The sequence below is a fragment of the Pseudomonas sp. genome, assembly GCF_049653025.1.
Taxonomy (GTDB): domain Bacteria; phylum Pseudomonadota; class Gammaproteobacteria; order Pseudomonadales; family Pseudomonadaceae; genus Aquipseudomonas.
This window is the reverse complement of the sequence record NZ_JBASFM010000020.1, coordinates 111,744-226,230: the sequence shown is the minus strand read 5'-3', so window position 1 is coordinate 226,230 and position 114,487 is coordinate 111,744. Positions and strand designations below refer to the sequence as shown.

At 60.7% G+C, this 114,487-nt stretch carries 105 protein-coding genes, 1 tRNA gene and 1 pseudogene (2 of these 107 only partly in view); 58 read left to right on the top strand and 49 right to left on the bottom strand.

Going from position 1 to position 114,487, the window contains the following annotated elements; translation table 11 throughout:
- The 4 genes from erpA to argC all read right to left on the bottom strand — a co-directional run.
- Nucleotides 1-179: the 5' portion of an iron-sulfur cluster insertion protein ErpA gene (gene erpA / locus WBK23_RS17695; protein ID WP_424485241.1), read on the bottom strand. Its footprint begins 172 nt before the window's first position; the window shows 179 of its 351 coding nt (coding positions 1-179); the start codon lies at nt 177-179; its stop codon lies beyond the left edge, outside the window.
- An 82-nt stretch (nt 180-261) separates the two neighbouring features.
- Nucleotides 262-672 carry a bactofilin family protein gene (locus WBK23_RS17690; protein ID WP_424485240.1) on the bottom strand — a complete coding sequence of 137 codons (411 nt, stop codon included), beginning with the start codon at nt 670-672 and terminating at the stop codon, nt 262-264.
- 9 nt (nt 673-681) lie between these two features.
- The gene (locus WBK23_RS17685) at nt 682-1,359 is read right to left on the bottom strand and encodes a DUF6776 family protein (protein ID WP_424485239.1); all 678 of its coding nucleotides are present in this window, start codon (nt 1,357-1,359) and stop codon (nt 682-684) included.
- Nucleotides 1,360-1,412: 53 nt separating this feature from the next.
- Nucleotides 1,413-2,447 (bottom strand): N-acetyl-gamma-glutamyl-phosphate reductase, encoded by a 1,035-nt coding sequence (gene argC / locus WBK23_RS17680; RefSeq protein WP_424485238.1) that lies wholly within the window; start codon nt 2,445-2,447, stop codon nt 1,413-1,415.
- Nucleotides 2,448-2,583: 136 nt separating this feature from the next.
- Between argC and hemJ the strand changes: the two genes are divergently transcribed.
- From hemJ to WBK23_RS17655, 5 genes are all read left to right on the top strand, one after another.
- The gene (gene hemJ, locus WBK23_RS17675; RefSeq protein ID WP_424485237.1) at nt 2,584-3,012 is read left to right on the top strand and encodes a protoporphyrinogen oxidase HemJ; all 429 of its coding nucleotides are present in this window, start codon (nt 2,584-2,586) and stop codon (nt 3,010-3,012) included.
- Between the two features lie 24 nt (nt 3,013-3,036).
- Entirely contained in the window at nt 3,037-3,999 is a 963-nt protein-coding gene (locus WBK23_RS17670) for an NAD(P)H-dependent flavin oxidoreductase (protein WP_424485236.1), read from the top strand.
- Complete coding sequence (locus WBK23_RS17665) at nt 3,996-5,261, top strand: alanine racemase (RefSeq protein WP_424485235.1); 1,266 nt, start codon at nt 3,996-3,998, stop codon at nt 5,259-5,261. The genes WBK23_RS17670 and WBK23_RS17665 overlap by 4 nt, the downstream gene beginning before the upstream one ends.
- Nucleotides 5,262-5,359: 98 nt before the next feature.
- A complete protein-coding gene (locus WBK23_RS17660) occupies nt 5,360-6,313 on the top strand; it encodes a DUF805 domain-containing protein (RefSeq protein ID WP_424485234.1) in 954 nt (317 codons plus the stop codon).
- Between the two features lie 54 nt (nt 6,314-6,367).
- Entirely contained in the window at nt 6,368-7,159 is a 792-nt protein-coding gene (locus tag WBK23_RS17655) for an SDR family NAD(P)-dependent oxidoreductase (protein WP_424485233.1), read from the top strand.
- On the opposite strand, the gene WBK23_RS17650 is transcribed toward WBK23_RS17655, so the two are convergent.
- Nucleotides 7,156-8,637, bottom strand: coding sequence for an AAA family ATPase (locus WBK23_RS17650; protein WP_424485232.1), 1,482 nt, complete (start codon nt 8,635-8,637; stop codon nt 7,156-7,158). The two genes, WBK23_RS17655 and WBK23_RS17650, sit on opposite strands and share 4 nt — an antisense overlap.
- Nucleotides 8,638-8,715: 78 nt before the next feature.
- Between WBK23_RS17650 and WBK23_RS17645 the strand changes: the two genes are divergently transcribed.
- The 3 genes from WBK23_RS17645 (at nt 8,716) to coq7 (ending at nt 10,586) form a co-directional block, all read left to right on the top strand.
- Complete coding sequence (locus tag WBK23_RS17645) at nt 8,716-9,054, top strand: histidine triad nucleotide-binding protein (RefSeq protein ID WP_424485231.1); 339 nt, start codon at nt 8,716-8,718, stop codon at nt 9,052-9,054.
- Nucleotides 9,051-9,872 carry a formylglycine-generating enzyme family protein gene (locus tag WBK23_RS17640; RefSeq protein WP_424485230.1) on the top strand — a complete coding sequence of 274 codons (822 nt, stop codon included), beginning with the start codon at nt 9,051-9,053 and terminating at the stop codon, nt 9,870-9,872. Before WBK23_RS17645 ends, WBK23_RS17640 begins: the two co-directional genes overlap by 4 nt.
- A 66-nt stretch (nt 9,873-9,938) precedes the next feature.
- A complete protein-coding gene (gene coq7 / locus WBK23_RS17635; RefSeq protein ID WP_424485229.1) occupies nt 9,939-10,586 on the top strand; it encodes a 2-polyprenyl-3-methyl-6-methoxy-1,4-benzoquinone monooxygenase in 648 nt (215 codons plus the stop codon).
- Between the two features lie 68 nt (nt 10,587-10,654).
- On the opposite strand, the gene WBK23_RS17630 is transcribed toward coq7, so the two are convergent.
- A complete protein-coding gene (locus WBK23_RS17630; RefSeq protein WP_424485228.1) occupies nt 10,655-11,077 on the bottom strand; it encodes an OsmC family protein in 423 nt (140 codons plus the stop codon).
- A 234-nt stretch (nt 11,078-11,311) separates the two neighbouring features.
- Here WBK23_RS17630 and crp point away from each other — a divergent pair, with 234 nt between their 5' ends.
- Nucleotides 11,312-11,956: a cAMP-activated global transcriptional regulator CRP gene (gene crp, locus WBK23_RS17625; RefSeq protein WP_090377469.1), complete on the top strand. Its 645-nt coding sequence runs from the start codon at nt 11,312-11,314 to the stop codon at nt 11,954-11,956.
- 61 nt (nt 11,957-12,017) lie between these two features.
- Here crp and trpC read toward each other — a convergent pair whose 3' ends face one another.
- From trpC to rpe, 6 genes and pseudogenes are all read right to left on the bottom strand, one after another.
- Nucleotides 12,018-12,854 carry an indole-3-glycerol phosphate synthase TrpC gene (gene trpC, locus WBK23_RS17620; RefSeq protein ID WP_424485227.1) on the bottom strand — a complete coding sequence of 279 codons (837 nt, stop codon included), beginning with the start codon at nt 12,852-12,854 and terminating at the stop codon, nt 12,018-12,020.
- Complete coding sequence (trpD, locus tag WBK23_RS17615; protein ID WP_424485226.1) at nt 12,851-13,900, bottom strand: anthranilate phosphoribosyltransferase; 1,050 nt, start codon at nt 13,898-13,900, stop codon at nt 12,851-12,853. Before trpD ends, trpC begins: the two co-directional genes overlap by 4 nt.
- Nucleotides 13,897-14,493 carry an aminodeoxychorismate/anthranilate synthase component II gene (locus tag WBK23_RS17610; RefSeq protein WP_424485225.1) on the bottom strand — a complete coding sequence of 199 codons (597 nt, stop codon included), beginning with the start codon at nt 14,491-14,493 and terminating at the stop codon, nt 13,897-13,899. Before WBK23_RS17610 ends, trpD begins: the two co-directional genes overlap by 4 nt.
- A gap of 11 nt (nt 14,494-14,504) precedes the next feature.
- Nucleotides 14,505-15,998 carry an anthranilate synthase component I gene (gene trpE, locus WBK23_RS17605; protein WP_424485224.1) on the bottom strand — a complete coding sequence of 498 codons (1,494 nt, stop codon included), beginning with the start codon at nt 15,996-15,998 and terminating at the stop codon, nt 14,505-14,507.
- A 263-nt stretch (nt 15,999-16,261) separates the two neighbouring features.
- A pseudogene (locus WBK23_RS17600) lies at nt 16,262-16,894 on the bottom strand (phosphoglycolate phosphatase); the annotation flags it as partial.
- Between the two features lie 44 nt (nt 16,895-16,938).
- On the bottom strand, nt 16,939-17,613 hold the full coding sequence (gene rpe / locus WBK23_RS17595; protein WP_424485223.1) for a ribulose-phosphate 3-epimerase: 675 nt from the start codon (nt 17,611-17,613) through the stop codon (nt 16,939-16,941).
- Between the two features lie 137 nt (nt 17,614-17,750).
- Between rpe and WBK23_RS17590 the strand changes: the two genes are divergently transcribed.
- Nucleotides 17,751-18,779 (top strand): alpha/beta hydrolase family protein, encoded by a 1,029-nt coding sequence (locus tag WBK23_RS17590; RefSeq protein ID WP_424485222.1) that lies wholly within the window; start codon nt 17,751-17,753, stop codon nt 18,777-18,779.
- 145 nt (nt 18,780-18,924) lie between these two features.
- Here WBK23_RS17590 and WBK23_RS17585 read toward each other — a convergent pair whose 3' ends face one another.
- From WBK23_RS17585 to WBK23_RS17575, 3 genes are read right to left on the bottom strand one after another with little or no spacing between them, the layout of a single operon-like run.
- The gene (locus WBK23_RS17585; protein ID WP_424485221.1) at nt 18,925-19,686 is read right to left on the bottom strand and encodes a DnaJ domain-containing protein; all 762 of its coding nucleotides are present in this window, start codon (nt 19,684-19,686) and stop codon (nt 18,925-18,927) included.
- 1 nt (nt 19,687) lies between these two features.
- Nucleotides 19,688-20,359: an N-acetylmuramate alpha-1-phosphate uridylyltransferase MurU gene (gene murU, locus WBK23_RS17580; protein ID WP_424485220.1), complete on the bottom strand. Its 672-nt coding sequence runs from the start codon at nt 20,357-20,359 to the stop codon at nt 19,688-19,690.
- The gene (locus WBK23_RS17575; RefSeq protein WP_424485219.1) at nt 20,356-21,381 is read right to left on the bottom strand and encodes an aminoglycoside phosphotransferase family protein; all 1,026 of its coding nucleotides are present in this window, start codon (nt 21,379-21,381) and stop codon (nt 20,356-20,358) included. The genes murU and WBK23_RS17575 overlap by 4 nt, the downstream gene beginning before the upstream one ends.
- Before the next feature lie 125 nt (nt 21,382-21,506).
- Here WBK23_RS17575 and WBK23_RS17570 point away from each other — a divergent pair, with 125 nt between their 5' ends.
- The 12 genes from WBK23_RS17570 to WBK23_RS17515 all read left to right on the top strand — a co-directional run bounded on the left by WBK23_RS17570 (nt 21,507) and on the right by WBK23_RS17515 (nt 36,337).
- Complete coding sequence (locus WBK23_RS17570) at nt 21,507-24,278, top strand: LPS-assembly protein LptD (protein ID WP_424485218.1); 2,772 nt, start codon at nt 21,507-21,509, stop codon at nt 24,276-24,278.
- On the top strand, nt 24,259-25,551 hold the full coding sequence (locus tag WBK23_RS17565; RefSeq protein WP_424485217.1) for a peptidylprolyl isomerase: 1,293 nt from the start codon (nt 24,259-24,261) through the stop codon (nt 25,549-25,551). Before WBK23_RS17570 ends, WBK23_RS17565 begins: the two co-directional genes overlap by 20 nt.
- Before the next feature lie 156 nt (nt 25,552-25,707).
- The gene (gene pdxA, locus WBK23_RS17560; RefSeq protein ID WP_424485216.1) at nt 25,708-26,709 is read left to right on the top strand and encodes a 4-hydroxythreonine-4-phosphate dehydrogenase PdxA; all 1,002 of its coding nucleotides are present in this window, start codon (nt 25,708-25,710) and stop codon (nt 26,707-26,709) included.
- Between the two features lie 118 nt (nt 26,710-26,827).
- Nucleotides 26,828-27,631 (top strand): 16S rRNA (adenine(1518)-N(6)/adenine(1519)-N(6))-dimethyltransferase RsmA, encoded by an 804-nt coding sequence (rsmA, locus tag WBK23_RS17555; protein ID WP_424485215.1) that lies wholly within the window; start codon nt 26,828-26,830, stop codon nt 27,629-27,631.
- Between the two features lie 42 nt (nt 27,632-27,673).
- On the top strand, nt 27,674-28,054 hold the full coding sequence (gene apaG, locus WBK23_RS17550; protein ID WP_424485214.1) for a Co2+/Mg2+ efflux protein ApaG: 381 nt from the start codon (nt 27,674-27,676) through the stop codon (nt 28,052-28,054).
- Nucleotides 28,054-28,875 carry a symmetrical bis(5'-nucleosyl)-tetraphosphatase gene (locus WBK23_RS17545; protein WP_424485213.1) on the top strand — a complete coding sequence of 274 codons (822 nt, stop codon included), beginning with the start codon at nt 28,054-28,056 and terminating at the stop codon, nt 28,873-28,875. Before apaG ends, WBK23_RS17545 begins: the two co-directional genes overlap by 1 nt.
- Nucleotides 28,872-29,201 carry a thiosulfate sulfurtransferase GlpE gene (gene glpE / locus WBK23_RS17540; protein WP_424485212.1) on the top strand — a complete coding sequence of 110 codons (330 nt, stop codon included), beginning with the start codon at nt 28,872-28,874 and terminating at the stop codon, nt 29,199-29,201. Before WBK23_RS17545 ends, glpE begins: the two co-directional genes overlap by 4 nt.
- A gap of 415 nt (nt 29,202-29,616) precedes the next feature.
- Entirely contained in the window at nt 29,617-31,539 is a 1,923-nt protein-coding gene (locus WBK23_RS17535; RefSeq protein ID WP_424485211.1) for a PrkA family serine protein kinase, read from the top strand.
- A gap of 99 nt (nt 31,540-31,638) precedes the next feature.
- A complete protein-coding gene (locus tag WBK23_RS17530; protein ID WP_424485210.1) occupies nt 31,639-32,910 on the top strand; it encodes a YeaH/YhbH family protein in 1,272 nt (423 codons plus the stop codon).
- Complete coding sequence (locus tag WBK23_RS17525; RefSeq protein WP_424485209.1) at nt 32,907-34,475, top strand: SpoVR family protein; 1,569 nt, start codon at nt 32,907-32,909, stop codon at nt 34,473-34,475. The genes WBK23_RS17530 and WBK23_RS17525 overlap by 4 nt, the downstream gene beginning before the upstream one ends.
- A gap of 61 nt (nt 34,476-34,536) precedes the next feature.
- Nucleotides 34,537-35,049 carry a DUF4136 domain-containing protein gene (locus WBK23_RS17520; protein WP_424485251.1) on the top strand — a complete coding sequence of 171 codons (513 nt, stop codon included), beginning with the start codon at nt 34,537-34,539 and terminating at the stop codon, nt 35,047-35,049.
- 61 nt (nt 35,050-35,110) lie between these two features.
- Nucleotides 35,111-36,337: a multifunctional CCA addition/repair protein gene (locus WBK23_RS17515; RefSeq protein ID WP_424485208.1), complete on the top strand. Its 1,227-nt coding sequence runs from the start codon at nt 35,111-35,113 to the stop codon at nt 36,335-36,337.
- Here the strand turns inward: WBK23_RS17515 and folK are convergent, their stop codons facing one another.
- Nucleotides 36,338-36,877 carry a 2-amino-4-hydroxy-6-hydroxymethyldihydropteridine diphosphokinase gene (gene folK / locus WBK23_RS17510; RefSeq protein ID WP_424485207.1) on the bottom strand — a complete coding sequence of 180 codons (540 nt, stop codon included), beginning with the start codon at nt 36,875-36,877 and terminating at the stop codon, nt 36,338-36,340. It lies immediately after the preceding gene.
- Complete coding sequence (folB, locus tag WBK23_RS17505) at nt 36,868-37,224, bottom strand: dihydroneopterin aldolase (protein ID WP_424485206.1); 357 nt, start codon at nt 37,222-37,224, stop codon at nt 36,868-36,870. The genes folK and folB overlap by 10 nt, the downstream gene beginning before the upstream one ends.
- A gap of 74 nt (nt 37,225-37,298) precedes the next feature.
- Here folB and plsY point away from each other — a divergent pair, with 74 nt between their 5' ends.
- Nucleotides 37,299-37,868 (top strand): glycerol-3-phosphate 1-O-acyltransferase PlsY, encoded by a 570-nt coding sequence (gene plsY, locus WBK23_RS17500; protein WP_424485205.1) that lies wholly within the window; start codon nt 37,299-37,301, stop codon nt 37,866-37,868.
- 35 nt (nt 37,869-37,903) lie between these two features.
- Here the strand turns inward: plsY and tsaD are convergent, their stop codons facing one another.
- A complete protein-coding gene (gene tsaD / locus WBK23_RS17495) occupies nt 37,904-38,929 on the bottom strand; it encodes a tRNA (adenosine(37)-N6)-threonylcarbamoyltransferase complex transferase subunit TsaD (RefSeq protein ID WP_424485204.1) in 1,026 nt (341 codons plus the stop codon).
- 208 nt (nt 38,930-39,137) lie between these two features.
- Between tsaD and rpsU the strand changes: the two genes are divergently transcribed.
- The 6 genes from rpsU (at nt 39,138) to WBK23_RS17465 (ending at nt 48,532) form a co-directional block, all read left to right on the top strand.
- Complete coding sequence (gene rpsU / locus WBK23_RS17490; RefSeq protein ID WP_003296736.1) at nt 39,138-39,353, top strand: 30S ribosomal protein S21; 216 nt, start codon at nt 39,138-39,140, stop codon at nt 39,351-39,353.
- Between the two features lie 164 nt (nt 39,354-39,517).
- Nucleotides 39,518-41,494, top strand: coding sequence for a DNA primase (dnaG, locus tag WBK23_RS17485; protein ID WP_424485203.1), 1,977 nt, complete (start codon nt 39,518-39,520; stop codon nt 41,492-41,494).
- Between the two features lie 67 nt (nt 41,495-41,561).
- The gene (gene rpoD, locus WBK23_RS17480) at nt 41,562-43,406 is read left to right on the top strand and encodes an RNA polymerase sigma factor RpoD (protein ID WP_424485202.1); all 1,845 of its coding nucleotides are present in this window, start codon (nt 41,562-41,564) and stop codon (nt 43,404-43,406) included.
- Between the two features lie 105 nt (nt 43,407-43,511).
- Entirely contained in the window at nt 43,512-47,246 is a 3,735-nt protein-coding gene (locus WBK23_RS17475) for a bifunctional diguanylate cyclase/phosphodiesterase (RefSeq protein ID WP_424485201.1), read from the top strand.
- A 15-nt stretch (nt 47,247-47,261) separates the two neighbouring features.
- Nucleotides 47,262-47,338, top strand: a tRNA-Ile gene (locus WBK23_RS17470).
- A 126-nt stretch (nt 47,339-47,464) separates the two neighbouring features.
- Nucleotides 47,465-48,532, top strand: coding sequence for a tyrosine-type recombinase/integrase (locus WBK23_RS17465; RefSeq protein WP_424485200.1), 1,068 nt, complete (start codon nt 47,465-47,467; stop codon nt 48,530-48,532).
- Between the two features lie 109 nt (nt 48,533-48,641).
- Here WBK23_RS17465 and WBK23_RS17460 read toward each other — a convergent pair whose 3' ends face one another.
- Nucleotides 48,642-50,066, bottom strand: coding sequence for a MarR family transcriptional regulator (locus WBK23_RS17460; protein WP_424485199.1), 1,425 nt, complete (start codon nt 50,064-50,066; stop codon nt 48,642-48,644).
- A gap of 88 nt (nt 50,067-50,154) precedes the next feature.
- On the opposite strand from WBK23_RS17460, the gene WBK23_RS17455 reads away from it, so the two are divergent.
- The 4 genes from WBK23_RS17455 to WBK23_RS17440 all read left to right on the top strand — a co-directional run bounded on the left by WBK23_RS17455 (nt 50,155) and on the right by WBK23_RS17440 (nt 53,051).
- Complete coding sequence (locus WBK23_RS17455) at nt 50,155-50,373, top strand: DNA-binding protein (RefSeq protein WP_424485198.1); 219 nt, start codon at nt 50,155-50,157, stop codon at nt 50,371-50,373.
- Between the two features lie 4 nt (nt 50,374-50,377).
- Nucleotides 50,378-51,286, top strand: a complete 909-nt coding sequence (gene trfA / locus WBK23_RS17450) for a plasmid replication initiator TrfA (protein WP_424485197.1) — start codon at nt 50,378-50,380, stop codon at nt 51,284-51,286.
- A 263-nt stretch (nt 51,287-51,549) separates the two neighbouring features.
- Nucleotides 51,550-51,849: a hypothetical protein gene (locus tag WBK23_RS17445; RefSeq protein ID WP_424485196.1), complete on the top strand. Its 300-nt coding sequence runs from the start codon at nt 51,550-51,552 to the stop codon at nt 51,847-51,849.
- 887 nt (nt 51,850-52,736) lie between these two features.
- Entirely contained in the window at nt 52,737-53,051 is a 315-nt protein-coding gene (locus WBK23_RS17440) for a hypothetical protein (RefSeq protein ID WP_424485195.1), read from the top strand.
- Nucleotides 53,052-53,246: 195 nt separating this feature from the next.
- On the opposite strand, the gene WBK23_RS17435 is transcribed toward WBK23_RS17440, so the two are convergent.
- Entirely contained in the window at nt 53,247-54,149 is a 903-nt protein-coding gene (locus WBK23_RS17435) for a LysR substrate-binding domain-containing protein (protein ID WP_424485194.1), read from the bottom strand.
- A 132-nt stretch (nt 54,150-54,281) separates the two neighbouring features.
- Here WBK23_RS17435 and WBK23_RS17430 point away from each other — a divergent pair, with 132 nt between their 5' ends.
- The 10 genes from WBK23_RS17430 (at nt 54,282) to WBK23_RS17385 (ending at nt 67,969) form a co-directional block, all read left to right on the top strand.
- Nucleotides 54,282-55,484: an agmatine deiminase family protein gene (locus WBK23_RS17430; RefSeq protein WP_424485193.1), complete on the top strand. Its 1,203-nt coding sequence runs from the start codon at nt 54,282-54,284 to the stop codon at nt 55,482-55,484.
- A gap of 233 nt (nt 55,485-55,717) precedes the next feature.
- Complete coding sequence (locus WBK23_RS17425) at nt 55,718-56,788, top strand: polyamine ABC transporter substrate-binding protein (protein WP_424485192.1); 1,071 nt, start codon at nt 55,718-55,720, stop codon at nt 56,786-56,788.
- 111 nt (nt 56,789-56,899) lie between these two features.
- Nucleotides 56,900-58,609, top strand: coding sequence for an amidase (locus WBK23_RS17420; RefSeq protein WP_424485191.1), 1,710 nt, complete (start codon nt 56,900-56,902; stop codon nt 58,607-58,609).
- Between the two features lie 451 nt (nt 58,610-59,060).
- Nucleotides 59,061-60,122: an extracellular solute-binding protein gene (locus WBK23_RS17415; RefSeq protein ID WP_424485250.1), complete on the top strand. Its 1,062-nt coding sequence runs from the start codon at nt 59,061-59,063 to the stop codon at nt 60,120-60,122.
- A gap of 7 nt (nt 60,123-60,129) precedes the next feature.
- Entirely contained in the window at nt 60,130-61,086 is a 957-nt protein-coding gene (gene speB, locus WBK23_RS17410; RefSeq protein ID WP_424485190.1) for an agmatinase, read from the top strand.
- 506 nt (nt 61,087-61,592) lie between these two features.
- Nucleotides 61,593-62,711, top strand: coding sequence for a Fic family protein (locus WBK23_RS17405; protein WP_424485189.1), 1,119 nt, complete (start codon nt 61,593-61,595; stop codon nt 62,709-62,711).
- 106 nt (nt 62,712-62,817) lie between these two features.
- Nucleotides 62,818-63,588 (top strand): NERD domain-containing protein, encoded by a 771-nt coding sequence (locus tag WBK23_RS17400; protein WP_424485188.1) that lies wholly within the window; start codon nt 62,818-62,820, stop codon nt 63,586-63,588.
- 85 nt (nt 63,589-63,673) lie between these two features.
- Nucleotides 63,674-64,954 (top strand): ABC-three component system protein, encoded by a 1,281-nt coding sequence (locus WBK23_RS17395; RefSeq protein WP_424485187.1) that lies wholly within the window; start codon nt 63,674-63,676, stop codon nt 64,952-64,954.
- Nucleotides 64,951-65,646 (top strand): ABC-three component system middle component 1, encoded by a 696-nt coding sequence (locus WBK23_RS17390; RefSeq protein ID WP_424485186.1) that lies wholly within the window; start codon nt 64,951-64,953, stop codon nt 65,644-65,646. The genes WBK23_RS17395 and WBK23_RS17390 overlap by 4 nt, the downstream gene beginning before the upstream one ends.
- Nucleotides 65,630-67,969 carry an AAA family ATPase gene (locus tag WBK23_RS17385; RefSeq protein WP_424485185.1) on the top strand — a complete coding sequence of 780 codons (2,340 nt, stop codon included), beginning with the start codon at nt 65,630-65,632 and terminating at the stop codon, nt 67,967-67,969. Before WBK23_RS17390 ends, WBK23_RS17385 begins: the two co-directional genes overlap by 17 nt.
- 477 nt (nt 67,970-68,446) lie before the next feature.
- On the opposite strand, the gene WBK23_RS17380 is transcribed toward WBK23_RS17385, so the two are convergent.
- Both WBK23_RS17380 and WBK23_RS17375 read right to left on the bottom strand, forming a co-directional pair.
- On the bottom strand, nt 68,447-69,643 hold the full coding sequence (locus WBK23_RS17380; RefSeq protein ID WP_424485184.1) for a type II toxin-antitoxin system HipA family toxin: 1,197 nt from the start codon (nt 69,641-69,643) through the stop codon (nt 68,447-68,449).
- Complete coding sequence (locus WBK23_RS17375) at nt 69,643-69,894, bottom strand: helix-turn-helix transcriptional regulator (protein ID WP_424485183.1); 252 nt, start codon at nt 69,892-69,894, stop codon at nt 69,643-69,645. Before WBK23_RS17375 ends, WBK23_RS17380 begins: the two co-directional genes overlap by 1 nt.
- Nucleotides 69,895-70,163: 269 nt before the next feature.
- Here WBK23_RS17375 and WBK23_RS17370 point away from each other — a divergent pair, with 269 nt between their 5' ends.
- The 5 genes from WBK23_RS17370 to WBK23_RS17350 all read left to right on the top strand — a co-directional run bounded on the left by WBK23_RS17370 (nt 70,164) and on the right by WBK23_RS17350 (nt 73,455).
- On the top strand, nt 70,164-70,691 hold the full coding sequence (locus WBK23_RS17370; protein ID WP_424485182.1) for a PAAR domain-containing protein: 528 nt from the start codon (nt 70,164-70,166) through the stop codon (nt 70,689-70,691).
- 11 nt (nt 70,692-70,702) lie between these two features.
- Entirely contained in the window at nt 70,703-71,734 is a 1,032-nt protein-coding gene (locus tag WBK23_RS17365; RefSeq protein WP_424485181.1) for a hypothetical protein, read from the top strand.
- An 86-nt stretch (nt 71,735-71,820) separates the two neighbouring features.
- Nucleotides 71,821-72,327: a hypothetical protein gene (locus tag WBK23_RS17360; RefSeq protein ID WP_424485180.1), complete on the top strand. Its 507-nt coding sequence runs from the start codon at nt 71,821-71,823 to the stop codon at nt 72,325-72,327.
- 30 nt (nt 72,328-72,357) lie between these two features.
- A complete protein-coding gene (locus WBK23_RS17355; protein WP_424485179.1) occupies nt 72,358-72,753 on the top strand; it encodes a hypothetical protein in 396 nt (131 codons plus the stop codon).
- Between the two features lie 54 nt (nt 72,754-72,807).
- Nucleotides 72,808-73,455, top strand: coding sequence for a CHAP domain-containing protein (locus WBK23_RS17350; protein ID WP_424485178.1), 648 nt, complete (start codon nt 72,808-72,810; stop codon nt 73,453-73,455).
- Between the two features lie 326 nt (nt 73,456-73,781).
- Here the strand turns inward: WBK23_RS17350 and WBK23_RS17345 are convergent, their stop codons facing one another.
- From WBK23_RS17345 to WBK23_RS17330, 4 genes are all read right to left on the bottom strand, one after another.
- Nucleotides 73,782-75,143, bottom strand: coding sequence for a putative bifunctional diguanylate cyclase/phosphodiesterase (locus WBK23_RS17345; RefSeq protein ID WP_424485177.1), 1,362 nt, complete (start codon nt 75,141-75,143; stop codon nt 73,782-73,784).
- Nucleotides 75,144-75,216: 73 nt separating this feature from the next.
- Nucleotides 75,217-76,302, bottom strand: coding sequence for a GGDEF domain-containing protein (locus tag WBK23_RS17340; protein WP_424485176.1), 1,086 nt, complete (start codon nt 76,300-76,302; stop codon nt 75,217-75,219).
- Nucleotides 76,303-76,404: 102 nt separating this feature from the next.
- Nucleotides 76,405-77,376 (bottom strand): agmatinase, encoded by a 972-nt coding sequence (gene speB, locus WBK23_RS17335; protein WP_424485175.1) that lies wholly within the window; start codon nt 77,374-77,376, stop codon nt 76,405-76,407.
- A 10-nt stretch (nt 77,377-77,386) separates the two neighbouring features.
- A complete protein-coding gene (locus WBK23_RS17330) occupies nt 77,387-78,466 on the bottom strand; it encodes a polyamine ABC transporter substrate-binding protein (RefSeq protein ID WP_424485174.1) in 1,080 nt (359 codons plus the stop codon).
- Nucleotides 78,467-78,641: 175 nt separating this feature from the next.
- Between WBK23_RS17330 and WBK23_RS17325 the strand changes: the two genes are divergently transcribed.
- Together WBK23_RS17325 and WBK23_RS17320 are read left to right on the top strand one after the other, a co-directional pair.
- Nucleotides 78,642-79,571, top strand: a complete 930-nt coding sequence (locus WBK23_RS17325; RefSeq protein WP_424485173.1) for an ion channel — start codon at nt 78,642-78,644, stop codon at nt 79,569-79,571.
- Between the two features lie 91 nt (nt 79,572-79,662).
- Nucleotides 79,663-80,562: a LysR family transcriptional regulator gene (locus tag WBK23_RS17320; protein ID WP_424485172.1), complete on the top strand. Its 900-nt coding sequence runs from the start codon at nt 79,663-79,665 to the stop codon at nt 80,560-80,562.
- 51 nt (nt 80,563-80,613) lie between these two features.
- Here WBK23_RS17320 and WBK23_RS17315 read toward each other — a convergent pair whose 3' ends face one another.
- Nucleotides 80,614-80,826: a hypothetical protein gene (locus WBK23_RS17315; protein WP_424485171.1), complete on the bottom strand. Its 213-nt coding sequence runs from the start codon at nt 80,824-80,826 to the stop codon at nt 80,614-80,616.
- Between the two features lie 358 nt (nt 80,827-81,184).
- Here WBK23_RS17315 and WBK23_RS17310 point away from each other — a divergent pair, with 358 nt between their 5' ends.
- Complete coding sequence (locus WBK23_RS17310; RefSeq protein WP_424485170.1) at nt 81,185-81,775, top strand: TetR/AcrR family transcriptional regulator; 591 nt, start codon at nt 81,185-81,187, stop codon at nt 81,773-81,775.
- Nucleotides 81,772-82,686 carry an alpha/beta fold hydrolase gene (locus WBK23_RS17305; protein WP_424485169.1) on the top strand — a complete coding sequence of 305 codons (915 nt, stop codon included), beginning with the start codon at nt 81,772-81,774 and terminating at the stop codon, nt 82,684-82,686. Before WBK23_RS17310 ends, WBK23_RS17305 begins: the two co-directional genes overlap by 4 nt.
- Nucleotides 82,687-82,700: 14 nt before the next feature.
- Here the strand turns inward: WBK23_RS17305 and WBK23_RS17300 are convergent, their stop codons facing one another.
- Nucleotides 82,701-83,477 (bottom strand): substrate-binding periplasmic protein, encoded by a 777-nt coding sequence (locus WBK23_RS17300; RefSeq protein ID WP_424485168.1) that lies wholly within the window; start codon nt 83,475-83,477, stop codon nt 82,701-82,703.
- 576 nt (nt 83,478-84,053) lie between these two features.
- Between WBK23_RS17300 and WBK23_RS17295 the strand changes: the two genes are divergently transcribed.
- On the top strand, nt 84,054-84,710 hold the full coding sequence (locus WBK23_RS17295) for an endonuclease I family protein (RefSeq protein WP_424485167.1): 657 nt from the start codon (nt 84,054-84,056) through the stop codon (nt 84,708-84,710).
- 176 nt (nt 84,711-84,886) lie between these two features.
- On the opposite strand, the gene hutC is transcribed toward WBK23_RS17295, so the two are convergent.
- From hutC to hutI, 6 genes are all read right to left on the bottom strand, one after another.
- On the bottom strand, nt 84,887-85,600 hold the full coding sequence (hutC, locus tag WBK23_RS17290) for a histidine utilization repressor (protein ID WP_424485166.1): 714 nt from the start codon (nt 85,598-85,600) through the stop codon (nt 84,887-84,889).
- A 111-nt stretch (nt 85,601-85,711) separates the two neighbouring features.
- Complete coding sequence (gene hutH, locus WBK23_RS17285) at nt 85,712-87,247, bottom strand: histidine ammonia-lyase (RefSeq protein WP_424485165.1); 1,536 nt, start codon at nt 87,245-87,247, stop codon at nt 85,712-85,714.
- Entirely contained in the window at nt 87,244-88,926 is a 1,683-nt protein-coding gene (gene hutU / locus WBK23_RS17280) for a urocanate hydratase (RefSeq protein ID WP_424485164.1), read from the bottom strand. Before hutU ends, hutH begins: the two co-directional genes overlap by 4 nt.
- A gap of 39 nt (nt 88,927-88,965) precedes the next feature.
- Nucleotides 88,966-90,291, bottom strand: coding sequence for a YjiH family protein (locus tag WBK23_RS17275; protein ID WP_424485163.1), 1,326 nt, complete (start codon nt 90,289-90,291; stop codon nt 88,966-88,968).
- 120 nt (nt 90,292-90,411) lie between these two features.
- Nucleotides 90,412-91,350 (bottom strand): formimidoylglutamase, encoded by a 939-nt coding sequence (gene hutG, locus WBK23_RS17270; protein ID WP_424485162.1) that lies wholly within the window; start codon nt 91,348-91,350, stop codon nt 90,412-90,414.
- Complete coding sequence (gene hutI, locus WBK23_RS17265; RefSeq protein WP_424485161.1) at nt 91,340-92,575, bottom strand: imidazolonepropionase; 1,236 nt, start codon at nt 92,573-92,575, stop codon at nt 91,340-91,342. The genes hutG and hutI overlap by 11 nt, the downstream gene beginning before the upstream one ends.
- Before the next feature lie 268 nt (nt 92,576-92,843).
- Here hutI and WBK23_RS17260 point away from each other — a divergent pair, with 268 nt between their 5' ends.
- Nucleotides 92,844-93,428 carry a HutD family protein gene (locus WBK23_RS17260; RefSeq protein ID WP_424485160.1) on the top strand — a complete coding sequence of 195 codons (585 nt, stop codon included), beginning with the start codon at nt 92,844-92,846 and terminating at the stop codon, nt 93,426-93,428.
- 233 nt (nt 93,429-93,661) lie between these two features.
- On the opposite strand, the gene WBK23_RS17255 is transcribed toward WBK23_RS17260, so the two are convergent.
- The 11 genes from WBK23_RS17255 to bioB form a co-directional block, all read right to left on the bottom strand.
- Complete coding sequence (locus WBK23_RS17255) at nt 93,662-95,440, bottom strand: acyl-CoA dehydrogenase C-terminal domain-containing protein (protein WP_424485159.1); 1,779 nt, start codon at nt 95,438-95,440, stop codon at nt 93,662-93,664.
- A 183-nt stretch (nt 95,441-95,623) separates the two neighbouring features.
- Entirely contained in the window at nt 95,624-97,420 is a 1,797-nt protein-coding gene (locus tag WBK23_RS17250; protein ID WP_424485158.1) for an acyl-CoA dehydrogenase C-terminal domain-containing protein, read from the bottom strand.
- Between the two features lie 110 nt (nt 97,421-97,530).
- Nucleotides 97,531-98,820 carry a diguanylate cyclase gene (locus WBK23_RS17245; protein ID WP_424485157.1) on the bottom strand — a complete coding sequence of 430 codons (1,290 nt, stop codon included), beginning with the start codon at nt 98,818-98,820 and terminating at the stop codon, nt 97,531-97,533.
- 185 nt (nt 98,821-99,005) lie between these two features.
- Nucleotides 99,006-100,811 (bottom strand): phenylacyl-CoA dehydrogenase, encoded by a 1,806-nt coding sequence (locus WBK23_RS17240; protein ID WP_424485156.1) that lies wholly within the window; start codon nt 100,809-100,811, stop codon nt 99,006-99,008.
- 164 nt (nt 100,812-100,975) lie between these two features.
- Nucleotides 100,976-101,764, bottom strand: a complete 789-nt coding sequence (locus WBK23_RS17235; protein ID WP_424485155.1) for a putative metalloprotease CJM1_0395 family protein — start codon at nt 101,762-101,764, stop codon at nt 100,976-100,978.
- Nucleotides 101,765-101,830: 66 nt separating this feature from the next.
- Entirely contained in the window at nt 101,831-102,130 is a 300-nt protein-coding gene (locus WBK23_RS17230) for a hypothetical protein (RefSeq protein ID WP_424485154.1), read from the bottom strand.
- A 96-nt stretch (nt 102,131-102,226) separates the two neighbouring features.
- Complete coding sequence (bioD, locus tag WBK23_RS17225) at nt 102,227-102,916, bottom strand: dethiobiotin synthase (RefSeq protein WP_424485153.1); 690 nt, start codon at nt 102,914-102,916, stop codon at nt 102,227-102,229.
- A gap of 1 nt (nt 102,917) precedes the next feature.
- The gene (bioC, locus tag WBK23_RS17220; RefSeq protein WP_424485152.1) at nt 102,918-103,724 is read right to left on the bottom strand and encodes a malonyl-ACP O-methyltransferase BioC; all 807 of its coding nucleotides are present in this window, start codon (nt 103,722-103,724) and stop codon (nt 102,918-102,920) included.
- A complete protein-coding gene (locus tag WBK23_RS17215) occupies nt 103,717-104,448 on the bottom strand; it encodes an alpha/beta fold hydrolase (protein ID WP_424485151.1) in 732 nt (243 codons plus the stop codon). The genes bioC and WBK23_RS17215 overlap by 8 nt, the downstream gene beginning before the upstream one ends.
- Complete coding sequence (bioF, locus tag WBK23_RS17210; RefSeq protein WP_424485150.1) at nt 104,441-105,622, bottom strand: 8-amino-7-oxononanoate synthase; 1,182 nt, start codon at nt 105,620-105,622, stop codon at nt 104,441-104,443. The genes WBK23_RS17215 and bioF overlap by 8 nt, the downstream gene beginning before the upstream one ends.
- A 107-nt stretch (nt 105,623-105,729) precedes the next feature.
- On the bottom strand, nt 105,730-106,785 hold the full coding sequence (bioB, locus tag WBK23_RS17205; RefSeq protein ID WP_424485149.1) for a biotin synthase BioB: 1,056 nt from the start codon (nt 106,783-106,785) through the stop codon (nt 105,730-105,732).
- An 80-nt stretch (nt 106,786-106,865) separates the two neighbouring features.
- Between bioB and WBK23_RS17200 the strand changes: the two genes are divergently transcribed.
- The 3 genes from WBK23_RS17200 to rarD all read left to right on the top strand — a co-directional run bounded on the left by WBK23_RS17200 (nt 106,866) and on the right by rarD (nt 109,698).
- Nucleotides 106,866-107,600, top strand: coding sequence for a ComF family protein (locus WBK23_RS17200; protein ID WP_424485148.1), 735 nt, complete (start codon nt 106,866-106,868; stop codon nt 107,598-107,600).
- Between the two features lie 55 nt (nt 107,601-107,655).
- On the top strand, nt 107,656-108,630 hold the full coding sequence (locus tag WBK23_RS17195; protein ID WP_424485147.1) for a serine/threonine protein kinase: 975 nt from the start codon (nt 107,656-107,658) through the stop codon (nt 108,628-108,630).
- A 174-nt stretch (nt 108,631-108,804) separates the two neighbouring features.
- On the top strand, nt 108,805-109,698 hold the full coding sequence (gene rarD, locus WBK23_RS17190; protein ID WP_424485146.1) for an EamA family transporter RarD: 894 nt from the start codon (nt 108,805-108,807) through the stop codon (nt 109,696-109,698).
- Between the two features lie 355 nt (nt 109,699-110,053).
- On the opposite strand, the gene WBK23_RS17185 is transcribed toward rarD, so the two are convergent.
- Both WBK23_RS17185 and WBK23_RS17180 read right to left on the bottom strand, forming a co-directional pair.
- The gene (locus WBK23_RS17185; RefSeq protein WP_424485145.1) at nt 110,054-110,572 is read right to left on the bottom strand and encodes a glycine cleavage system protein R; all 519 of its coding nucleotides are present in this window, start codon (nt 110,570-110,572) and stop codon (nt 110,054-110,056) included.
- 21 nt (nt 110,573-110,593) lie between these two features.
- Entirely contained in the window at nt 110,594-111,040 is a 447-nt protein-coding gene (locus WBK23_RS17180) for an N-acetyltransferase family protein (RefSeq protein WP_424485144.1), read from the bottom strand.
- A 297-nt stretch (nt 111,041-111,337) separates the two neighbouring features.
- Between WBK23_RS17180 and WBK23_RS17175 the strand changes: the two genes are divergently transcribed.
- Nucleotides 111,338-113,515, top strand: coding sequence for a malate synthase G (locus WBK23_RS17175; protein WP_424485143.1), 2,178 nt, complete (start codon nt 111,338-111,340; stop codon nt 113,513-113,515).
- A 45-nt stretch (nt 113,516-113,560) separates the two neighbouring features.
- On the opposite strand, the gene WBK23_RS17170 is transcribed toward WBK23_RS17175, so the two are convergent.
- Entirely contained in the window at nt 113,561-114,292 is a 732-nt protein-coding gene (locus tag WBK23_RS17170) for a substrate-binding periplasmic protein (RefSeq protein ID WP_424485142.1), read from the bottom strand.
- On the bottom strand, nt 114,279-114,487 hold the 3' end of the coding sequence (locus tag WBK23_RS17165) for an ABC transporter substrate-binding protein (protein ID WP_424485141.1). 1,471 nt of this gene lie beyond the right edge of the window; 209 of the gene's 1,680 nt are visible here — the last part of the coding sequence; its start codon lies beyond the right edge, outside the window; it ends in the stop codon at nt 114,279-114,281. The genes WBK23_RS17170 and WBK23_RS17165 overlap by 14 nt, the downstream gene beginning before the upstream one ends.

Here is a 114,487-nt window from a genome sequence, read left to right as displayed (position 1 = left end):
TCATCGGCCACTTCTTCATCAAAGGTAAAACCGTACTGGAAGCCGGAACAACCGCCCCCCGTAACAAACACGCGCAATTTCAGGCGCGAGTTACCTTCCTCATCGACCAGGCTCTTCACCTTGTTCGCCGCACCCTGCGTGAATTGCAACGCTGTGGGGGTAAAGGTTTCGACGCTCATGCTGACTAACTCCCGGCGCTACGCGCCATGTTGCACTCTGATTCTGACCGGCATTATCCGCTTACCCTAGAAAAGCGGTCAACTATTCTGCGGATTCCAGGCTTTGCGGCAACTCCAACGGCCGAGGCTCATCCTGCAGATGACACAGACGCCCTTCGATCTGCGCGCCCATGGCCATTTCCATCAGGGCGTAATACAGATTGCCGCGCACCCGCGCGCGCGGACCCAGCTCAAGATGCGCACTGGCGTGCACATCGCCGATCACCTCGCCATCGATAACGATATGCGGGGCCCGAATCTCGCCCTCAACCTGGCCCTGCACGCTGACCCGGACCATGCCTTCGCTGGTCAGCAGGTTGCCGTGGATCTTGCCATCCACCTGCACCGCGCCCTGAAAGCGCAGGTTGCCATGCAGCTCGGCCCCCACCGCGATCAGGCTGGTCTTGCCACTGAAACGCTGAGCGTCGGCCCGGCCTTTGTCTTTATTCCACATAAGCAACAGTCACTCCTGGTTGCCCCACTTGAATGTGCGCAGCAGCGGTTTCTCGCCCTGCACTTCGGCACGTACCTTGACCTCAACCGGGACAAAGCCCTCGGGCAGCTTCAGCTCGGCAAACTGTTCTGCCGCAGGAATCGCCTGAAAATGCTTGAAGGCGAATGCAATGGCCTGCTCGGGCAAGGCATCCGGCAGCCCCTGAGTCAGCGCTGCCAACTCCAGGGTGACATCCTGCTCACCTTGTTTGCCGATGATCGAGACCTGCAGCTGGCCTTCCAGCGGCGTGTCGCCCTTACCCACACGGCTCAGCAGTATCTTGTAGCGGAAATACGCGGGCCTGTCCGTGGCCTGCAGCTCAAAGGCTTTGATGCGCAAGCCTTCGCGACGACTGGCCGGAGCCAGCACGCCTTTGTAGAAGGCCAGGTCCTGCTGCTGTTTATACACCTGCTCTTCCAGCAGCTTGATGGTCAGACGGCTCTGCTCGTTGGCCTGCAGGCTGACCTTCTCGGCGCTGGTCAGTACCGCCAGGCGCTGACGCAAGGCATCCAGTTCCTGTTCCTGCGCCACGTCACGCACCGGCGCAGTTGGCGGGGCTTCGGCCAGCATCTGCACGCCGCGGGTATGCCACCAACCGCCGGTATAGAACGCCAGCGGAATACACAGCACCAGCAGCAAGCCGAGCATGCGCACACGCCTGGCGCGGCCCGGGTCGCTTGGACGAACTTCCCAGCCCGCCATCAGGGCAGCAGCGCGGCGTGGGACAAGCCCAGCCGCTCATCGAGGCCGAAGAGGATGTTCATGTTCTGCACCGCCTGACCCGACGCACCCTTGACCAGGTTGTCGATCACCGACAACACCACCACCAGGTCGCCATCCTGCGGCCGGTGCACGGCGATCCGGCAGACGTTGGCGCCACGCACGCTGCGGGTTTCTGGATGGCTGCCGGCCGGCATCACATCGACGAAGGGCTCGTTGGCATAACGCTTCTCGAACAACGCCTGCAGGTCCACCGAGCGGTCGACCACGGTGGCGTAAAGCGTGGCGTGAATACCACGAATCATTGGCGTCAGGTGCGGCACAAAGGTCAGGCCGACATCCTTACCTGCAGCCCGCCGTAGGCCTTGGCGAATCTCCGGAAGGTGGCGATGCCCCTTCACGCCATAAGCCTTCATGCTCTCACCGGCTTCGCTGAACAGCGAACCAACGCTGGCGCCGCGACCGGCACCGCTGACCCCGGACTTGCAGTCGGCGATCACTTGCGTGGTATCGGCCAGCCCGGCTTCCAGCAGCGGGATCAGCGCTAGCTGCGCGGCCGTCGGGTAGCAACCCGGCACCGCAATCAAACGCGCCTGCTTGATCGCCTCACGATTGACTTCCGGCAGCCCGTAGACCGCTTCCGGCAGCAGATCCGGCGCGCCATGCGGCTGGCCGTACCACTTGGCCCACTCATCGGCATCCTGCAGACGGAAGTCGGCCGACAGGTCGATCACCTTGGTCCCTGCGGCCAGCAGCTCACCTGCCAGGGCATGCGCAACCCCGTGCGGCGTGGCGAAGAACACCACATCGCAAGCACCCAAGGTAGCCACGTCCGGCACGCTGAACGCCAGCTGGTCGTAATGACCGCGCAGGTTCGGATACATCTCGTCGACACGCATGCCCGCCTCGGAGCGCGAGGTAATCACCTCGACCTGTGCCTGCGGGTGTTGCGCCAGCAAACGCAACAGCTCGACACCGGTATAACCCGTGCCGCCGACGATTCCGACCTTGATCATCACTTGCCCCTCTGCAATACCACCATTGGAAAGCTGCCGATGATACGGCCGCTTCGGCCAGGGGCCAACCGCCAGTGATGACGGAGACAGTCACGCCCACTACTATCGGGGCACTTTCCTGCAACGAGTGCGAACAATGCTCTATCTGTGGCTCAAGGCCCTGCACATCATCGCCATGGTCTGCTGGTTTGCCGGCTTGTTCTACCTGCCGCGCCTGTTCGTCTACCACGCCATGAGCAGCGACGCGATCAGCCGAGAACGCTTCTGCATCATGGAGCGCAAGCTCTATCGCGGGATCATGTGGCCATCGCTGATTCTCACCGTCGGCCTTGGCCTGTGGCTGCTCAGCCTCAATCCCGGCTACTACTTCAGCCAGGGCTGGATGCACGCCAAGCTGAGCCTGGTGGCGCTGCTGGTGGTCTACCAGTTTATCTGCGGTGCCCAGCTCAAGGCGTTTGCCCGCGGCGAGAACCCGCGCGGTCATGTGTTCTACCGTTGGTTCAATGAAGCGCCTGTGCTGGCTTTGCTGGGCATCGTTATCCTGGTCGTGGTTCGCCCATTCTAACCCCCTACAACAAGAGGATTGCCCATGTCGCTGCCTGCCCTGCTCGAACAACGTCTGCGCTTGCCCCTGGTCGCTGCGCCGATGTTTCTGGTGTCCAATCCGCAACTGGTGCTCGCCTGCTGCCATAGCGGCATAGTCGGCAGCTTTCCCGCGCTCAACCAGCGCGACAGCGGCGGCTTCAAGGCCTGGCTGGAGGAAATTCAGGCGGGCCTCGACGCCAACGCCGCGCCCTATGCGGTCAACCTGATCGTGCATGGAACCAACCCGCGCCTGCAGGCCGACCTGGCGATCTGCGTCGAACAGCGCGTACCCATCGTCATCACCAGCCTTGGCGCGGTGAAGGAAGTGGTCGATGCCGTGCACAGTTACGGCGGCCTGGTATTCCATGACGTGACGACCCGCCGGCATGCCGAGAAAGCCGCCGAAGCCGGCGTCGATGGCCTGATCGCGGTGGCCGCCGGGGCCGGTGGCCATGCCGGCACCTGGAGCCCGTTTGCGCTGATTGCCGAGATTCGGCAATTCTTCGACAAGACCCTGCTGCTGGCCGGCTGCCTCAACCAGGGCCACGAGGTACTCGCCGCCCAACTGCTCGGCGCGGACCTGGCCTATATGGGCACACGCCTGATCGCCACACAGGAGAACGCCGCCTCACCGGCCTACAAACAGATGCTGCTCGACGCCAAGGCCGTGGACATCATTCACACCCCAGCGGTGTCCGGGGTGCCGGCGAGCTTTATGCGCCAGAGCCTGGAACTGGCCGGCTACGACATCAAGCAGCTGCAGAGCAAAGGCGAGGTCAATTATGGCGAGAAGCTCAAGCCCATGGATGAAGAAGCCAAGGCCTGGAAGACCGTCTGGTCAGCCGGTCAGGGCGTTGGCGCGATTGCCGATCTGCCCAGCGTCGAACAGCTGATCGCACGCCTGGACAGCGAATACCGCGCCGCCCTCGAACACAGCCAGCGCCTGCAACAACGCTGGCCACGGTGAAACGCCGCAGCCTGCTCGGCCTGGCGGGCCTCGGCTTGCTCGGCGGCTGGGCCTTGCGCCCCAGTGATCACGGCCAGCCGTACTCGCCTTATTTCGCGACGCTCAACCAGTTGCTGCGCCGCGAAAACCCAGGTGTGCCCTTGCTGGTGGTCGACCTCGAGCGCCTCGACCAGAACGCCGAGTTGCTCGCCCAGCAGCTCGGCGCGCGCCTGCCGCTGCGCCTGGTGGCCAAGTCGCTGGCCGCCACCGGCCTGCTCGATTACCTGGCGAAGAAACTCGATACGCAGCGCTTTATGGTGTTTCACCAGCCGCAGATCAATCAGCTGGCGCAGAGCTTCCCCCAGGCCGACCTGCTGCTCGGCAAACCCTTGCCCAGCGCCGCCGCCCTGCACTTTTATCAACAACTGCCGCCGGCCAGCGCGTTTGACCCGCCCCGACAACTCACCTGGCTGATCGACAGTCCGGCCCGACTGGGGCAATACGCGGAGCTGGCCAAAGCCCTCAACCAGCCGTTGCAGATCGCCTTCGAGATCGATATCGGCCTGGCTCGTGGCGGCTTCGCCGATCCCGCCGCGCTCGCCGCCGCACTCAGCTGGCTACGCGACACCCCGACGTTGCTGCGCGTACGCGGGCTGATGGGCTATGACGCCCAGCTCGCACACACGCCGTTCTGGGTGACGCAGAACGTCGCCTTTACCCAGAGCACCGCGCGCTATCGGAGCTTTATCGCCGCTGCCGAGCAATTCCCTGGGCTATGGCCGCAGCAACCCCTGCTCAATGGGGCCGGCAGCCTGACCTATGCCCTGCACGCCAAGGGCGACAGCGCCCTGAATGAAGTCTCGGTCGGCTCTGCCTTGCTCAAGCCGAGCGATTTCGACACCGACCTGCTCAGCGCCCAGCAGCCGGCCCTGTGGGTGGCCAGCCCGGTACTAAAAGTCCTGCCGGGGCAATTGCCCTTTCTCGACAGCGGTTACTCGCTGCTGCAAGGCTGGAACCGCAACCGCCAGCAAAACTATTACCTCTACGGCGGCCAATGGCCAGCCGAACCGCTGTCGCCGAGCGGGCTCAGCTACGACCCGCTGTACGGGCGCAGTGCCAACCAGGAACGCCTGATCGGCTCGGCCAGCACAGGCCTGCACGTCGATGACTGGGTATTTTTGCGACCGCAGCGCTCTGAAGGCCTGTTCGAGCTGTTCAACCAGCTCGTTCTACTGCGCAATGGTCGCCTAGTCGGTAGCTGGGCCGCCCACAACAGAGCATGACGACAGTCCACATTTGCGCGCCAAGCAGCTTGTTTCCTGGCCTGCCGGGCGGCTAGTCTGTAGCGCAATTCCATCCTGGCACCGACAAGGAAGCCGACATGACCCAAGCCCGCTTCAAGATTGTTTTCAACGGCGAGTTGATGCCCGATGTGGCCCTGGAAACCGCCAAAGAGAATCTCGCCCGCCTGTTCAAAAGCGACCAAGCCCGGATCAATGCGCTGTTCAGCGGTAGCACCATCGACATCAAACGCGACCTCAGCGAAAACGAAGCCGATCAGTACCTCAAGGCCCTGCAAAGTGCCGGGGCTAAAGTGCGCAAGGAAACCGATAAAGCCGCCAGCCTCAGTCTGGTGGCCACCGATGACCACCCGGACCCGGCTCAGAGCACCGCGCCAAGCGCCGAAAGCAGCGTCGAAATGACCTGCCCCAAGTGCCAGCACCAGCAGCCCAAGGCCATCGAATGCTCGGCCTGCGGCATCGTTATCGAGAAATTTATCGCGCGTCAGGCCATGCTCGCGGAAAACCCGCCGGAAGTGGCCAGCGCCGCCACACCTTACGCCACACCCAAAGCTGCAGTGGCTGAAGAGCTGCCGGAGTTCGGTGAGCTAAAAGCCTTCACCACCGACGGCCGCATCGGCCGCCTGCGCTACCTGGCCTGGTCGATGGTACTGGTGTTCGCCTGCCTGCCACTGTTCGCCATAGCTGGCGGCTTTATGATGGCCTCGGAAATTCTCGGCGGCCTGCTGATAGCGGTGGTCGGCATTGCGTTTGCCGTAGTCGGCATCATGATTGGCGTACAGCGCCTGCACGACATCGGCTGGTCCGGCTGGCTACTGCTGGTCACCCTGGTACCTGCAGTCGGCAGTGTCTTCTCGCTGTTGATGTTTATTATCCCCGGCAGCACCGAGGCCAATCGCTTTGGCCCGCCGCCGCCGCCCAACAGCAAGGCGGTAAAAGTCCTTGCTGCACTCTGGCTGGCCGTTATCGTCCTCGGCATCGTCGCCGCCATCGTCCTGCCGGCCTATATGGGCTTTGCCGACACCGGCCTGTAAGACGCAACCTTGCGCGGCACATGGGGTCGAACCGGCCCCATCACGGAGAACCCTATGAGCCGTTACGCCCTTATTACCGGAGCCTCCAGCGGTATCGGCCTGGCCCTGGCCGAAGCCCTGGCGCGGCGTGGCCGCAATCTGATTCTGGTGGCACGGCAACGCGATGCGCTGGAAAGCATCGCCTGCGAGCTGACCCAGCGCTTTTCCGTTGAGGTGCTGTTTCGCGTCTGCGACCTCAGTCAGCCGCTACAGGTCAGTGGCCTGCTACACGAACTGGAGCAAGGCGAACGCAGCATCGATCTGCTGGTAAACAACGCCGGCATCGGCACCAGCGGGGCGTTTGTCGCCCAGGATTGGTCTCGCGAGCAGCAGTTGATCGAGTTGAATGTATTGGCACTGGCGCGCCTCTGTCATGCCATCGGCACCATCATGGCCGGCCAGGGCAGCGGGCAGATTCTCAACGTCGCCTCGGTGGCCGCGTTTCAACCGGGCCCGGGGATGAGCAACTACTACGCCAGCAAGGCATTCGTCCTGCATTTCTCCGAAGGCCTGCGTGAAGAACTCAAGGAGCATGGCGTCAAGGTCTCGGTGCTCTGCCCTGGGCCAACTCGCAGCGCCTTCTTCCGCAATGCGCAGATGAGCGTCGAGGCGCTGCAAGACAGCAAGCTGATGATGAGCGCCGAGGAAGTGGCACTTATCACCGTCAAGGCGCTGGAGAAAAACCGCGCGATCATCATTCCCGGCTGGCGTAATCGCCTGCTGGCACTCAGCCCGCGCCTGGGCCCGCGCTGGCTGGTACGGAGGATCAGTGGCCGCTTGAATCGCCAGTTCGGTACTCCCAACTAACCGGCATTCACCGTACGGCCATTGGCCCAGGCGCGCAGGGCGTCGAGGTCTTCGGCCATCACCACCGACAACGGCGCAGTGCTCTGGAGGCTCTGTAGCAGCAAGGCCTGAGTCACCGCTTGCTGCTGCGCCTGCGCGGCGTACAGCGCGCTGACCACCGCCTGCTCGATCTCCGCCCCGGAAAAGCCGTCGCAGGCCGCGGCCAGTTGCGCCAAGTCAAACCCTGTCGGGTCCAGCTCGCGCCGCACCAGGTGAATGCGGAAAATCTCAGCGCGCACGCTGGCATCCGGCAGGTCGACAAAGAACAACTCATCGAAACGGCCCTTGCGTACCAGCTCCGGCGGTAGCCGCGAGATCACGTTGGCGGTGGCCACCATAAACACCGGTGCCTTGCGCTCGGCCATCCAGGTCAGCAGGGTGCCGAGCACGCGCTGGCTGACGCCGCCGTCATGGTCACCGCTGGCCAGGCCCTTCTCGATCTCGTCCATCCACAACACGCAGGGTGCCATCTGCTCGGCCAGTTTCAGCGCCTCACGCAGGTTGCGCTCGGTTTCGCCGAAGAATTTGTTGTACAGACAAGCGAAATCCAGACGCAGCAGCGGCAAGCCCCACAACCCCGCCACCGCCTTGGCCGCCAGGCTCTTGCCGCCGCCCTGCACGCCGACCAGTAACACCCCCTTAGGCAGATCGACGCCTTTGCCCTCAAGGAAAATACTCTGCCGGTCACCCAGCCAGCGCTTGAGGTTACTCAGCCCGCCGACTTCGGCGAAGCGTGCGGTGTCGTACTCGAAGCTGAGCACACCATCGAGGTCGAGCAGTTTGAACTTGGTCTTGTTCAGTTCGGGCAGGTCTTCCTGGGTGATCGCACCGTCATCGCAGATCACATTGCGCGCCAGCGCACGCGCCTCGGCATGGCTGAGGCCGCGCAGGTTCTTCACCACCTGCTGCAGGGTGCGGTTGTCGGTGCGCACTCGGGCATTGCGGTTGCGCGCGCTCCAGGCCGTGGCCTCATCGCGCACAATCGCCAGCAGCTCCTCCTCGGACGGCAACGCCAGGCTGAAACGCGAGGCATAGCGCTGCACCTCGGGCGGCAAGTTGCAGGCGTGCGAGACCAGCACCAGTGTCGGCTTGCTCGGCAGCTCGCTCATGGCGATTTCCTTGAGCAGACGCACCAGCTTGGGGTTATCCGAAAGGAATGGATGCAGGTCGCACATCACATACAGCGTCGGCTGCGGATCGGCCTTGATCAGGCGCAGAGCGGTTTCCGGCTCCAGCGTCGCGCTATCGACGGGCTCTTGAATGGAAAACCCCACGCGCTGTAAGCCCTCGGTCACCGACCACACCTGCAAACCCAGACCGCGACGCACCGCCAGACTGGTCAGGGTTTCCAGCACCCGCGCCTCATCCCAGGACTCGATCAGCACCAGCTTGGCCTTGGAGTCGAGCACCAGGCCCAAATCATGAATATCGTTTTTCACCCACACTCCTTGTCTACTGGTCGCTGCCCATTGGCACCGTTAAACTCGGCCCTCGTTCAACAGGCCGGGAGACTGTCCATGGACTGTCTGTTTTGCAAGATCGTCGCCGGGGAAATCCCCGCACGCAAGCTTTATGAAGATGACCAGGTACTGGCCTTCCACGATATCGGCCCGCAGGCTCCGGTGCATTTTCTGGTCATCCCGAAAAAACATATTCGTACCCTCAATGACCTGACCGAAGCGGATAAAGCGCTCGCTGGGCATATTCTCTTCACCGCGCAACGCCTGGCCAAGGAGCAAGGCTGCGAGGAAGGCTTTCGCGTGGTGATGAACTGCAACGAGCTGGGCGGCCAGACCGTGTACCACATCCATATGCACGTCCTCGGTCAGCGCCCCATGACCTGGCCACCGGGTTGATCGGCAAATCCCTCGGTGGGCTGGCCCTACTCGTCCTGCTGAGCAGTGGCGCGGCCCACGCGCAAGCCGTCGGCAGCGTATTTCGCGATGCCCTGCCCGCTGGCAAGCAGGGCCCCGAATTGGTGGTCGTACCAGCGGGGCGTTACCTGATGGGCGACCACACCGGGCGTGGCAACCATAACGAACGCCCGCTGACGCCCATCGAGATCCGCCACCCATTCGCTATCGGCCGTTTCGAAATCAGCTTCGCCGACTGGCAGCTGTATGCCGATGCCACCGACACACCGATGCCGGACAACGAAGGCTGGGGCCTTTCGTCCCAGCGCCCGGTGATGCACGTGTCCTGGCACCAGGCCCAGGCCTATAGCAAATGGCTGTCGAAGGTCAGCGGCCAGCGCTATCGCCTGCCTACCGAAGCCGAGTGGGAATATGCCGCCCGCGCCGGTAGCAGCAGTTATTACTGGTGGGGCGAACAACTCGACAGTCCCGACACTCGCCCGCGCGCGCATTGCCGCGGCTGCGCCAGCTCACGGCTGATCCAGAACAAGACCGAGCGCCTCGGCCAGTTCCCGGCCAACGCCTTCGGCCTGTACGACACCGCAGGCAATGTCTGGGAATGGACCGCCTCGCGCTTCGCCAGCCCGTTCGACGGCAGCGAGCAGAGCACTGCCAGCCTGCTCGACAAAAGCCCACGAGCGGTGCGCGGCGGTGCCTGGAACAGTGGCCCCAGCTACCTGCGCAGCAGTCAGCGCGATATGAAGCAGCCGCAGCACAAGGACTACGCCCTAGGCTTTCGCGTACTCCGCGAGCTGCCCTGATCTCGATCAAGTCGGCGGCCAGCGTTTGGAGTAAACTGGCCGCCGTAGTCATCGCCGGAGGTCCCTATGGCCAGCGAACGCCACTTCTCACCTGTTGACCGTCTGTTGTTGCAAGCCGATGCCGCGCTGCGCACGCTGCTGCCGTTTAGCGGTCAGCCAAGCCGCCCTTCCCCCGCCATCGTGCAGCCGGAAGCCGAGTTGGATGCAGCGCAGGCTCAGCATATCGCCGGGCTGATGCGCATCAACCACACCGGCGAGGTGTGCGCCCAGGCGCTGTACCAGGGCCAGGCCCTCACTGCCAAGCTGCCGCAGGTGCGCAAGGCGATGGAGCATGCCGCCGATGAGGAAATTGATCACCTGGCTTGGTGCGAGCAGCGCATCCGCCAGCTCGGCAGCCAACCCAGCGTGCTTAACCCACTGTTCTACGGTTTGTCGTTTGGCGTAGGTGCGGCTGCCGGGTTAATCAGCGATAAAGTCAGCCTGGGTTTTGTCGCCGCCACCGAAGATCAGGTGGTCAAGCACCTCGATGAACACCTGCAGCAATTGCCGGCGCAAGACCAGAAGTCTCGCGCGATCCTCGAGCAGATGCGTGAGGACGAAGAGCAGCATGCCAGCAGTGCCCTGCAAGCGGGCGGCCTGCGCTTCCCGGCACCGGTGAAGTTCGGCATGAGCCTGCTGGCCAAGGTCATGACCACAACCACGTATCGGCTGTAGCGCTGAATTGCAGGCAACAAAAAGGGCACCTTAGATGCCCTTTTGCTTATCCGGATCAGACGCCCGAATCAGCCCAGTTCGATGATCTCGTAGTCGTGAGTGATCTCAACACCGCCGCGACCGAGCATGATCGAAGCCGAGCAATACTTCTCCGCCGACAGCTCAACCGCACGCTTGACCTGCGCCTCTTTCAAGCCACGGCCCTTGACCACGAAATGCAGGTGGATCTTGGTGAACACCTTGGGTTCTTCCGTGGCGCGCTCGGCTTCAAGAAAGGCTTCGCAGCTCTCGACCGCCTGGCGGGATTTTTTCAGGATGCTGACCACATCGAAGTTGCTGCAACCACCCAACCCGATCAGCAGCATTTCCATCGGGCGCACACCCAGGTTGCGTCCACCGCTCTCCGGCGGGCCATCCATGACCAGCGCATGGCCGCTGCCCGACTCACCAATAAACAGGGCTTCACCGGCCCACTGAATGCGCGCTTTCATTACCCAGGCTCCGCTGTTAAAAAGGAAGGCAGCTTAGCACAGCGCTTTTGCCTGCCGGTCGCTGCGCCAATACCGGTAAGTTCCATGGCCAGATGTTAGCCAGGTCGCAAAACCGCGCCGAGTATCGGAGTGTTTGTTAAGCTCACGACTGATTACTGGCACACTTGTACAGATAACTATTATTAGAAACGCCAGCCAGACAACGGCTTACTCTTATAAATTCGGGATTCGGGCATGGTTGCTATTACCCTCACACCTAAAATAAAAAATCTCGACAAGCTTCTCGCACACTGTCACCGCCGCCGCTACACCGCAAAGAGCACCATCATCTATGCAGGCGACCGTTGCGAAACGCTGTTCTTCATCGTTAAAGGTTCGGTCACCATCCTGATCGAAGACGATGATGGTCGTGAAATGATCATCGCCTACCTCAACTCGGGCGATTTTTTTGGCGAAATGGGCCTGTTCGAGAAGGACGGCACCGAGAAAGAACGCAGCGCCTGGGTGCGTGCCAAGACCGAGTGCGAAGTCGCCGAGCTCAGCTACGCCAAGTTCCGCGAACTGACGCAGCAGGACCCGGACATTCTCTACGCCCTTGGCAGCCAAATGGCCGAACGCCTGCGCAATACCACGCGCAAGGTGGGCGACCTGGCGTTCCTCGACGTCACCGGCCGCGTTGCTCGCACCCTGCTCGACCTGTGCAAGCAACCGGACGCCATGACTCACCCGGACGGCATGCAGATCAAGATCACTCGTCAGGAAATCGGCCGTATCGTTGGCTGCTCGCGGGAGATGGTGGGCCGCGTGCTCAAGGCCCTGGAAGAACAGGGCCTGGTCAGCGTCAAAGGCAAGACCATGGTGGTCTTCGGTACACGCTGAAGCTGCATGCTGCAGATATGAAAAAGCCGACGCATGTGTCGGCTTTTTTATGGATGTGAGATCAGTCCACGTCAGGCGAGGTGATCACCCGCTTGCGCTCGGGAAAGAACAGCCGCTCCAATTCCGCGCCCGGGTTATCGGCACGCATAAAGGCCTCACCGACCAGGAAGGCATACACCTCACTGATTTCCATCAGCTCGACATCGGCACGGTTGAGGATGCCGCTCTCGGTCACCACCAGGCGATCACGCGGAATCCGCGGCAGCAGGTCCAGAGTGGTTTCCAGGCTGACTTCGAAGCTGTGCAGGCTGCGGTTGTTGATGCCCACCAACGGCGTATCCAGGGTTTTCAGCGCACGCTCCAGCTCATCGCCATCGTGCACCTCGACCAGTACATCCAGGTCGAAGGCCTTGGCGGTCGCCGCCAGCTCGGCCAGTTGCACATCATCCAGCGCCGAGACGATCAGCAGCACGCAATCAGCACCCAACGCACGGGCTTCGACGATCTGGTACGGGTCGATCATAAAGTCCTTGCGGATCACCGGCAGCGCACAGGCCGCGCGTGCCTCTTGCAGGTAGCGATCCGCGCCCTGGAAGAAATCCACATCAGTCAGCACCGACAGGCAGGTCGCACCGCCGGACTCATAGGCACGGGCAATTTCGGCCGGGACAAAGTCCTCACGCAGCACGCCCTTGCTCGGCGACGCCTTCTTGATCTCGGCGATCACCGCCGGCTGCTTGCGCTTGGCCTGCGCCAGCAGCGCCTGGGCAAACCCACGCACCGGATCGGCGTTGCGGGCTTGCTGCTCGACTTCGGCCAGACTGACGATGGCGCGGCGCGCCGCGACTTCTTCTGCCTTGCGCGCAAGGATCTTTTCCAGCACGGTGGGAATGCTCACCCTGCGTTCTCCTGTTTGAATACGGCGGTAAAGGACACCAGCTCCTGCAGTTTTTCCCAGGCCAGGCCGGTATGCAGCGCATCGTGGGCCAGCTGCACGCCTTCCTTCAGACTGCGCGCCAAATCCGCCGCGTACAATGCCGCACCGGCATTCAGTGCGATCATGTCAGCGGCCTTCTGCCCGGACTCGGTCCTGCGTTTGGTCAGGGCGTCGCGGATCAGCGCCAGCGATTGCTCCGGGCTTTCCACCGCCAGGCCAATCAGGCTCTGGCTCTTCAGGCCGAGGTCTTCGGGCTGCACCTCGTACTCGCTGATCACGCCATCCTTCAATTCGGCAACATGGGTGGCCGCCGCCAGGCTGAACTCATCCAGGCCATCACGCGAATGCACCACCAGAATGTGCTGGCTGCCCAGACGTTTGAGCACCTCGGCCAAAGGCCGGCACAGCGCCTGGCTGAACACGCCGATCACCTGATGGCGTACCTCGGCCGGATTGGTCAGCGGGCCGAGCATATTGAAGATGGTGCGCAGGCCCAGCTCGCGGCGCGGGCCGGCGGCATGCTTCATCGCGGCATGGTGCACCTGGGCGAACATAAAGCCGACGCCGACGCTGTCGATGCAGCGCGCCACTTGCTCAGGGGTCAGGCTCAGGTAGATGCCCGCTGCCTCCAGCAAGTCGGCGCTGCCACTTTTGCCGGACACCGCGCGATTGCCGTGCTTGGCGACTTTGCCGCCCGCCGCCGCGACGACAAAGCTCGCTGCCGTCGACACGTTGAAGATATTCGCGCCATCGCCACCGGTACCGACCACGTCGACCACATGCTCGAGTGTGTCCAGGTGCACATGGCTGGCCAGCTCACGCATAACTGCGACCGCACCGACGATCTCATCGATGGTTTCGCTCTTCATGCGCATGCCCATCAGAAAGGCACCGACCTGCGCATCGGTGCACTGACCGGTCATGATCTCGCGCATCACGTCCTGCATTTCCGCCGTGGACAGGTCGAGCTGATTGACCACCCGGTTCAAGGCTTCCTTGATATTCATGGGCGCAGGCCTCCCTGTTGCTTGAGGAAATTGGCAAACAGTTCGTGACCCTGTTCAGTGAGGATCGACTCAGGGTGGAACTGCACGCCTTCGATATGCAGGGTCTTGTGGCGCAGGCCCATGATCTCGTCGATCGAACCGTCGGCATGCTGGGTCCAGGCGGTCGCCTCCAGGCAGTCCGGCAGGGTTTCGCGCTTGACCACCAGTGAATGGTAGCGGGTTACCGTCAGCGGGTTGTTCAGGCCGGCGAATACGCCGAGGTCGCGGTGGAACACCGGGCTGGTCTTGCCGTGCATGACCTGACGCGCACGCACCACATCGCCGCCAAAGGCCTGGCCGATGCTCTGGTGGCCCAGGCAGACGCCGAGGATCGGCAGCTTGCCGGCGAAATGCAGAATGGCCTCAATGGACACCCCGGCTTCGGTCGGCGTACACGGGCCGGGCGAGACCACAATGCGCTCGGGTTTGAGCGCTTCGATCTCGGTGATGCTCAGTTCGTCGTTGCGGATCACATGGACATCGGCACCCAGCTCGCCCAGGTACTGCACCACGTTGTAGGTGAAGGAGTCGTAGTTATCGATCATCAAAAGCATGGCGGGACTCCTCAGCGCTTGGTCTGGTCGGGGACGGTTTGCTCGGCGAGCGCCACAGCACGGAACATGGCGCGGCGCTTGTTCAGCGTCTCTTCCCACTCCAGCGCCGGCACCGAGTCGGCAACGATGCCGGCACCCGCCTGCACATGCAGCTCACCATCCTTGATCACCGCCGTGCGGATGGCGATGGCGGTGTCCATATTGCCGTTCCAGGCGAAATAGCCGACCGCGCCGCCATATACGCCGCGCTTGACCGGCTCCAGCTCGTCGATGATTTCCATGGCGCGAATCTTCGGCGCGCCGGACAAGGTGCCAGCCGGCAGAATGGCGCGCAGGGCGTCCATCGCCGTCAGACCTTCCTTTAACTGGCCGGTGACGTTGGAGACGATGTGCATGACGTTGGAGTAGCGCTCAATCACCATCTTCTCGGTGAGTTTGACGCTGCCGATGCTCGCGACCCGGCCGACATCGTTACGCCCCAGGTCGATCAGCATCAGGTGCTCGGCCAGCTCCTTGGCATCCGACAGCAGGTCGGTCTCCAGGGCCAGGTCAGCTTCTTCATTAGCCCCACGCGGACGGGTGCCGGCGATCGGGCGCACGGTGATCAGATTATCTTCGACGCGCACCAGCACTTCCGGCGAGCTGCCGACGACATGGAAGTCGCCGAAGTTGAAGAAGTACATATAAGGCGTCGGGTTGATGCAGCGCAGCGCGCGGTACAGATCAATCGGCGCGGCCTTGAACGGAATCGACATGCGCTGGGAAATCACCACCTGCATGCAATCGCCGGCCAGGATGTACTCCTTGATCGCCTGCACCGCGGCCTCGTAGTCGTCACGTTTGAAGCTGGAGACGAAATCCGGATCGGCACCCGCCGGCGCGGCCAGGTCGACACCCAGGCGTGGCGTGATCGGCTGACGCAGCTTGTGCAGAATCTCTTGCAGGCGCGCCTGGCCTTGCTCGAAAGCATCGGCCTCGGCCGGATCGGCCAGCACAATGGCGTGCATCTTGCCGGCCAGGTTGTCGAACACCACCACCGCATCGGAGACCATCAGCAGGATATCCGGCGTCCCCAGCGGGTCCGGATTCGGACTGGCCCCCAGTTTGCTCTCGACGTAACGCACGCTGTCGTAACCGAAATAGCCCACCAGGCCACCATTAAAGCGCGGCAGGCCGGCCAGGGTTGGCACCTTGTAACGGTCTTTGAATTGCTCGACAAAGGCCAACGGGTCGGCACATTGGTGACGCTCAACTTCGACACCATCGACACTGATCTGCACATCATGCTCATAGGCACGCAGCACGGTGCGCGCTTGCAGGCCGATGATCGAGTAACGGCCCCATTTCTCGCCGCCCTGCACGGATTCGAGCAGGTAGGTATTGGCCTGATCGGCCAGCTTCAGGTAGATCGACAGCGGGGTGTCGAAATCCACCAGGGTTTCGCAGGCAACAGGAATGCGGTTATAGCCGGCAGCGGCTAAACGCAGAAATTCTTCGCGGGTCATGAGCAGCCTCGTGGCTTGAGGGTAAAACGGTCGTGTGCAAACGCGCCGGCTAAGCGGCCAAGATCAGGTCAGAGGCGCCAGCGCCAACGGGCCAGGGCCTTGATGATTTTCATACCAGTCCTTGCGGACCAGCGCGTGCAGGTAACCACCACGGAGCTCTCTTTTTGGCGGGAGTAAACGCTGGCCACACTAGCGCAGGCCACCGGCTGAATCAACCCGCCGCCTTGCTCGCTGGCGGTGGCGTCCGCCGCGGGCTGCGCGAGTGGCAGCAGCTCGCGCAAGTCGTCCAGCACCCGCGCCGGATTCTCCTCGGCGATCGGCCGGCCATGGTTATAGCCATAGCTCAGCGCTACGCAGGACACACCCGCCGCCTTCGCGGCCAGTACATCGCTGCGTGAGTCGCCAATAAACAGCGCCTGCGCCCGATCGATCCGCGCCAACTGCAGCACATGCAGCAGCGCCGCAGGGTCAGGTTTCTGCTGCGCCAGGGTGTCGCCGCCGACTATCCAGCGGAAGAACCCGCCCAACCCCTTATCATCCAACAGCGGCGCGACAAACCGCTCCGGCTTGTTGGTGACAATCGCCATCTCGACCTTTTGCTCACGCAACCATTTGAGGGTTTTGCGCACCCCCGGATACACCGTGGTCAACGTATGCGCCTCGGCGTAGGCCTGCATAAACAGCTCTAGGGCCGGCTCGGCCTGGGCGTCATCGATATGCTCATGCTGCAAGCCATCGGCCAGGGCGCGGCGCACCAGCACCCGCGCGCCATTGCCGACCCAGTCGCGCACCCGCTCGACACCCGCAGCCGGTCGCCCCAGCAGCACCAGCATGCTGTCGATGGCGGCGGCCAAGTCCGGTACCGAATCCACCAGAGTGCCGTCCAGGTCGAACATCACCAGGCGCGGCAACTGCCCGTCGAACAGCTCGTGAAGAATGCTCACCCGCGCGCCTGGGCCAGCTCGGCGCGCATGGCGTCGATCACCGCTTTGTAGTCAGGCTGATTGAAAATCGCCGAACCAGCGACAAAGGTGTCGGCCCCGGCGGCAGCGATCTCGCGAATATTCTGCACATTCACCCCGCCATCGATCTCCAGGCGAATATCGCGGCCGCTGGCGTCGATCAGCGCACGCGCTTCCTTGAGTTTTTCCAGGGTATGCGGAATGAATTTCTGCCCGCCGAAGCCTGGGTTGACGCTCATCAGCAAGATCATGTCGACCTTGTCCATCACATGGCGCAGCGCGTCCAGCGGGGTGGCCGGGTTGAACACCAGACCAGCCTTGCAGCCGCCGTCGCGGATCAGCTGCAGGGAGCGGTCGATATGCAGCGTGGCTTCCGGGTGGAAGGTAATGTAGGTCGCGCCGGCCTCGATAAAGTCACCGATGATGCGATCCACCGGCTGCACCATCAGGTGCGCATCGATCGGCGCAGTGATGCCGTACTTGCGCAGCGCGGCACACACCATCGGGCCGATGGTCAGGTTCGGCACATAGTGATTGTCCATCACATCGAAGTGGACGATGTCGGCACCAGCGGCCAGAACCTTGTCTACTTCCTCGCCCAGACGGGCGAAATCGGCGGACAGAATCGATGGAGCAATGGCGAAGGGTTGCATGGCGCACCTCAGTGGCGTTCACGGAAGGCGCGCATTGTAACAGCCCGATCCAAGGCCTGGCGCAACCAAGCGACACCTGACAAAGCGCCCCGGAACCGGCTAGGCTGCTGAAACTAGGTAGTTCGCTGGAGACCCCCATGCCCTCGCGCCACGCCGCGCTCGCCCTGAGCCTGCTGCTGTTAAGCCACCCACTGTTTGCCGAAGACGAGACTCCCGCTACCGCGCCTGAGGAACCAGCCGCTCCGGTAGTCGAGCCGCGCGCGCCCCTCGCCGAGCGCAGCGAAGCCGATGCCGTGGCCCTTGAGCAACAAGTCGAGCAGAAGGAGCAGCAGCAACTGCAGGCCGGCGACGAACAGTTTCTTGCCCTGTGGCTGCCTGCCAATGTCGCCGAACCAAGTGGCGCGGTGATTCTCCTGCCCGGTGACGATGAAAGCGCCGACTGGCCGCAAAGCATCGGCCCATTGCGCCGCAAACTGCCCGACGGCGGCTGGCACAGCCTGAGCCTGACCCTGCCCGACCCGAATGGCGACGCCCCACCGCAACGCGTTGTCGAAGCCGCAGCTGAGCCAACCGCCGACCCGGCTGCCGCCAGCGACCCTGCCAGCGCAGCCGCTGAAACCGACACCAAATCGGCAGAGGATACGGACGCCGCCGCCCCCAAAGACGCAGTACCCGCCGTCGATGACGCCGCCACTGCCGCCGCGAAAACACAAGTTATCGCCGAACAACAGAAAGCCCACGCCGAACGCGTGCTGGCGCGCATTGCGGCGGCCGTCAGCTTTGCCGAACAGCAAAAAGCCAAGACCGTGGCGCTACTCGGGCATGGCAGCGGCGCGTACTGGGCCGCGCGCTATCTGGCTGAACGCAAGCCCGCCACCGTGCGCAACCTGCTGCTGGTAGCCGCCAGCCTGCCCGCCGGCTATGCCCCGCCGCTCGACGAGCTGATTCCAGAGCTGCAACTGGCCACCGGGGATTTCTACTACAAGGACCTGCCGGCGGATCGCCAGGCTGCGCTCAAGCGCTCGCAAGCCAGCAAGCGGCAAAAGCACCCGAGCTATATCCAGATCGCCATGAAAGCCCTGCCGGGCAATAGAGAAGCCGAGCAGGAACAGCTCTACCGGCGTATTCGCGGCTGGCTGACGCTAAAGCTGCAAGCCGACAAATAGACGCGCAGAACTGGTTTACGATCTCGCGAGCTAGAGCCATGCAAGGCAGAAACAGGCGAGGACGCGGAGTTTACGAACTGTAAATGAGCGGCCGAGCCTGTTTTAACGCAGCAGGGCCGACGCGCAGCAGATCGTAAGCCGGTTCTTAGCGAAAACCGTGACGCTGACGCACCAGGTCATATGCCTGATGCAACTCACGGGTACGCTCGGTCGCTTCGCGCACCCGCTCAGGCGCGGCACCGCTGCCGGCCAGCTTGTCCGGGTGGTGGCGACTGAGCAGCCGCCGGTAAGCCTGCTTGATCTGCGCCGGCGCGGCATCGGCATCGACCCCAAGCAAGCTCAGCGCCTGTTGATAAGCATTGCCGGCAGGCGCAGCCAACGGCCCTTGCTGCGGCGCGTAAGCATCGCTCAACACCTTCTGGGTGGCCGACGATACTTTCAGCCAGCGCCCCCAGAGCAGAATCAGCTCACGCTCGGTTTGACTGACCTGGCCATCGACCCAGGCCATCCGCCAGCAGGCCCGCAACAGCGCCTCACTGCGCGCGCGCTGACGCCGCAACGGCCCGCGCAGGCTGTCGCGACCGGTCTTGCCGCGGGCAAAGGCGGCAATCGCCAGACGCTGCGCCTCGGCGTCCAGACCCTGACGCTGCATCTCCGCCCGCGCCTGCTGAATATGCGCCGGCAGCACCCGGCCATCACACTTGGCCAAACGCCCCAGCAGGATAAACAGCAGCTGTTCATCGACAGGCGGCGCCTTCACCCCCAGGCGTTCACGCAAGGCCGCCCAGGACTGCAGGCGCAAGCGGCGGTCCAGCACTTGGCCGAGCAAACCGCCAAGCAGCCCACCGGGAATACTCGCCAGCGCGAGCCCCGCCACAGCGCCCAGCAGGGTCGCAGGCCAGAGCATCTCAGCCGCGCGCCTCAAGCAGCTGTTCGACTTCGGCCAGCCGCTCGTGAGTGCCCACGTCGACCCAGCATCCGGCAAAACGCTCGCCACTGACCTGTCCTTGCGTCATCGCCTGACACAGCAGCGGTGCCAGCTTGAAAGCACCGGCCTGGCAATCGGCAAACAGCTGCGGTGCCAACACGGCCATGCCGCTGTAGGTCAGGCTGACCCGCCCCGGTCGCGCATCCGTCACCTGTCCGGCACTCAGGCAGAAATCCCCAATCAGGTGATGCGCCGGGTTATCCACCAGCACCAGGTGCGCCAAGCCGGACAGCGGGCGGCGCAGCTCGGCAAACGGGTAGTCGGTGAAGATATCGCCGTTGATCAACAGAAACGGCTGATCGCCGAGCAAGGGCAGTGCCTGGAAAATCCCGCCACCGGTCTCCAGCGGCTCACCCTCGGCCGAATAGGCAATCTGCAGGCCAAAGCGCGAACCATCGCCCAGATAATCCTCAATCTGCTGGCCCAGCCAGGCGTGATTGATCACCAGCTCGCGAAAGCCGGCCGCTGCCAAGGCACGTACGTGGTACTCGATCAGCGGCACGCCGGCCGCCCGCACCAGGGGTTTCGGCGTATGCAGGGTCAGCGGGCGCAGGCGCTCGCCTTTGCCCGCGGCCAGAATCATCGCCTTCATGCCGGCACCGCCTCATCCTTGGGCAGGCTGGCGAACAGCTCGGCCAATTCCGCCAGCTCAGGACGGCGCGCCAACACCGCTTCTATATAAGAGAAGAAGCGCGGCACGTCGCCCAGGTACTTGGGCTTGCCATCGCGATGGCAGATGCGCGCGAAAATGCCGATCACCTTGAGATGGCGTTGCACACCCATCAGGTCGCTGGCGCGCAGGAAGTCCTGCAACTCGCTCTGCACCGGAATACCCAGGGCGCGGGCCTGCTGCCAATAATCTTCCAGCCAGGCTTGCACCCGCGCGTCTGGCCAGCTGAGGAAAGCATCCTTGAACAGACAAGTAACGTCATAGGTCACCGGACCATAGACCGCATCCTGAAAATCCAGCACACCCGGATTCGGCTCACTGAGCATCAGGTTGCGCGGCATATAGTCGCGATGCACCAGCACCTTGGGCTGCTCCAGGGCGCTATCGATCAGCAATTGGCTAACCCGCTGCCAGGCGGCCTGTTGCGTAGTGCTCAGTTCAATACCCAAGTGACGCTGTACATACCACTCGGGGAACAACTGCAATTCGCGGCGCAGCAAGGCATCGTCGTAACTCGGCAGCGGCGCATCCAGTGGCAGCTGCTGGAAGGCCAGCAAGGCTTGCACGGCATCGGCGAGCAAGGCGTCGGCATTGCCCTCGTTGATCACATCCAGATAGGTCTGCCGGCCCAAATCGTTCAACAGCAGAAAGCCCCGCGCCAGGTCGGCGGCGAGAATCTGCGGCACATTGAGCTGCGCCTCGGCCAGCAGGCCAGCCACTTTGACGAAGGGCGCACAGTCTTCCTGCGGCGGCGGTGCGTCCATCACGATCAGGCTACGGCCTGCGCCCTGCCAGCGGAAATAGCGGCGAAAACTGGCATCGCTGCTGGCCGAGGTCAGCGTGGCGGCGGGCACAGCCCCCCACCCACGACTGGCGAAGAGCTCTGGCAACTGCTGGGCAAGCCACTCTTCAAGGTATTGCAGGCGTATATCTTCATCAGGCATTACAAGGTCTCCGACGGCGCTAGCCGTTGCGCGGGTCATGCTTTATTATCCAGCATCTTTTCAAGCCCATCGAGAGGCGTGCGGCCTCAGGGCCAATGGCGCGCAGGAAGCCCGGAAAAAATAAGATGGCAGTAAAATACCCCGCGTTTCGTAAAAAATTCCCTCTACTGGTCACTGGCAGCCTTCTGGCGCTACAACCTTTAGCCGTTCCTTTCGCTATCGCTGCCGAGCAGTACGATTGCCAGGTTTCCGCCACCGGCGGTTGGGCTTGCGCCCCTAAAACCAGCAATGCTGCACTGCCGGCGCGCCCAGTACAACGCGATTCGGTCGCCAGCAGCAAGGCCGGCGAAAGCACTGCCGCGCCGCGCCAGGAAAAAGCCGCGCAAGCGACTCTGGTCACCGAAAGCGGCGGCAAGGGCCTGGCCTCGCGCAGCACCGACTACAGCCACCTGGACTGGGTCCCTCGGGAAAACCTCAGCGCCGCGCAATTGGCTGAGGCCGGTCCTTACTGTGCCGGTGCGTACGTAGAACCGACGCGCCCAGGCATGGACGATAAGACGCCGATGGATGAAGCGCCGATGTTCATCTCGGCCAAAGCCTCGCGCTATGAGCAGGAAGAACAGGTCGCCACTCTGGCCGGCAATGTAGTGCTGCGCCAGGCCGGCATGCAGGTCGAGGCTGACGAAGCCAACCTGCGCCAGGCAGAAAACCGCGGCGAGCTGATCGGCAATGTGCGCCTGCGTGATCAGGGCATGCTGGTGGTCGGCGACCGCGCCGAGCTGCAACTGGACAACGGTGAAGCCAAGGTCGATAACGCCGAATATGTGCTGCACAAGAGCCATATCCGCGGTAATGCGCTCTACGCCAAACGCGAAGAAAGCGCGATCATCCGCCTCAAAGACGGCACCTACACCAGCTGCGAACCCGGCAGCAACGCCTGGCACCTCAAGGGCAACAACATCACCTTGAACCCGGCCACCGGTTTCGGCACCGCGACCAACGTGACCCTGCGAGTGAAGAATGTGCCGGTGTTCTACACCCCGTACATCTACTTCCCGATTGATGATCGCCGCCAGTCCGGCTTCCTGCCGCCAAGCATTGGCAGCTCCAGCGACAACGGCCTGACCCTGCAAACGCCGTACTACTTCAACCTGGCGCCGAACTACGATGCCACGTTGTACCCGACCTATATGGCCGACCGCGGCTTGTTGATGGAAGGCGAGTTCCGCTACCTCACCAAGGACAGCGAAGGACAGGTCGGCGCGGCTTACCTCGACGACAGTAATGATGACCGCAAGCTGCAGTCTGACTACGAAGATCAGCGCTGGATGTACAACTGGCAGCACACCACCGGCCTGACCTCGCGTCTGCTGGCTGAAGCCGACTACACCGACATCAGCGACCCGTACTACTTCCAGGATCTGGGTACCGACCTGGGCGTCAGCTCCACCAGCTACGTCAATCAACGCGGCACCCTGACCTACCGTGGCGAAGGCTACACGGCGCGCCTGAATGCGCACGCTTATGAGCTGGCCAACATCACCGATATCACTCCTTACAACCGCCTGCCGCAGCTGACCCTGGATGGCGTGCTGCCATTCAAACCTGCGGGGGTGAACTTCAGCTACGGCACTGAATATGTGCGCTTCGACCGCAACCTGCGTTCCGGCAACTTTATCAATGAAGATGGCGTGGTTGAGCAGCCTTGGTATGACACCTTTGTACAGGGGTTATCTCGCGCCAATGGCGAGCGAGTACATGTCGAGCCAGGCGTCAGCCTGCCGCTGGACTGGAGCTGGGGCTATATCAAGCCGCAGATCAAGTACCTGCAGACCAACTACGACCTGAGCCTGGACCAGCAGGGCAAGGACAGCCTGCTTGCCGAGCAGAAGTACAGCAGCAGCCAGAACCGCGGTGTCGGCATGTTCAGCCTGGACAGCGGCCTGTATTTCGACCGTGATAGCCAGTGGTTCGGCAAATCCTATCGCCAGACCCTGGAGCCACGCCTGTTCTACCTGCACGTTCCAGAAGAAGACCAGACCGACATTCCGGTGTTCGACACTGCCGAGAACACCTTCAGCTACTCCTCGCTCTGGCGCGAAAACCGCTTCTCCGGCAAAGACCGTATTGGCGACGAGAATAAGCTGTCCCTTGGCGTAACCAACCGCTGGATTGAGCCAAACGGCTTCGAACGTCAGCGTTTCAGCATCGGCCAGGCCTTCTACTTTGACGACCGCAAGGTGCAGATGCCGGGCATCGACTATCGCACTCGCAGCGATGCGACCGCGTCGACCTCGCCTTACGCCCTTGAATACCTCTACCGCTTTAACCGCGACTGGCGCTTCACCTCGGACTTCAACTGGGACCCGGACTCCGGCAGCACTCGCTCCGGCAGCGCGATGCTCCACTACCAGCCAGAAGATAACCCGAACAAGGTGGTCAACGCCGGTTATCGCTATCGCAATGACACCGTTCGCTATGACGAAACGACCGGTAACTGGGTAGTAGGCGGCGGCGATTACGGCACGCCGGGTAGCGCGAATTACATCAAGGACTACTACAAGATCAGCCAGCACGACTTCTCGGTTATCTGGCCGATCGTGCCGCAGTGGAGCGTGATCTCCCGCTGGCAGTATGACTACGGTCGCAATCGCACCCTGGAAGCCTTCGGTGGCTTCGAGTACGACAGCTGCTGCTGGAAATTGCGCCTGATCAACCGCTACTGGATCGACTACGACGAAGTCAGCCTCAACCCGTCGCTGAACGACCAGGCTGACCGCGGTATCTTCCTGCAGATCGTACTCAAAGGTCTGGGTGGTGTAGTCGGCAATAAAGTTGAGACTTTCCTCGACCAAGGCATTCAAGGTTATCGTGAACGTGAAGATCAAGCTTTCTGATTGCGTGCGCCCGCTGCTGTTGGGCGCGCTGTTCCTGGGTACCGCGGCACAGGCCGAAGTACAGTCACTCAACCGCGTCGTGGCAATTGTCGATAACGACGTGGTCATGCAAAGCCAGCTCGATGCACGCCTGCGCGAGGTTCAGCAAACCATTGCTCAGCGTGGTGCAGCCTTGCCGCCCGAGCATGTTCTCAGCCAGCAGGTGCTCGAACGCCTGATCATCGAGAACATTCAGCTGCAGATTGGCGAGCGTTCCGGCATTCGGATTACCGACGAAGAGCTGAACCAGGCCATCGGCACCATTGCCCAGCGCAATGGCATGAGCATCGAGCAATTCCGTGCGGCGCTGGCGAAAGACGGCCTGTCCTACACCGATGCGCGTGACCAAGTACGCCGCGAGATGATCATCAGCCGCGTGCGTCAGCGCCGCGTGGCCGAACGTATCCAGGTTACCGATCAGGAAGTGCAGAACTTCCTCGCCTCGGACATGGGCAAGATGCAGCTGTCGGAAGAGTTCCGCCTGGCCAACATCCTGATCCCGGTGAGCGAAGCTGCTTCGCCTGAAGACATTCAGGCCGCCGATCGCCGTGCCCGCGAGCTGTATCAACAGCTGCAGCAGGGTGCCGATTTCCAACAGCTGGCTATCGCCAGTTCTGCCAGTGAAACGGCGCTGGAAGGTGGTGAGATGGGCTGGCGTAAAGCCGGGCAACTGCCGCCGCCGTTCGACGCGATGATCAGCGCACTGCCTGTCGGCCAGGTCACCGAGCCGATGCGCACGCCAGGCGGCTTTATCATGATCAAGCTGCTGGAAAAACGCGGCGGCGACAGCCAGGTACGTGACGAAGTGAATGTTCGCCACATCCTGATCAAGCCCAGCGAAATTCGCAGCGAAGCCGAAACCAAGCGCCTGGTTGAACGCCTCTACCAGCGCATCCTCGCCGGTGAAGACTTCAGCGAGCTGGCCAAGAGCTACTCCGAAGATCCGGGCTCCGCGCTTAACGGCGGCACCCTCAGCTGGATCGACCCAAGTGTGCTGGTTCCTGAGTTCCGCGAAGTGATGAACAACACGCCCGCCGGCGAGCTGTCCAAACCCTTCAAGAGCCCGTATGGCTGGCACGTGCTGGAAGTCATGGGCCGACGCGCCACCGACAGCAGCGAACAGTTCCGCGAGCAGCAAGCCATGACCGTACTGCGTAACCGCAAGTACGACGAAGAGCTGCAAGCCTGGCTGCGCCAGATTCGCGACGAGGCCTACGTCGAGAGCAAGCTCTGACCGGCCCAGCACGCGAACGCAGCTAGCGTACGCAACAGATCAAGCCCGGCTTTATGCACACGCAGAGCCGGGCTTTTTTTCGCCCGCAGACAACGCACCCTTTACTAACCGCAGCCGCACCGACAGAGTTGGCGCATAGCCACCGAGAGCCCGCCGATGACCACACCACGCCTTTTCGCACTGACCCCCGGCGAGCCTGCCGGCATAGGCCCGGACCTGTGCCTGCTGCTGGCGCGCGAAGCCCAACCGCACCCGCTCGTCGCAATCGCCAGCCAACAACTGCTGGCCGAACGCTCACAACTTCTGGGCCTGAACATCCAGCTGATCGCCGTCGGTCCTGACGCCTGGCCGCAGCAGGCAGCCGCCGCCGGCAGCCTGTATGTGTGGGATACGCCATTGGCCGCCGCGGTCATTCCCGGTCAGTTGAACAGTGCCAACGCCGCCTACGTGCTGCATACCCTGACCCGTGCTGGGCAAGGCTGCATCGACGGGCACTTTGCCGGGATGATTACCGCACCGGTGCACAAAGGCGTGATCAATGACGGCGGCATCGCCTTCTCCGGGCATACCGAGTTTCTCGCCGAACTGACCCACACCGCGCAGGTGGTGATGATGCTCGCCACCCACGGCTTGCGTGTGGCCCTGGTCACCACTCACCTGCCGCTCAAGGACGTCGCCGCCGCCATCACCGCCGAGCGCCTGATGCGGGTTACGCGCATCCTCGACCATGACCTGCGCACGAAATTCGGCATCGCACGGCCACGCATCCTGGTCTGCGGTCTCAACCCCCACGCGGGTGAAGGGGGGCACCTAGGCCGTGAAGAGATTGAAGTGATCGAACCCACCCTGGAGCTGCTGCGTGCAGAAGGCATCGAGCTGATCGGCCCGCTGCCGGCCGACACCCTGTTCACCCCCAAGCACCTCGACCACTGCGACGCGGTGCTGGCGATGTACCACGACCAGGGCCTGCCGGTGCTCAAGTACAAGGGTTTCGGCGCAGCGGTCAACGTTACCCTGGGCCTGCCGATCATCCGCACCTCGGTCGACCACGGCACGGCACTGGATCTGGCTGGCAGCAGCAAGATCGACAGCGGCAGCCTCAAGGTTGCGTTGCAAACCGCCTACCAGATGGCCGCCAGCCAGGTCGCGGCACGCTAACCGTACGGCTACACGCAACCCAGGCCGCGGTTTGCGCCGCCAATGCTGTTAAACTGCCACGTTTTCTACCGGCGTTAAATTCGCTTTGAGCTCAGCGCTTGAAGCCTGGAGCTGCTGCATGTCCGAATACCAACACCGCGCGCGCAAGCGCTTCGGCCAGAACTTCCTGCACGACGCCGGGGTGATTCACCGCATTCTGCGCGCCATCCACGCCCGCGAAGGCGAGCACATGCTGGAAATCGGCCCAGGCCAGGGTGCCCTCACCGAAGGGCTGCTCAACAGCGGCGCGCAGCTCGACGTAATCGAACTCGATCGCGACCTGATCCCGATCTTGCAGCACCAATTCGGCGAAAATCCGCGCTTTCGCTTAAACCAGGGCGACGCCCTCAAGTTCGACTTCAAGCAACTGCAAGCGGCACCGCACAGCCTGCGCGTGGTCGGTAACCTGCCGTACAACATCTCCACGCCGCTGATTTTCCATCTGCTGGACAACGCCGCGCTGATCCGCGACATGCATTTTATGCTGCAGAAGGAAGTGGTCGAGCGCCTGGCCGCCGAGCCCGGTGGTGGCGACTGGGGCCGCCTGTCGATCATGGTGCAGTACCACTGCCGTGTGGAGCATCTGTTCAATGTCGGCCCCGGCGCATTCAATCCGCCGCCCAAGGTCGACTCGGCGATCGTTCGCCTGGTGCCGCATGAAGTGCTACCACACCCAGCCAAGGACCATCGCCTGCTCGAACGCGTGGTACGCGAGGCCTTCAACCAGCGCCGCAAGACCCTGCGCAATACGCTCAAGGCCCTACTGACGGCAGACGCGATTGAAGCGGCTGGGGTAGACGGCAGCCTGCGTCCTGAGCAACTGGACCTGGCCGCTTTCGTACGCCTGGCAGACAAATTGGCCGAGCAACCCAGCGTCGACTGATACCCGCTAGACTGTTTTTTCTGCTTATCGAGTTAATTGCGCATGAGCGATTCCCGTTACCTCGTCGACGTCAGCGTCGCCACCCGCTACCTGCCGGAGCAGTCTCAGCCGGAGCAGAACCGTTTTGCCTTTGCCTACACCGTCACGGTCAGCAATAACGGCGAGCTGCCGGCCAAGCTGCTCTCGCGGCACTGGGTGATCACCGACGGTGATGGCCGCGTGCAGGAAGTACGCGGTGCCGGCGTGGTCGGCCAACAACCACTGATCGAGGCGGGTGCCAGCCACACCTACAGCAGCGGCACGGTGATGGCCACCCGCGTTGGCATCATGCAGGGCAGTTATCAAATGCTCGCCGAAGACGGCAAACGTTTCGATGCCCTGATCGCGCCGTTCCGCCTGGCGGTGCCGGGCTCGCTGCACTGATGGCGACCTATGCCGTCGGTGACCTGCAAGGTTGCCTGAAGCCGCTGCAATGCCTGCTCGAACGGGTCGCCTTCAACCCTGCGCAAGACCAGCTGTGGCTGGTCGGTGATCTGGTCAACCGCGGCCCCGAATCCCTAGCGACGTTGCGCTTTCTCTACAGCATCCGCCACGCCCTGACCTGCGTACTGGGCAACCACGACCTGCACCTGCTGGCCGTGGCGCAGAACATCGAGCGCCTGAAAAAAGCCGACACCCTGCGCGAGATCATCGAAGCTCCGGACGCCGCCGACTTGCTCGACTGGTTGCGCCAGCAGAAACTTCTGCATTACGACGAAGCCCGCAACACCGTGCTGGTGCACGCCGGCATCCCACCGCAGTGGAACCTGGCCAAAGCGCTCAAGCGCGCAGCCGAGGTCGAGGAAGCCCTGCGTGATGACGCGCGCCTGCCGCTGTTTCTCGACGGCATGTACGGCAACGAACCGGCCCGGTGGAACGGCGACCTGCAGGGCGCGGCGCGCCTGCGAGTGATCACCAACTGCTTCACCCGTATGCGCTTCTGCAAGGCCGACGGCACCCTCGACCTGAAGAGCAAGGAAGGCGTCGACAGCGCACCTCCCGGCTACGCCCCCTGGTTCAGTTACCCGCAACGCAAGACCCGCGAGCAACGGATCATCTTCGGCCACTGGGCGGCGCTCGAAGGCCAGTGCCAGGAACCCGGCATCGTCGCCCTCGACACCGGTTGCGTGTGGGGCGCGAGCATGACCCTGATGAACATCGACAGCGGCGAGAAATACAGCTGCGACTGTAAGGAACAAGCATGAGTGAATTCAAACGCATCCCCCCAGAGCAAGCTCAGACCCTGCGCCAGCAAGGCGCTGTGGTGGTCGACATCCGCGACCCGCAGAGCTTCGCCGTCGGCCATATCAGCAACTCACAGCACCTGGACAATCATTCCCTGGCAGACTTTATCCGCAGCGCCGACCTCGACGCCCCACTGATCGTCACCTGCTACCACGGCAACTCCAGCCAGAGCGCGGCGGCCTATCTGGTTGGCCAGGGCTTCAGCGAGGTTTACAGCCTCGATGGTGGTTTCGAACTGTGGCGCGCGACCTTCCCCGACGACACCGCTCAAACACCTGAAGAATAATTTTTTTCAGAGCCCAGGCCGCACCAGTAGCGGCCTGCCGGCGACTCCCAACCAACGGTAATATGTTGTTATCGTTACGCGTCCCTTGACCTCGCCGATTCCGAACTATCCTCTAGCTCAGGCCATCCAAAACAAGGTAGAGCCGGCTAAACGGCATCGGGCCATCGGTAAGAACCTGTTCAATGTCTCGCGAGCTAGAGTCATGCAAGGCAAGAACAGGCGAGGAAGCGGAATTTACTGATGTAAATGAGCATTCCGAGTCTGTTCTTAACGCAGCAGGGCCGACGCGCAGCAGACGTTGCACAAGTTCTAAGATTTTAGGTGTTCTGGGGGACTTATCCCGTCTGCATGGCAGCGGGACGCCAAGCGCCTGACCGATCCCGCACCGGCTCCAAGCATCGAGCGAGGTGAAGTCATGAGCATTTTCAGCCACTTCCAACAACGTTTCGAAGCGACTCGGCAGGAGGAACTCACCCTCCAGGAGTACCTCGAACTGTGCAAGGCAGACCGCAGCGCCTATGCCTCGGCGGCCGAGCGCCTGCTGATGGCCATCGGCGAACCGGAGCTGCTAGACACCTCGAGCAACTCGCGACTGTCGCGGATCTTCTCCAACAAGGTGATCCGCCGCTACCCGGCCTTTGCCGACTTCCACGGCATGGAAGAGTGCATCGACCAGATCGTCTCCTACTTCCGCCATGCCGCTCAGGGCCTGGAAGAGAAGAAGCAGATCCTCTACCTGCTCGGCCCGGTGGGCGGCGGTAAATCCTCGCTGGCAGAGAAACTCAAGCACCTGATCGAGAAGGTGCCCTTCTACGCGATCAAGGGCTCGCCGGTGTTCGAGTCGCCCTTGGGGCTGTTCAGCGACGCCGAGGACGGCGCGATCCTCGAAGAGGATTACGGCATTCCGCGGCGCTACCTCAACAGCATCATGTCGCCCTGGGCAACCAAACGCCTGGCCGAGTTCGGCGGCGATATCAGCCAGTTCCGCGTGGTCAAGCTGTACCCCTCGATCCTCAACCAGATCGCCGTGGCCAAGACCGAGCCGGGCGACGAGAACAATCAGGACATCTCCGCTCTGGTCGGCAAGGTGGATATCCGCAAGCTTGAGGAATATCCGCAGAACGACGCCGACGCCTACAGCTACTCGGGCGCACTGTGCCGCGCCAACCAGGGTCTGATGGAATTCGTCGAAATGTTCAAGGCACCGATCAAGGTGCTGCATCCACTGCTGACCGCCACTCAGGAAGGTAACTACAACAGCACCGAAGGCCTCGGCGCGATTCCCTACAGCGGCATCCTGCTGGCCCACTCCAACGAATCGGAATGGCACAGTTTCCGCAACAACAAGAACAACGAAGCCTTTATCGACCGCATCTATATCGTCAAGGTGCCGTACTGCCTACGCGTGACCGACGAGATCAAGATCTACGACAAACTGCTGTTCAACAGCTCCCTGGCCAAGGCCCACTGCGCGCCGGACACCCTGAAAATGCTCGCGCAGTTCTCCACCCTCAGCCGCCTGAAAGAGCCGGAAAACTCCAACGTCTACTCGAAAATGCGCGTCTACGACGGCGAAAACCTCAAGGACACCGATCCCAAGGCCAAGTCGATCCAGGAATACCGCGACACCGCCGGCGTCGACGAGGGCATGAACGGCCTGTCGACCCGCTTCGCCTTCAAGATCCTCTCCAAGGTGTTCAACTTTGACCCGCACGAGATCGCCGCGAATCCGGTGCATTTGTTGTATGTGCTGGAGCAGCAGATCGAGCAGGAACAGTTCCCCGCCGAAGTGCGCGAGCGCTACCTGCGCTTTATCAAGGAATATCTGGCACCGCGCTACATCGAGTTTATCGGCAAGGAAATCCAGACCGCCTACCTGGAGTCCTACAGCGAATACGGGCAGAACATCTTCGACCGCTATGTGCTGTACGCCGACTTCTGGATTCAGGATCAGGAATACCGTGACCCGGAAACCGGCGAGATCCTCAACCGCGTGGCCCTCAACGAGGAGCTGGAGAAGATCGAGAAACCGGCTGGAATCAGCAATCCGAAGGACTTCCGCAACGAGATCGTCAACTTCGTGCTGCGCGCCCGTGCCAACAACAACGGCAAGAACCCGACCTGGCTCAGCTACGAGAAACTGCGCGTGGTGATCGAGAAGAAGATGTTCTCCAACACCGAAGACCTGCTGCCGGTCATCAGTTTCAACGCCAAGGCGAGCAAGGAGGACCAGCAGAAGCACAACGACTTCGTCACTCGCATGGTCGAACGCGGCTACACCGACAAGCAGGTGCGCCTGCTCTCCGAGTGGTATCTGCGGGTTCGTAAATCGCAATAAAGCGGCCTGACGTGACAGGCTGCTGACGAGTGCAGGGCGCGCAACAAACGCCGCCCTGCCCCGTTTGCGCCTGATGTCTGCAGCGCACGGAGGGCAGTTATGAGCCATGTGATCGACCGCCGCCTAAACGGCAAGAACAAGAGCACGGTGAACCGCCAGCGCTTCCTGCGGCGTTACCGCGACCACATCAAGAAGGCCGTGGAGGAAGCGGTCAGCCGCCGCTCCATCACCGATATGGAACACGGCGAACAGATCAGCATCCCCGGCCGCGACATCGACGAGCCGGTGTTGCACCACGGCCGTGGCGGCCGCCAGACCACCGTGCACCCGGGCAACCGTGAATTCACCACCGGCGAGAAGATTGCCCGCCCGCAAGGCGGTGGCAGCGGCCAAGGTGCCGGCAAGGCGAGCAACTCCGGCGAAGGCATCGACGAGTTCGTCTTCCAGATCACCCAGGAAGAATTCCTCGACTTTATGTTCGAGGACCTTGAGCTGCCCAATCTGATCAAACGCCACCTAACCGGTAGCGACACCTTCAAGAGCGTGCGTGCCGGCATCAGCAACGAAGGCAATCCGTCACGCATCAATATCGTCCGCACCCTGCGCTCGGCGCATGCCCGGCGCATCGCCCTGTCAGGCAGCAGCCGCAACAAACTCAAGGTCACCCAGGCCGAACTGGAACGCCTGAAACTGGAACAGCCGGACAACCTTGGCGATATCCAGGCACTTGAAGAAGAAATCAGCAAACTGCGCGCGCGGATCAAGCGCATCCCGTTCCTCGACACCTTCGACCTAAAATACAACCTGCTGGTGAAACAGCCCAACCCCAGCTCGAAAGCCGTGATGTTCTGCCTGATGGACGTTTCCGGCTCGATGACCCAGTCGACCAAGGACATCGCCAAGCGCTTCTTTATCCTGCTGTACCTGTTCCTCAAACGGAACTACGACAAGATCGAGGTGGTGTTTATCCGCCACCACACCAGCGCCCGCGAGGTGGATGAGGAAGAGTTCTTCTACTCACGCGAGACCGGCGGCACCATCGTCTCCAGCGCACTCAAGCTGATGCAGGAGATCATGGCCGAGCGCTACCCGATCAACGAATGGAATATCTACGCCGCCCAGGCGTCGGATGGCGACAACTGGAATGATGACTCGCCAGTGTGCAGGGATATATTGATCAAGCAGATCATGCCGTTCGTGCAGTACTTCACCTACGTCGAAATCACCCCGCGCGAGCACCAGGCGCTGTGGTTCGAGTACGAGCAGGTCAGCGAGGCGTTCGCCGACACCTTTGCCCAGCAGCAGCTGGTCTCGGCCGGCGATATCTACCCGGTATTCCGCGACCTGTTCCAGCGGAGGCTAGCCACATGAGCAGTAGCAAAGAAAAGCGCCGCCAACCGATCTCCACTGGCTCGGAGTGGACCTTCGAGCTAATCCGCAGCTACGACCGCGAAATCGGCCGTATTGCCGAGCGCTATGCGCTGGACACCTACCCCAACCAGATCGAGGTGATCACCGCCGAGCAGATGATGGACGCCTACGCCTCGGTCGGCATGCCGCTGGGTTACCACCACTGGTCCTACGGCAAGCACTTCCTCAGCACCGAGAAGGGCTACAAGCGCGGGCAGATGGGCCTGGCCTACGAGATCGTGATCAACTCAGATCCATGCATCGCTTACCTGATGGAAGAGAACACCATCTGCATGCAGGCCTTGGTGATCGCCCATGCCTGCTACGGCCACAACAGCTTCTTCAAGGGTAACTACCTGTTCCGCACCTGGACCGACGCCAGCTCGATCATCGATTACCTGGTGTTCGCCAAGCAGTACATCATGCAGTGCGAGGAGCGCCACGGCATCGACGCAGTGGAGGACCTGCTCGACTCCTGCCATGCGCTGATGAACTACGGCGTCGACCGTTACAAACGTCCCTACCCGATTTCCGCCGAGGAAGAACGGCGGCGCATGAAGGACCGCGAAGAGCACCTGCAAAAGCAGATCAACGACCTCTGGCGCACCATCCCGAAAAACGCCAGCAAGGGCGGCGACAAGGACAACAAACGCTTCCCCGCCGAGCCGCAGGAAAACATCCTGTATTTCCTGGAAAAGCACGCGCCGCTGCTGGAGCCCTGGCAGCGCGAGATCATTCGCATCGTGCGCAAGATTGCCCAGTACTTCTACCCGCAGCGCCAGACCCAGGTGATGAACGAAGGCTGGGCTACGTTCTGGCACTACACCCTGATGAACGACCTGTACGACGAGGGCCTGGTTACCGAAGGCTTTATGATGGAATTTCTGCAGTCGCACACCAGCGTGGTCTACCAGCCGCCGTTCGACAGCCCCTACTACAGCGGCATCAACCCCTATGCGTTGGGTTTTGCCATGTACCGCGACATCCGCCGCATCTGCGAAGAGCCGACCGAAGAGGATCGCCGCTGGTTCCCGGAGATCGCCGGCAGTGACTGGCTAAGCACCCTGAAATTCGCCATGAACAGCTTCAAGGACGAGAGTTTTATCCTGCAGTATCTGTCGCCCAAGGTGATCCGCGACCTCAAGCTGTTCAGCATCATCGACGACGACCAGAAGGACGAGCTGTTGGTCCCGGCAATCCATGACGAACCCGGCTACCAGCAGATTCGCGAGACCCTGGCGGCGCAATACAACCTGGGCAACCGCGAACCCAATGTGCAGATCTGGAGCATCGACCGCCGCGGCGACCGCTCGCTGACCCTGCGCCACCAGCAGCACGACCGCAAGCCGCTGGGCAATTCCACCGAGGAAGTGCTGAAACACCTGCACCGCCTATGGGGCTTCAATATTCACCTGGAGATGTACCAGGGCGAACAGTTGATCGGCACTCAGCATGTGCCGCCGAAAAACGAGGCCGAACATGAAAGCGATTACCCGCGGCTCGACCTAATGATTCCGCCCATTTGATCGGTTGCACCCACTGATGACGGCCAGCAGCATGCGCGCCAGACTCCCTGGGAATACCCTGATGCGCCTGTTTATCGTCCTCCTGCTCTGCCTCGCCCTGGCCACCTGCAGCAGCACGCCGCCACGGGTGCAGGTGATCAGCCCGGCCAGCGCTGAACTGACCGGCCGCCACAGCTTCAGCCTGATCGCCGCCGAACAGGCACTCAGTGGCGAGCTGCCGTTTGCCAATCGCTACGCCCAACTCGACCAACTGCTACGCGAGGGCCTCAGCCAGCGCGGCTACCAGGCCAGTCCGCAGGCGGATATCCAGGTGTATTACTGGCTGGCGGTGCAGGACAGCCCACTGGACTTCAAGGTCGACACCGCCCCACCCATGCCGCTTGGCCACTACCAGGCAATCCACCGCCTGCGCGATGAAACCGGCACCCTGCGTCTCCGCCTGACCAGCCCAGAACAGCAAACCCTCTGGGAAGGCCTGATCAGCACCGGCCTAAGCCCCGCCAAGGACAGCGCCGAACTGCTCGAACGTGCGACCCAGGCCCTTCTGCAGCAAATCCCCAAAGCCAGTCCCTGAGCGCACAAGCCAGACATCCTGACTATCCAGCCGTTATGCTCTGCACAACGGAGGATTAGTCATGCAGATTTACAAAGTGGGCGGCGCGGTGCGCGACCGCCTGTTAGGCCGCGAAGTCAGCGAGATCGATTGGGTAGTGGTGGGCACCAGCGCCGAGCAGATGCTCGAACAGGGCTACCGCCCGGTGGGCGCGGACTTCCCAGTGTTCCTGCACCCGCAGAGCGGCGAGGAATACGCCCTGGCTCGCACCGAACGCAAGAGCGGACGCGGCTACGGTGGTTTCACCTTCTTTGCCAGCCCGGACGTAACCCTGGAAGAAGACCTGATCCGCCGCGACCTGACCGTCAACGCCATGGCCGAAGACGCCTTGGGCAACCTGATCGACCCCTATGGCGGCCAGCGCGACCTCGACGCCAAGCTGCTGCGCCATGTTTCCCCAGCCTTCGCCGAAGACCCATTGCGCGTACTGCGCGTCGCTCGCTTCGCCGCCCGTTACGCGCCACTGGGCTTCAGCGTAGCGCCTGAAACCATGGTGCTGATGCACGAACTGAGCGAGTCCGGTGAGTTAAGTGCGCTGACGCCGGAACGTAGCTGGAAGGAAATATCCCGCGCCCTGATGGAGCCGCGCCCGGATGTATTTATCCAGGTCCTGCGCGACTGCGGTGCCCTGCGCGAACTGCTGCCCGAGGTCGACGCACTGTTCGGCGTGCCGCAGCCAGCCGCCCATCATCCGGAGATCGACACCGGCGTGCATGTGCTCAGCGTGCTGCGCCAATGCGCCGAACACCAACAACCGCTGACCGTGCGCTGGGCCTGCCTGTTGCACGATGTCGGCAAGGGCCTGACGCCCGAAGCCGAGTGGCCCCGGCATATCGCCCACGAGCACACCGGACTGAAACTGATTCGGGCGATCAACCAGCGCTGCAAGGTGCCCAAGGATTGCCAGGAGCTGGCCCTGCAGGTCGGAGAGTTCCACACCTACGGCCACCGGGCCCCGGAACTGAAAGCCAGCACCCTGCTCAAGCTGTTGCAAGGCTTTGACGCGTTTCGCCGGCCGCAGCGTTTCGAGGAGTTTATCGCCGCTTGCGAGATGGACGCCCGCGGCCGTCTCGGCCTGGAGCAGCGTGACTACCCGCAAGCGGCCTACCTGCGCGGGGCCATGCAAGCGGCGCAAAACGTAGCGGTGCAAGCATTACTGGCGCGCGGCCTGCAAGGTGCCGAGCTGGGCGCTGCGGTGCAGGAAGAGCGCCTGCAAGCGCTGCAGCGCTACCGTGACCAGCGCACCTGATCAGCTACCGGCCGGATAGGCGTCACGCAGGGCCGCAGGTGTCAGCTGCTGATCGCCCCAGCTAAAGGCCACCGGCCACAGTTGCTGCTCGATCTGCGCCGCCTGCCAGAGCTCGGTAAAGCTACGCTGCTGCGCTGGATGCAAAACATCCGGCACCAACAGAGCCAACGGCCAGAGTACAAAGGCGTTCTTCAGGATCTCCGCGCGCGGCAGGATCAGCCCGTCGAAGTTACCGACCAGATCGCCATACAGCAGCACGTCGATATCCAGCGGCAGCCCCTTGCGCTCAGGCGCATAGCGGCCGTTATCGGCTTCGATAAATTTCAGCCGGCGATCCAGCTCTCCCAACGGCAGCTCGCTGTAGCCGGCGACCACCAGATTGAAGAACGGCCCGCTCTTGATCCCCACGGCCTGGCTTTCGAACACTGGCGAGCAGCGCATCTCGCTCAACAAGCCAGACAGCGCATCGAGGCCGGCGCACAGGTGCGTTTCGCGGCCAATATTGCTGCCAAGGCCGAGCAACACCGGAGTTAGCGACATCCGCGCTCGATCTCCACGCCGACACCACCGCTGGCCGCTGGCACCGCACCGGGCTTGGTCAGTTTGAGGCGCACCCAGGGAATCTGGAACTCGGCCATCAACAACTCGACCAGCCGCTCGGCGAAGGTCTCCACCAGGAGGAAGCTCGATTCGCTGGCAAACGCCTGAACCCGCTGCGACAACGTGGCGTAGTCCAGTGCCTTGCTCAAGTCATCACCGGCCGCGGCCGGGCGGTTATCCCAACCCAGGTACAGATCCAGGCGCAGGCACTGACGAATGCTGCGCTCCCAGTCGTAGGCACCAATCACCGTATCGACTTCCAGACCTTCGATAAAAACTGTGTCCAAGCACGCTCTCCGCGGCACGACAATACTGGCGCACCTAGTTAGAATCGGGACTCCCTCGCCCCGGAATGGATACCATGTTTTGGCTGTTGGCGATCCTCGCCTACCTGCTCGGCTCGTTGTCCTTCGCCATCCTGCTCAGCCGTCTGAGCGGCGGACCGGACCCGCGCGCCAGTGGCTCGGGCAACCCCGGTGCCACCAATATGCTCAGGGTCGCTGGCAAGCGCCTGGCCATCCTCACACTGCTCGGCGATCTGCTCAAAGGCCTGCTGCCGGTACTGGTCGCCAGCCTGCTTGGCCTCGACGTCCAGCAGCAGGCTTGGGTCGGCCTCGCCGCCGTAATCGGCCATCTCTATCCTCTGTATTTTCGCTTTCAGGGCGGCAAGGGCGTGGCCACTGCCGCCGGCATGCTGCTCGGCCTCTACCCGCCGGCCGCCCTGCTGGCACTCGCCGCCTGGGCACTGACCTTCGCGCTGACTCGCACCAGCTCACTGGCTTCGCTGATCGCCACCCCGCTGACCTTGCCTCTGCTGGCCTGGCAGCAACCAGCGGCCCTGCTGCCGATCTGCGCACTCACCGGGCTGATCGTCTGGCGTCATCGCGGCAATTTACGCGATCTGTTCGCCGGCCGTGAGCGGCATTTCTAAATCGGCAGAGTGAATCTGGCTCATCACGCAGGCGCTTAAAGCGCAGGCAGCTGCTCCATCGGCCAGCGCGCCTGCACCTTGATACTCAAATCTTCATGCTGCCCGGCCAGCAGTCGCTGGCAACCGGCATAGGCGATCATCGCGCCGTTGTCGGTGCAGAACACCGGGCGGGCATAGAACACCTCACCCTTAAGCTCAGCGAGCATCTGCCCCAGTGACTGACGCAGCGCCTGATTGGCGCTAACGCCGCCGGCGATCACCAGGTTATTCAAGCCGGTCTGTTTGAGCGCGCGCTTGCATTTGATGGTGAGGGTATCGACCACCGCCTGCTGGAACGCCAGGGCGATGTCGCAACGGGTCTGCTCGGAGTCATCGCCGGCGGCGCGGCACTGCTGCCAAGTATTCAGAGTGAAGGTCTTGAGGCCACTGAAGCTGAACTCCAGACCAGGGCGGTCGGTCATCGGCCGCGGGAACTTGAAGCGCCCCGGCGTGCCGTTCTGCGCCAGCCGGGCGATTTCCGGCCCGCCCGGATATGGCAAGCCCATCAGCTTGGCGGTCTTGTCGAATGCCTCGCCAGCGGCGTCATCCAGAGACTCGCCGAGCAACTGGTATTGACCGATGCCATCGACGCGAACCAGTTGGGTATGACCGCCCGACACCAGCAAAGCGACGAACGGAAAGGCCGGCGGATTTTCCTCCAGCATCGGGGCCAGCAAATGGCCTTCCATATGGTGCACACCGAGCGCCGGAATGCCCCAGGCAAAGGCCATGGCCTGCGCACAGGACGCACCGACCAGCAACGCCCCGACCAGGCCAGGACCCGCGGTATAGGCGATGGCATCGATGTCAGTAGCAACGCAGCCGGCCTCGCTCAACACCTGGCGAATCAGCGGCAGCATACGCTTGACGTGATCGCGCGAGGCCAGTTCCGGCACTACGCCGCCGTATACGCGATGCAGATCAATCTGGCTAAACAGCGCGTCGGCCAGCAGGCCACGATCGCTGTCGTAGAGCGCGACACCGGTTTCGTCGCAGGAGGTTTCCAATCCCAGAACCAGCATGGGCAGTGCCTTGTAGTAGAGAGGGTGCAACTTCGAAGGGCCGCATGATAATGGTCGCTGCCGCGAGCCGGCCAGCGCTTTTCGATCAGAGGCTTTGCATTCCTCGCAATGAGGCGGTAACATCCGCAACCCTTAAAAACCTACGTTCTCCAGCGCCATTTGCCAGGAGCAACGTTACCCACCGGTAATGAAAGAAGGTACGCCCTGGATGCCAGCCGTCAAAGTTAAAGAGAACGAACCCTTCGACGTAGCTCTGCGTCGTTTCAAGCGCTCCTGCGAAAAAGCCGGTGTTCTGGCTGAAGTTCGCAGCCGTGAATTCTACGAAAAGCCGACTTCCGAGCGTAAGCGCAAAGCAGCAGCTGCTGTTAAGCGTCACGCCAAGAAAGTGCAGCGCGAACAGCGCCGCAGCGTTCGCCTGTACTAATCACCGCAGCTTCGTCTGCACGATTAGCTACAAGCAACGCCTGACGCCCGGCTTCGGCCTGGCTTCGCTTTTAGACTCCGCGCTACCTTCGGGTGGTGATCGGAGTCTTTTAGTTTCTGCCCACCGCTGTTCTGCCCAAGCGCATGGCAGTATTCTGAGCGCCTATGGCCGGCCTGATCCCACAGTCGTTTATCGATGACCTGCTCAACCGCACCGACATCGTCGACGTGGTGGCCTCGCGCATCCAGCTGAAAAAGGCCGGCAAGAACTACAGCGCCTGCTGCCCCTTTCATAAAGAAAAGACCCCCTCGTTCAGCGTCAGCCCGGACAAACAGTTCTATTACTGCTTTGGCTGCGGGGCCGGCGGCAACGCCCTGGGCTTTGTCATGGACCACGACCAACTGGACTTCCCCCAGGCGATCGAGGACCTGGCCAAGCGCGCCGGCATGGAAATACCGCGCGAGGAAGGCGGACGCAGCAACAAACCGCGCCAGCTCACCGATTCACCGCTCTACCCGCTGCTGACCGCCGCCGCCGAATTCTACAAACAGGCACTGAAAAGCCACCCGCAACGCAAAGCCGCCATCGACTACCTGAAAGGCCGCGGCCTGTCTGGCGAGATCGCCCGCGACTTCGGCATGGGCTTCGCCCCACCGGGCTGGGACAACCTGCACAAACACCTGGCCAACGACAGCCTGCAGCAGAAGGCAATGATCGACGCCGGCCTGCTGGTGGAGAACGCCGAGAGCGGCAAGCGCTACGACCGCTTCCGCGACCGCATCATGTTCCCGATTCGCGACAGCCGCGGCCGGGTGATCGCCTTTGGCGGCCGCGTATTGGGCGACGAGAAACCCAAGTACCTGAACTCCCCGGAAACCCCGGTGTTCCACAAGGGCCAGGAGCTTTACGGACTGTTCGAGGCACGCAAGCACAACCGCGACCTCGACGAGATCATGGTGGTTGAAGGCTATATGGACGTGATCGCCCTGGCCCAACAAGGCCTGCGCAATGCCGTCGCCACCCTCGGCACCGCCACCAGCGAAGAGCACCTGAAACGCCTGTTCCGCGTAGTGCCCAGCGTCTTGTTCTGCTTCGATGGCGACGCCGCCGGTCGTAACGCCGCCTGGCGCGCCCTGGAAGCCACCCTATCGAGCCTGCAGGACGGCCGTCGCGCGCGCTTTCTATTCCTACCCGACGGCGAAGACCCGGACACTCTGGTACGCAGCGAAGGCACCGACGCCTTCCGCGCACGCATCAATCAGCACGCCCAGCCGCTGGCCGACTACTTCTTCCAGCAGCTCAGCGAAGAAGCCGACCCTCGCTCCCTCGAAGGCAAGGCGCACCTGATGACACTGGCCGCGCCGTTGATCGACAAGATTCCTGGCAACAACCTGCGCGCCCTGATGCGCCAACGCCTGAGCGAGATCACCGGCCTGTCCGGCGAAGCCCTGCAGCAGATGGCCCCAGCGGCCCGCAGCAGCCAGCCCAGTCACAGCAGCGCGCCGCCCAGCGACTACCCGAACCATGCGGATATTCCCGACAGCGCCTATTACGATGTCGAACCACACAATAACGAATACGAAAACCCCAGCCCCGCGCCAGAATTCGAGCGCAACAAAGGCAAGGGCAGTTGGAAGAAAGACGGCGGCAAATGGAGCAAGAAAGGTCAGGGCGAGCTCGCCCCACGCGCACCACGCACTGCTGTCAGCGTCGAATCGCCGCACCTGAGCGCCCTGCGCACCCTACTGCACCACCCGCAATTGGCGCAGAAGGTCGAGGATGTCAGCCACTTCGCCGCCGAAGATGACACCTACGCCCAGCTGCTGGTCGCCCTGCTCGGTGCCTTGCAGAAGAACCCCAATCTGCGCTCACTGCAATTGATTGCACGCTGGCACGGCACCGAACAAGGCCGTCTACTACGCGCCCTGGCGGAAAAGGAGTGGCTGATTTCAGCCGACAACCTTGAACAACAGTTTTTCGACACTATAACTAGTCTTGTAGCCCGCCAACGCGAGCGCAGCTTGGAACATTTGCTGCGCAAAGCCCGTCAAAGCGAGTTGAGCGCAGAAGAGAAAGACCAGCTGCGCAACTTGCTGAGCCGTAATGCATCACCGGTAATCCCGAGCCCAACTGGCGCTTAGGGGTGTTACTCGGGTATAATCCGCGGCTTGTTTTTTGCCCGCCAAGACCTTCAGTGGATAGGGTGTTATGTCCGGAAAAGCGCAACAGCAGTCTCGTATCAAAGAGTTGATCACCCTTGGTCGTGAGCAGGGTTACCTGACTTACGCGGAGGTCAACGACCACCTGCCGGAGGATATTTCCGACCCGGAACAGGTGGAAGATATCATCCGCATGATCAACGACATGGGGATCAACGTATTCGAGGTTGCGCCAGATAAGGATTCCCTTATGCTGGCCGACGCCGACACCGATGAAGCCGCCGCTGAAGAAGCCGCTGCCGCACTCGCCGCCGTTGAAACCGATATCGGCCGCACCACCGACCCCGTGCGCATGTATATGCGTGAAATGGGTACGGTGGAATTGCTGACCCGCGAAGGCGAGATCGAAATCGCCAAACGCATCGAGGAAGGCATCCGCGAAGTCATGGGCTCAATCGCCCATTTCCCCGGAACCGTCGACAGCATTCTGGCCGAATACAACCGCGTGACCACCGATGGTGGCCGCCTGGTTGAGGTCCTCAGCGGCTATATCGACCCGGATGACGGCATCGTTCCCGCCGAAGCAGCTGCGCCTGTTCCTGTCAAAGACGGCGAAGCCGCCGAAGAAACTGACGACGAAGAAGCCGAAGCCAGCGACGACGAGGAAGAGGAAGGCGACGGCGGTCCGGATCCTGAAGAGGCCCTGCGCCGCTTCACCGCGATCGGCGATGCACTCGAACTCGCCAAGAAAGCCCTGAAAAAGCATGGCCGCAACAGTAAGCAAGGCATTGCCGCGCTGAAAGAAATGGCCGAGCTGTTCATGCCGATCAAGCTGGTGCCCAAGCAGTACGACGCACTAGTTGTCCGTGTACGCAGCTCCCTGGAGCGCCTGCGCGCCCAGGAACGCGCCATCATGCAACTCTGTGTGCGTGATGCACGCATGCCGCGCGCCGATTTCCTCAAGCTGTTCCCTGGCAATGAAATCGACGAAAGCTGGGCCGCAGGCCTGGCCAAAGGCAAGGCCAAGTACGCCGAAGCCATCGGCACCGTGCAAGCTGACATCCTGCGCTGCCAGCAAAAGCTGTCCGCCCTGGAAGCCGAGTGCGAGCTGACCCTGGCTGAAATCAAGGACATCAACCGTCGAATGTCGATCGGTGAGGCCAAGGCCCGCCGCGCGAAGAAAGAGATGGTTGAAGCGAACTTGCGCCTGGTGATCTCGATCGCCAAGAAGTACACCAACCGCGGCCTGCAGTTCCTCGACCTGATCCAGGAAGGCAACATCGGCCTGATGAAAGCGGTGGACAAGTTCGAATACCGTCGCGGCTACAAGTTCTCGACCTATGCCACCTGGTGGATCCGTCAGGCGATCACTCGCTCGATCGCCGACCAGGCCCGCACCATCCGTATTCCGGTGCACATGATCGAGACGATCAACAAGCTCAACCGTATTTCCCGGCAGATGTTGCAGGAAATGGGTCGCGAACCGACCCCGGAAGAGCTGGGCGAACGCATGGAAATGCCTGAGGACAAGATCCGCAAGGTATTGAAGATCGCTAAAGAGCCGATCTCCATGGAAACCCCGATCGGTGATGACGAAGACTCCCACCTGGGTGACTTCATCGAAGACTCGACCATGCAGTCGCCAATCGATGTCGCCACCGTTGAGAGCCTGAAAGAAGCGACTCGCGAAGTACTCTCGGGCCTCACTGCCCGTGAAGCCAAGGTCCTGCGCATGCGTTTCGGCATCGACATGAATACCGACCACACCCTTGAGGAAGTTGGTAAACAGTTCGACGTCACCCGTGAGCGAATCCGCCAGATCGAAGCCAAGGCGTTGCGCAAACTGCGCCACCCGACGCGAAGCGAGCATCTACGCTCCTTCCTCGACGAGTAACACCAAAACCCCCGGCCCTGCTGGGGGTTTTGCTTTGTGGCCAACTACCAAGCCCCGACGGCCGGGTCTACACTTTGCGCTACCGCCCATAAAACGAGCTCATCCATGCCGCGCGTTTCGGCCACCCTCCTGTTGTGTTTGGCGTGCTGGGCCATACCTGCATTCAGCTTGGAATTGACGCCGGCCGAGCAAGCCTGGCTAGCCGAACACCCAGAACTGAGCCTGGGCGTTGACCACGATTGGCCACCTTATGAATTCATCGATGACAATGAGCAGTACCAGGGGCTCGCCGCCGACTATATACGGCTGATTGAGCAGCACCTGGCGATCAGCCTACACCCCGCTCCGGCACAGAACTGGAGCCAGGTACTGGCCGACGCCCGAACCGGCAAGGTGCAGCTACTGCCCAGCCTGATGGCGACCCCGGAGCGCCAGCAATACCTGACGTTCACCCGTCCCTACCTCGACTTCCCGATTGTCATCCTGACCCAGGAACAAGGCCCGCAACCGCGCAAGCTACGTGAGCTGCAAGGCTTGCGGGTCGCCGTGGTCGACAGCTACGCCACCCACGAACTGCTGCGCGAGAAACATCCCGAACTGCGCCTCTGGCCACGCCCCAATGTTGCCTCAGCGCTGCAGGCGCTGGCCGCCGGGCAAGCCGACGCCATGGTCGGCGACCTTGCCTCCAGCGTCTGGCACCTGCGCCAACTCAAGCTGGACGGCATCATCGTCAATGGCCAGACGCCCTACCGCTACCAGCTGGCCATGGCGGTGCCCAAGGACCAGGCCATCCTCGCTGGAATACTCGACAAGGTGCTGGCAGAACTCAGCCCAAGCGACATTGCCGAGATCGAACAACGCTGGGTGGGCGAGCCGATTGACCAACGCCCCTTCTGGCGCAGCCTGCTGCTATTCGGTCTGCCTGCACTGGCTGCCGCGCTGCTGATCATTTTCAGCATCCTGCGCATCAACCACCGTCTGCGCAGTGAAATGCACAACCGCGCCGTGCTCGAAGGTGAGTTGCGCAACAGCGAACAACACTACCGCGGCCTGGTGGAAAGCCTGAATGCCGTAGCCTGGCAGATGGACCCCAGCGATTTTCGCTACACCTATGTCGCGCCGCAGGCGGAGCGCCTGCTCGGTTATCCAATCCAAGACTGGCTGAAACCCGGCTTTATCGAGCGAATCCTGCACCCCGATGACGCGCTGCGCACCCTCAACTACTGCCGCAGTGAAACTCAGGCAGGGCGTGACCACAGCCTGGACTATCGCATGCTCGCCGCCGACGGCCGCGAGGTCTGGGTACGCGATATCGTCACGCTAGCCCCCCATGCCGACGGGCCGATGATGCGCGGCCTGTTGATCGACATCACCGAAACCAAGCGCACCGAACGAGCACTGGCGCTTTCAGAACAGAAGTTCGCCTCGGTCTTTCATAACTGCCCCGACACCATCGCCCTGCTCAACCTGCACAACGGCCGGCTGCTCGCCGTCAACAACACCTTCGAGCAACAGTTCGGCATCAGCGCTGCCGAAGCCATCGGCCGCACCAGCTCTGAACTCGACCTGTGGATGGAGCCAGGCACCGGCCCGCGCGTGCTGGAAATGCTCCGCCATGGCAACGCACACAATATCGAAAGCACCTTCCAGCGCCGCGACGGTAGCCTGTTCACCGCTCTGATTTCTGCGCAGAAGGTCACCCTAAACGCCATCACCACCCTGGTCGTGGTGGTGCGCGACATCAGCCAGCTGAAGGACACCCAGCAGCGCCTGAAACTCTCCGAAGACAAATTCGCCAAAGCCTTCCACGCCTCTCCCGACGGCATGCTAATCACCCGCATGAGTGACGGCCAGCTGCTGGATGTCAACGAAGGCTTCAGCCGCATCACCGGCTACAGCATCGACGAAGCGACTGACAGCTCGACCCTGCGACTGGGCATCTGGGCCAACCCGCAAGACCGCACGCGGATGTTCGAGCAGGTGCAACAACACGGCTCCGTGCGTGACTTCCGCGCGCAGATCCGCACCCGCAGCGGCTCACTGCGTACCTGCGAGATGTCAGTGCAGCCGATCCCGATCGAAGGCGACACCTGTATGCTGACCATCGCCCGCGATATCACCGAACGCGAGCAGATGCAGGAAAACCTGCAACAGGCGGCCACCGTGTTCGAGAGCACCGCCGAAGGCGTGATGATCACCAACCTGGAGCAGCGCATCACCGCGGTCAACCGCGCCTTCACCAGCATCACCGGCTACAGCGAGGCCGAAGCCCTCGGCCAGTCACCGCGCCTGCTGGCCTCGGGCAACCACGACAGCGCCTTTTACGCCGCCATGTGGCACAACCTCAACGCATCGGGGCACTGGCAAGGCGATATCTGGAACAAGCGCAAGAATGGCGAGCTCTATCCCGAGTGGCTGACCATCAGCGCAGTACGCGACAGCAGCGAACAGATCACCCATTTTGTTGGCGTATTCGCCGATATCAGCTCGCTCAAGCACGCCCAGGCGCGCCTCGACCACCAGGCCCACCATGACCCGCTGACCGGCCTGCCCAACCGCATGCTGTTCGAAGCCCGCCTACGCGCTGCCCTCGACGATGCCCACGCCGACAGCCGTCTGGGCGCGGTGCTGTTTATCGACCTGGACCGCTTCAAACACATCAACGACAGCCTCGGCCACCCAGTGGGCGACCAGCTGCTCAAGAGCATTGCCGAGCGCCTGAAAGCTCACCTGCGCGACATCGACACGGTGGCGCGCCTGGGCGGTGACGAATTCATCATCCTGCTGCCCGGCCTGCAGCACAGCAGTGACGCGGAGCGGGTGGCGCACAAGCTGCTCGACTGCTTCAACCAGCCCTTCCAGCTCGACGAACAGGAGCTGTTTATCAGCGCCAGCATCGGCATCAGCCGCTTCCCGGATGACGGCGACGACGTCGCTACCCTGGTGAAGAACGCCGATGCCGCCATGTACCGTTCCAAGGCCCGCGGGCGTAACCGTGTCGAGCTCTATACCCGCGACCTGACCTTCCAGGCCACCGAGCGCATGGCCCTGGAACGCGAACTGCGCCGCGCCATCGAGCTGGAGCAGCTGCAACTCTTCTACCAACCCAAACGCTGCCTCAGCAGCAACCAGCTGATCGGTGCCGAAGCCCTGGTCCGCTGGCAGCACCCAGTGTTCGGCGATATCCCACCCGACCGTTTTATCCCCCTGGCCGAAGAAACCGGCCTGATCATCGCCCTCGGCGATTGGGTGTTGCAGAAAGCCTGCTGGCAGATGCAGCAATGGCAACAACAGCACGCCCCATTCGGCCCGCTGTCGGTCAACCTGACCGGCGTCCAGCTGCGCCAGCCGCACTTGCTCGTGCGCATTTCCAGCCTGCTCGAGCAGCACAGCCTGTCGCCCGCGCTGCTGCAATTGGAAATCACCGAAAGTTTCATCATGAACCAGGCCGAAGAAGCGCTGAAACTGCTGCACCAGCTGAAAAGCCTCGGCATCCAGCTGGCCATCGACGACTTCGGCACCGGCTACTCCTCGCTCAGCTACCTCAAGCGCCTGCCGGTCGACACCCTGAAAATCGACCAATCCTTCGTCCGCGGCCTGCCCAATGACGCCAACGACGTCGCCATCGTCCGCGCGATCATCGCCCTGGGCCGCAGCATGCAACTCACGATCATTGCCGAAGGCGTGGAAACCAAAGCCCAGGAGTTGTTCCTCGCCGCCGAGGGTTGCGAGCAGATTCAGGGCTTCGTCATCAGCCGCGCGATCCACGCCGACGCCTTCGCACAAAACTTCCTCACCCCGCGCCATTCGGTTGGCGCTGCCGAGAAGGCACCGGTATAATCCGCCCGCCTCTGAGGGCCCATAGCTCAGTTGGTTAGAGCAGAGGACTCATAATCCTTTGGTCCACGGTTCGAGTCCGTGTGGGCCCACCAACTTGAAAGCCGCGCACTGCGCGGCTTTTTCATGCCTGCTAGAAAAACAGCTTTACCAATCCTATAGTCCAAAGGTACAAAATTAGTACAGTGCCGCACCACGGCATTACTTTGGAGCTGAGTCCGATGGCCCGTATTGTTAAGACAGATGCCCAAACCTGGAAGGTATTAATACGCAAAACAGGATGGCCAAGCGTATCTAAGACCTTCCGCCTGCAGCGCGACGCAATCGACTGGGCCCGTCGTACAGAAGACGAAATGGTCAGGGGCGTGTACATACAACGCAGCGGGGCTGAGCGCATGACCCTTGAAATGGCGCTGAAGCGCTATCTCAGCGAAATCAGCCCCACCAAGAAACCAACCACCCAGCGCGCCGAAGCCACCAAAGCCCAACAGCTGATCAGTCACTTGGGCAAATACTCCATGGCAGCCCTCTCTGCCGAGATCATCGCCGGATACCGTGATACCCGCCTCGCCTCGATAACCAATCGCGGCAACCGCACCAGCAACAACACTGTGCGCCTAGAACTGGCACTGCTCAGCCACCTGTTCACCGTAGCTATCCAGGAGTGGGGCCTGGGCCTGAGCTTCAATCCGGTTCTGAACATCCGCAAACCCAGCGCAGGCCAAGGCCGTGACCGGCGCTTGTCTGCAGAAGAAGAACGCCGCCTTCTGGCCGCCGTAAACAATCACAGCAACCCAATGCTTGGCTGGATCGTCCGCATCGCCCTGGAAACCGGCATGCGCTCATCCGAGATCACATCCCTGCGCAGGCATCAGGTCGATATGAAAAAGCGCGTGGTGCGCCTCTCAGACACCAAGAACGACAGCGCACGCACTGTCCCACTCAGCAAGTGGGCCACGGAGACCTTCCAGGCAGCGCTGAACAACCCGATACGCCCAATTGACTGCGACCTGGTGTTCTTTGGCGAACCGGGTAAAAACGGCAAGCGTAGCGCCTACGCTTTCACCAAGACCTGGGGTTTGCTGAAGACCAAGCTCGGCATGCCTGATCTGCGCTTCCACGATCTACGACATGAGGCAGTGAGCCGATTGGTCGAGGGCGGCCTATCCGACCAGGAGGTCTCCGCCATCAGCGGGCACAAGTCGATGCAGATGCTGAAACGCTACACGCACCTGCGGGCCGAAGACCTAGTAAGCAAATTGGATAAATTGGACACTAGGCGCTCCTGAGTCGAGAGGAGGCATAAGGTTTTTCAGCATCAACCTCGAAACACCAAATGCATTACTCAGGCTAAAAATCCGCCTCGATATAGCAGCTCACACTGAAAGTTACTTTGGGCTAACGCGTGTCTATCAGACGAATCAGCCCATCTACAGTGCCTTTACCGAGACCCACCTCGTTGGCTATAGCTGCGACTGACAACCCCCGCCTTAGCGCATCTTGGATACCGGCCTGAATGTGCTCAGACACTTGCGCCTCACCTGTTAACGGATTAAGAAAACTACCTGCATTTCGTGCATTAGCCAGCGCCTCCAAGCTTTTCTTAGCTTTAGATATGGCTTGTCGAGAAACACCCAAGCGTCTGGCCATTTCAGACTGGCTGAGCCCTTCTAAAAACATAAGCCATACTTTTTCGCGTAGCCCTGTCGATGACCGACCAGTTAGCGCTATTGGGTGCAGACGCGAATGCACTTGGTCATATGCTGTTTTCCGAAACTCCTGCGTATCAGCAGAGTACGGCAACGAAAAATTAACCGCATAGTCTGACTTGGCAAGGCCTTTCAACACGGAAAGATGGTGGTGAAAGGCCAACTTGTAGCGAAGATCTGCATGATACTTAGGAGAGCCCGGCTTATGGATCAGGCAATACCGTCTAGTTAAATTTCCAGCGGCAATTCGAGCAGCTCGAAAAACCTCAAAGAGGCGGCCTAACTCAGACGCTTCGGCTTTCGAGATTGGAGCGCCTGATTGCGATAGCTTAATACCTGCTTTCAGCCCCAGAGCCCCTGATACCCTAATTTCCAATTCGCCCTCACTGGCACTACCAGACGCTAAAACAGCCTCTACCGCTCTACGCTCATCCACATCAATGCTCTTCAGCCTTATCGATCTGACGCTTTCTCTCCAGCAAAGCTCGCAATAGGCCTCATCATGCGGACGGCTACGACTGTCCACCAGAAGATCGAAATCCTTCAACGCTTTGGTGAGCTTGGGTCTGAAGTGCCTAAATAAACGAAATAACTCACGAGCCAACTCCAGAGCAGCATATAACGCCTCCCCGCCAGGAGGTGCTCCACCTGACCGGCTAAGCAAACTGCGTATGGCAAATCTCAGATTAAAATCCCACAACTCCAGATTGCTCAGCTGCCAGTCCGCTTCGGGCATGTTGCCTGGCTTGTTGGTAAAACGATCGCCGTCAACAGCCTCGGTCACGATGGCCCCGCTCCCCGCGTCCTGCACCGCTACAGGAACAGCACGAATAGGCGGTGGATGCTTTGCCATCTCCGACAATTTCACCCCCGCCAACAACTCCCTCGACCACACGCCGCTGTAACTCGCCACGCAGTCGTCAAAAGCTCCATCAAGGTGCTTCCGAACTAGAGGCCATATTGGATAGCGCTTGGAAGTCAGGCTTGAGGATACTGAAAGCCCTGAAAGCACTGCCTTGTAGCCCGACTCAAACGCAGGCGAGCAGCCTGGGTAATGGACATGGGCACTACCAAACATAGCAATCAGCTCGCCAAAAAAATCTTCACTCAGCATGTCAACCCAAAAGTTAAAAACACTCTTTCTATCTTAGGCGTAATTATTCGTAGTGTTCCACCTACATTACTCAAGTAGGCGCAAGAACATGACAACTGAAGAGCTAATCCTGACCCACAACGGCGGCTCCCCCCTATTATCTCTTTCGCAAGTTGCCGAGATCCTTCATCGCAGCCCAGAAGGATTGCGAATCACACTGTCTGGGAATACCGAGCTGGCCCAAAGCCTACGCCCATGCAGGATCAAAATAGGACGACGCGTTTACTTTCGCGTCGCAGGTATCGCTCGCTTTATCGACGAGGCTTAAGCTTTTGCATGCCGTCGCAAAATTGGCACGCCTAATCGAAAAGGCGGAGCTTCAGTCAGCCTTAAAGCAGACCGAACGCAGCCAAATTTGTTTACCGGCACATTCTTCAAGCACTCAAATGCCCGATTGGGCAGTTGATGTTCGCGGCGTACCTAATGTCGCACTTCGCTCTGCACTTTTCAGTTCAAGTCGCTCGGGTAAATACCTAGAGCGAGCAGAAATTTTCGCGCAAAATCCAACAAGCGTACGTTACACAGGGAAGCGGCTCAGCCAGACAGACCATGATGTCTGGATTACCCTATTACATCTTTCCCGAAACGATAATATTGATCAGCCTTTGAGGGCTAGCGCTTACGCTCTACTAAAGCAACAGAACAAAACGGACACTGGAGCGAACAGGGCCACTTTATATAAGAGCCTAGACAGACTAAAAGCATCAGCAGTAGAAATCACTGATTCGAGATACTCATACACGGGTAGCTTAATCGACTCGATTTACAAAGATAAATCGAGCCGCGAAATAGTAGTTTCTCTCAACTCAAATTTAATACGTTTATTTGGGTCGGGGAAATACACACAAGTAGACTGGAGTATCCGACGAAGCCTTACCAATAAACCTCTTGCTCAATGGCTTTATGGTTACTACAGCAGCCATGCAGAACCAATTCCTGTATCTGTCGAAATACTGCTGAAAATGGCGGGCAGCGAGGACTCCTCTGACTCAAGTGCAGAAAACAACCTACGCCGAGCCCTGAACTCTTTGAAGCTTGTACTGGATGAAAACTCACAGCCATTCAGCTTCCAGATCCTCTGCGGGGTCGTACATGTTCAAAAAACTCCGACTGAAAGCCAGCGGAGACATTTGAGAAAGAAATCCAAAGCGCGATCAACACGAGCGGTACCGTTGCATTGACTTGAGCATACCGTTGCGTTGGCTTGTAAATACCGTTGCATTGACTCAAAAATACCGTTGCATTGACTAAGTTACCCACAAGAGAAAACGTTTGAAAGCCCCGCTGCACTAGGTCCCGATAGAAACCCCCTGTAGTTCTAATCTATTTTAATCCTATCTAATCTAGCGCCTCCGAATAGCCGGCTGCACACGGCTTGTGATTGCAGCCATCTGAAATGGAAAGATAATCGCCAGGCAAGGTGCCCCGACTGAAAGGAAGCTACATGATCAAGATATTTGAGGACGACGAGTCCACACTGGAAATGCTAGAGCATGTCCTTGAGCAAGGCATTGCAGGTATCTCAGGCGGTCGCTTGGAAACTCGCATCAGGCTGGCGGAAGTGCAGGATTTGGCGGAACGCCGTGGTCACAAAGAAATAGTAGCTCTGGCTACAGTTAATCACTTCTGGGGCGAGTTGGCTTTTATCTTCGACCAAGATATCTACCGCTTCGACAACGCTAAGCAGGCCGTTGTCGACGCCTACAACAAGCTCCTGGCTGAGAGGGGTATCTTTCCGACTTAGCGAGCAGCAAAGCTCTACAGATATCCTTGAGAACTCACCGCTGCTTGTAGGCCCACCCCAAGAGGTCACACCTTTCGGAAGGCCTGCACAGTTAAACGCAGTCCTCTTCATCGCCCGGGGGCGAATCCGCGAGACGAGGAACAGGCCAACAAGCAGAGCGCGTTAGCGTCAATCGAAGCTGCATGGTTAAAAAGTGAGCTGTAGCCTCATGAGACTACGATCGCCCCAGCATTTACGGGGCCTCCAGAGCATGTTGTAGCCGCATGAGGCTACAGTCGACTTTTCACTAAAAGGCTAAATATCAATTTAATCAATGGCTTAGCAGCACCTGATAGGTGCGTATGGTGTATAGCCCGAACGCAGGGCTTTAAGGGCAGCAAAACAACGCCAAAACACCGCGAATTTAAAGGGGAAAACCATCAGAGGGTCTCTTTTCAGCAATCGGCTTGCCTGATTGGGTGCAGCGGTCACTAGCTAGGTACAAGGTGCAGACAAGCTGAATACGGACTGCAGACAGATTACAGACAGCAAATTGCTCGTAACCCATTCACGGTTTGCCCGCTGGGGATAGGACAGGGTTGATACTGATATAGGACAGATGTAGGACAGATGTAGGACAGGCATGAGACAAACGCCGGGAAAAATCGCGCTGATAGGACAGGTTAGGGACAAGAATGTTATCAACTCAAGCCAGCACGCCATATCAAGCTGGCTGAACCCTGCACTTGATTAGTGGGTAATTGCACAGACTTGCCCACCCATTTGCATCGGATTTGACCGGCATGCTTCGTGGCCCTGACCAACAGAGAACGACCCAAAGCGGCCAGTGGGAACCGATAGGAGAAACCGCTCTGATGTGTCTACAAAATTAGGAGCGACTCATCTCGATGAAGATCACCGCGACGGAACAGACCGAATCGGTCAGTGATGTCCTATGCGACGCTTGCGGCTATAGCACGCGTGTAGAAGGATATGGATTGCAATTTGGCACTCTTCGCGCCAGTTGGGGCTATGGCTCGGTTCATGATGGCGAGCGCTATGAGGTACATCTTTGCGAGCCCTGTTTTTTCAGAACGCTTTTAGGCCTCAGACGTGAGCGAATGGTGAACTTCATGCTCAGTGATGAGGACCAAGACCTCAACGATTTTGGGCGCGTTGCTCGCGATGATTTTTTCAATGACGGCGGCAGTTCGGCCACCTGATTTCCTGGCTGGGGCGGCATCATGAATCACCCCTGTTACGTAGACACGTCTGGGGTTGATTTCACTCTGTCACGTCACCAGTGGCTGATTTTGGTCGATTTCAGCCGATTGCAACTGGCAGCAATCGGCCATAAGCAGCCGTTCAGACAATAAAAGCCTGAGGTCATCAATGTGCAATAGCCGCCCCAACAGCGTTTACGGGTAGACCGGGACGATCTTTGCCTGCTCGATAAGCCAATCGATAAGCAAGGCTATTTCAGGGATGTCACGACTCTCTTCGTTGCAGATGCAGAAGTAGTCCATCCCCGTCGGCACCTTCAGGGCAAAGGGCTGCACCAGGCGTCCCTCATCCAGGTCGCGTGACGAGTTAATCTCGTCGCTGAGCGCGACCCCATAGCCATCTCGAGCAGCCTGCAGGGCGATGCCGAGGTCTTCCAGATGGAGATCGGCATCGCCCGGATAGGGCAGACGCGCCTCGAGCAACCAGCGCCGCCATTGTGTGCCGTCATCCTCATGCAAAAGACGATGGTGGATAAGGTCGGACGGTTGCTTGAGGGCGTGGGGGCCGCGCAGCAATTGCGGGCAGCAGACCGGAAACATATGCAGGTTCTGCAAGGGTCGCCACCAGAAACCTTCCCAGTTCGGGGCGTCATAGAGCACGGCAATGTCGGCCCTGCGCCAGTCCACTTCCGAGATGTCATCCGCGGTGATTACCCGCAGGTGAATGTGCGGGTGTTCGGCGCGAAAGGCGAACAGTTTCGGCATCAGCCATGACGCACCAAAAATCGGCTCCGTGGAGATAGTCAGGACTTTCGCCGCCGGTTCCTGGAAGTGCTCCTCGGAGATCTGTCGCACCCCTTCAGTGATCTCACCGATACCCCGGGCTACCGAGCGCTGTAGCGCCAAACCACGCTCTGTCAACACCAGGTGGCGGCCCTGCTTGTAGAACAGATCGATGCCGAGTGAGCCTTGCAAGGCCCTTATCTGCTGGCTGACGGCCCCCGCAGTGACATGCAGCTCAGCGGCGGCAGCGCCGACATGGCCCAGCCTCGCAACACATTCAAATACGCGAAACGCATGCAGCGGAGGCAAGGCCATGGGGTTCTACCATTTAGTTTTACTGCCTATATTTTTGGCAATTTATATAGATTGATTGTATTTCGAGCAACCGCAAATATTCACCGGAGTGAGGCCAAAGACAACAATTCGAATAATCCGAGGACTCGTGACATGGATAAAGAACAAGATAATCCGTTGGCAACAGAGCAGTTGATAGTGGATCAAGCTGCACTGGAGGGGCCGTCTAATCCGGGCAGACGGCGGTTCAATATGGGCGCTTTGGCGGCTGTTGCGGTGACGGCCATCGGTACGCTGGGCGGCGGTCGCCTGGCCAAGGCCATGGCTGCGCCCAACCCTGGTTCCGCTGGCTACCGGGTACCCGCAGAGTGGGAACCCCACCAGAGCGTGTTGATGGCGTACCCCTATGACAGGAGCTACAAGAACCAGCTGAAGCCCATGCAGGATTCTGTCGTCAACGTAGCGAACGCCATTGCGCAGTTCGAGCCCGTGCTGATGATGGCGATGACCGGCTATGCCGAGGTCGTACGCAGCCGCTGCAGTCCCAACGTCACCGTCATTGAGTATCCCTACAACGATTGCTGGACCCGTGACACCGCTCCAGTTTTCGCGCTGAGCTCCTCAGGCCGCGACATGCTGGGACGGGATTTCATTTTCAACGGCTGGGGCAACAGGTGGCCGGCCGCCCTGGATGATCAATTGCCCACCGGTGTGTGCGCCGCCCTGAACGTGCCTAGATCGCCAGTCAATATGGTCTTTGAAGGGGGCGCCGTAATCACCGACGGACAGGGCACGCTGATCACCACCGAGCAGTGCCTGCTGCATCCCAATCGCAATTCGAGCATGACCAAGGCGCAGATCGAGACCGCGCTGCTCGCCGCCTATGGCGCGACCAAGATGATCTGGCTGCCGTACGGTGTGCACGGCGACGATGGCGTTGCCGCCACCGATGGGCATGTCGATCTGGTTGCTGCTTACATCGAGCCGGCGCACCTGCTGTTGAACTATCCCGCGGACCCCAGCAACCCCAACGTGCCCAGGATGGCGGCGAACCTGGCCGTGCTGCAACAGAGCACCGATGCCTGGGGCCGCCCCTTCAAGATTACCAAGATGCCCGTGCAGCCCACCTTCAAGGTATCCGGCCTGACGGTGGAGAACTTCAGCTACATCAATTTCTACAGCTCCAACGTCGGCATCGTGGTCCCCACGTCAGGCACGCCTACAGATGAGATTGCCCTGGCTCTCTTCCGTGAGATTTATCCGGGCCGGCCGGTGGTGGGCGTCGACGGCACCATTCTCGCCAACAACGGCGGCGGCGTGCATTGCATCACCCAGCACATCCCCCTTGTCTGGTAACGCCGATAAGCAATGCCTTCGATAAGGCACCAGCACTAGCAAGGTGTTTCCCCACAGCCGATGGGCCAGCTCAACTGGCCCATCGGAGCTAGGCCAAATACAACAATTCAAAAGGTGGTCCTATGCAGCACAAGCAACTACAGCCGTGGCAAAAAACCGATACGGGAACGGTAACCATCAGCCAAGGTTGGCCAAAATTGATCAAGCACACACTCCCCCGTTCGCTCCTCGCGATGCTCTGCAGCCTCGGCCTGCTGAGCGCTAACGCTCATGCGCAAGAGCGCACCCTGCGGGTCTACAACTGGTTCGACTACGTCGCCCCGCAGACCCTGGACAACTTCAAGAAGGAGAATGGCGCGAAGCTGGTCTACGACATCTTCGACAGCAACGAAACTCTGGAGGCCAAACTGCTTACCGGCAACTCCGGCTATGACGTGGTGGTACCGTCCGATAGTTTCCTCGCCAAGCAGATTCAGGCCGATGCGTTCGAGCCACTCGACCGCAACAAGCTGCCCAACTGGAAGCATCTGGACCCGCAGCTGATGAAGCTGATCGAGGCCAACGACCCGGGTAACCGCTTCGCCGTGCCTTACATGTACGGCACTGTGCTGATCGGTTTCAACCCGGAGAAGGTCAAGGCTGCGCTCGGTGAGAGCGCGCCGGTGGACAGCTGGGACCTGATCTTCAAGGAAGAGAACATCGCCAAGCTGAAGGACTGCGGCGTGGCCCTTCTCGACTCGCCGACCGATATGATCCCCATCGCTCTCCACTACCTGGGCCTGCCGCCCAACAGCACCCAGATCAAGGACTACGAAAAGGCTGGGGAACTGCTGCAGAAGATCCGCCCCAACGTCGCCTACTTCCACTCTTCCAAATACATGACCGATATCGCCAATGGCGACATCTGCGTGGCAGTGGGTTATTCCGGCAGCTTCTCCCAAGCCGCCAACCGCGCCAAGGAGGCCGGCAACGGCGTGGTGGTGGATATGCGCCTGCCCAAGGAAGGCGCGCCGGTCTGGTTCGACGTGCTGGCCATCCCCAAGGATGCGAAGAACCCCGAGGACGCCCACGCCTTTATCAACTACCTGCTACAGCCGCAGGTGATTGCACCGATCAGCGACTTCGTCGGCTATCCCAACCCGAACAAGGACGCTACCGCCTTGGTCAGCCCGGAAATCCGCAACAACTCCAATCTCTACCCAAGCGCCGACATCCAGGCCTCGCTCTTCTCGCTGGTGCCTCTGCCGCCGACTGCTGAGCGCGCCCGCACCCGCGCATGGACCAAGCTCAAATCGGGCACCTGAAAACAGATTGGCGCGGCGTCAAGCAAGCCCCCTTACAGGCCAAGGGGGCGACCAAACAAAGTGAAAGCAGCCAAGTGCTGCATCCAAGCGAGTCCTGTCAACGGTGACAACATGATTGAGGTAACCGAGGTTTCCATTGCCGAACTGCGCGCCGCGCTCGAGTCCGGCCGCACCACGACGGTCGAGCTGGTCCTGGCCTATCTGGCCAGGGTCGAGGCCTACGACGGCCCCGACACGGCCACCGCCCTCAACGCGATGGTGGTGCGCAACCCCGAGGCGCTGCACGAAGCGCAGGTCTCCGATGCCCGGCGCGCCAAGGGCGAAACGCTCGGCCCGCTGGATGGCATCCCCTATACGGCCAAGGACAGCTACCTGGTCAAAGGCCTCACTGCGGCTTCCGGCAGCCCGGCCTTCAAGGACCTGATCGCCTATCGCGATGCCTTCACAATCGAACGCCTGCGCGCCGCAGGGGCGATCTGCCTGGGCAAGACCAATATGCCGCCCATGGCCAACGGCGGCATGCAGCGTGGCGTCTATGGCCGCGCCGAAAGTCCCTACAACGCCGCCTACCTCACCGCGCCCTTTGCCTCTGGCTCGTCCAACGGTGCCGGTACGGCCACCGCCGCCAGCTTCGCCGCCTTCGGCCTGGCCGAGGAAACCTGGTCGAGCGGCCGTGGCCCGGCCTCGAACAATGGCCTGTGCGCCTATACGCCGTCGCGCGGGGTGATCTCGGTGCGCGGCAACTGGCCGCTGATACCGACCATGGACGTGGTCGTGCCCTTTGCCCGAACCATGGCGGACCTGTTCGAGGTACTGGACGTGGTGGTGGCGGAAGACCCCGACAAACGCGGCGATCTGTGGCGACTGCAGCCCTGGGTGCCGATTCCCAGCGTCGCCTCCGTGCGCCCCGCCTCCTACCAGGAGCTGGCCGCCGATGCTGCCGCCCTGGCCGGCAAGCGCTTCGGCGTGCCGCGCATGTTTATCAACAAGGACGAAGCCGCGGGCACCAGCGAAAAACCGGGCATCGGCGGCCCAACCGGACAACGTATCCATACCCGCCCGACGGTGATCGACCTCTGGGAACAGGCGCGCCAGGCCCTGGAAACAGCCGGTGCCGAGGTCATTGAGGTGGATTTCCCCTTGGTCTCCAACTGCGAGGGCGACCGCCCCGGCGCGCCGACCGTGTTCAACCGCGGCATCGTCTCGCCAGAGTTCCTCCAGCATGAGTCGGAGGTTCTCTCGGCCTGGGCGTTCGACGATTTCCTCCAGGCCAACGGCGACCCCAAGTTGAACCGTCTGGTCGACGTCGACGGCCCGCAGATCTTCCCGCACGAGCCGGGGACTCTGCCGAATCGCGAAGGAGACCTGACTGCCGGCATGGACGAATACGTGCGCATGGCCGAACGCGGCATTACGCCCTGGGATCAGATTCCTACGCTGCCTGACGGCCTGCGCGGCCTGGAAAAGACCCGCAAGCTCGACCTGGAAGACTGGATGGACGGCCTCAGCCTCGACGCCGTGCTGTTCCCCACCGTGGCCGACGTGGGCTCCGAAGATGCCGATGTGAGTCCGCAGTCCGCCGATATCGCCTGGAGCAACGGTATCTGGGTCGCCAACGGCAACCTCGCCATCCGCCACCTGGGTGTGCCCACGGTCACCGTGCCGATGGGCGTGATGGCGGATATCGGCATGCCAGTCGGGCTGACCTTCGCCGGCCGCGCCTACGATGATTCGGCGCTGCTGCGCCTGGCGGCGGCGTTCGAGTCGACCGGATCGAAGCGCTTGATCCCTCCGCGTACCCCAGCACTGCAACGCGGCTAAGAACCTGTTCAAGGCGACGGGATTGGGCGGCACACGCCCCAATCCCGCCCAGTCACGACAAACCTGAGCAACAGGTCGCATTCGAAACACACCCCGTAAATCTGCGCCCCCTTCGGTTATTTCACCGATTCCTCGCACAACCGAACGTTGCAGTGCCAAGCCAGGCTCCGTCCCGCAACACATTCAACTACGCGAAAGGCATGGCGTGGAGGCAGATCCTGCGACCCTATCGTTTAGTTTTTATGCCTTAATTTAAATCAGTTTATATAGATTGATTGTGCATTTAGCAGCCGTAACAATTCATCGGAGTGAGGCCAACGACAACAATTCAAAAGGCGATTCCATGAAGTACAAGCGACAACAGCCGGGGCAAAGCCCTTATGCCAGGCCGCGTTCGGTGTCTGGGCGCACCGTACGCGCAGGAGTCGGCAGCCTGCGCGCAGTGCTGCTGATGGTGCTGGCACTGCTGGCTGGCCCAGCGCTGGCCACCGAGCGGGTGGTACAGGTTTACGCCTGGGCGGAATATATCGGCCCTGAAACCCTGAAGAAATTCGAGGCCGAAACGGGCATCAAGGTCCAGTACGACACCTTCGACAGTGCGGACGTGCTGGAAACCAAGATGCTGACCGGACGCAGTGGCTACGACGTCGTCGTCCCCAGCATCGCCATGCTCGATCGTCTTATTCAGGCCAAGGCATTGCAGCCTACTGGTCTGCAGCAGATGCCCAATGTCGATGACCTGGACCCGCAGCTGCTTGCACAGTTGAAGGCTGTCGATCCAGGCAATTACTTCGCGGTCCCTTACACCTGGGGCACCGTGGGCTTGGCGTTCAACCGCCAGGACGTCGACAAGCGTATTGCCAACCCACCGCTGAACAGCCTGGATCTGCTGTTCAAGCCGGAATATGCGAGCCAGCTGAAAGACTGCGGTATTTCGCTGATCGACGCGCCTCAAGAGGTGATCAGCATCGCGCTGCATTACCTGGGCAAGCCGCCCTTCAGCAAGAACCCCGCCGATCTGCGCGCGATTCAGGAACTGCTCGCCAAATTGCGCCCGGCGGTTCGCTCTATCTCGACGGGCACACAAAGCACGGACCTGGCCAATGGCGACCTCTGCCTTGCGCTGACCTATAGCGGTGATGCGGTGTTGGCGAAGAGTCAGGCCATAGCCGCGAACAAGTCGTTCAGCATCGGCTACTCGGTCCCTCAGGAAGGCACGCTGACCTGGGTCGATACCCTGGCCATTCCGGCCGACGCGCCCCATCCGCAGGAAGCCAAAGCCTTTATCGAGTTCATCACCCGTCCCGAGTCGATGGCCGAACTTACCCGTAGTTATTTCTTTGCCAACGCCAACCTGGCCGCCATCCCGCTACTGGAGGCCAGCATTGCCGCTGACCCCGCCATTTATCCCCCGGAAAACGTGCGCGCCAGATTGTTCGGTGAACAACCCCTGCCCCTGCGCACGCTGCGCGAACGTACGCGCGTCTGGGCCAACTTCCGTAACCAGCACTGAGAACACCATGCTAAATGACGACTCGATAATCGATCAGGCGATGACGCGTGACAGCCTGTATGGCACCGCGGGTGAGCCGACCTACGGCGGTATCACCAGCTTTATGCGGCGTCGCTACAGTCGCGATCTGCGCGGCGTGGATATCGCCATCAGCGGCATCCCCTTCGATACCGCCACCAGCAACCGGCCGGGCAGCCGTTTTGGACCGCGCGCCATTCGCGAGGCATCGGTACAGTCAGCCTGGGCTCGCCACTGGCCTTGGGAGTTTGATCCGTTCGACGTGCTGGCCTGCGTCGATTACGGCGACTGCTATTTCGACTACGGCACCCCGGAACAAACCCCGGCGGCGATCCGGGCGCACGCCGAGCGAATTCTGGCGGCGGGTACTGCGATGTTGACCCTGGGCGGCGACCATTTCATCAGCTATCCGCTGCTGCAGGCGCATGCGGCCAAGCATGGCCCACTGTCCTTGATCCACTTCGATGCACACCATGACCTGGAGTGCGACGGCGAGGACAAGCGCATCGACCACGGCTCGATGTTCTATCACGCCGTCCGCGAAGGGCTGGTAGACCCAGCGCGCTCCATCCAGATTGGCCAGCGCACCAGTAATGATGACGTCATGGGCTTTCAGGTGCTGAACGCCAGCGCGGTGCATGAACGTTCGCCCAAGGAGCTGGCGGAGATCATTCGGGCGCGCGTTGGCGATCACCCGGTCTATCTGACCTTCGATATCGACTGCCTCGACCCGGCGTTTGCCCCAGGCACAGGCACGCCCGTGTGCGGTGGTCTATCGAGCCATCAGGCCTTGGCGACTCTGCGTGGCCTGCGTGGCATCAACCTGATCGGCATGGACGTGGTGGAGGTGGCCCCGCCTTATGACCACGCCGAAATCACCGCGCTGGCAGGGGCCGCAGTGGCCATGGAGATGATCTGCCTGTATGCCGCGCGGCATAAGCTGTAAGCCAGTGGCCTGGACAGCTGTCCGGTAAGAAATGCTTCGCAGCTGCCCACGCTATGCGATCTTGGGAGCCTTATAGGGTGGGCAAGCTTTACTTGTCCACCGGCTGCTGCGGCAGACCGTTTGGGGGCGAAAACGGCAGGTCGCGAGCGACCGCTTTTGGCCGACTCCAGCCAGTCAGGGCCACGAAGCATGCCGGCCAAATCCGATGCAAATGACTGGTCAGGTCGAATGCAAATGGGTGGGCAAGCCTGTGCAATTACCCACCCGACCAGCGAACCGTCCTCAGTCCATGGACAGTGGACGGAGAGTGGGGGCAATGATGAAAGGCCAAGACATTCTGTTAATGCTTAAGCTGGTTAGCCTGGCAAGCCGCGCCTGCACACTCGAGGTCACTGAATGACGCGAAATCAGAGGGCCTGATTAGACAGTGAGCCGAATAGCCGGCATTATCGGCTCACCTAATGAGCCGAATAGACTCACTAATCGGCTCACAGATGAGCATACCCATGAATGACCCCTTCTGGATCTGGCAGCAGCCAAACTGGCCGCACTTCAGCTGGCAAGCCGAACAACTTGCCCCGCAGCTGCGAGCCTGCGCCCAAGCTCAGGGGCGCTTGCTCGGGATGCTCGGTGCTGTTGGTAGTGACACTGAGGTGCAGAGCAGTCTGGATGCCATGCTGCAGAACATCGTCACCTCATCAGCCATCGAGGGTGAGCAGCTGAATGTCGGCTCGGTGCGCTCATCACTGGCGCGGCGCTTGGGGTTGAACGAAGAAGGCCGCATCACCTCACGCTCCGAAGGCCTAGCTGAATTGCTGCTCGATGCCACTCACGCACATCAACAACCGCTGGACCTGGAGCGATTGTACGGCTGGCATTGCTGGTTGTTCCCCAACGATGAAAACCTGCTGGCCCGCCCACTACGCATCGGCATGCTACGCGGCGAAGAGCCCATGCAGGTTGTTTCAGGGCGCGTCGACCGTCCTACAGTGCACTTCGAAGCCCCGCCACGCGCCGGACTAGAAGAGCAACTGGCCGACTTCCTCGCCTGGTTCGAGAGCAGCCGCAGCGATGCCAGCCTCGATCCATTGCTGCGCGCCGGCATTGCCCATTTCTGGTTCGTTACCCTCCACCCATTCGATGACGGCAACGGTCGCCTAACTCGCACCATAACTGATCTGGCTTTAGCGCAAGGCGAGCAACAGGCCATCCGCTTTTACGCCATGTCAGCGAGCATCCTCGACGATCGCGCCGGCTATTACCGCATCCTGGAAGCTAGCCAGAAAGGCACACTAGATCTCACCGCCTGGCTGCAATGGTTCCTTGCAACGCTGCTCAACAGCTTGGAACAAGCCCTTGCCCGCATAGACCGCGTGCTGGCCAAGGCGCGCTTCTGGCAGACCTACCGCAGCCATGCCCTGTCGGCCGAACAAGTCAAAGTACTCAACCGTCTACTTGATGGCGGCGAACGGGGATTTGAGGGCGGCATCAGTGCTGCTCAATACCAGGCCGTGGCCAAGGTTTCCAAAGCTACCGCCACCCGCCACTTGAGCGACTTGGTCGAAAAGGGTTGTATCGCTCGACTACCTGGAGGCGGGCGTAGTACCCGTTATCAGGTTATCTAAGAATCATGGCCGGCATCGGCGCATGCCAAACCACTGCAATACTATCGTGCCATTACGCTTACTTTCGGTAATATCCGGTTAACTCAGGATTGCTGAAGGTTAAGAAATGGACTTCACCCCCGTCATCGCTCAGGTCTGGGGCACGCTGGGCTGGTTTATCCCGCTGATGCTGCTGATCGGCCTGCTCAAGTCGCCTTGGGCCAAGGGTCATATTGGCGAACTCCTGGTGCGGCTGTTTGCCCATTGGCAGCTGGACAAACAAACCTACCGCCGCCTGCACAATGTCACCCTGAACACCCCAGACGGCACCACGCAGATCGACCACGTTTTCCTCTCGCCTTACGGCATCTTCGTGCTGGAAACGAAGAACATGAGCGGCTGGATTTTTGGCAGCGAAAAGCAGGCGCAGTGGACGCAGAAACTCTACAAGCGCACGTTCAAATTCCAGAACCCGCTGCGACAGAACTACAAGCACCTCAAAGCCCTAGAAGCCACCCTTGGCGTTAATCCCGAGCACCTGCACTCGGTCATCACCTTTGTCGGCGGCAGCACTTTTAAAACCGAAGTCCCAGTCAACGTGACCCAGGGCATCGGCTTTATCCGCTATATCAAGTCATTCCAGCAGCCGCTATTCAGCGAGGCTGAAGTCGACGCCATGCTGCATGTCCTGCAAACCGGCCGCCGCGCGCCGACCCTCGCCACCCAACGCGAGCATGTGCAAAACCTCAAACGCCGTAGCGATCCGACAGCCGAACGACAATGCCCGAAATGTGGCAGTGCACTGCTGATCCGCGCCGTGAAATCAGGGCCAAAATCGGGGCAACAATTTTGGGGATGCTCGGCGTTTCCTAAGTGCCGAACCATGCAAAGCCTTTGAAGCCTAGGGAAGACATAACTCACCTCCCAAGATTACAGCGCCGAGAGTTTCTGTGGTTTCTTGTAATTAAATTTTTGGATAAAGCATGGCTAAGAATGAGATTGAAGCTAAGTTACCTCACACCGCCGTGGCGGTTTGGGGTGGATATATATACCAAGGAAAGATTGCACTTTATCACTGCTTAAGCTTGATTCTAAAGAACTTAATAGAGAGTGCAAAACTCTCCTTACAACTCGACAGCATTGATGATTTCGCGATATTGCTAAACGGGGAATGTAAATCCATACATCAAGTAAAGGCCTACAAGAGTGACGACTTCTCTAGTTACGAATCAGCGATTTCTGAACAGAAGGAAAAATCTACTAAATACCCTAACTGCGAAGCCTTTTTCCACGTATCTAAGATGCTTAAAGTTCCTGAAAAATTTAGCACCACATACTCACCAGTGGTGATGTATCGCTACAATAAGACTCCTACTTCAGAAGAATATTGCGCCCTCTCAGAGATCGATAATCTACTAGAAAACGCCTTGAGAGGCATATATACAAAATATCATTCAACTGACACACATAAAGTCTCGAACGAATACCTAAGCTGGTCCAGAAATCTACTTGAAGATATTGTTGTAAAAAAAGTAATTGCAATGCACTCAGAAATACAACTATCAACGGGCGCAGTTCAACGCCAAGTAGCAAATCGAGAAAAAATAGAATTTACTCAGTTTTTAGAAATACTATCAAACGACTTAACTTCAGCTGTTCTTTGCGAAGATTATTTTTTCTCGATAATTATGAAAGACATTGGCAGCTATTTTGCTAATTTTTGTGAGGAGCATGACTTACAAGGAGCCGAACTAAGTAAACTTAGTCGTTGCATCGCAGAAATCAACCGACTTGATATCATTGGCCTGAAGGCTTTTATATGCTCAATATTGCCGGACAAAAAAGGACGTTTTAGCTCCCTCACAGAATATAAAGATGAGGCAATCACATCTGATGACTTACAGCTCGGATTGTTTCGAATATTCCACGAATTAATCGAGTCTAATTACGACGCATCCGGAAAAGTTAAAAACTTCTATTGGCGCCTTGAGGGAAAAAATTACTATCCCACAGCAATACATCAGGGACCGAGCAGTGCGGGCTCGATCTGCAAGAGAATCGTTGAAGGATCAATAAAACATGACGTTGAGTTCCTATATGAAAGCGGCACGCTAATAACCTTAGATATAAATGCCGAATCTATATACTCAGTTGTATGTGTCGGCGCTCGAAGCGAACAGCACCAAGAACACAGCAAATTCAATAAATTCAAAGAAATATCATTAATATCTATCTCTAATCTTCCTAAAGAGATTAAAAAATGAAAGACCTAGTAAATGGCTTATTTTCCAGCCACGGTTACACGGCACATTTCGGCGAAGGCTTTGATTTTTTTGCTTCGCACGATACAGAAAAACAAACATATTGGCTTGTTGTGGAGGCAACACCGCAGCAAGTTTTTGAAAACCAGCACACATGGCTCACTGCGTGCCAGAATCTTTATAACCACGACGCAGTACAAAAGAACACCAACTTAATTTGCCTTTGGCCCATATCAAAAATAGACGCACACATTATCTCTGAAGTTCACACCGCAGAAGAAGATTTATTCTTCTTCAAGAAGCATGTTATCTATTACACCCAAAATGAACTATCCAGCCTAAATAAAAAATTACAAGATGGCGATCTCACGGAATTGATCCACAACTCGGTGAATAGCTCGATTGTATTTTCTGAATATAAAAGCCTATTAGGAGAGGAAACTTGGCAAGAGCTAATTTACAGATTGGTTATTAAGCTTGGATTTATAGACATTGGTGATGGCGAGACCGCAGACATTGAAGGTCTTTATACTTCACACAAAGCTAAAATCCTAAATACAAAACAGCCGGAGCTTTTATCACTTATCGAATCGTCCGTATTGGATACACTTCTGGACAGTTCTAGCAATTCAGAGTCAGTACTGAATGATTTATTTTTAACCATCGCCGAGGCCGGTCATGAAGTTAAATATTAAAAAACTCATATTGGAAAATTTTAAAGCTTTCAAAAACCATCAATTCGAGATCACCTCCAACAACCTAGTAGTTCTTGATGGCCCCAACGGCTTTGGTAAGACCTCATTTTTTGATGCAGTAGAACTTCTTTTAACAGGTGATATAGCGCGTTATATATCGTTAGAGGCTGACACCATTGACAGACGCTCGATGGTGCAAGGAAGCCCCTTAACTTATGACCTTGCCTTGGCTGGGGCAAATGTTTCAATTACGGCGAAGATAGAAACTGATGAAGGCGTATTCCATCTAAAACGAAGCGCAAGTAAAACTGACCTTGATCAAGGAAAAGGCCTAGGTTTAAAACTATTTAAGCTCTACACGCTGTCAAGTAGCGGAGAGTGGTCAGAGGTTACACATGAAAAACAATTCCTAGAAGATCTGCTCGGTGTAGGATATCAAAGAAACTTTAAACTTTTTCATTACATTGAGCAGGAAGATAATACTGCAGTCTTAAAAAGCAAAGGCTCAACTAAGCAGCAAAAAATTGACCATCTATTTGATGTTGGCGACTATAGGATAAGAATTGATAAAATTGAAAAAGCCAAAGAATTAATAGCCAAACTCAAAACCACAGTAAAAAAGGAAGACTTACAGAAGCGAAGACTAGAAATAGAGCAACTACGTCAATCTGTTAGTGCCGGCACTGTCGAAACCCCAGACGTTGCCTTTGAACGGTTAATTGAGATAACACAGCAGCCGTGGGACTTAGCGAAGATTGAAGCTAAACCTTCGATTATCTCTACCTGGTTAAGTGAAGAAGGGCCGCTGAACAGGCTCAAGCGATTCCGTCATGGTGCCAGTAATTTCTTTGACTCAAGATACAATACTGCAGTAGATACGGCTTTGAAACCAAAACCGCAAGCCGTAGATAGCTTGTTGCGATTTGGTGGACGTATGGACGAAATTGCAAGATATCGCGACGATGTAAAGCGTTATGATTTTTCGATATTGTTGTCTAGTCGGTTAGAGGCCGGCTTCCCAACATCCTTAAGTGGTGACTTTGAGTTTGATCCAGACACATTTAACAGCTTCAACTTTGGACTGGATTATCATAAATTCTCATCAGCTGTAGCTTCCATTAAGTCGTCAGCAGCAAGCGCCAGCCTTGTTGAGTTAGCTTATAATGAGCTTCAGTCTTCTCGTGACACATTTATCACCAAATTCTCTAATAAACATATAAACCATGAAGACTCTGATTGCCCAGCATGCGGACATGACTGGGAAACGCGAGAAAATCTATTACATCAATTAGAGTTACACAGAGTCACCCTAGAGTCTCTTGTTGAAGCAAACAGTAAGACTTTGAAAATCAGCATTGACGAATTCAAGCAGCAAATTATCACTCCCATATTAAAAGTGCTTAACGAACATATTACAGCACAGCGCAACTCAGCAGCCTACAAGAAAAAAATCATTGCCCTCAGCGAAGAGCAGATTTCGTATTTAAAACGACTTACTCAATCCTACGCGTCTTTCGGAATTAACCTTAATAGCTTTTACTGCGAGAGCTTTTCTTTAGATGAAACACTTAAAACCAAAGAACTTGACGATGCCGTAGGATTACTATATCGACCCGTAAATTACGATTCTATTGGCGAAGATTTTCAGGAGATTTTCGAGCAGATATTTTTATCCGACGAAAAATCTGTTTTGGCTATTGAACCCGATGCCATTGACAGGAAATCCCACTATATAAAATTAGCTTATATTCGCAACACCTATGCAGACATAAAAGAAAAGGAATTATCGTTAGCCCAGGCTGATGAAACATATCGCAAGGCAGTTTATCTAACTAAGGCTATAGACAAGCTTATTGGCATTTACAATGAAAACTTAAATGCATATGTCGCCTCTATTGCCAAAGGCATAGAGGTGCTCTTTCACATCTATTCCGGCCGTCTCTTACAAAATTTTCAGAGCGGGCTTGGTATATTTATTGAGACCGATGGAAAAAGTCTTTCGTTTCGTGAGCATCCAAAAAAGCTACATGACGCTATATTTTCAATGAGCTCAGGACAGCTTTCTTCTTTAGTATTATCGTTTACGCTTGCCTTAAATAAACGGTATGCAAAAAACACAATCATGCTAATTGATGATCCTGTTCAGAGCCTAGATGATATCAATGTCGCCGGATTTATTGATTTATTGAGAAATGAATTTTCTGATCGCCAAGTGATTCTATCGACGCACGAGGATGAGATATCCTCTTATATGCAGTATAAATTCAAGAAATACACTCTAGACTCCGAATCAATTGACTTCAAGCGGGCCCTTTATATTTAATAACTAAACCCGAAGTGGGCTTGTTTTAATTTTAGAAATCGCACTGCCGACCTACATTAAAGCGGTGCGCTTAGGCTACAGCTAAGAATTTCAAAGAAACTAATCAGGCCCTATACCATTGTCGAAGCCAATTCCGTAGAGCCCACCCAGCAGAGCCAAAAAGTATCGAGAATGAGGTCTTAAGTTGGGTATTCGCCGTAAGCTAAAAATTACTGCTCGGATTTGTCGCAATACAACGTATGCAACAAGCTAGGACAACGGGGCACTGAAAGGGCATTTTTTGTATGCCAACAGCCGTCAGTACAAGAAACAGTACAGCTGCAGTACAACACCCAGCTTCTAACAATTTCGCTAAATTACGCTCAACCCCAGTAACCACGCTACTTTCAGCTCACTGTACCTACGCTAGGTTACTCACGATTTCACTAGGCTTACGGCGTTTCTAGGCAACTCATAATCAGCTGAATTGTCTGCCCGCTAGCCAAAGGTTTTCATAAACGGGCCAGCACAATGTCTGATTGCCGCGACCACATGCGGTGCCTGCTCGCCCAGCTCAGTTGAGCGAGCCAGCACCCGTTCCAGCGCGCTCAACTGCTCGCGGATCACTTCTTCTGGCCGCGCGACATCACAGACTTGAGCGAAGTCCAACAGCCCTTGACGCGACGCAAAGAGCGACTTGTTGCCAACAAGATCCAGCGCCAACACGTCCTCTGGAATATAGGCCGTGGTGTTGACGATATCGTAGGCCGGTGCGAGTCGCGCATCGCGCTGAGTAGGGTCGGAATACAGCAGCCCGAAGTTCTTCAGATGGGCGTCACCATTACCGATGATGCAGCTCAAGGTCACTATGGCAAATAGCTGCGCCAGTGAGCCCTGCACCTGCTCGGGCGGGCAGAACAGGCGGATGGCCTTGGCGATGGCCGAATAGCTCTTGCTGTATTTCTGCTCCGCAGCTAGTCCCATCAATGCCGCCATGTCCTCAAAGCCAATGGGATTGAGCTGCTCATCCCGGTCAAAGCGGCGCATAACGAACAGCTTGGCGTTGGCGGACAGGTAGAACTCCGGCACCGCAATGCCCGCCTCCCTGGCCACGGACATGCAAAGGAACTCGTTGATCGCCAGCCCCGGAAACTCATCCCGACCGCTCTTGATAATCAGGTCAGAGGTTTTTGAGGTGAAACGCTGAGGAGCTGAATCCTGATGCTCTGGCACCAGTACCTTGGGCTGCACGCCCGATATACCGGCGCGCAGGATGTAGCGATCCACCAGGCCGGCAAAAATATCTTCTGCACCATCCCAGGCGAGGATTTCTTCCAGCTTTTCGCCGGGGAACTGCTGACGCGCCAAGAGCGCATCGACCTTCGGCGAGCTGACCGCCACCCGCCCGATAGGCGAACTGCTGCCGGACAGTGCCAACAGCAACATCGGGTCAACGCTCGCAACCTTGGCCAAGCGGTTGCGCAACTGTTCCAGGACGTAGCCTTCGGGCAGGTTCATCTGGAATATTGGATGCAGCTCCCGGTGGCGGTATTCGTCCAGGCGCACCGGCATTAGCAAACTTATCGCTGCCTGCGCCTTGGCATCTTCGTGGTAGCGGAACAGATAGTCCCCGGCGCTGGTGAGGATCTTCCCGCTGTCACCCTCTGGCGTTGCAACCTGCAGCACGGCCGTCATCAGTCGAATACTCCGTGGATTTCGTCCAACGTGGGCATCGCTGCCGGCACCACGTTGAGCTCACAGTCGAGGGCTGCCAGCACTCGTGCATAGGCCATCATCCCCACCGAGAGGTCACCCTTCTCGATGGCGATAACCTTTTGCCGGGTGATGCCGGCCAGGGAGGCAAGCGCGGCCTGAGTCAGCCCGCGATTCAAGCGGCGCTGCCGAAGCTGCTCGCCAAGTCGCAGCGTGATGAGGGAATAGTCCATGTTCTGTATACGCAACAAGTCATATGAAATGTAACGTATACCGAACCACAGGAAAAATCAAAGCGGATACGCGCCGACTGACCATTCAGGCTCACGCTCGTTAAACCAAAGATGTTGCGGTAAGCCCAGTCTCACAAGCGAGCTCACAGGTACGCGTGTAAAAACCACAGGAAAAACTGACTCCAGCCAGCCGAAAAGTGAACTTAGCCACACCGCGAAAATCCCATGCCGCTCAGAATGCTCGATTCCCAGGCACAAGGACGTTAGCCATGGCAAAACCAGCCGCCCGCCTTAGCGATTTAGATGCTTGCCCCATTCCCGGGCATGGTACCAATCCCACCACCAGCGGCTCGCCAGATGTACTGATCAATAACCTACCCACGCTGCGGGTCGGTGACAGTACGGCCTGTGGCGATGCGGTCACCGAAGGTATCGGTAGCATCTTGGTCAATGGCAAGCCAATTGCCTTTCTGGGCAGTGCCACCGCCCATGGCGGGGTCATCATCACAGGCTCAGGCGATGTACTGGTCGGCACTCAATCGGGTAGCGCACCGTTCAGCGCACCAGAGATCCTGCCCAGGCACAGCGAGCAGTACCAACTGATAGACAGTAATAGCGGCCTACCCGTCGAAGACGCGCTCTATTGCGTGGAGTGCGCCGATGGCCAGCGTTTTGTGGGTTACACCAATGGCCACGGCAATACCGAGCGGGTATTTACCAAGGCACCGCAATCTGTGGTCGTTCGTTGGGGACGGGATGCGGCCAACCACCTCAAACAACAGGGCATTAGCTTCTAAGGACGGATGCAATGACAGCGCCTCACCAGGGAAAGACCAGCGCCCAGCACGCTATTCAGCAGATCCCCATAGCCCTGCAGCGTGACTTTATTACCGTAGTCGGTGCCTCGCATATGGCCCTGATGGAAAAGCTACGGGGACAGAAAGGCAACAAAATGCGCTTTATCAATCAAGGCATACGGCAAATCCGCATGTATCCGCCGGCCAGCGCTAACGATGCCACCCAGCGCATTTTCCTGATTTTCACCGAAGACTACGAACGCCCCCTGCTCGATGCAGTGAAGGGTGTGGTCGAAACCCGTTATGGCGCTAAATACCGGGAACTCGACTCCATTGCCCAACTGCTCGATTTCATCAACTTACGCATCAGCAAAAAGCGCGAGATAAAGCAGCTCGACCTATTCGCCCATGGCCTGGTTGGCACCATCGAGTTTGGTTATGAACTGGACAAGGCCGACAGCTACCGCATGCGCGATGCCCAAGCCCAGATGCTCAAGCCTGAAGCATTCGACCTGAGTGCCAAGATTCACTCCTACGCCTGCCGTACTGGCCTTGGTATTCATGCCGACGTACACGTCAGCGAGGACGAAGACCCTCTGTACGAGAAAAGCCTGGCGCAGTTGATCGCCAATACCGCTCAGACCCCTGTTTGGGCATTCCCGCGACGCAGCAATTATGACCAGACCTATGGTAACTCCACAGATCGCGCCGGTTTGGAGGGTGCACAGGAGAGAAGCAACGCCGATGCCCAAGCGATGAAGGCATACAGGCGTCGGCTCAGCGACTATCAGAAGCGCTTGACCGCTTACCGGCAAACCAGCAAGGACGCTACAGCCCAATTACCCAACGAAACCCTCCCGCAACCACCCAGCAAAACCGCCAGCGAGGAAGATAAGACGCTGGTACGCCATGCCCATAGTCGCGATAGCTACCAGCAATCCATTGGCTATCCCCTAGACGCAGAAGGTGCGTTACGCCCCGTACGTGCCGGAGACTCGCCCACTGGAGTACCGGCCATTTTGCGCGAATACAAACCGTTATGAGGCGCTTGAACAAGCCGCTGTTATGGAGCATTGCTCTGGCCGCTAGCTTAGCGACGGGGCTTTATCTAAGTGCCAAGGAGAGCGAGATGCCCAAGAAAATCATGATGTATTACGGCGGTTTCGAAATCGAAGAGATGTTCGATGCCAGCCAGTGGTTTGTCAGTGGCATGTATAAACCGCGCAATATTGAAGCAGGTGGCGGGGCCAGCAATGAAACCATGCTGCGCAGCCAACCTGTGGCTCTTACACGCGGGCAGTTAGCCGAGCTCCCCTATGCCGCGGCCGAGGCCTTCGATAGCAGCTACCTTGAAGACACAGATACCCAGGCACTGATATTGGACCCTCCGGATCTGAGCCGGCGCATCCGCTATACCTACAGCGCATTTGCCGAACCCAACAAACCCGAGGACTACTACAACCTCTACCTGGAGCTGAACAGCAGACGCTTTGTGGTCACTTTCTCGCGCGACGCCCGGACTGGCGAGAATCTAACTGGGAAATACGTCAGCGAAGTGATCGGGAACTATGCATCCCAAGCCGAGCATCGAAAAGTCTTCGCGGAAATAGAAGAAACCGAACGCAAAACGCGCTAACCAGCCCCCTTGGCAAAGAACCGCTCAACCATGATGCGAAAGACGTTTCTCGCCATCTGCATGACAGCACCGCTGGCAGGCTGCGAAGTCCTCATGCTCAGCAATGTAGTCATCGGTTGCTCCATAAGGCCTGACCCGGAACTCCATCCTCGAGAGCTTCCCACCGCAAGAGTGGGAGTGCCTTACAGCACTCAAGTAGACGTGATCAACGCCAGTACCCCCGTGAGCAAGCTGCTGGTAGCCCCAGACAAGCCCCTGCCCAATGGCTTGGAATTGACCCACATCGAAAGAGAAAAGCATGGCGTGATTCAGGGGATTCCTACCGAGGCTGGGCGCTACAACGTGCTGGTCTATGGCAGCACCTATGGCACCCAATGTGCCGGCCAGGATGCGGAAAGGCTCTACAAGCTCGAAGTCACCAAATAACGGACGCCCAACGCTAAGAGTCCGTTCCTCAGTGCGACAGATAAAGACCCCACCATGAACAAACGTCGACTCACCCTGCTAATTACCAGCGCGCTACTGCCGCTGACCGCCCTGGCAATTTATGCCGCTGCCACCCGCATAAACCCCAACAACCAATATGCCGTAGGCGAGCAACTTGATGAGCTAAATGGCGTGGCGATCTACTACAACGGCGGGGTTAATACAGTCCAAGGCCGTAACCTAAGCCAAGACGGTTACAACCTCGGCCTTCGCTATCAGTGTGTAGAGTTCGTCAAACGCTACTACTTTGAACGCCATGGCCACCGCATGCCCGACACCTATGGGCATGCTAAAGACTTTTTCGACCCTAGCCTCATCGACGGCAGCTTGAACGCCAAACGAGGAATGCGGCAATTCACCAACGGCAGTACCGAGGCACCGCAAGCTGAAGACTTGCTGGTGTTCGCCCCTTCATTGCTCAACCGCTACGGTCACGTTGCGATTATTGCCAGTGTCGACAACAACATTTTGCAAATCGCCCAGCAAAACCCAGGCCCCTTCGGCAGCTCCAGAGAGAACCTGGCGGTGATCCAACGCGAAGGCCGCTGGCATATCGAGCAGTCACGGGTACTGGGCTGGCTCCGCCTGCCGCCCGCTGAGGAACTTTCATTACCTGGGTCCGGTTACAGCCAGAACCATTAACCTTTTGTCATCTAGAAAACTTAGCAGTAGACACTGCCCTGCGGAGGAGAAAACCTGACCGTTTCGCGGTACAAAAAACAGTACGCTGGCGGTACAGTGCCCAGCTTTTACAGATTTCGCTAAATTACGCTTAAACCGCTCTACAACGATACTTTCAGCTAACTGTACCTGCGCTAAGCTACGCACGATTTCACTGGGTTTGCAGCGTTTCTAGGCAACTCATAATCCTTTGGTCCACGGTTCGAGTCCGTGTGGGCCCACCAAACAAAAAGCCGCGCACTGCGCGGCTTTTGCGTTTCTACCCATACGCGGCGGCGCGTTGCAGTTCAGTCGTTCTGCCGGCGCACAAATGCGCTGAACTCTGGCAGCGGCAGGGGTTTGCTGAACAGGTAGCCCTGAAACTGCAGGCAGCCGTTCGTGGACAGGAACTGCCGCTGTGCATCGCTCTCGACGCCTTCGGCGATTACGCTCATGCCCATGCCTTGCGCCAGGGCGATCACGGTGCGCACGATGGCTTGGCTGTTGGCATCCGTCAGCACGTCGCAAATAAATAAGCGGTCGATCTTCAGCGTGCTCAAGGGCAAGCGTTTGAGGTGGCTCAGGGAGGAGAACCCTGTGCCGAAATCATCGAGGGAAAAGCGCACGCCATGCTCGACCAGCTCCACCATCTTGCACATCAGATCTTCCAGGTCCTGCACGATCATGGTTTCGGTCAGCTCCAGTTCGAGACGCCGCGCATCGATGCCGTACTCCTCGATCAGCTTGAGCATGTCCGCGACAAAGCTGGCCTGGCGAAACTGGTTCTGGCTGATGTTCACCGCCAGGCTGATATCGCGATACTGCGGGTCATCCTTCCAGGCGCGTAACTGAGTAAAGGCCTGGTCCAGTACCCATTGGCCAATCGCAATGATCAACCCGGTCTGCTCGGCATGGCCGATAAACTCGCCTGGAGCAACGAGCCCGCGTTGTGGGTGCTGCCAGCGGATCAGCACCTCGGCACCGATCACCCGGCCGGCGCTGTTCAGCTGCGGCTGGTAGTGCAGGACGAACTGTTCTTCACGCAGTGCCGTCTGCAGATCCCGGTCGAGCACTGAACGCTCGGCGGCATCGCTTTGCAGGATATGCAGCAGAGCAAACAGCATCAGCATGGCCGCCACGCTCTGTACCCAGGAGCCGGCTACCCGCACCTCATCCGGCAGGTGGTAGGCACTGGTCGGGCTCCAGGATGAGGAGGCCAGCACGATAAACAGGCTTAGGCAGAACAACGCAACGCCGTAACGCAGCCACAGGCGCTCGTCCCGGAAGGCCATTAGCGCAGCGACCGCGATGGGCAGCAGATACAGATGAGTGGCCCGCGGGGCAGCTGCGGTGTGGGGGTCCATCAACAAGGTGGTGCCGACAATTACCAGGATGATCACGCCGAACAGCAGCAGGTTGGCGAGGCGCACTTGGTTGCGCAGGCTCAGGATAAATACGCCAACCCCGCAGAGGATCATCAGCAGGTCCATCAGGACGATCCCCCACTCGCCGCGCAGCGTGAAGAAGAGCCCCCAGAAGCTGCCCACGAGCAGCAGTACCAGGCTGGCGAGCATGCGCATGCGCCGCTCGCGGCGCTGACCGATCAAGGCGAGATCAGCCGCATGCCAGAGCCTGAGGACCTGCTTGAAGAAGGTGGAAAGGGCCGTCATTGGAAGTCCCTGTTTGACCTATTCACGTGTGAAGATGACCACCTACTGCTGCTACACCGCGGGAAGCGCGGCATCACTCGACGCTGCTTTCACCACCGGCGCTTTCCCGGCTGACCAGGCGGTTACGGCCCAACGCTTTGCCGCGGTAAAGCCGGCGGTCGGCGCAGCGGTAAAGCTGCTCGGCCGTGCGGCCATCGCTCGGCCATTCGGCCAGGCCAAAGGTGGCGGACAGCGAAATCTGCTGGGTGCCGTAGGCCATGGGTTTGCTGCATAACTGCGCCCGCAGGGACTCGACCAGCGGCTCGGCCCCAGCGCGGTCGGTGCTGCGCAGCAGCAGGCCGAACTCCTCGCCGCCCAGACGCCCCAGGCTGTCGGTCACCCGTAAACGCTGGCCCACGCTGTTGCACAGATAGCGCAAGGCCTGATCGCCGGCGTCGTGGCCCCAGCGATCATTGACCGCCTTGAAGTGGTCGACATCCATGATCACCAGCACCAGGTGGGTCTGGCTGCGCTCGGCTTCGCGGATACTCTGTTCCAGCGCCTGCTGGAAGCTACCGCGGCTGGCCACGCCCGTCAGTGCATCGGTACGCGCCATGCGCTGTAGCTGCAGGTGCGCGGCCGCCCGACGGGTCTCATAGAGGTGAACGAAGACGATAAGCAGCACGCCGCACGCCAGTGCATTGCCCAGGTCGATAAGGCCATGGGCATGTGTGGCGACCCCGTATTTATTCAGGTACAGCAGCGTGGCCAGCACGACAAACGGGATGGCCAGCAGCGCCCCGCGCAACCGCCCCAGCAGCAGATAGGACAACACCGGGATGACGTAGACCCAGACGAACGCCGTTTTCGACGCATCGCGCATGACCATGATGTACAGCAGAAAACAGTAGGTCGGCAGCAGGTAGGCGTAGATCCAGGGCAGCAAGTGGCGCACATGGACGATGCGCCAGGCACTCCACAGCAACAGCGCGGTAGCCACCAGCTCGAACGAGGCGAACAGGTAGTTGCCGGCAATAAATTGCAGGGCGCAGAAGATGCCCAGGGTGATGCCGGTGGTGGCAAATACCATGCGCATCAGGGAGCGCTGCCCGACATCCTGCAAATCGGCCACGCCCAGGGTCTCGCCCGGCTCGCGGGCGACAGATGGTTTGAACAACATAAGCCCTGCAGATCAGGAAAACCGCGCCAGAGACGACCTGCCTTAACTCTAGCCAGCTTTCCTGAACGTGCAGCGCCGCCTCAGTGGCCCACGAAGCCTGGTTTAAACGCCCTCGCCCAGCTTATGCCGCGCGGCATACAGGCAGACCATCTCCATCGCCACCGTGGCGGCGGCCAGGGCGGTGACTTCGGCGTTGTCGTAGGGTGGCGAGACCTCCACCACGTCCATGCCGACCAGGTTGATGCCGCGCAGGCCACGCAGGATCTCCAGCGCCTGATGGGTGCTCAGGCCGCCACACACCGGGGTACCGGTGCCGGGGGCAAACGCCGGGTCGAGGCAGTCGATATCGAAGGTCAGGTACACCGGGTTGTCACCCACCCGCGCACGGATCAGTTCGGCGATCTGCTCCGGCGTGCTGCGATGCACCTGGCGGGCGTCCAGCACCTGAAAGCCCATCACGTCGTCATTGGTGGTGCGCAGGCCGATCTGCACCGAGCGCGTCGGATCAACCAGGCCCTGCTTGGCCGCGTAATAGAACATGGTGCCGTGGTTGATACCCTGCTCCCCCTCATCGGTATCCGGCCAGGTGTCGCTGTGCGCATCGAAATGCACCAGCGACAGCGCGCCATGCTTCTGCGCATGGGCCTTGAGCAGCGGGTAGCTGATGAAGTGATCACCGCCCAGGGTGAGCATGCCGCAGCCGGCCTGAAGGATATGCGCGGCATGCGCCTCGATCGCCGCCGGGGTGTTCTGCGGCTGGCTGTGGTCGAAGTTGCAGTCGCCGTAGTCGATCACCGCCAGATGGTCGAACGGGTCGAATTCCCAGGGGTAATGCCGCTCCCAGGCGCTGGTGATCGACGCCGCACGCACCGCGCGTGGGCCGAAACGGGTGCCGGGGCGATTGGTGGTGGCGGTGTCGAACGGCACGCCACTGACTACCAGATCGACGCCGGTCAGGTCGCGGCTGTAGCGCCGACGCATAAAGCTGGTGACCCCGGCGTAGGTCGGCTCGGAGAAGGTGCCGTACAGGCTGTCGCGGGTGATGGCCAGGTCGTTGCCGTTGAATGCTTCCATGATGCTGTCCTCAATACTGGCTGCGGAAGGTGGTCCAGATGCGGGTGCGGTCGCGCTGCTGGCGCAGTGGCAGCGACTGCTCGCCAAACAGGCGGGCGCGCATCGCTTCACCCGGGTAGATATCGGCGTCGGCGGTGATTTCCGGGTCAACCATCGGCGTGGCCGCGCGGTTGGCGTTGGCGAAGAACACCCCGTTGGTCAGCTCGGCAATCGACTCGGGGCGCAGCATGAAATCGATAAAGGCGTGCGCGGCCTCGGGGTGCGGCGCATCGGCAGGGATCGCCATGGTGTCGAACCACATCAGCGTGCCTTCGACGGGAATGTGGTACTGCACCTCGAATGGCTGCTTGGCCTCGCGGGCGTTGGCGGCGGCCATATAGGCATCGCCGTTGTAGGTCAGCGCCAGGCAGATCTCGCCCTTGGCCAGGTCGTTGATATGCCGGCCGGCACCGACATAGCGCAGGTTCGGCTGCAGCTTGGCCAACAATTGCGCCACGGCATCGAGGTCGGCGCGCGCGGTGCTGTAGGGGTCCTTGCCCAGGTAATTGAGGGCGATGCTGATCACTTCCTGCGGCGAATCGATCACCGCAATCCCGCAATCCTTGAGCTTGCTGGCGTACTCAGGCTTGAACAGCAGGTCCAGGCTGTTCAGCGGCACGCCCGGCAGGCGCTGCTCCAGCGCCTGCTTATTGAACCCCACACCGACCGTGCCCCAGGTGTACGGCAGGCCGTACTGGTTGCCCGGGTCGACACTGGCCAGCTTGCCCAGCAGTTCACTGTCCAGGTTATCCAGATGCTTGAGGCGCTCGCGTTGCAGCGGCTGCACCGCCTTGGCCTGAATCGCCCGAGCCAGGCCGCTGGAGGCCGGGAAAACGACGTCATAACCGCTGCCGCCAGTGAGCAGTTTGCTGTCCAGGGCCTCGGCACTGTCGAAGATGTCGTACTTGACCTGAATCCCGGTCTCATCCTTGAAGCGCTGCAACGCCTGCTCGGGGATATAGGACGACCAGCTGTAGAGGTTGAGGACTTTGTCCTCGGCCTGCGCGGCAAAGGTGCTACAGAACAACAACGGCAAGATGGCCTTGCGCATGACGGGATACCTCATCGGCTTTTTTTGGACTGACTCCATCCTGCTCCGCGGTTTGCTTTGAATAAATATGAAGTGACGCACCCTGGCATTGCCATCTATCAATGTAATGGCACCCGGCCGATGGCGTTGCGCTCAGCCACGACTAGTCTTGCTGGCAGGCTCTGGAGACCTTTGCATGAGCGAATTACAACCCGAGGAAAGTTTCTGGCTGGATGCCACGCAGGACAAGCGCGCGGCCGATGGGCTCTGCGCAACGCTACAGGTGCGGGCGCAAAGCGGCGTATCGATGCGCGGTTTCCAACTCAAGTACGCGGCGCTGGCAGGTATCGACCTGGTCAACCACCATCAGCGCGAAGGCTATGACCTGCGCGGTGCCGACCTGTACCGCGCCGACCTGCAGAACGCCCACCTGTTTGCCCTCGACCTGCGTAACAGCTCGCTGATGAAGGCCAATCTGCGTGGGGCCAACCTGCACTGCTGCGATTTGCGCGGCTGCAACCTGCTCGGCACCCAGCTGGACGGCGCTCGACTGGACAACGTGATCTGGGACCGCCAGCTGCGTCAGGAGCGTCGGGGCCGTGAGCTACAGCGCACCGGTGACAATGCGGCCGCCCGCCAATGCTTCGAGGAGGCCGAGGAAACCTATCGCAACCTGCGCCTGCACCTGGAGAAAGCCGGGCTGTTCGAGCAGGCCGGACTGTTCTTCCACCGCGAGATGGTCATGCGCCGCCTGCAGATGCCGCGCTACTCGAGCCAGCGCCTGCTCTCCTGGCTGGTCGACCTGTTCAGTGGCTACGGCGAGAAACCACTTAATGTGGTGCTGTTCTCCATCGCCCTGATCGGCGTCTGCGGCCTGCTCTACTTCCTCGTCGGCGTGAACCACGGCGACCTACCCCTGGGCCTGGCGCTGGAGCGCGGCTGGCTGGCCAACCTCGATGACCTGTTCGATTGTTTCTATTTCAGCGTGGTGACCTTCACCACCCTCGGCTATGGCGACATCACGCCGCACGGCCTGGCCCGCCCGATTGCCGCCCTCGAGGCCTTTGCCGGTAGCTTTACCATGGCCCTGTTTGTCGTGGTGTTCGTAAAGAAGATGACGCGCTAGCCCAGCCGCCCCTCCCTACGCCCTCGCTTGCATCCGACTGAACGGAAGTGATCCACTCAGGCATTGCCCTCCATCAATGTGTGAAAACCCCATGCTCAGCCAGTTGCGTGACCTCGACCTGCAGTTGCTGCGCCTGTTCGTCACCGTGGTCGAGTGCGGCGGCTTTAGCGCAGCCCAGGGCGAGCTGGGCATCGGCCAGTCAACCATCAGCACACAGATGGCCAAGCTGGAAACCCGTTTGGGGTTTCGCCTGTGCGAACGTGGCAAGGGCGGCTTTCGCCTGACGCCCAAGGGTGAGCAGGTGCTGAGCGCCACCCGCAAGCTGTTCGCTGCCATCGAGTCCTTCAAGGGCGAAGCCCAGGGCATGGCCGACAAACTGCTCGGCGAACTGCGTATCGGCCTTTCCGAGGGGCTGGCCGCCAGCGTGCTGGAACAGGTGGCCGAGGCCATCCGACGTTTCCGCGGGCGCAACCAGGCGGTGCAGATCGAGCTGCTCACCGCCATGCCGGCCGAGCTGGAACGCCGCCTGCTGCAGGGCCAGCTGCAATTGGCCATCGGCTACTTCTCCGGCAACCAGGCCGCGCTGGATTACCAACCGCTGTTTCACGAGCGGCAGATTCTCTATTGCGCCGAGGGTCACCCGCTCTTCGAGCGCAACGACATCAGCCCGGACGAGCTGATGCAGGCCGACCGTGTGCACCATCCCTATCGCTTCGTGCAGGCCAGCGAGCCGTTTCAGAGCGCACCCAGTTCGGCGCAGACCGAGCAGGTCGACGGCGCGCTGGCGTTTATCCTGTCGGGCCGACACATCGGCTACCTGCCCGAACATATCGCCAGCCCCTGGCTGAGCCGCGGGCGCTTGCGCGCGATGGATGCCGATGCACTGAGCTTTACCGTGCAATTCCACCTGGCCAGCCACCGCGGCCAGCACCCGGGCGATGCTCAGCGGGCGTTTGTCGCCGACCTGCTCGCCGCCTTTGCCCCCGGCTGAACGCTAACGGCAACCTGCTGGCGCACCGAGCTGGCACGCCAGCAGGCCGCCTCAACGCGTAGGCGGACGCGGCGGTTGTTCGACGGCAGGCGGTAATTGCTCACGCAAGCGCTCCAGCGCGGCGATGGTGCCGATAATTTCGCCGTGAAGTGGCGGGCTCGCACGAACGTCAGACCGGCCGTTGTCGCCAATGGCGAAGTCTTCCGCCTCCAGTTGCAGGTGCGGATCGAAGAGGTCGAAAAGCTGTGGATGCAACAAGCTCATGGCTATCTCCTTGCCGGTTGAAGCCCGGCGTGACGCAGCAGGTGGTCAGGAGGCAGTACATGCAAGGGGCAAACGCCCAAAGGGATGCGGCTGGGGTTATCGTGCCCACCGAACGCCGCTAGCCAGCAGCATGGCTGGGGTTGATGGCAATTCGGTGACAGTGCGCCGCTCACTTAACCTCTACCGATTGCCCCAGCCGGTCAAGCCGGCGCGGGCTCCAGGTGACGAACGCGACAGCCATTACCGGCCAGGATTGCCACGCGGCGGCAGCCGTTATGCCCTATGAGGCATCATCAGGCGCGTCGATACGGCGAAAAAATACTTGGCTAAATAGACCGACCGGTCTATATATTCGCCCATGAAGAAGATCCCGACCCGCGACAAGCTGATCCACGCCATGGCCGATGCGCTGCAACGCAAGGGCCTGCATGGCGTTGGCCTGAACGAACTGCTGGAGCACGCCGGCGCGCCCAAGGGCAGCCTGTATCACCACTTCCCCGGTGGTAAAAGCGAGCTGGCGGTAGCGGCCATCGAGCATATCAGCCAGCACACCGACGCCCTGTTCAGCCGCCTGTTCGCCCAGCAAAGCGACCCGCTCAGCGCCATGCACAACTGGCTGCAAGGCGCACTGCAACAACTGGAGCACAGCCAGTTCGAGCGCGGCTGCCCACTGGCGACCATTGCCCTGGAAAGCGGCCCGGAGGATGTCGAGATTCGCGCCGCCCTGCAGCGCAGTTTCGCCGCCGTGCGCCAGGCCCTGAGCCAGCAACTGCATGCCTACGGTTACCCCAGCGAGCAGGCCGACAACCTCGCCGCGCTGTATGTCGCGCTGTACGAAGGCGGCCTGCTGCAAGCCCGGGTCGCGGGAAACAGCGAGCCGCTCAAACGCGCCGCCGACGCCCTGTTCAACCTGACCCGGCAACTACCACCGGGAGGAGCCGCAGCATGAACACCCGCACCGCCATTCTCAGTGAAACCCTGCAACTGCCCGCACTGGACGGCTATCCGCTGACCGCCACGCTGTATCACGCGCCCGAGCCCATCGCGCAACTGGTCGTGGCCGGGGCCACCGGCGTACCCCAGGGCTTCTACCGGCGCTTTGCCGAATACGCCGCCCAGCGCGGCTACAGCACTCTGACGATCGACTACCGCGGCATTGGCCAATCCAAGCCCGCCAGTCTGCGCGGCTTCGTCATGGATTATCTGGACTGGGCAAACTTCGACCTGGCGGCGGCCGTCGATCAGCACCGCCACCCCGAGCGGCCGCTGTATATGGTCGGCCATTCGTTTGGCGGCCACGCCTTCGGCCTGCTGCCCAACCATGATCAGGTGCAGGGCTTCTACACCTTCGGCACCGGGGCCGGCTGGCACGGCTGGATGCCCAAGGCCGAGCAACTGCGCGTGCTGACCATGTGGCGACTGATCGGCCCGCTGCTGACCCGCTACAAGGGCTACCTGGCCTGGAGCAAACTGGGCATGGGCGAGGACTTGCCACTGGGCGTGTACACCCAGTGGAAACGCTGGTGCCGCTACCCGCGCTATTTCTTCGAAGACCCGCAGATGCCGGGCTTGAGCGAACGCTTCGCCCAGGTCAGTACGCCGATCATCGCCGCCAACGCCCTGGATGACCTGTGGGCACCGCCCTCCTCGCGCGACGCCTTTATGGCGGCCTACAGCGCAGCGCCCTACCAGGCGCGCACCATCGATTCGGCAAGCACCATCGGAGCGATCGGTCATATGGGTTATTTCCGCCCGGCCGCACAGCCGCTGTGGGATGAAATGCTGAACTGGTTCGCCGGCTTGCAGGCCAGCGCCGCAACGTTTCAGCGGCCACTTAGCCGGGCTGCGGCCAGCCAGTGAGCCACACCGATCCGCTATAGGCCGTATTTCTCTTTTAGCGCGGCGACAGCCCGATGCTCGCTGCGCAGAAACGCATCGAAATGCTGGATCAACTGCGGATGGCGAATGCTCGACAGGTGGTAATAACTGTCGCTGATGGCCAGCAAGCCGGGCTCCACCACCAGGCCGTCAGGCTGGCCTAGGCGAGCGAGGTGATAACGGGCCACCTGCTGCGACATATTGGCCGCATCGATATAGCCGGCGAGGGCCATACGAATCAACCCTTCCGGGTTGGGGGCCTGATGTATTTCCACCAGGCCGGCACTGATCTCAGCCTGGAATTTCCAGGGGGTAAAACCGCGGACGAAACCGAGCTTGCGAAAGCTGCCGCGCGCTTGCCCCTGGCGCGTCGGCAGCACCAGCATGGCGTCCTGAAACGTCAGCACGGGCTGCGAATAGGTCACCGCCTTGGTCGATTTATCGCCTGAGTGCCAACGCGGGTTGTCGGGGAACACCAGATCGAGCCGCCCGGCCTGGTACTCGTAGGCGAGCCGCCGTACCGGCAGTGACACATAGCGCAGAGCAATCTGTTCGTGCAGCGCAAACAGATCCAGCAACTCACGGGCATAGCCGCGGTACTGGTTGTCCTGGGGGGTCACTGAATAGATGGGGAAGTAATCAACATCCTCTACCCCCACGCGGTATTCCTGCGCGGCGGCCAAGGGCTGGATGGTCGATAGCGCCCAGGCAGCGCCAAGCAATCCGGCGATTCGCACCGATCGGAGACAGCACTGGGCAAACAGGGTCAGCATACGAGAACTCGACTGCAGCAACTCACCACAGTGTAATCCAGGCCACCCTACCCCTCTGATCTTTCCCCGGCTCGGCCTCCGAGCGGGCTAAGCGTATGCTGGGCGAACGCCCAAAAATTGCCTGAAGCCATTCTTAACGTTGCGTAGCGACGGCCCGAAGGGTGGCTGCCATGGACGGCAAGCCACAAAAACGTCGGGAGTGTTTTTGCGCGCAAGCCCCGGAGGAGTGAAGCGCATGGATGCGCTGAGCATAAAAAAGAAAACCCCGCGATTGCGGGGCTTTGCAGACTGAGTCCTGACATCCGTGATCTGCTTGCCATCCTGGCAGCTGTCCAGCGTATCCCTGTTGCTAAAGTGCGCTTCCTGCGCGACGTCCATGCAGGCAGATTAGCCACCGTCCATCGTCAGGCATAGTGGCGATAGGCTGGATGCTCTGTAAGCCATGGCTTACAAAGAGCCTGGCGCGGACAAACCAAGCAAACGCTCGGCTTTATTTTGTGACACAGGTCTTGTTAGACTCGGACTTGTCTTACAAAAACAACAGACCCCGCAAACGGCGGTCATTGGGGCAACACCATGCGCTCACTGCTTATTGCCATTGGCTGCCTGGCAGCCAGCCTCAGCCTGCCTACGCTGGCCGGCGGGCAGAACCAACTCTCCGACCCCAAGGCCGCTACCCAGTTGTTCTGGGATCAGCTCTACGGCCAAGGCGGCACCTCGCTGTATTGCGGCAAAACCTTCAGCACAGGCGGCGGGCAATTCACCGCCAGCCCGGTCTACGGCACCAAGCAGCTGAAAAGCGCCTTGCGCTGCGTAACGGATCGCCAGTGCGGCATCATGAATCCGCGTTTTGTCTATATGGTCTCCGACCTGCATAACCTCTATCCGGCACTGACCCGCGTCGAGCTGGCGCGGCGCAATGCGCAGTTCGGCGACCTGGACGACAGCGTCGCGAGCAAGTTCGCCGACATCGGTTGCGACCTGAAAGCCAGCTTCCAGCTGGTCGAGCCGCGCGATGAAGCCAAGGGCAACGTCGCCCGCGCGATCTTCTATATGCACGTCGAATACGACCTGCCCATCGTCGGCCAGGTGCAGATGTACAAGAAGTGGCACCAGATGGACCCGCCGGACGCCGAAGAGAAGGCGCGCAACGACAAGATCGCCAGCCTGCAAGGCACGCGCAACCGCTTTATCGACGACCCCAGCCTGGTCGAGCAGCAGATCAACAACTAAGCGATCTCAGAGCCTGTTCAAGGTATCGCGAGCTAGAGCTATACAAGGCGCTACGTTAGTAACAGCCTCTGGCTGGTCAAAGCGGCGAGGAAGCGGAATGTACGAGCTGTACATGAGCATTCCGAGCCTGTTTTTAACGCAGTAGAGCCGACGCGCAGCAGACCTTGAGCAGGCTCTCAGCGGCGTGGCTTGTGGGTGGAGCGCAACTTGTAGCGATCCCCCGGATGAATCAGCCGCGCATAGCTGATCAGGTGCTCATCCGACCAGGTGCGGCGGATCACGCTCAGGCACGGCGCGGCCACGTCGATGCGCAACCAGCCGGCCACCTGTGCATCGACCAGCACCGCCTCGACCACATGCTCGACATCGGCAATCGGGCAGCTGGCCACCAGCACCTCGTTGGGCGTCTGCTTGGAAAAATCACTCTGCAGGTAATGCGGCACCCAGCGCGGATTGACGAAACGGTCTTCCAACTGAATCGGCACGCCGTCCTCGCGGTGCACCAGAATGCTGTGGAACACCTCGGCACCCAAGCGCAGGCCCAGACGTAGGGCCACCTCATCGTCGGCGGCCAGCGCCTCGCAGCGAATGATGTCATTGCTGTAGGCATGCCCGCGCGCGCGCACCTCGGCGGCGATGTTCAGCACTTCGTGCAGGGAGGACTCGGCCTTGCGGTCGGTGACGAAGGTGCCGAGGCCGGCCTGACGCAGCAGGTAGCCCTTCTGCACCAGATCGCGGATGGCCTTGTTGGCCGTCATCCGGCTCACGCCGAAATCCCGCGCGAGCTGCTCTTCCGGCGGAATCTGATGATTGACCGGATAAACACCACTGTGGATGCGCTCAAGCAGGAACTCTTCGATGGCCTTGTAGCGCGGGGTGGTACTGCTCACAGCGGCTCCTTGGGATGGTCCCGATGCGCGGATAATAGCGCGTCAACAAGCCACAACGTAGGGTGGACAAGCGTCGCGTTGTCCACCCTAGCAACTGCGCTCAACGCCAACCTACGCCAGCGACGGCAATACCCCGGTCGGCAACAGCGGGGTCAGCACCCGCTCTGCCAGCAGGGCATTGGCGGCCTCGATATCCGGGGCGAAGAAGCGATCCTCGACGTAATACGCCACCTGCGCCCGCAGGATCTGACGCGCTTGCTCCAGCAGCGGCGAGCTTTTCAGCCCTTCGCGGAAATCCAGGCCCTGGCAGGCACCCAGCCATTCGATGGCCAGCACGCCACGGGTGTTGGCGGCCATTTCCCACAGGCGCTTGCCGGCGGCCGGGGCCATCGACACATGGTCTTCCTGGTTGGCCGAGGTCGGCAGGCTGTCGACGCTGTGCGGGTGAGCCAGGGCCTTGTTCTCGCTGGCCAATGCGGCGGCAGTAACCTGGGCGATCATAAAACCGGAGTTGACCCCGCCATTGGCCACCAGAAACGGCGGCAGCTGCGACATATGCTTGTCCATCATCAGCGAGGTGCGCCGTTCGCTCAGCGCGCCGATTTCGGCGATGGCCAGGGCGATATTGTCGGCGGCCATGGCCACCGGCTCGGCGTGGAAGTTGCCACCGGAGATCACGTCGCCCTCGGCGGCGAACACCAGCGGGTTGTCCGATACCGCGTTGGCTTCCACCGCCAGCACTTCGGCAGCCTGGCGCAACTGGGTCAGGCAGGCACCCATCACCTGCGGCTGACAACGCAGCGAGTACGGGTCCTGCACTTTGTCGCAGGCGGCGTGAGAGCGGCCGACTTCGCTGCTGGCACCGAGCAGATGACGGTAAGCGGCGGCCGCGTCGATCTGCCCACGCTGACCGCGCGCAGCATGAATACGCGCATCGAAAGGCGCACGCGAACCCAGCGCGGCCTCGACGGTGAGGCTGCCGCACACCGTCGCGGCGGCGAACAGATCCTCGGCCTCGAACAAGCCGCGCAGGGCGTAAGCAGTGGACACCTGGGTGCCATTGAGCAGGGCCAGGCCCTCCTTGGCGGCCAGGGTCATGGGTTCCAGCCCGGCGATGGCCAGCGCTTCGCGCGCCGGCAGCCATTCGCCGCGATAGCGCGCCTGGCTTTCACCGAGCAGCACCAGCGACATATGCGCCAGCGGCGCGAGGTCGCCGGAAGCACCGACCGAACCCTTGAGCGGAATATGCGGATAGACCTCGGCGTTGATCAGGGCGATCAGCGCCTCGATCACTGCGCGACGGATGCCGGAGAAGCCGCGCGCCAGGCTGTTGACCTTGAGCAGCATGATCAGCCGCACCATGGCGTCATCCAGCGGCGCGCCGATGCCGGCGGCATGCGACAGCACCAGCGAGCGCTGCAGCTTTTCCAGGTCTTCCGTGGCGATGCGGGTCGAGGCCAGCAGGCCGAAACCGGTATTGATGCCGTAGGCGGTGCGGCCTTCGGCAATAATGCCGTTGACGCAGGCAACACTGGCTTCGATGGCCGGATAGGCCGACGCTGCCAGGCTCACGCGCAGGGGTGCCTGGTAGGCGGCGCGCAGTTGGGCCAGGGTCAACTGGCCGGGATGCAGGGTGAGCGGGTTCATGCACGGGCTCCTTGGGTAGCGCCAATCATTGGCAGATCCAGACCCTGCTCGCGAGCACAATCGACGGCAATGTCATAACCGGCATCGGCGTGACGCATCACCCCGGTGCCCGGGTCGTTGCGCAGCACGCGGCCGAGACGGGCGCGGGCGTCTGGCGTGCCGTCGGCGACGATCACCACTCCGGAATGCTGCGAGTAGCCCATGCCGACGCCGCCACCGTGGTGCAACGACACCCAGGTCGCGCCGCCGGCAGTATTCAGCAGGGCGTTGAGCAGCGGCCAATCGGATACGGCGTCGGAGCCGTCCTGCATGGCTTCGGTTTCACGGTTGGGGCTGGCCACCGAGCCGGAATCGAGGTGGTCGCGGCCGATCACGATCGGCGCTTTCAGCTCGCCGCTGGCGACCATATCGTTGAAGGCCTGAGCCAGGCGCGCGCGGTCTTTCAGGCCAACCCAGCAGATACGTGCCGGCAGACCCTGGAAGCTGATGCGCTCACGCGCCATGTCCAGCCAGTTGTGCAGATGAGCGTCGTCCGGGATCAGTTCCTTGACCTTGGCGTCGGTCTTGTAGATGTCCTCGGGGTCGCCGGACAGCGCCACCCAGCGGAACGGGCCGATGCCCTGGCAGAACAGCGGACGGATATAAGCCGGAACGAAACCAGGGAAATCGAAGGCGTTATCGACACCCTCCTGCAGGGCCATCTGACGAATATTGTTGCCGTAGTCGAAGGTCGGCACGCCCATCTGCTGGAAGGCCAGCATGGCGCGCACATGCACAGCCATGGACTGTTTGGCGGCCTTGACCACCACGGCCTCCTCGGTCTTGCCGCGGGCGACGTATTCATCCCAGCCCCAGCCGGCCGGCAGGTAGCCGTGGCGCGGGTCGTGGGCGCTGGTCTGGTCGGTGACCATGTCCGGGCGCACGCCACGGCGCACCAGTTCCGGGAGGATTTCGGCGGCGTTGCCACACAGGGCGATGGACACGGCCTTGCCTTCACCGCAGTAACGGTCGATACGCGCCAGGGCGTCGTCCAGATCGCTGGCCTGCTCGTCGACATAACGGGTCTTCAGGCGGAAATCGATACGCGATTGCTGGCACTCGATATTCAGCGAGCAGGCACCGGCCAGGGTCGCCGCCAGTGGCTGGGCACCGCCCATGCCGCCGAGGCCCGCGGTGAGTACCCAACGGCCCTTGAGGCTGCCGCCGTAATGCTGACGACCGGCCTCGACGAAGGTTTCATAGGTGCCCTGGACGATGCCCTGGCTGCCGATATAGATCCAGCTGCCGGCGGTCATCTGGCCGTACATGGCCAGACCCTTGGCATCCAGTTCGTTGAAGTGCTCCCAGGTGGCCCAGTGCGGCACCAGGTTGGAGTTGGCCAGCAGCACGCGCGGCGCGTCCTTGTGCGTTTCGAACACGCCGACCGGCTTGCCGGACTGAATCAACAGGGTCTGGTGGTCTTCCAGGCGAGTCAGCACTTCGACGATCTTGTCGTAGCACTCCCAGTTGCGCGCGGCGCGGCCGATGCCGCCATACACCACCAGCTCCTTGGGGTTCTCCGCCACTTCCGGGTCGAGGTTGTTCATCAGCATGCGCAGCGGCGCTTCGGTCAGCCAGCTCTTGGCGGTCAGCGTGGTGCCACGGGCGGCGCGGATTTCGGTGTCACGGAAAAGGCTCATAACAAGCTCCTTATCAACAGATCATCAGGTGCGGGCGGCTTACAGCCAGCCCATGTAGAGCGCCAGGTAGCCCAGCGGAATGCTGAACAACAGGCTTAAGAACGTGCGCTGCAGCCAGACCAGCAACAGGTCGCGCAGACGCAGGGGAATTCGTGTGGCCAGCACGCAGGGAATCGAAGCCGAGAGAAACAGCACGCTGCTCACCGAGACGATGGCGGTGACGAACTTGACCAGCGTGTCGGCGTCTTTCAGCAACATGGCCGGCAGGAACATTTCCGCCAGGCCCGAGGAAATGGCGCGGGCCACCTGCATTGGCTCGGTCAGGCCAAACAGCCAGGTCAGCGGGTAGAACAGCACGCCGAGGGCATCGAACAGCGGGGTGTATTTGGCGGCGAGCAAGCCGAGCAGGCCGACGGCGAGAATGCTCGGCAGAATCGCGGCGGTCATGCGCAGGCCATCGACAAAGGTCTCGCGCAACGCGCTGAGCAGTGAAGGCGCACTGGCCGCCTGACTCAGCCCGGCACGCCAGGCGCTGGCGATACGGCTTTCGCCGGCTTGCAGCTGCGGCTCGGGGCGACTCTCGCTGGGCAGACGTGACAGCGGATAGATGCGCGCGCTGACGGCGGTGACGGCAAAGGTCACCAGCATCGCGCTCCAGAAGTACAGGTTCCAGACTTCCATCAGGCCTAGGGTCTTGGCGATGATCACCATAAAAGGCGCCGACACCGTGGAGAAGCCGGTAGCGATAATCGCCGCCTCACGCACGCTGTAATGGCCCTGCTGGTACATGCGATCGGTGATCAGCAGGCCCACCGAGTAGCTGCCCACGAACGAGGCCACCGCATCGATGGCCGACTTGCCCGGGGTGCGCCAGATTGGCCGCATCACCGGCTGCATCAGCACACCGACCAGCTCGAGCAGGCCGAAGCCGATCAGAAACACCAGGGCCAGCGCACCCAGCGGCACGATCAGCGCCAAGCTGAGCACCAGCTTGTCGAACAGAAACGGCAGCATCCCAGGCTGGTACAGCGCTTCAGGCCCGACACGAAAGAGATAGGCCACGCCGATCAGCAGGCCGAACACCTTGAGTACGCTGAACACCGTGCGGGTCAGGTCGCCGCGCCAGCTGCCGCTGAGCCAGGGCTGCAGCGCGCCGTAGAGCATAAACAGCATGGCAATGCTGATCACCAGCGGCCGTGCATGGGTCTGTAAGGCCGTAGCAGCATGATCGAGGAGGATGGTCGAGCGGCCGCCGATTTCGAAGGGTACGAAAAACAGCAACAGGCCGATCAGGCTGTAGCCGAGCAACCGCGCCAAGGCGCGGCCCTTAGACACGCTGGCGAACGCGGTAAGTTGTTCAGACATGACGGCTCTCCGCGCGCAACGAACGGGGTGCAGGGCTACGGCCATGGCGGTTCTGGGTGAAGGGTGTCATCTGTGCATTCCTCTGTATTTATTGTTGTCAGGGAAGTGGCCAAGCAGCGCTTAGCCGGTCAGGGTCAACAGGTGGATCAGCCGCGCCGCGACCTTGGCGGTGCGGCTGTCGATATCGTGTTCGGGGTTGAGTTCGGCCAGGTCGGCCAGGCGCAGCTTGCCGCTGTCGCGCACGGTTTCCAGCAGCGGTTCGAGCAGCGCCAGCGGCACGCCACGCGCTGCCGGGGCGCTGACCCCAGGAGCTTCGCAGGCCGGCAGCACGTCGATATCGATGGTCAGGTAGATCGCGTCGCAACCGGCGATAAAGGCCTGCAACTCAGCGCTGATAGCCGCCAGGCTGCCTTCGCGAATCTCTCGATCTTCGCGCACCAGCACGTCCAGCTCGGTGGCGCGCTGGAACAGCGCCTGGGTGTTGCTGGCGCGACTGACGCCGAGGCAGGCATAGGCGAACGGCCAGCCACGGGCGGCGCACTGCTCGGCGATCTGCGCGAAAGGCGTGCCGGAGGAATGGGCATGGGCCGGGTCACGCAGGTCGAAGTGCGCGTCGAAATTGATAATGCCGATACGAGGAGCAGCGCCGGCCATATGCTCGGCAATACCCTGCCAGCTGCCGAAGGCCACCTCATGGCCGCCGCCTAGAACGACCGGCAGATGCCCGGCATCCAGCAGTGCGCAGATGTTATGACCGAGGCGCGCCTGGGCGCTTTCCAGATCACCATCGGCGCACAGCACATCACCGGCGTCATAGGCCGCGCCCTGGCGATGCCAGGCCAGATTGGCCAATGCCTTGCGGATGGCCAGCGGGCCATTCACCGCGCCGACGCGGCCATGGTTGCGCCGCACCCCTTCGTCGCTGGCGAAACCGAGCAGGGCGACGCCAGGCTGGCTGTCGGCGCTCAGAGCCTGAATGCGCTGATGCCAGCGCGGGCTGTCGGCTTCCGGGTCGACGCGACCCTGCCAGAGGCCCATAGAGTTGCGATCAGCGTGCATGAGTGTTGACCTCTTTGCGGTAGCTAATGGCGCCGTTGAAGATGCGCTGACGCAGGCGGCCCGGCTGGACTGCATAGGCCAGTTCGGCAGGTTGCTGCACATCCCACAGGCACAGATCGGCGGGGGCCCCAACCTCGATCCGCCCCAGGTCAGGGCGGCCGAGGGCGCGGGCGGCATGGGCGGTCATACCGGCCAGGGCCTCGCGCGGGGTCAAACGGAACAGGGTGCAGGCCTGGTTAAGGGTCAGGGTCGGAAAGCAGATCGGCGAGGTGCCGGGGTTGGCATCGCTGGCCAGGGCCATCGGCACGCCGTACTGACGCAGCAACGCGATGGGCGGCAACTGGGTTTCGCGCAGGGTATAAAAGGCCCCCGGCAACAGGGTGGCCACGGTGCCGGCAACGGCCATGGCCTGCACCCCGGCCTCGTCGAGAAATTCTATATGGTCGGCCGAAAGCCCCTGATAGCGTGCGGCCAGGGCACTCGCGCCCTGATTTGACAGCTGCTCGGCATGCACCTTGATCGGCAGGCCATGACGGCGCGCGGCCTGAAACACCAACTCGCACTGCGCCGGACTAAAGGCGATGTTTTCGCAGAATACATCCACCGCATCGACCAGGCCCTCGGCAACGGCGGCCGGGATCATCTCGTCGCACACCAGGCCGATATAGCCGTCGCTATCGCCGGAGAACTCCGGCGGCAGGGCATGAGCACCGAGCAAGGTGGTAGTGATGCGTAGCGGTAGCAACTCGCCCAAGCGGCGGGCCACACGCAGCATCTTCAACTCATCCGCCGTGCTCAGGCCGTAGCCGGATTTGATTTCCAGGGTGGTCACGCCGTCATCCAGCAGCGCCTGCACGCGCGGCAGGCTTTGCGCCAGCAACTCGTCCTCGCTGGCAGCACGGGTGGCGCGCACGGTACTGAGAATGCCGCCGCCGGCCTTGGCGATCTCGGCGTAGCTGACGCCCTCAAGACGCTGCTCGAATTCACCGGCACGGTTGCCGGCGTACACCAGGTGCGTGTGGCAATCCACCAGGCCCGGGGTCATCACCCCGCCACATCCGGCTTCAACCGCCCCCTGGGCCAAGGCCTCGGGAAACGCCTGGGCCGGCCACAGCCCCGCCACCCTGCCCGCCTCGACCAGCACGGTCATGGGCTCTGCCAGCACGGCCAGGCCATCAAACAGACACAGATCACGCCAGAGCAGGCGTGGGGCGGGCATTGGCATCGAGGCATCCTCACACAATATGTATATACAATATGAGCGAGATATCTATGCGTCAACCCCAGCCTGTCGATTACCTGGGCATAAACACTCCCTGCACGACGCCATGCCAAACTAGACAGCTCGACGCAGAGCGTTTCACCAACCTTTAACGAATCGAAATTATCGACAGAACATCCCGCGACCCATCCGGCCAGCGCCTGAACAAGTATGGATTTCAATTATTTTGTATATACAATAAGAATACACTCAATCACAGGATCCCCACAGCATGAGCGCGCGGATTGTCGACCGACACAGCGCCAGGCAACTGCCCTGGAAAAATGGCGCAGGCGTCACCCTGGAACTGGCGATATATCCAGACGGAGCGGAATTGCATGACTTCGACTGGCGTATCAGCAGCGCCAGTGTGGCAAGCGACGGAGCCTTCTCGCATTTTCCCGGCATCGACCGCAGCCTGGGCCTGCTGGACGGCACGGGGTTGCGCCTGATCCTGCCTGGGCAGACGTTGCAGCTGGATGCGCATAACCCGCTGGCGAGCTTCCCCGGCGAACTGGAGATCCAGGCCGAGCTGCTCGATGGTGCAGTCACCGACCTGAACCTGATGAGCCGACGTGGTCACTGGCAACATCGCCTTCAGCACCAGCTGCTGGCCGGCAATCTGAGCATCGACAGCGCTGCGGTGCTGTTGATCTATTGCCAGAGCGGCGCGACGCTTGAATGCAGCTGGCCCGGCGCGACTGCACTGTCATTCGGCCCGGGCCAAGGCCTGCTGCTGGAAGATGAACCGGGACCACTGACCCTGAACAACCTGGGCAACAGCAGCCTGTTTCTCGCCTGGCTGGAGCGGGTTTAGCGCCCGCCACTAAACCGCAGCCAATAAAAAGCCCCGGCTGATTAGGCCGGGGCTTTTTGCGTTACGCAGTAAAACGTAGAAGCTGTTTCGGATCTCGCGAGCTAGAGCGAGACAAGGCAGAAATGGCCGAGGGTGCGGAGTTTACGAGCTGTAAATGAGCAACCCGAGGCCATTTCTAACGCCCCTTTCTTTTATCGAGAGGGGCCGACGCGCAGCAGATCCGAGACGGCTTCTTAGAACTGCGCAGCGTCCAGCAGGTACAGACTCTCGCTACCGGCCTTGACCGAAGCAGTCAGCGAGTGGATACGCGGCAGCAGGCGGGCGAAGAAGAAACGCGCGGTGCCCAGTTTGCTCACGTAGAACTCGTCCTGGTCCTGCTTGGCCAGTGCGGTGCGTGCCATCAGGGCCCACATGTAGGCGTAGGCGGTGTAGCCGAACACCTGCAGGTACTCGACCGAGGCAGCGCCGACTTCGTTCGGGTTGGCCTTGGCGCGTTCCAGCAGATCGGCGGTCATCAGCTCCAGGTTGGCAATGGCCTCTTTCAGCGGATTAACGAACTCAGCCAGCGAAGCGTCAGCGGAGTCGGTAAAGGCTTTGATCTCTTCGGCGAAGTGCTTGTAGAACGCACCGCCGCTGCCGACCACTTTACGGCCGACCAGATCGAGCGCCTGGATGCCGTTGGTGCCTTCGTAGATCTGGGTGATGCGGCAGTCGCGGATCAGCTGCTCTTGGCCCCATTCACGGATATAACCGTGGCCGCCGAAGATCTGCTGGCCGTGGGTGGTGGTTTCCAGCGCCATATCGGTGAGGAAGGCCTTGGCCACCGGGGTCAGCAAAGCCACCAGCTCTTCCGCGCGTTTGCGGGTGGCGGCGTCTTCGCTGAACTTGGCGGTGTCCAGCTGCATGGCCACATAGCTGGAGAAGGCGCGGCCGCCTTCGTTCAGCGCTTTCATGGTCAGCAGCATGCGACGCACGTCCGGGTGCACGATGATCGGGTCGGCGGCTTTGTCTTTAGCCACCGGGCCGGTCGGCGCGCGGCTCTGGATGCGGTCGCGGGCGTATTCCACGGCGTTCTGGTAGCTGCGTTCACCCAGGGACAGACCCTGGATACCAACGCCCAGACGCTCGTAGTTCATCATGGTGAACATCGCGGCGAGGCCCTTGTTCGGTGCATCGACGATCCAGCCGGTGGCGCCGTCGAAGTTCATCACGCAGGTGGCCGAAGCCTTGATGCCCATCTTGTGTTCGATCGAGCCGCAGGACAGGCTGTTCTGCTCGCCCAGGGAACCGTCGGCGTTGACCATAAACTTCGGCACCAGGAACAGCGAGATGCCTTTCGGGCCCGCAGGGGCGTCCGGCAGCTTGGCCAGCACCAGGTGAATGATGTTCTCGGTCAGGTCGTGCTCACCGCCGGTGATAAAGATCTTGGTACCGGAAACCTTGAAGCTGCCATCGGCTTGCGGCTCGGCCTTGGTGCGGATAATGCCCAGGTCGGTGCCGGCATGCGGCTCGGTCAGGCACATGGAGCCCGCCCAGGTGCCGGCATACATGTTCGGCAGGTATTTCTCTTTCAGCTCTGCGCTGGCGTGGGCGTTGATCGACAGGCAGGCACCGGCGGTCAGCATCGGGTACAGGCCGAACGAGAGGTTGGCCGAGTTGACCATTTCCTCGACCTGAGCCGAGATCGCCTTGGGCATGCCCATGCCGCCGAATACCGGATCGCCACCGACGCCCACCCAGCCGCCTTCGGCGTAGGTTTTGTAGGCATCCGGGAAGCCGGCCGGGGTTTTCACCGAACCGTTGGCCCAGGAACAGCCTTCTTCGTCGCCGCTGCGGTTCAGCGGGGCGATCACGCCGCCGGTGACCTTGCCGGCTTCTTCGAGAATCGCCGCTGCAGTGTCTTCATCGACCACTTCAGCCAGGGCCGGCAACTGGGCCCACAGCTTGGAAACTTCAAACACTTCATTGAGCACGAAGCGCATATCGCGCAGGGGAGCTTTGTAGTCAGCCATGGGGCAATTCCTCGGACGAACCGGCAGGTGTAAAGATGTGCACGAAGTCTAACCGAACAACTTTTTAGACACATAGCGTCGCGTCGTGACCATAAGGTCACCATTCGTTTGTTAGGCCCATCAGCGCCTGAAAAGCAGCAAAGCCCGCCGGGTGGCGGGCTTTGGCAGGGCTGCAACCGCTGGTCAGAGGGCGAAGTGTTCGGCCGGTAAACGCATCAGGCACTCGCTGCCCGCCTCGGCACCGGCCAGATGGGTGGCGGTACGCGGCAACAGGCGCTTGAAGTAGAACTCGCAGGTCGCCAGCTTGGCCTGGTAGAACGCCGCCTCGCCCGCACCCGCCGCCAGCTTTTGCTCGGCCACCAGGGCCATGCGCAACCAGAAGTACGCCAGGGTGACGTAGCCGGAGTACATCAGGTAATCCACCGAGGCCGCGCCGACTTCGTCCGGGTTGTTCATCGCCGCCATGCCGATCTTCTGGGTCAGCGCGCCCCACTGCTGGTTCAGTGTCGCCAGCTGCGCCACATAACCCTTGAGCTGCGGGTGCTCGGCCTGGGCCTCGCAGAACTTGTGGACGATCTTGGTAAAGCCGCGCAGCAGCTTGCCCTGGCTGCCGAGCACCTTGCGCCCAAGCAGGTCGAGGGCCTGGATGCCGTTGGTGCCTTCATAGATAGGCGCGATGCGGCAGTCACGCACCAGCTGCTCCATGCCCCATTCGCGGATAAAACCGTGGCCGCCGAATACCTGCATGCCGTGGTTGGTCACCTCCAGGCCGGTCTCGGTCATAAAGGCTTTGCAGATCGGCGTGAGGAAGGCCAACAGGTTTTCCGCCTCTTCACGCGGCTCGGCGCTGTCGCCGCGGTGCGCCTGGTCGATCAGCTGCGCGGTGAAATAGGCCAGCGCGCGGTTGCCCTCGTTGAACGCTTTCATGGTCAGCAGCATGCGCCGCACATCAGGGTGCACGATGATCGGGTCGGCGGCTTTATCCGGCGCTTTCGGCCCAGTTAGCGCACGCATCTGCAGGCGCTCAGTGGCGTACTTGATCGCGCCCTGGAAGCTGGTCTCACCCAGACAAAGACCCTGCATGCCGGTGCCCAGGCGCGCGTGGTTCATCATGGTGAACATGCAATTGAGGCCCTTATTGGCCTCGCCGATCAGGTAGCCGGTGGCGCTGTCGAAGTTCATCACGCAGGTGGCCGAGGCCTTGATGCCCATCTTGTGTTCGATCGAGCCGCAGCTCACGCCATTGCGCTCGCCTGCCTGACCTTCAGCGTTGGGCAGAAACTTGGGCACGATAAACAGCGAGATGCCCTTGGTGCCAGCCGGCGCATCGGGCAGCTTGGCCAGCACCAGGTGCACGATGTTCTCGCTCATATCGTGCTCGCCGGCGGAGATAAAGATCTTGCTGCCGCTGACCGCATAGCTGCCATCGGCCTGGGGCACGGCGCGGGTCTTGATCAGGCCCAGGTCGGTGCCGCAATGGGCTTCGGTCAGGCACATGGTGCCGGTCCAACTGCCTTCGGTGAGTTTGCTCAGGTAGGTCTGCTTCTGCGCTTCGGTGCCGTGGGCGTGGATCGCCGACATCGCGCCGTGGGTCAGGCCCGGGTACATGCCCCAGGAGGTGTTGCTGGCGCCGACCATTTCCCCGATCAATAGACCGAGGGAATGCGGCAGACCCTGGCCGCCGTAGGCCGGGTCCGCCGCCAGGCCATTCCAGCCACCCTCAACGTACTGGGCAAAGGCTTCCTTGAAGCCCTTGGGCGTGGTCACCACGCCGTCGTTGATCTGGCATTCCTCTTCATCGCCGGAGCGGTTCAGCGGGGCCAGCACCTGCTCACAGAACTTCGCACCCTCGGCCAGGATTGCACTGACCATATCCGGGGTGGCGTCGCTGGCCCCCATCGCGACGTAGCCCGCATGAAAGTCGAAGACCTCGTCGATCAGAAAGTGCATATCGTGCAGGGGAGCTTTGTACTCGGGCATGCTGGCATCTCCGTCAGCTAGAGCGTGGGTTAGCGCTCTACGCTACGGCCCGCGCGGCACCGCAACAATCACAGTGCGGATGCTGAATACACTGCTATTAACCGAGAGCCTCAGCCCCGCGCGGTATCCAGCTTGACCGCGCCGCGCCGCTGACCATGACTGCGCACGCAGTTGCGCCCGGCGCTCTTGGCGTTATACAGCGCCTTATCGGCCGCCTTGAGCACCTCTTCCGGGTTGCGCTGCTCTTGGCCGCGCTCGGCCACACCCATGCTCACTGTCACCGACACCTGGGTCGCGGCACCGCCAGCTCGGCGCGCGCGGCCCTGCTTGTCATCCTGCGGGCGCTGCAGTTTATCGCGCAGCTGAATGCGGTAGACCTCGATCGCCTGGCGCACCACTTCGAGATGCGGCAAGCACTCGTCAAGCGTCTTGCCGGGGAACACCAGGGTGAATTCCTCGCCACCATAACGGTAGGCCTTGCCCCCGCCGCCGATCTTGCGCAGCTGCGCCGCGACCAGGCGCAACACCTGATCGCCGACATCGTGGCCGTGGGTGTCGTTGAATTTTTTGAAGTGATCGACGTCGGCCATCGCGATCACATAACTGCGGCCCAGACGCTGCAGCCGTTCATTCAAGGCGCGGCGACCCGGCAGACCGGTGAGCTCGTCGCGGAAGGCCATCTGGTAGGCCTCGTGCGCCACCGCCACCACCAGGATCAGCATGATCTGGCTGCTCATCACGTTCAGCGCATGGGGCAGGATAAAGGTGTTCGGCAGCATCCACAGCGCGCCGCACAGGCCGAGCAATTGCGCCGCATGCAGCGGGCGCGGCGCACGCAGGTACTGCACCAGCAGCAGGATAAAACCCAGTGCGAACAGCGGGTACGCCAGCTGCACCAGGCTTAGCCAGGCCACCTGCAAGGCCGGCCAGCGCACCAGCGACAACCACTGCAACAACGCCTCCGGATAGCGCTGCGCCAGCCCCAACGCAACTGCACCGACCGCCAGCAACACGGCGGCGCGGGCGACCAGGTCCTGCACCAGGTGCGTACGCTCCTGCCAGGCCGCATACAAGCCATAGAGCAGGGGCAACAACAGGCTGCACAGGTGGAAAACCAGGGCCGTGTCGCCATGCACCTGGCCGTTCTGGCGGAAATGATCGACCTGAATATCCAGCAGGAAGTACGCGAGATACAGCGTCAGCAGCAGGAACACCTCGCGCTGACGCCCGTACACCAGGCAGAACGCCCCGCCGAGCAACAGCAGCAGCGTTGGCAGCACATTGAACAGCGAGGTAAAAAACTCGTTCAGCTGCGTCAGCCGGGCAAGCAGCAGCCCGCCGAACAAGAGCAGCAGCGAAGGCAGAAAGTGGCTGATACGCACAGCGGCAAAACGCGACAAGACAGGCTCCACAAACCGCGAAAAGCAAATAACGCCGCGCAGTTTGCCTGCAACAGATAGATTACGCACGGAACCCGGCAGGCAAATCGACAAGCTGCCTGGGGCTGTCGCGGCTTTTTCATCGGAATAAAAAAACCGCCACCCCAAGGGGCAGCGGTTTTTCGACCTGCGGTGGAACCTAGGGCTTAGTAGCCCAGGTCGAAGTGCTCTTCGGCCATGTCCATCAGGTTGCTGGCACCAGACAGCATGGTCTCTACGTGACTACGGGTACGCGGCAGGATGCGCGCGAAGTAGAAACGAGCGGTCTGCAGCTTGGCCTTGTAGAAGGCTTCGTCTTCAGTGCCGGCAGCGATTTTCTCGGCAGCCAGGCGCGCCATGTCAGCCCAGAAGTAGGCCAGGCAGACGTAGCCGGAGTACATCAGGTAGTCCACCGAGGCGGCACCGACTTCTTCGCGGTCTTTCATCGCGGCCATGCCCACTTTCATGGTCAGGTCGCCCCACTCCTTGTTCAGCTTGGCCAGAGGCTCGACGAACGCTTTAACGGCGTCGTTGGCTTCGTTGGCCTGGCAGAACTTGTGCACGATCTTGGTGAAGCCTTTCAGCGCCTCGCCTTGAGTCTGCAGCACTTTACGGCCCAGCAGGTCGAGTGCCTGGATACCGGTGGTGCCTTCGTACAGCATGGAGATACGGCTGTCGCGAACGTTCTGCTCCATGCCCCACTCAGCGATAAAGCCGTGGCCGCCATAGATCTGTACGCCGTGGTTGGCCGCTTCAAAGCCGACTTCGGTCATGAATGCTTTGGCGATCGGAGTGAGGAAAGCCAGCAGTGCGTCGGCTTGCTTCTTCTCGGCTTCGTCTTTGCTGTACTTGACGATATCAACCTGCTTGGCGGTGAAGTACACCATCGCGCGGTTGCCTTCGGCGAAGGCTTTCATGGTCAGCAGCATGCGACGCACGTCCGGGTGGACGATGATCGGGTCAGCGGCTTTTTCCGGCGCTTTCGGGCCAGTCAGGGAACGCATCTGCAAACGATCGCGAGCGTACTTCAGGCCGCCCTGGAAACCGATTTCGGCGTGAGCCAAACCTTGCAGAGCAGTACCCAGGCGAGCCGTGTTCATAAAGGTGAACATGCAGTTCAGGCCTTTGTTGGCTGGGCCGATCAGGTAACCGGTAGCGCCGTCGAAGTTCATCACGCAGGTGGCGTTACCGTGGATGCCCATCTTGTGTTCGAGCGAGCCACAGGAAACGGCGTTGCGTGCGCCAACGGAGCCATCAGCGTTAACCGAGAACTTCGGCACGATAAACAGCGAGATGCCTTTGGTGCCTTGCGGCGCGTCGGGCAGGCGGGCCAGCACAATGTGGACGATGTTATCGGCCATGTCGTGTTCGCCAGCGGAGATGAAGATCTTGGTACCGGAGACCTTGTACGAGCCGTCAGCCTGAGGCTCGGCCTTGGTACGCAGCATGCCCAGGTCGGTGCCGCAATGCGGCTCGGTCAGGCACATGGTGCCAGTCCACTCGCCGGATACCAGCTTGGTCAGGTAGGTGTGTTTCTGCTCGTCGGTGCCGTGCTCGGAGATGGTGTTCATCGCGCCGTGCGACAGGCCTGGGTACATGCCCCACGACCAGTTCGAGGTGCCGACCATTTCGCTGACAACCAGACCCAGGGACTCCGGCAGGCCTTGGCCGCCGTGGTCAACGTCATGAGCCAGGCTCGGCCAGCCGCCTTCTACGTACTGCTTGTAGGCTGCTTTGAAGCCGGTAGGGGTTTTCACGCCCTCAGCCGACCAGGTGCAACCTTCGGTGTCACCTACACGATTCAGTGGCGACAGCACTTGCTCACAGAACTTGGCGCCTTCTTCAAGGATGGCGTCGACCATGTCCGGAGTAGCGTCCTGGCAGCCAGGCAGGCTCTGATAATGCGCTTCGTAGCCGAGCAGTTCGTCGCGTACGAAACGGATATCACGCAAGGGGGCCTTGTAATCAGGCATAGCGGTTAACCTCTGCGGTGGATTCTAGTGTGTAGGTGACCGGTTATTCGGTCGTTTTCGGGATCAATCCCGGCGCTCGACCACCCCTTGGCAATCAAGCTAATCAAACAAGCGTTTGAAACATACGTTTATGCCTATTTAAAGTCAAGCACCCCAAGCAGCACTCAGGTCACCAGATCGACAACCGAGGCCGGTGCCTGCAAACCACTTAACTGCCTATACAGATCAAGACTAGGTGGTGGCGGCAGATCCTGCTGGACTGGCTCGGCGCGCCGGTCCTCCTCAGCCGAGTCCTTGGCCTGCTCTTTCGCCTTCTCTTCCTCTTCTTCCTGCGCCCGTGCCTCGTGTGCGGCATCAGCCTCGGCGCGCTGTTGCTGCGCCAGCTCAGCGCGCGCCTCACTCATCAGCGCCTGGGCCTGGGCGGCAATCTGGCGGTCTTGCGCCGAAGGCTCGGCAGGTGCCAACGCCGCCCGCAGCACCACCTCCATCTTGCGCAAGGTCGCCTCGGGGTCACCGGGCACCGGTCCGGTGTCGATGCTCACCTCGCCACCCACCGCATAGCGCTTGCCATCCGGGCCGCGGTCGTAGGTGTAGCTCGGCGCGCCGGCATAGCGGCCGCCCACGGCGGCGTGCGCCTGTTCATGGGCACGCACCTCCTGATCACGACTGACCAGTTTGGCGATTTCCAGTTGTTCGAGACGCTGCTGCTGAGGGCTGGGTTCGCCCTTGGCGTCTTTCTGCGCCGTGCTGCTGGGGGATTCGGCGGGTTGGTCGGCTTCTTCGCGGGACGAGGCCGATTGTTCGTCAGCCAGTGGCTGCGCGGAAGTTAACGGTGGTTGGCTGGCACGGGCGATGTCGAGGGAGACATCGGGAGAAACGCTGGACGCAACAGGGCGGGCCGGCAGTGGGGTTGCTGCAGGCGCAGGGTAAGACGTTGCGCCGCCAATGTGCATGCAATTGCTCCTCGCCCCTGAGTTGCCTGCCTCTTTGCCAGTCCTGAGTACGCTAGGGGCGGCGACTCAAGCCGAAGTATCGATCAAGGTACCCAAGACCTCATCGGCGGTTTTCACCACCTTTGCGCCGGCTTGAGCCTCGTTTTGTCCTTCACGCAGTGCCACCAGGCTTTCCGCCAGATCGGGACGCGTCTGCTCAGCCAGGCTGGGCGCTGGATTGACCTGATTGGCCGGCGGCGTAGAGTTAGTCTGCGGCGCAGGCGCTAGGGTGTTGCTGGCGATATCAAGCGCAGCCTGATCGACTCGGCGCTGACCCGACTGGATGGTGCTAATGCCCGAATTGAAGGCACTACCGGAGATTTCCATAGCCAAGCTCCCGCACTGGCAGAACACGTATAGCTGTCATTGAAGCAGAAGTTGCTCGAAAAACGTACAAGCAAAAGGCTATGGCACTTGGCCTGCTTATAGCCCGCGGTGCAATAAATCGAGGTTGAGGTAGGCAGAAACCGCCGCCGGCGTGGCTTCGGCCAGGCGCGGCACATAACCCAGACAAGGTGCTGGCAGGCGCTCGGCTAGAGTTGCGAGATTGTCGTGCAGACGCGAGGTGTGCGGATCGACCAGATTGGCCACCCAACCGGCCAGCGGCAGACCATCACGGATAATCGCCTCGGCGGTCAGCAGCGCCTGATTGATACAACCCAGACGCACGCCGACCACCAGAATCACCGGCAACCCAAGCGCAACCGCCAGGTCCGACAGCGCTTCCCGCCCAGCCAGCGGCACGCGCCAGCCGCCCGCGCCCTCGACCAGGGTGAAGTCGGCGTGCTTATCCAGAATGGCCTGCACCGGGCCTTGCAACGCGGCGACATCCAGACGCACGCCAACCTCTTGCGCCGCCAGGTGCGGGGCGATTGCGGGCTCGAATGCCAGTGGATTGACCTCGTCATAGCGCAGCGCCAGGGTGCATTCGCCGAGCAGCGCCAGGGCGTCGTCATTGCGCAGACCGTCCGCCGTCAGCGTGCAACCAGACGCCACCGGCTTGGCCGCCGCGGTCGACAACCCCGCCATTCGTGCGGCGTGCAACAGGCCAGCGGCGATGGTGGTTTTGCCGATTTCAGTATCGGTACCGGTGACGAAAAAAGCCGTGCTCATATCAATCCTTACGCAGTACGCCGTAAACCACCTGATAAGTCGCCGGCAGCCCTTGCGGTTGACGGAACTGCTCGTAGGCATTGAGCAGCGCCAACATGCGCGCCCTCCCGGTCAAACCGCCTGGCCGACCCGGATTAAGATTGTGCGCACCAAGGGCTTTCAGCTCATGGGTCAGGCTGCGTAGATCCGGGTAGTGCAGCACTTCGACCTGAGTCTGCAGGCTCGTCACCTGCAGGCCACTGGCCGTACAGAGCCGCTGGTAATCCTCAAGCCGACGGAAGCGATTAACGTGGACAAAGCCGTCCACCGCCTGCCAGCTGTCGCGCAGCTCCTGCAAGGTGCCAACGCACAGGCTGCTAAAGGCCAACACGCCACCTGGGCGCAGCACCCGCTTGGCCTCGCCCAATACCGCCGCAAAGTCGGCGCACCACTGCAAGGCCAGGCTGGAAAACAGCAGGTCACAGGAGGCGCTGTGCAGCGGCAGGCGCTCGGCATCGCCGGCGATAAACTGCTGCGCGCCGCCCAAGGGCCGGGCATGGCGCAGCATGCCTTCGGCAATATCCAGGGCCACGCCCTGGCTGGCCGGAAAACGCTCACCCAGCGCGCGACTGAAATGCCCGGTGCCGCAGCCCAGGTCCAGCCAGCGCTGCGGGCTGATTGAGGCCGGCACCTGCGCCAGCAGCTCAGCACCTACCTTGCGCTGCAAGGCCGCGACGCTGTCGTAGCTTTCCGCCGCGCGGGAAAACGAAGCGGCGACCTGGCGTTTATCTGGCAGGCCGCCCTGCGGGTTCTGGCTGAGATCAGTCATCGCCGGCCTCGTGTAGAAACCCCTGAATCGCCGCGGCGATCTCGTGCGGGCGCTCCAGGGCGAAGGCGTGGCTGACACTGTCAATCAAGCCGATCTCGACATCCGGCAAGAGCGCCAGCAAGGCCTGCGCGGCACTCGCGGGAACCAGGGCATCCTGGCCGGCGAATAGATGTAGCTGCGGGCCGACAAACGCCTGCAGCGCTGTTCGCGTATCCAGCGCCGCCAACAAATCCAGCCCAGCCAGCAGCGCCTCGGGTTGCGCCTGCGGTGCGCCTGCCAACAGCAATCGGGAAAGGCCGCGGGCGTCCGCAGCGCCTTGACTACAAAGCAGGGCAAAGCGCTTTAGGATGGAGGCCGCATCGGCGGCGCAGCCCTGACGGAAAGCATTAAAGGTCTCGGCTGGCATAGCCGCCGGCCAGCTTGGCTCGGCGACAAAGCGCAGGTTGCTGGCCAAGGTCAGCAGACCGCTGCAACGCTCACCACGGCGTGCCGCCAGTTCAGCGGCGAGCATGCCGCCCAGCGACCAGCCGCCGAGCCAGGCGTCCTGTGGCAGATTGGCGTCGAGTTCGTCCAGCCAGTCGGCCGGGTCGCTGGACTCCAGCTGCGGCAATGGCTCGATCTCGACATGCAAGCGTGGATCAAGGCCACGCAAGGCATCGGCCAACGGCTGCAACGGTGCAATACCCAGGCCCCAGCCGGGCAGCAGAATCAGCCGATCACGCATCTACGGCGTCCCCGGCAGTGAGCAACGGCCAGCATTCGGCCAAAGCTTCCAGCAACAGTTCCAGCTGCTCCCGGCTATGCGCCGCCGACAGGGTCACGCGTAGGCGCGCACTGCCGGCCGGCACGGTCGGCGGACGAATCGCGGTAACCAGCAGGCCGCGCTCGCGCAGCAGTTGCGACAGCTGCATCGCACGACCACTGTCGCCAATCAGGATCGGCTGGATCGGCGTGGCGCTGTCCATAAGGGTCAGGCCAATCGCCTGCGCGCCTTCGCGGAAGCGCTTGATCAAGGCATTCAGGTGTTCGCGTCGCCAGTGCTCGCTGCGCAACAATTCCAGGCTTTTCAGAGTGGCGCAGGCCAGGGCCGGCGGCTGACTGGTGGTGTAGATATAAGGGCGGGCGAATTGCACCAGGGTTTCGATCAGCTCCTCGCTGCCGGCGACAAAGGCACCGGCGGTGCCGAAGGCTTTGCCCAGGGTGCCGACCAGCACCTGCACGTCATCAACGCCCAGGCCGAAGTGCTCGACTATGCCGCCGCCGGTGGCACCCAGCGGGCCAAAGCCGTGGGCGTCATCGACCATCACCCAGGCCCCTTTCAGGCGCGCTTCGCCGCACAGCGCCGGCAGGTCGGCCAAATCGCCGTCCATGCTGAACACGCCATCGGTGACCACCAGGGTATTGCCGTTGGCCTTGCGCAACCGGCTCGACAGGCTGACGGCATCGTTATGCAGGTAGCGCGAGAAGCGCGCGCCAGAGAGCAGGCCGGCATCCAACAGAGAGGCGTGGTTGAGGCGGTCTTCCAGCACCGTATCATCGCGCCCGAGTAACGCAGTCACTGCGCCCAGGTTGGCCATATAGCCGGTGGAAAACAGCAACGCCCGCGGCCGCTCAGTGAACTCGGCAAGCGCCTCCTCCAACTGGTGGTGCGGGGTGCTGTGACCAATTACCAGATGTGAGGCGCCACCACCCACGCCCCATTTCGCAGCTCCGGCGCGCCAGGCCTCGATCACCTGCGGGTGATTGGCCAGACCAAGGTAATCGTTGGAGCAGAAGGCCAGCAGCTGGCGGCCATCGACCTGCACCAGCGGCCCTTGCGGCGATTCAAGCAAAGGGCGTTGGCGATAGAGGTTGGCGGTGCGGCGCTCGGCGAGGCGGGCAGCAAGGTCGAAAGACATAGGCAACCTGGATATAAGGGCGCAATACCGTGGGAGGGGCTTTAGCCGCGACCGACCGAACGCCGGATCGCGGCTAAAGCCCCTCCCACCTGTTCAGAGCACAGCCATCAGACCGCGGCGTTATAGAACAGCTTGGAGTCGCGCTGTTCGACCAGCGCCTGCTCGATGGCGGCCTGGTGCACCTCGTCGCCGTGCTCTTCACGCTCCTCCGGCTTGATGCCGAGGCGGGCGAACAGTTGCATGTCCTTGCTGGCTTGCGGGTTGGCGGTGGTCAGCAGTTTTTCGCCGTAGAAGATCGAGTTGGCACCGGCGAAGAACGCCAGAGCCTGCATCTGCTCGTTCATCGCCTCGCGGCCGGCGGACAGACGTACATGGGATTGCGGCATCATGATCCGCGCCACGGCGAGCATGCGGATAAAGTCGAACGGATCGACGTCCTGCTCATCGGCCAGCGGTGTGCCCTGGACTTTCACCAGCATGTTGATCGGCACCGACTCCGGGTGCTCCGGCAGGTTGGCCAGCTGGATCAACAGGCCGGCGCGGTCGTCCAGCGACTCACCCATGCCGAGGATGCCACCGGAGCAGATCTTCATCCCCGAATCACGCACATAGGCCAGGGTTTCCAGGCGGTCGGCGTAGGTGCGGGTGGTGATGATATTGCCGTAGAACTCCGGCGAGGTATCCAGGTTGTGGTTGTAGTAGTCCAGACCGGCGGCGGCCAGGGCCTGGGTCTGCTCCTGGTCGAGCTTGCCCAGGGTCATGCAGGTTTCCAGGCCAAGCTTCTTCACGCCCTCGACCATCTGCAGCACGTAAGGCATGTCCTTGGCCGATGGGTGCTTCCACGCCGCGCCCATGCAGAAACGGGTGGAACCGATGGCCTTGGCCTCGGCGGCAGCTTCCAGCACCTTCTGCACCTCCATCAGCTTCTGCTTGTCCAGGCCGGTGTTGTAGTGGCCGGACTGCGGGCAGTACTTGCAGTCTTCCGGGCAGGCACCGGTCTTGATCGACAGCAGGGTCGAGACCTGCACGCGGTTGGCATCGAAATGCGCACGGTGCACGGTCTGCGCGGCGAACAGCAGGTCGTTAAACGGTTGCTCGAAGAGCGCCTTGACCTCATTAAGAGTCCAGTCGTGACGCAGGTTGGCGGCGGTGGTAGCGCTCATCGGTTATTCCTTATTGTTGGCTGCGCCCTGCTAGATTCAGCGGACGCGACACGGATGTTCGGCATAGTTATGGAAGGCTTATGCGCTGTCAACCCAACTCACAACCCCAGGTTTACAACTGGCTAAAAAACAAACAAACCTGCTTACTCTGCGATGAGTCGACGGACGGCGGCAACGCCATCTGCACCAGCTGCGAGGCCGAGCTGCCTTGGCTGGGCGAACATTGCCAGGTCTGCGCCCTGCCGCTGCCCAGTCACGGGCTAACCTGCGGTGCCTGCCTGCGCAAGCCGCCCAGCTTTACCCGCGTGGAAGCGCCGTGGCGCTATGCCTTCCCGGTCGACAGCCTGATTACGAGGTTCAAGCATCAAGCCAAGTGGCCTATGGGACGTCTGCTCGGTGAGCTTTTGTCACAGCATCTGCAGCATGCTTTCGATGACGGCCTGTCCAGGCCCGATTGGCTGCTGCCGGTGCCACTGGCGGAGCAACGGCAGCGGCAGCGCGGCTTCAACCAGGCGGCGTTGCTCACCCAATGGATTGCCGAGCCGCTGCAACTGCCCTGGCAGGCGCACGGGCTGCAACGGCGAATCGACACCCCGGCGCAGCAGCAACTGGATGCAGCCACGCGCAAGCGCAACCTGCGTCGCGCCTTTGCTTTGAGTCCTGCCGTGCCAATCGACGGGCTGCATCTGGCACTGGTCGATGACGTGCTGACCACCGGCGCGACGGCCGAGAGCCTGGCGCGTCTATTAAAGAAGGCCGGCGCGGCGCGGGTCGATGTGTACTGCCTGGCGCGCACGCCCAAGCCTGGCGACTGAGCTGCCCGCAGCGGTTAAGGGTTACACTTTGCGGCCAATTGCTCCGGAGTCGCCCATGTCCCATCCATTTGCCGCACTCACACCCGATCTGGTGCTGGATGCCGTGGAGAGCATCGGCTACCTCAGCGACGCCCGCGTACTGGCGCTGAACAGCTACGAGAACCGCGTCTACCAGGTGGGTATCGAGGACGAAACGCCGCTGATCGCCAAGTTCTACCGGCCCGATCGCTGGACCGATGCGGCGATTCGCGAGGAGCACAGCTTTACCTTCGAGCTGGCCGAGTGCGAGGTGCCGGTCGTCGCGCCACTGATTCGCGACGGTGAGACGCTGTTCGAACACGCCGGTTTCCGCTTTGCCCTGTTCCCACGGCGCGGCGGCCGTGCGCCAGAGCCGGGCAACCTCGACCAACTGTACCGCCTCGGCCAGCTGCTCGGCCGCCTGCACGGGGTCGGTTCGCTCAAACCGTTCGCCCACCGTGAAGCCCTGCAGGTACAGAACTTCGGCCACGATTCGCTAGCCACCCTGCTCGATGGCAACTTTATCCCGCGCAGCCTGCTGCCGGCCTACGAGTCGGTGGCGCGCGACCTGCTCAAGCGCCTGGATGCGCTGTTCGCCAGCAACCCGGTGCAGGCGATTCGGCTGCACGGCGATTGCCACCCCGGCAACCTGCTGTGCCGCGACGACACCTTCCATATGGTTGACCTCGACGACTGCCGCATGGGCCCGGCGGTACAGGATTTGTGGATGATGCTGGCTGGCGAGCGCCACGAACGTCTCGGCCAACTGTCGGAGCTGATGGATGGCTATCAGGAGTTCCACGACTTCAACCCACGCGAACTGCCGCTGATCGAAGGCCTGCGCAGCCTGCGCCTGATGCACTACAGCGCCTGGCTGGCGCGGCGCTGGGACGACCCAGCGTTCCCCATCAGCTTTCCCTGGTTCGGCAGCGAGCGTTATTGGGGCGAGCAGATCCTGATACTGCGCGAGCAACTGGCAGCGCTGGATGAAGAGCCGCTAAAGCTGTTTTAACGCCTCTGCATCCGGGCTACAGGGCTGACCACTACAGTTGGCCCTACGCCGTAACGTCTTTGTTACAGCAAAGCGCGTTGCCGCCCTGAAGAAAAACCTGCCCGTCCAGACAAGCCCTTGCAGCCCCGACTAGAATCCCGGGTCTTTAGTTAGTCGCCTAAGCAAGGACTCCACATGGCCACCGCCAACCTGCGTCGCGGGTATATTCTCGGCCTGATCGCCTACACCATCTGGGGCCTGTTCCCCCTCTATTTCAAAGCCATCCAGAGTGTTCCCGCGCTGGAGATCATCGTCCATCGCGCGCTCTGGTCCGCCCTGTTTGGCGCGCTGTTGCTGATGGTATGGAAGCACCCCGGCTGGTTGCGCGAGCTGCGCGACAACCCCAAGCGCTTTGCGGTGCTGGGCCTTAGTGGTGTGCTGATCGCCAGCAACTGGCTGGTGTATGTGTGGGCGGTCAACAACGGGCGCATGCTCGAAGCCAGCCTGGGCTACTACATCAACCCGCTGGTCAATGTGCTGCTGGGTATGCTGATTCTCGGCGAACGTCTGCGCCGCCTGCAGTGGCTAGCGGTAACCCTGGCCGCGCTGGGCGTGCTGCAACAGCTGTGGCAGGTGGGCAGCATTCCCTGGGTGTCGCTGGTGCTGGCCCTGACCTTTGGTTTTTATGGGCTGATCCGCAAGCAGGCCCCAGTCGCCGCGCTGCCTGGCCTGGTGGTGGAGACCTGGCTGCTGCTGCCGCTGGCGCTTGGCTGGCTGATGCTGCATCCGGCGGCCATAAGCACCCAGGCCGACTTCTGGAGCACGCCCGAAGCACTCTGGCTGATCGCCGCCGGCCCGATCACTCTGGTGCCACTGGTGTGCTTCAACGCTGCGGCGCGACACCTGCCTTACACCACCCTGGGTTTTCTGCAGTACCTGGCGCCGACTCTGGTGTTGTTGCAGGCGATCTTTCTGTTTGACGAGCACTTCGACCCGAGCAAGCTGCTGGCCTTTATCTGCATCTGGGCCGGCCTGGCGATTTACAGCGTCGATGCCTGGCTCAGTCTGCGTAAACGCCAAGCTGATTAAAAAACCACCAGACCCCTGCAGCCGCCAGCATGCCTGGGCTGCAGCCAGTTGCCCCCGGCTTATCCACAGAAGCATCCCCGGTCTTTGTGCACAACCGAAAGCTAAGTGTTTAATTTCCAAGCAATTAGCAAAAAGCCCCGAGGCACTAGGCAGTGCTCCGGGGCTCCTTATGCTACGCACAGCGTTATCCACATGGATCGTGGATAAGTGGCGGTTCTAGCAGGCTGTTGAAACGTAGCCGAGGCAGGCAAGACAAGGCAAAAACAGGCGAGGAAGCGGAGCTTACTGGTGTAAATGAGCATTCCGAGCCTGTTTTTAACGCCGTATTGCCAACGCAGGTAGTTTCAACGGTCTGCTAGTCCTCGACGTGCAGCTTTAGCTCCACCATCAGATCATCGGCCAGGGTTTCCAGGTGCGCCTGCAACTGCTCAAGCGGCAGGCTCTGCGGCACGGCCAGCAGGGCCTGGGCCTGGAACAGCAGCTCGCCGCTCATCGGCGCGGGCACCACTTCGGTGTTCAGGCTTTCCAGGTTGACGCCCTGGCTGCTGAGCAGGCGGGTGATATCGCGCACAATGCCCGGCCGATCATTGCCCACCAGCTCCAGGCGAATTGCCTGCCAAACGCTTGTCGGCTCAGTGCCACCGGCGGCTATCTGCACGCGGATGCCCTGCGCCTGCAAGGCCTCCAGCGCCGCGACCAGGCCGGAATGCGCGCCCAGCGGCACGTCCACGCGCAGAATCCCGGCAAACTGTCCGGCCATGCGCGACATGCGGCTTTCCAGCCAATTGCCGCCGTGTTCGCTGATGCATTGGGCAATCCGCTCGACCAGTCCGGGCTGATCCTGGGCGATAACCGTCAATACCAGATGATCCATAAACTACTCCTTATACGAGGCTTATTTGAGCGCCAGCCAGTAGGTATAGAACACCTCGTCGCGCACATAGCCAAGGCGTTCATACAGGGCCTGTCCCGGCAGATTGCTCTTTGCCGTCTCCAACTGCAAACCACAGGCACCGTTGGCCTCGGCGTGGGCGCGGGCGGCATTCATCAGTGCCTCGCCGACACCGAGGCGGCGCGCCTGCTCGCTCACATAGAGGTCGCTGAGCAGCCAGGACGGCTGCAGCATCAGCGAGGCGAACAACGGGTAGAGCTGAACGAAGCCCAGGGCCACGCCGTGTTCGTCGCGGGCGATAAAGATCGTCGAGTCGCCGCCGCTCAAGCGTGCAGTGAGGAAGTCGCGCACCTGCGCCAGCGGCTTGGGCACTTCATAGAAGCTCAGGTAGGCGGCAAACAGCTCCGCCAGTTCATCGAGATCAGCCGCAGTGACAGCCTGTGTACGCATAGGAATTGGGCTCCTTATAGATGAAGCCGCAGTATAGACAGGCCGCCCGCGGCGCTGCGGAGAAGAATGCGCCGAATAAGTTGTGTACAGTTTTTTAACTTTTATGAAACAATACGCACAATCAACCGCGACAATTAGCCACACACAGTGACTGCAAAGCACTTCTTGGTCGCAGAGCGACGCGCACCCACTGATTTTCCCCGGATCTTGATGTAGTATGCCGCGCCTCGGACTACATGACTTATTTCCCATGTCCGACGCGGCTATTGAGTAGAGCTGAGCAGAGTGAGGCAAGTGATGACTGAACGCGTTCAAGTAGGTGGCCTGCAGGTTGCCAAAGTGCTGTTCGACTTCGTGAATAACGAAGCCATCCCGGGTACCGGCATCGCTGCCGAGACGTTCTGGGCGGGTGCCGAAGCAGTGATCAATGACCTGGCCCCGAAAAACCGCGCCCTGCTCGCCAAACGCGACCAGATCCAGGCGCAGATCGACGGCTGGCACCAAGCCCGCGTCGGTCAGGCCCACGACGCGGCCGCCTACAAAGCCTTCCTCCAGGAAATCGGCTACCTGCTGCCAGAGCCGGCTGACTTCCAGGCCACCACTCAGAACGTCGACGAAGAAATCGCCCGTCTGGCCGGCCCGCAGCTGGTCGTCCCGGTGATGAACGCGCGCTTCGCCCTGAACGCTTCCAACGCCCGCTGGGGCTCGCTGTACGACGCCCTGTACGGCACCGACGTGATCAGCGAAGAAGGCGGCACCGAAAAAGGTCGCGGCTACAACAAGGTTCGCGGCGACAAGGTGATCGCCTTCGCCCGCGCCTTCCTCGACGAAGCCGCGCCACTGGCTGCCGGCTCCCACGTCGAGTCCACTGGCTACCGTATCGAAGCCGGCAAGCTGGTGGTCAGCCTTAAAGGCGGCAGCAACAGCGGCCTGCAAGACGACGCGCAGCTGATCGGCTTCCAGGGCGATGCCAGCGCACCGACCGCCGTGCTGCTCAAGCACAACGGCCTGCACTTCGAAATCCAGATCGACGCCAGCACCCCAGTCGGCCAGACCGACGCCGCCGGTGTTAAAGACGTGCTGATGGAAGCTGCGCTGACCACCATCATGGACTGCGAAGACTCCGTCGCGGCCGTCGATGCCGACGACAAAGTGGTGATCTACAAGAACTGGCTCGGCCTGATGAAGGGCGACCTGGCGGAAGAAGTGGTCAAAGGCGGCCAGACCTTCACCCGCACCATGAACCCGGACCGCGTCTACAGCACCGTGACCGGTGGCGAGCTGACCCTGCACGGCCGCAGCCTGCTGTTCGTGCGCAACGTTGGCCACCTGATGACCAACCCGGCGATTCTCGATGCCCAGGGCAACGAGATTCCGGAAGGCATCCAGGACGCGCTGTTCACCAGCCTGATCGCCATCCACAACCTGAATGGCAACACCAGCCGCAAGAACACCCGCACCGGCTCGGTCTATATCGTTAAGCCGAAGATGCACGGCCCGGAAGAAGTGGCCTTCACCACAGAAATCTTCGGCCGCGTCGAAGACGTCCTTGGCCTGACTCGCAACACCCTGAAAGTCGGCATCATGGACGAAGAGCGCCGCACCACCGTCAACCTCAAGGCGTGCATCAAGGCCGCCAGCGAGCGCGTGGTGTTTATCAACACCGGCTTCCTCGACCGCACCGGTGACGAAATCCACACCTCCATGGAAGCCGGCGCCGTGGTGCGCAAAGCTGCCATGAAAGGCGAGAAGTGGATCAGCGCCTACGAGAACTGGAACGTCGACATCGGCCTGGCCACCGGCCTGCAAGGTCGCGCGCAGATCGGCAAAGGCATGTGGGCCATGCCTGACCTGATGGCCGGCATGCTCGAGCAGAAGATCATGCACCCACTGGCCGGTGCCAACACCGCCTGGGTACCGTCGCCGACCGCCGCCGCGCTGCACGCGCTGCACTACCACAAGGTCGACGTGTTCGCCCGTCAGGCCGAACTGGCCAAGCGTGAACGCGCGTCCATCGACGACATTCTGAGCATCCCGCTGGCCAAGGACACCAACTGGTCGGCTGACGAGATCCAGAACGAACTGGACAACAACTCCCAGGGCATCCTCGGTTATGTAGTGCGCTGGATCGACCAGGGCGTCGGCTGCTCCAAGGTGCCGGATATCAATGACGTCGGCCTTATGGAAGACCGCGCCACCCTGCGCATCTCCAGCCAGCTGCTGGCCAATTGGCTGCGTCATGGCATCGCCACTGAAGAGCAGATTGTTGCCAGCCTCAAGCGCATGGCACCGGTGGTTGACCGCCAGAACGCCAGCGATCCGCTGTACCGTCCGCTGGCACCGAACTTCGACAGCAACATCGCCTTCCAGGCTGCCCTGGAACTGGTGGTCGAAGGTGCCAAGCAGCCGAACGGCTACACCGAGCCAGTCCTGCACCGTCGCCGCCGTGAGTTCAAAGCCGCCAACGGCCTGTAATTCGCTGCTGTAGCAGACAAAAAACCGCCCCAAGGGGCGGTTTTTTTATTCCTGGGCCAGACCATGGCGCTGATACAGCGCCTGCACCCAGCCTTCGCTGTACAGCTGCAACAACGCCGCCTGCAAGCGCTGCTGCAAAACCGGATCGAACTGCGGATGGCAGGCCATGTCCTCCATCAAGGTCAGAAACGGCAGTACCAGGCGCGGCGCAGGCCGGCTGGGCATCGAACTGACCACCGCCGCACTGGTGGCCCACAACTGGGCGCGACTGCGTTGCAGCATGCTCAGGTTGAGTGACTCCTTGTTCGAGGCGATTACATCGAGCCCCACCTGGCGCAGGTACTCACCGGCCCCGGAGCCCTGATAACTGAGAATACGCAGACCGCGCGCCTGCTCCAGGCTATTCAGTTGGCGCGGATCATCCGCTCGCGCATACAGACCAAGGCGCGAGATCAGCAGCGGGCCGACCCAGGCGTAATGCGGCTCGCGCTCCTGCTGACGCTCCACCAGCAGCACGCAGCTATTGGCCTCGCGTTGCACCCGCAACAAGGCACGTTGCAGCGGTTGGAAGCTCAGGCGGTAACTCACACCTACTCGGCTGAACAGTTGTTCGGTCAGCTCCGCGACCAAACCGGCCGCCCGGCCATCCTCCGCCATGTGCATCTGTGGCGGGCGCTCCCAGGCGAACAGCTGCACCGGCTCATCGGCCAGCAGCGGCAGGCTCAGCCCCAGCAGCAGGCCGCAGGCATAGCGCATGCGTTGCTTAATCCCAGGCACGCAGGGCCTCCGCATATGGCAGGGTGCGCCCCGGCGGGCGTTCATCGAGCAGTTTCGGCCAGGGTGCGCCGGGCTGCTTGAGCCAGAAGGCCGCGGTCTGCTGCGAATTCAGCCGCGGCGCGCAGGCATGCGCCTGGCGCTGGCCAACGCCAAGCAGGTGCTGATCGAATACTTGCGCCAGGTTGTGCAGCGCCT

Coding starts and splice junctions, on each gene's coding strand:
- WBK23_RS17690 (WP_424485240.1), bottom strand. CDS start 672: ATGTGGAATAAAGACAAAGGCCGGGCCGACGCTCAGCGTTTCAGTGGC.
- WBK23_RS17685 (WP_424485239.1), bottom strand. CDS start 1,359: ATGCTCGGCTTGCTGCTGGTGCTGTGTATTCCGCTGGCGTTCTATACC.
- argC (WP_424485238.1), bottom strand. CDS start 2,447: ATGATCAAGGTCGGAATCGTCGGCGGCACGGGTTATACCGGTGTCGAG.
- hemJ (WP_424485237.1), top strand. CDS start 2,584: ATGCTCTATCTGTGGCTCAAGGCCCTGCACATCATCGCCATGGTCTGC.
- WBK23_RS17670 (WP_424485236.1), top strand. CDS start 3,037: ATGTCGCTGCCTGCCCTGCTCGAACAACGTCTGCGCTTGCCCCTGGTC.
- WBK23_RS17660 (WP_424485234.1), top strand. CDS start 5,360: ATGACCCAAGCCCGCTTCAAGATTGTTTTCAACGGCGAGTTGATGCCC.
- WBK23_RS17655 (WP_424485233.1), top strand. CDS start 6,368: ATGAGCCGTTACGCCCTTATTACCGGAGCCTCCAGCGGTATCGGCCTG.
- WBK23_RS17645 (WP_424485231.1), top strand. CDS start 8,716: ATGGACTGTCTGTTTTGCAAGATCGTCGCCGGGGAAATCCCCGCACGC.
- coq7 (WP_424485229.1), top strand. CDS start 9,939: ATGGCCAGCGAACGCCACTTCTCACCTGTTGACCGTCTGTTGTTGCAA.
- WBK23_RS17630 (WP_424485228.1), bottom strand. CDS start 11,077: ATGAAAGCGCGCATTCAGTGGGCCGGTGAAGCCCTGTTTATTGGTGAG.
- crp (WP_090377469.1), top strand. CDS start 11,312: ATGGTTGCTATTACCCTCACACCTAAAATAAAAAATCTCGACAAGCTT.
- trpD (WP_424485226.1), bottom strand. CDS start 13,900: ATGAATATCAAGGAAGCCTTGAACCGGGTGGTCAATCAGCTCGACCTG.
- WBK23_RS17610 (WP_424485225.1), bottom strand. CDS start 14,493: ATGCTTTTGATGATCGATAACTACGACTCCTTCACCTACAACGTGGTG.
- trpE (WP_424485224.1), bottom strand. CDS start 15,998: ATGACCCGCGAAGAATTTCTGCGTTTAGCCGCTGCCGGCTATAACCGC.
- rpe (WP_424485223.1), bottom strand. CDS start 17,613: ATGCAACCCTTCGCCATTGCTCCATCGATTCTGTCCGCCGATTTCGCC.
- WBK23_RS17590 (WP_424485222.1), top strand. CDS start 17,751: ATGCCCTCGCGCCACGCCGCGCTCGCCCTGAGCCTGCTGCTGTTAAGC.
- WBK23_RS17585 (WP_424485221.1), bottom strand. CDS start 19,686: ATGCTCTGGCCTGCGACCCTGCTGGGCGCTGTGGCGGGGCTCGCGCTG.
- murU (WP_424485220.1), bottom strand. CDS start 20,359: ATGAAGGCGATGATTCTGGCCGCGGGCAAAGGCGAGCGCCTGCGCCCG.
- WBK23_RS17575 (WP_424485219.1), bottom strand. CDS start 21,381: ATGCCTGATGAAGATATACGCCTGCAATACCTTGAAGAGTGGCTTGCC.
- WBK23_RS17570 (WP_424485218.1), top strand. CDS start 21,507: ATGGCAGTAAAATACCCCGCGTTTCGTAAAAAATTCCCTCTACTGGTC.
- pdxA (WP_424485216.1), top strand. CDS start 25,708: ATGACCACACCACGCCTTTTCGCACTGACCCCCGGCGAGCCTGCCGGC.
- rsmA (WP_424485215.1), top strand. CDS start 26,828: ATGTCCGAATACCAACACCGCGCGCGCAAGCGCTTCGGCCAGAACTTC.
- apaG (WP_424485214.1), top strand. CDS start 27,674: ATGAGCGATTCCCGTTACCTCGTCGACGTCAGCGTCGCCACCCGCTAC.
- WBK23_RS17545 (WP_424485213.1), top strand. CDS start 28,054: ATGGCGACCTATGCCGTCGGTGACCTGCAAGGTTGCCTGAAGCCGCTG.
- glpE (WP_424485212.1), top strand. CDS start 28,872: ATGAGTGAATTCAAACGCATCCCCCCAGAGCAAGCTCAGACCCTGCGC.
- WBK23_RS17535 (WP_424485211.1), top strand. CDS start 29,617: ATGAGCATTTTCAGCCACTTCCAACAACGTTTCGAAGCGACTCGGCAG.
- WBK23_RS17530 (WP_424485210.1), top strand. CDS start 31,639: ATGAGCCATGTGATCGACCGCCGCCTAAACGGCAAGAACAAGAGCACG.
- WBK23_RS17525 (WP_424485209.1), top strand. CDS start 32,907: ATGAGCAGTAGCAAAGAAAAGCGCCGCCAACCGATCTCCACTGGCTCG.
- WBK23_RS17520 (WP_424485251.1), top strand. CDS start 34,537: ATGCGCCTGTTTATCGTCCTCCTGCTCTGCCTCGCCCTGGCCACCTGC.
- WBK23_RS17515 (WP_424485208.1), top strand. CDS start 35,111: ATGCAGATTTACAAAGTGGGCGGCGCGGTGCGCGACCGCCTGTTAGGC.
- folK (WP_424485207.1), bottom strand. CDS start 36,877: ATGTCGCTAACTCCGGTGTTGCTCGGCCTTGGCAGCAATATTGGCCGC.
- plsY (WP_424485205.1), top strand. CDS start 37,299: ATGTTTTGGCTGTTGGCGATCCTCGCCTACCTGCTCGGCTCGTTGTCC.
- tsaD (WP_424485204.1), bottom strand. CDS start 38,929: ATGCTGGTTCTGGGATTGGAAACCTCCTGCGACGAAACCGGTGTCGCG.
- rpsU (WP_003296736.1), top strand. CDS start 39,138: ATGCCAGCCGTCAAAGTTAAAGAGAACGAACCCTTCGACGTAGCTCTG.
- dnaG (WP_424485203.1), top strand. CDS start 39,518: ATGGCCGGCCTGATCCCACAGTCGTTTATCGATGACCTGCTCAACCGC.
- rpoD (WP_424485202.1), top strand. CDS start 41,562: ATGTCCGGAAAAGCGCAACAGCAGTCTCGTATCAAAGAGTTGATCACC.
- WBK23_RS17475 (WP_424485201.1), top strand. CDS start 43,512: ATGCCGCGCGTTTCGGCCACCCTCCTGTTGTGTTTGGCGTGCTGGGCC.
- WBK23_RS17465 (WP_424485200.1), top strand. CDS start 47,465: ATGGCCCGTATTGTTAAGACAGATGCCCAAACCTGGAAGGTATTAATA.
- WBK23_RS17460 (WP_424485199.1), bottom strand. CDS start 50,066: ATGCTGAGTGAAGATTTTTTTGGCGAGCTGATTGCTATGTTTGGTAGT.
- WBK23_RS17455 (WP_424485198.1), top strand. CDS start 50,155: ATGACAACTGAAGAGCTAATCCTGACCCACAACGGCGGCTCCCCCCTA.
- WBK23_RS17445 (WP_424485196.1), top strand. CDS start 51,550: ATGATCAAGATATTTGAGGACGACGAGTCCACACTGGAAATGCTAGAG.
- WBK23_RS17440 (WP_424485195.1), top strand. CDS start 52,737: ATGAAGATCACCGCGACGGAACAGACCGAATCGGTCAGTGATGTCCTA.
- WBK23_RS17435 (WP_424485194.1), bottom strand. CDS start 54,149: ATGGCCTTGCCTCCGCTGCATGCGTTTCGCGTATTTGAATGTGTTGCG.
- WBK23_RS17430 (WP_424485193.1), top strand. CDS start 54,282: ATGGATAAAGAACAAGATAATCCGTTGGCAACAGAGCAGTTGATAGTG.
- WBK23_RS17425 (WP_424485192.1), top strand. CDS start 55,718: ATGCTCTGCAGCCTCGGCCTGCTGAGCGCTAACGCTCATGCGCAAGAG.
- WBK23_RS17420 (WP_424485191.1), top strand. CDS start 56,900: ATGATTGAGGTAACCGAGGTTTCCATTGCCGAACTGCGCGCCGCGCTC.
- WBK23_RS17415 (WP_424485250.1), top strand. CDS start 59,061: ATGGTGCTGGCACTGCTGGCTGGCCCAGCGCTGGCCACCGAGCGGGTG.
- speB (WP_424485190.1), top strand. CDS start 60,130: ATGCTAAATGACGACTCGATAATCGATCAGGCGATGACGCGTGACAGC.
- WBK23_RS17405 (WP_424485189.1), top strand. CDS start 61,593: ATGAATGACCCCTTCTGGATCTGGCAGCAGCCAAACTGGCCGCACTTC.
- WBK23_RS17400 (WP_424485188.1), top strand. CDS start 62,818: ATGGACTTCACCCCCGTCATCGCTCAGGTCTGGGGCACGCTGGGCTGG.
- WBK23_RS17395 (WP_424485187.1), top strand. CDS start 63,674: ATGGCTAAGAATGAGATTGAAGCTAAGTTACCTCACACCGCCGTGGCG.
- WBK23_RS17390 (WP_424485186.1), top strand. CDS start 64,951: ATGAAAGACCTAGTAAATGGCTTATTTTCCAGCCACGGTTACACGGCA.
- WBK23_RS17385 (WP_424485185.1), top strand. CDS start 65,630: ATGAAGTTAAATATTAAAAAACTCATATTGGAAAATTTTAAAGCTTTC.
- WBK23_RS17380 (WP_424485184.1), bottom strand. CDS start 69,643: ATGACGGCCGTGCTGCAGGTTGCAACGCCAGAGGGTGACAGCGGGAAG.
- WBK23_RS17375 (WP_424485183.1), bottom strand. CDS start 69,894: ATGGACTATTCCCTCATCACGCTGCGACTTGGCGAGCAGCTTCGGCAG.
- WBK23_RS17370 (WP_424485182.1), top strand. CDS start 70,164: ATGGCAAAACCAGCCGCCCGCCTTAGCGATTTAGATGCTTGCCCCATT.
- WBK23_RS17365 (WP_424485181.1), top strand. CDS start 70,703: ATGACAGCGCCTCACCAGGGAAAGACCAGCGCCCAGCACGCTATTCAG.
- WBK23_RS17360 (WP_424485180.1), top strand. CDS start 71,821: ATGCCCAAGAAAATCATGATGTATTACGGCGGTTTCGAAATCGAAGAG.
- WBK23_RS17355 (WP_424485179.1), top strand. CDS start 72,358: ATGATGCGAAAGACGTTTCTCGCCATCTGCATGACAGCACCGCTGGCA.
- WBK23_RS17350 (WP_424485178.1), top strand. CDS start 72,808: ATGAACAAACGTCGACTCACCCTGCTAATTACCAGCGCGCTACTGCCG.
- WBK23_RS17345 (WP_424485177.1), bottom strand. CDS start 75,143: ATGACGGCCCTTTCCACCTTCTTCAAGCAGGTCCTCAGGCTCTGGCAT.
- WBK23_RS17340 (WP_424485176.1), bottom strand. CDS start 76,302: ATGTTGTTCAAACCATCTGTCGCCCGCGAGCCGGGCGAGACCCTGGGC.
- speB (WP_424485175.1), bottom strand. CDS start 77,376: ATGGAAGCATTCAACGGCAACGACCTGGCCATCACCCGCGACAGCCTG.
- WBK23_RS17330 (WP_424485174.1), bottom strand. CDS start 78,466: ATGCGCAAGGCCATCTTGCCGTTGTTGTTCTGTAGCACCTTTGCCGCG.
- WBK23_RS17325 (WP_424485173.1), top strand. CDS start 78,642: ATGAGCGAATTACAACCCGAGGAAAGTTTCTGGCTGGATGCCACGCAG.
- WBK23_RS17320 (WP_424485172.1), top strand. CDS start 79,663: ATGCTCAGCCAGTTGCGTGACCTCGACCTGCAGTTGCTGCGCCTGTTC.
- WBK23_RS17315 (WP_424485171.1), bottom strand. CDS start 80,826: ATGAGCTTGTTGCATCCACAGCTTTTCGACCTCTTCGATCCGCACCTG.
- WBK23_RS17310 (WP_424485170.1), top strand. CDS start 81,185: ATGAAGAAGATCCCGACCCGCGACAAGCTGATCCACGCCATGGCCGAT.
- WBK23_RS17305 (WP_424485169.1), top strand. CDS start 81,772: ATGAACACCCGCACCGCCATTCTCAGTGAAACCCTGCAACTGCCCGCA.
- WBK23_RS17300 (WP_424485168.1), bottom strand. CDS start 83,477: ATGCTGACCCTGTTTGCCCAGTGCTGTCTCCGATCGGTGCGAATCGCC.
- WBK23_RS17295 (WP_424485167.1), top strand. CDS start 84,054: ATGCGCTCACTGCTTATTGCCATTGGCTGCCTGGCAGCCAGCCTCAGC.
- hutH (WP_424485165.1), bottom strand. CDS start 87,247: ATGAACCCGCTCACCCTGCATCCCGGCCAGTTGACCCTGGCCCAACTG.
- hutU (WP_424485164.1), bottom strand. CDS start 88,926: ATGAGCCTTTTCCGTGACACCGAAATCCGCGCCGCCCGTGGCACCACG.
- WBK23_RS17275 (WP_424485163.1), bottom strand. CDS start 90,291: ATGTCTGAACAACTTACCGCGTTCGCCAGCGTGTCTAAGGGCCGCGCC.
- hutG (WP_424485162.1), bottom strand. CDS start 91,350: ATGCACGCTGATCGCAACTCTATGGGCCTCTGGCAGGGTCGCGTCGAC.
- hutI (WP_424485161.1), bottom strand. CDS start 92,575: ATGCCAATGCCCGCCCCACGCCTGCTCTGGCGTGATCTGTGTCTGTTT.
- WBK23_RS17260 (WP_424485160.1), top strand. CDS start 92,844: ATGAGCGCGCGGATTGTCGACCGACACAGCGCCAGGCAACTGCCCTGG.
- WBK23_RS17255 (WP_424485159.1), bottom strand. CDS start 95,440: ATGGCTGACTACAAAGCTCCCCTGCGCGATATGCGCTTCGTGCTCAAT.
- WBK23_RS17250 (WP_424485158.1), bottom strand. CDS start 97,420: ATGCCCGAGTACAAAGCTCCCCTGCACGATATGCACTTTCTGATCGAC.
- WBK23_RS17240 (WP_424485156.1), bottom strand. CDS start 100,811: ATGCCTGATTACAAGGCCCCCTTGCGTGATATCCGTTTCGTACGCGAC.
- WBK23_RS17235 (WP_424485155.1), bottom strand. CDS start 101,764: ATGCACATTGGCGGCGCAACGTCTTACCCTGCGCCTGCAGCAACCCCA.
- WBK23_RS17230 (WP_424485154.1), bottom strand. CDS start 102,130: ATGGAAATCTCCGGTAGTGCCTTCAATTCGGGCATTAGCACCATCCAG.
- bioD (WP_424485153.1), bottom strand. CDS start 102,916: ATGAGCACGGCTTTTTTCGTCACCGGTACCGATACTGAAATCGGCAAA.
- bioC (WP_424485152.1), bottom strand. CDS start 103,724: ATGACTGATCTCAGCCAGAACCCGCAGGGCGGCCTGCCAGATAAACGC.
- WBK23_RS17215 (WP_424485151.1), bottom strand. CDS start 104,448: ATGCGTGATCGGCTGATTCTGCTGCCCGGCTGGGGCCTGGGTATTGCA.
- bioF (WP_424485150.1), bottom strand. CDS start 105,622: ATGTCTTTCGACCTTGCTGCCCGCCTCGCCGAGCGCCGCACCGCCAAC.
- bioB (WP_424485149.1), bottom strand. CDS start 106,785: ATGAGCGCTACCACCGCCGCCAACCTGCGTCACGACTGGACTCTTAAT.
- WBK23_RS17200 (WP_424485148.1), top strand. CDS start 106,866: ATGCGCTGTCAACCCAACTCACAACCCCAGGTTTACAACTGGCTAAAA.
- WBK23_RS17195 (WP_424485147.1), top strand. CDS start 107,656: ATGTCCCATCCATTTGCCGCACTCACACCCGATCTGGTGCTGGATGCC.
- rarD (WP_424485146.1), top strand. CDS start 108,805: ATGGCCACCGCCAACCTGCGTCGCGGGTATATTCTCGGCCTGATCGCC.
- WBK23_RS17185 (WP_424485145.1), bottom strand. CDS start 110,572: ATGGATCATCTGGTATTGACGGTTATCGCCCAGGATCAGCCCGGACTG.
- WBK23_RS17180 (WP_424485144.1), bottom strand. CDS start 111,040: ATGCGTACACAGGCTGTCACTGCGGCTGATCTCGATGAACTGGCGGAG.
- WBK23_RS17175 (WP_424485143.1), top strand. CDS start 111,338: ATGACTGAACGCGTTCAAGTAGGTGGCCTGCAGGTTGCCAAAGTGCTG.